Annotated in this window: 106 protein-coding genes and 1 tRNA gene (2 of these 107 running past the window's edge); 43 read left to right on the top strand and 64 right to left on the bottom strand. The window is 61.1% G+C overall.

Annotated features, from left to right (window positions below; all coding sequences use genetic code 11):
• The 10 genes from ACSSNI_RS11285 to ACSSNI_RS11240 form a co-directional block, all read left to right on the top strand.
• Positions 1–2,324, top strand: partial view of a PAS domain S-box protein gene (locus tag ACSSNI_RS11285; RefSeq protein WP_448259322.1) — the 3' portion only. Its footprint begins 631 nt before the window's first position; 2,324 of the gene's 2,955 nt are visible here — the last part of the coding sequence; its start codon lies off the left edge, out of view; the stop codon is at positions 2,322–2,324.
• 96 nt (positions 2,325–2,420) lie between these two features.
• Complete coding sequence (locus ACSSNI_RS11280) at positions 2,421–2,807, top strand: response regulator (RefSeq protein WP_102836436.1); 387 nt, start codon at positions 2,421–2,423, stop codon at positions 2,805–2,807.
• 34 nt (positions 2,808–2,841) lie between these two features.
• A complete protein-coding gene (locus tag ACSSNI_RS11275) occupies positions 2,842–5,244 on the top strand; it encodes a PAS domain S-box protein (protein ID WP_448259320.1) in 2,403 nt (800 codons plus the stop codon).
• On the top strand, positions 5,241–5,630 hold the full coding sequence (locus tag ACSSNI_RS11270; protein ID WP_448259318.1) for a response regulator: 390 nt from the start codon (positions 5,241–5,243) through the stop codon (positions 5,628–5,630). The genes ACSSNI_RS11275 and ACSSNI_RS11270 overlap by 4 nt, the downstream gene beginning before the upstream one ends.
• Entirely contained in the window at positions 5,623–7,254 is a 1,632-nt protein-coding gene (locus ACSSNI_RS11265; RefSeq protein ID WP_448259349.1) for a GGDEF domain-containing response regulator, read from the top strand. The genes ACSSNI_RS11270 and ACSSNI_RS11265 overlap by 8 nt, the downstream gene beginning before the upstream one ends.
• Positions 7,255–7,429: 175 nt before the next feature.
• A complete protein-coding gene (locus ACSSNI_RS11260; protein ID WP_448259317.1) occupies positions 7,430–10,300 on the top strand; it encodes an ATP-binding protein in 2,871 nt (956 codons plus the stop codon).
• On the top strand, positions 10,297–10,686 hold the full coding sequence (locus ACSSNI_RS11255; protein WP_064480983.1) for a response regulator transcription factor: 390 nt from the start codon (positions 10,297–10,299) through the stop codon (positions 10,684–10,686). Before ACSSNI_RS11260 ends, ACSSNI_RS11255 begins: the two co-directional genes overlap by 4 nt.
• Complete coding sequence (locus ACSSNI_RS11250) at positions 10,683–11,822, top strand: YaiO family outer membrane beta-barrel protein (protein ID WP_448259316.1); 1,140 nt, start codon at positions 10,683–10,685, stop codon at positions 11,820–11,822. The genes ACSSNI_RS11255 and ACSSNI_RS11250 overlap by 4 nt, the downstream gene beginning before the upstream one ends.
• Positions 11,812–12,927, top strand: coding sequence for a HEAT repeat domain-containing protein (locus tag ACSSNI_RS11245; RefSeq protein ID WP_178114612.1), 1,116 nt, complete (start codon positions 11,812–11,814; stop codon positions 12,925–12,927). Before ACSSNI_RS11250 ends, ACSSNI_RS11245 begins: the two co-directional genes overlap by 11 nt.
• Positions 12,924–14,327: a glycosyltransferase family 2 protein gene (locus ACSSNI_RS11240; protein ID WP_319299531.1), complete on the top strand. Its 1,404-nt coding sequence runs from the start codon at positions 12,924–12,926 to the stop codon at positions 14,325–14,327. Before ACSSNI_RS11245 ends, ACSSNI_RS11240 begins: the two co-directional genes overlap by 4 nt.
• A 96-nt stretch (positions 14,328–14,423) precedes the next feature.
• On the opposite strand, the gene ACSSNI_RS11235 is transcribed toward ACSSNI_RS11240, so the two are convergent.
• A complete protein-coding gene (locus ACSSNI_RS11235; RefSeq protein WP_448259313.1) occupies positions 14,424–15,917 on the bottom strand; it encodes an aldehyde dehydrogenase in 1,494 nt (497 codons plus the stop codon).
• Positions 15,918–16,119: 202 nt separating this feature from the next.
• On the opposite strand from ACSSNI_RS11235, the gene aptA reads away from it, so the two are divergent.
• Positions 16,120–17,439, top strand: coding sequence for an omega-aminotransferase AptA (gene aptA, locus ACSSNI_RS11230; protein ID WP_448259310.1), 1,320 nt, complete (start codon positions 16,120–16,122; stop codon positions 17,437–17,439).
• Positions 17,440–17,635: 196 nt separating this feature from the next.
• Here aptA and rpmG read toward each other — a convergent pair whose 3' ends face one another.
• A complete protein-coding gene (gene rpmG / locus ACSSNI_RS11225) occupies positions 17,636–17,791 on the bottom strand; it encodes a 50S ribosomal protein L33 (RefSeq protein WP_025243687.1) in 156 nt (51 codons plus the stop codon).
• An 11-nt stretch (positions 17,792–17,802) separates the two neighbouring features.
• Positions 17,803–18,039, bottom strand: a complete 237-nt coding sequence (rpmB, locus tag ACSSNI_RS11220) for a 50S ribosomal protein L28 (RefSeq protein WP_019339373.1) — start codon at positions 18,037–18,039, stop codon at positions 17,803–17,805.
• Positions 18,040–18,656: 617 nt separating this feature from the next.
• Here rpmB and ACSSNI_RS11215 point away from each other — a divergent pair.
• Positions 18,657–19,439 carry an IclR family transcriptional regulator gene (locus tag ACSSNI_RS11215; RefSeq protein ID WP_448259308.1) on the top strand — a complete coding sequence of 261 codons (783 nt, stop codon included), beginning with the start codon at positions 18,657–18,659 and terminating at the stop codon, positions 19,437–19,439.
• 91 nt (positions 19,440–19,530) lie between these two features.
• Here the strand turns inward: ACSSNI_RS11215 and ACSSNI_RS11210 are convergent, their stop codons facing one another.
• Positions 19,531–20,112 carry a TetR/AcrR family transcriptional regulator gene (locus ACSSNI_RS11210; RefSeq protein ID WP_102836427.1) on the bottom strand — a complete coding sequence of 194 codons (582 nt, stop codon included), beginning with the start codon at positions 20,110–20,112 and terminating at the stop codon, positions 19,531–19,533.
• 99 nt (positions 20,113–20,211) lie between these two features.
• Between ACSSNI_RS11210 and ACSSNI_RS11205 the strand changes: the two genes are divergently transcribed.
• Positions 20,212–21,114, top strand: a complete 903-nt coding sequence (locus ACSSNI_RS11205; RefSeq protein ID WP_448259307.1) for an alpha/beta hydrolase family protein — start codon at positions 20,212–20,214, stop codon at positions 21,112–21,114.
• Positions 21,115–21,328: 214 nt separating this feature from the next.
• Here the strand turns inward: ACSSNI_RS11205 and ACSSNI_RS11200 are convergent, their stop codons facing one another.
• The 4 genes from ACSSNI_RS11200 to gabD form a co-directional block, all read right to left on the bottom strand.
• Positions 21,329–22,471 carry an acyl-CoA dehydrogenase family protein gene (locus tag ACSSNI_RS11200; protein ID WP_448259305.1) on the bottom strand — a complete coding sequence of 381 codons (1,143 nt, stop codon included), beginning with the start codon at positions 22,469–22,471 and terminating at the stop codon, positions 21,329–21,331.
• Between the two features lie 12 nt (positions 22,472–22,483).
• Complete coding sequence (locus ACSSNI_RS11195; RefSeq protein ID WP_448259303.1) at positions 22,484–23,680, bottom strand: acyl-CoA dehydrogenase family protein; 1,197 nt, start codon at positions 23,678–23,680, stop codon at positions 22,484–22,486.
• A gap of 43 nt (positions 23,681–23,723) precedes the next feature.
• Positions 23,724–25,829: a 3-hydroxyacyl-CoA dehydrogenase NAD-binding domain-containing protein gene (locus ACSSNI_RS11190; RefSeq protein ID WP_448259301.1), complete on the bottom strand. Its 2,106-nt coding sequence runs from the start codon at positions 25,827–25,829 to the stop codon at positions 23,724–23,726.
• Positions 25,830–26,264: 435 nt separating this feature from the next.
• A complete protein-coding gene (gene gabD / locus ACSSNI_RS11185) occupies positions 26,265–27,713 on the bottom strand; it encodes an NADP-dependent succinate-semialdehyde dehydrogenase (RefSeq protein ID WP_159969504.1) in 1,449 nt (482 codons plus the stop codon).
• A 323-nt stretch (positions 27,714–28,036) separates the two neighbouring features.
• Between gabD and ACSSNI_RS11180 the strand changes: the two genes are divergently transcribed.
• Positions 28,037–28,113, top strand: a tRNA-Arg gene (locus tag ACSSNI_RS11180).
• Positions 28,114–28,295: 182 nt separating this feature from the next.
• On the opposite strand, the gene ACSSNI_RS11175 is transcribed toward ACSSNI_RS11180, so the two are convergent.
• Entirely contained in the window at positions 28,296–29,180 is an 885-nt protein-coding gene (locus ACSSNI_RS11175; RefSeq protein WP_448259298.1) for a LysR family transcriptional regulator, read from the bottom strand.
• A 116-nt stretch (positions 29,181–29,296) separates the two neighbouring features.
• Here ACSSNI_RS11175 and ACSSNI_RS11170 point away from each other — a divergent pair, with 116 nt between their 5' ends.
• Positions 29,297–31,282: an alkyl/aryl-sulfatase gene (locus ACSSNI_RS11170; protein WP_200640171.1), complete on the top strand. Its 1,986-nt coding sequence runs from the start codon at positions 29,297–29,299 to the stop codon at positions 31,280–31,282.
• Between the two features lie 289 nt (positions 31,283–31,571).
• Here the strand turns inward: ACSSNI_RS11170 and ACSSNI_RS11165 are convergent, their stop codons facing one another.
• Positions 31,572–32,297, bottom strand: coding sequence for a DUF4198 domain-containing protein (locus tag ACSSNI_RS11165; protein WP_200640172.1), 726 nt, complete (start codon positions 32,295–32,297; stop codon positions 31,572–31,574).
• Positions 32,298–32,353: 56 nt separating this feature from the next.
• Positions 32,354–34,474: a TonB-dependent siderophore receptor gene (locus tag ACSSNI_RS11160; RefSeq protein WP_200640173.1), complete on the bottom strand. Its 2,121-nt coding sequence runs from the start codon at positions 34,472–34,474 to the stop codon at positions 32,354–32,356.
• A 138-nt stretch (positions 34,475–34,612) separates the two neighbouring features.
• On the opposite strand from ACSSNI_RS11160, the gene ACSSNI_RS11155 reads away from it, so the two are divergent.
• Positions 34,613–34,981: a PH domain-containing protein gene (locus tag ACSSNI_RS11155; RefSeq protein ID WP_102837622.1), complete on the top strand. Its 369-nt coding sequence runs from the start codon at positions 34,613–34,615 to the stop codon at positions 34,979–34,981.
• A gap of 173 nt (positions 34,982–35,154) precedes the next feature.
• Here the strand turns inward: ACSSNI_RS11155 and ACSSNI_RS11150 are convergent, their stop codons facing one another.
• Positions 35,155–35,349, bottom strand: a complete 195-nt coding sequence (locus tag ACSSNI_RS11150) for a hypothetical protein (RefSeq protein ID WP_200640174.1) — start codon at positions 35,347–35,349, stop codon at positions 35,155–35,157.
• A 342-nt stretch (positions 35,350–35,691) separates the two neighbouring features.
• Here ACSSNI_RS11150 and ACSSNI_RS11145 point away from each other — a divergent pair, with 342 nt between their 5' ends.
• Positions 35,692–36,612 (top strand): LysR family transcriptional regulator, encoded by a 921-nt coding sequence (locus ACSSNI_RS11145; RefSeq protein WP_200640175.1) that lies wholly within the window; start codon positions 35,692–35,694, stop codon positions 36,610–36,612.
• Positions 36,613–36,710: 98 nt separating this feature from the next.
• Here the strand turns inward: ACSSNI_RS11145 and madM are convergent, their stop codons facing one another.
• The 10 genes from madM to ACSSNI_RS11095 form a co-directional block, all read right to left on the bottom strand.
• Positions 36,711–37,475, bottom strand: a complete 765-nt coding sequence (madM, locus tag ACSSNI_RS11140) for a malonate transporter subunit MadM (RefSeq protein ID WP_148925683.1) — start codon at positions 37,473–37,475, stop codon at positions 36,711–36,713.
• 3 nt (positions 37,476–37,478) lie between these two features.
• Positions 37,479–37,877, bottom strand: coding sequence for a malonate transporter subunit MadL (gene madL / locus ACSSNI_RS11135; RefSeq protein WP_159969501.1), 399 nt, complete (start codon positions 37,875–37,877; stop codon positions 37,479–37,481).
• A gap of 125 nt (positions 37,878–38,002) precedes the next feature.
• Positions 38,003–38,938 (bottom strand): malonate decarboxylase subunit epsilon, encoded by a 936-nt coding sequence (gene mdcH, locus ACSSNI_RS11130; protein WP_200640176.1) that lies wholly within the window; start codon positions 38,936–38,938, stop codon positions 38,003–38,005.
• Positions 38,935–39,555 carry a malonate decarboxylase holo-ACP synthase gene (locus tag ACSSNI_RS11125; RefSeq protein ID WP_200640177.1) on the bottom strand — a complete coding sequence of 207 codons (621 nt, stop codon included), beginning with the start codon at positions 39,553–39,555 and terminating at the stop codon, positions 38,935–38,937. Before ACSSNI_RS11125 ends, mdcH begins: the two co-directional genes overlap by 4 nt.
• 72 nt (positions 39,556–39,627) lie before the next feature.
• Positions 39,628–40,413, bottom strand: coding sequence for a biotin-independent malonate decarboxylase subunit gamma (gene mdcE / locus ACSSNI_RS11120; protein WP_200640178.1), 786 nt, complete (start codon positions 40,411–40,413; stop codon positions 39,628–39,630).
• Positions 40,410–41,276, bottom strand: a complete 867-nt coding sequence (locus tag ACSSNI_RS11115; protein WP_200640179.1) for a biotin-independent malonate decarboxylase subunit beta — start codon at positions 41,274–41,276, stop codon at positions 40,410–40,412. Before ACSSNI_RS11115 ends, mdcE begins: the two co-directional genes overlap by 4 nt.
• On the bottom strand, positions 41,269–41,568 hold the full coding sequence (locus ACSSNI_RS11110) for a malonate decarboxylase subunit delta (RefSeq protein ID WP_200640180.1): 300 nt from the start codon (positions 41,566–41,568) through the stop codon (positions 41,269–41,271). The genes ACSSNI_RS11115 and ACSSNI_RS11110 overlap by 8 nt, the downstream gene beginning before the upstream one ends.
• 2 nt (positions 41,569–41,570) lie before the next feature.
• A complete protein-coding gene (locus ACSSNI_RS11105) occupies positions 41,571–42,443 on the bottom strand; it encodes a triphosphoribosyl-dephospho-CoA synthase (RefSeq protein WP_200640181.1) in 873 nt (290 codons plus the stop codon).
• The gene (gene mdcA / locus ACSSNI_RS11100) at positions 42,443–44,110 is read right to left on the bottom strand and encodes a malonate decarboxylase subunit alpha (RefSeq protein ID WP_200640182.1); all 1,668 of its coding nucleotides are present in this window, start codon (positions 44,108–44,110) and stop codon (positions 42,443–42,445) included. The genes ACSSNI_RS11105 and mdcA overlap by 1 nt, the downstream gene beginning before the upstream one ends.
• Before the next feature lie 119 nt (positions 44,111–44,229).
• Positions 44,230–44,667 carry a YqaA family protein gene (locus ACSSNI_RS11095; RefSeq protein ID WP_200640183.1) on the bottom strand — a complete coding sequence of 146 codons (438 nt, stop codon included), beginning with the start codon at positions 44,665–44,667 and terminating at the stop codon, positions 44,230–44,232.
• Positions 44,668–44,784: 117 nt separating this feature from the next.
• On the opposite strand from ACSSNI_RS11095, the gene phnN reads away from it, so the two are divergent.
• Entirely contained in the window at positions 44,785–45,324 is a 540-nt protein-coding gene (gene phnN, locus ACSSNI_RS11090; protein WP_200640184.1) for a phosphonate metabolism protein/1,5-bisphosphokinase (PRPP-forming) PhnN, read from the top strand.
• Positions 45,325–45,330: 6 nt separating this feature from the next.
• On the opposite strand, the gene ACSSNI_RS11085 is transcribed toward phnN, so the two are convergent.
• Positions 45,331–45,573: a hypothetical protein gene (locus tag ACSSNI_RS11085; RefSeq protein ID WP_234484686.1), complete on the bottom strand. Its 243-nt coding sequence runs from the start codon at positions 45,571–45,573 to the stop codon at positions 45,331–45,333.
• A 77-nt stretch (positions 45,574–45,650) separates the two neighbouring features.
• A complete protein-coding gene (locus ACSSNI_RS11080; RefSeq protein WP_200640185.1) occupies positions 45,651–46,079 on the bottom strand; it encodes an HhH-GDP family DNA glycosylase in 429 nt (142 codons plus the stop codon).
• 381 nt (positions 46,080–46,460) lie between these two features.
• Between ACSSNI_RS11080 and ACSSNI_RS11075 the strand changes: the two genes are divergently transcribed.
• The 4 genes from ACSSNI_RS11075 to ACSSNI_RS11060 all read left to right on the top strand — a co-directional run bounded on the left by ACSSNI_RS11075 (position 46,461) and on the right by ACSSNI_RS11060 (position 50,704).
• On the top strand, positions 46,461–47,414 hold the full coding sequence (locus tag ACSSNI_RS11075) for a TAXI family TRAP transporter solute-binding subunit (RefSeq protein ID WP_200640186.1): 954 nt from the start codon (positions 46,461–46,463) through the stop codon (positions 47,412–47,414).
• A gap of 170 nt (positions 47,415–47,584) precedes the next feature.
• A complete protein-coding gene (locus ACSSNI_RS11070) occupies positions 47,585–49,618 on the top strand; it encodes a TRAP transporter permease (protein ID WP_200640187.1) in 2,034 nt (677 codons plus the stop codon).
• Entirely contained in the window at positions 49,615–50,016 is a 402-nt protein-coding gene (locus ACSSNI_RS11065) for a DUF1850 domain-containing protein (RefSeq protein ID WP_200640188.1), read from the top strand. The genes ACSSNI_RS11070 and ACSSNI_RS11065 overlap by 4 nt, the downstream gene beginning before the upstream one ends.
• Positions 50,017–50,179: 163 nt before the next feature.
• Positions 50,180–50,704: a DUF3617 domain-containing protein gene (locus ACSSNI_RS11060; protein WP_200640189.1), complete on the top strand. Its 525-nt coding sequence runs from the start codon at positions 50,180–50,182 to the stop codon at positions 50,702–50,704.
• A gap of 42 nt (positions 50,705–50,746) precedes the next feature.
• Here ACSSNI_RS11060 and ACSSNI_RS11055 read toward each other — a convergent pair whose 3' ends face one another.
• Complete coding sequence (locus tag ACSSNI_RS11055; protein ID WP_200640723.1) at positions 50,747–51,103, bottom strand: NADH:ubiquinone oxidoreductase; 357 nt, start codon at positions 51,101–51,103, stop codon at positions 50,747–50,749.
• A gap of 90 nt (positions 51,104–51,193) precedes the next feature.
• Between ACSSNI_RS11055 and ACSSNI_RS11050 the strand changes: the two genes are divergently transcribed.
• Positions 51,194–52,159, top strand: coding sequence for a CobW family GTP-binding protein (locus ACSSNI_RS11050; protein WP_200640190.1), 966 nt, complete (start codon positions 51,194–51,196; stop codon positions 52,157–52,159).
• A gap of 9 nt (positions 52,160–52,168) precedes the next feature.
• Here the strand turns inward: ACSSNI_RS11050 and ACSSNI_RS11045 are convergent, their stop codons facing one another.
• Both ACSSNI_RS11045 and ACSSNI_RS11040 read right to left on the bottom strand, forming a co-directional pair.
• Positions 52,169–52,543: a DUF3301 domain-containing protein gene (locus tag ACSSNI_RS11045; protein ID WP_200640727.1), complete on the bottom strand. Its 375-nt coding sequence runs from the start codon at positions 52,541–52,543 to the stop codon at positions 52,169–52,171.
• 76 nt (positions 52,544–52,619) lie between these two features.
• Positions 52,620–53,027 carry an SMI1/KNR4 family protein gene (locus tag ACSSNI_RS11040; RefSeq protein ID WP_200640191.1) on the bottom strand — a complete coding sequence of 136 codons (408 nt, stop codon included), beginning with the start codon at positions 53,025–53,027 and terminating at the stop codon, positions 52,620–52,622.
• A 225-nt stretch (positions 53,028–53,252) separates the two neighbouring features.
• Between ACSSNI_RS11040 and ACSSNI_RS11035 the strand changes: the two genes are divergently transcribed.
• The 4 genes from ACSSNI_RS11035 (at position 53,253) to ACSSNI_RS11020 (ending at position 59,019) form a co-directional block, all read left to right on the top strand.
• A complete protein-coding gene (locus ACSSNI_RS11035) occupies positions 53,253–55,508 on the top strand; it encodes an ATP-binding protein (RefSeq protein WP_200640192.1) in 2,256 nt (751 codons plus the stop codon).
• Positions 55,509–55,521: 13 nt separating this feature from the next.
• Complete coding sequence (locus ACSSNI_RS11030) at positions 55,522–56,007, top strand: response regulator (RefSeq protein WP_200640193.1); 486 nt, start codon at positions 55,522–55,524, stop codon at positions 56,005–56,007.
• A gap of 67 nt (positions 56,008–56,074) precedes the next feature.
• Positions 56,075–58,477 carry a hybrid sensor histidine kinase/response regulator gene (locus ACSSNI_RS11025; RefSeq protein WP_200640194.1) on the top strand — a complete coding sequence of 801 codons (2,403 nt, stop codon included), beginning with the start codon at positions 56,075–56,077 and terminating at the stop codon, positions 58,475–58,477.
• Entirely contained in the window at positions 58,477–59,019 is a 543-nt protein-coding gene (locus ACSSNI_RS11020) for a biliverdin-producing heme oxygenase (protein ID WP_200640201.1), read from the top strand. Before ACSSNI_RS11025 ends, ACSSNI_RS11020 begins: the two co-directional genes overlap by 1 nt.
• A gap of 77 nt (positions 59,020–59,096) precedes the next feature.
• Here the strand turns inward: ACSSNI_RS11020 and glmS are convergent, their stop codons facing one another.
• The 21 genes from glmS to rpmH all read right to left on the bottom strand — a co-directional run bounded on the left by glmS (position 59,097) and on the right by rpmH (position 79,431).
• Positions 59,097–60,947 carry a glutamine--fructose-6-phosphate transaminase (isomerizing) gene (gene glmS / locus ACSSNI_RS11015; RefSeq protein WP_200640203.1) on the bottom strand — a complete coding sequence of 617 codons (1,851 nt, stop codon included), beginning with the start codon at positions 60,945–60,947 and terminating at the stop codon, positions 59,097–59,099.
• 2 nt (positions 60,948–60,949) lie between these two features.
• On the bottom strand, positions 60,950–61,732 hold the full coding sequence (locus ACSSNI_RS11010) for a DeoR/GlpR family DNA-binding transcription regulator (RefSeq protein ID WP_200640205.1): 783 nt from the start codon (positions 61,730–61,732) through the stop codon (positions 60,950–60,952).
• 272 nt (positions 61,733–62,004) lie between these two features.
• The gene (gene glmU / locus ACSSNI_RS11005) at positions 62,005–63,369 is read right to left on the bottom strand and encodes a bifunctional UDP-N-acetylglucosamine diphosphorylase/glucosamine-1-phosphate N-acetyltransferase GlmU (protein ID WP_200640206.1); all 1,365 of its coding nucleotides are present in this window, start codon (positions 63,367–63,369) and stop codon (positions 62,005–62,007) included.
• Positions 63,370–63,488: 119 nt separating this feature from the next.
• Positions 63,489–63,917, bottom strand: a complete 429-nt coding sequence (locus ACSSNI_RS11000) for a F0F1 ATP synthase subunit epsilon (protein ID WP_046163281.1) — start codon at positions 63,915–63,917, stop codon at positions 63,489–63,491.
• Positions 63,918–63,997: 80 nt separating this feature from the next.
• On the bottom strand, positions 63,998–65,374 hold the full coding sequence (gene atpD / locus ACSSNI_RS10995; RefSeq protein WP_102837646.1) for a F0F1 ATP synthase subunit beta: 1,377 nt from the start codon (positions 65,372–65,374) through the stop codon (positions 63,998–64,000).
• Between the two features lie 30 nt (positions 65,375–65,404).
• Positions 65,405–66,268 carry a F0F1 ATP synthase subunit gamma gene (gene atpG, locus ACSSNI_RS10990; protein ID WP_200640207.1) on the bottom strand — a complete coding sequence of 288 codons (864 nt, stop codon included), beginning with the start codon at positions 66,266–66,268 and terminating at the stop codon, positions 65,405–65,407.
• A gap of 50 nt (positions 66,269–66,318) precedes the next feature.
• Positions 66,319–67,863 (bottom strand): F0F1 ATP synthase subunit alpha, encoded by a 1,545-nt coding sequence (gene atpA / locus ACSSNI_RS10985; protein WP_045422988.1) that lies wholly within the window; start codon positions 67,861–67,863, stop codon positions 66,319–66,321.
• A 15-nt stretch (positions 67,864–67,878) separates the two neighbouring features.
• Positions 67,879–68,415 carry a F0F1 ATP synthase subunit delta gene (locus tag ACSSNI_RS10980; RefSeq protein WP_200640208.1) on the bottom strand — a complete coding sequence of 179 codons (537 nt, stop codon included), beginning with the start codon at positions 68,413–68,415 and terminating at the stop codon, positions 67,879–67,881.
• A 12-nt stretch (positions 68,416–68,427) separates the two neighbouring features.
• Positions 68,428–68,898, bottom strand: a complete 471-nt coding sequence (locus tag ACSSNI_RS10975) for a F0F1 ATP synthase subunit B (protein ID WP_102837649.1) — start codon at positions 68,896–68,898, stop codon at positions 68,428–68,430.
• Positions 68,899–68,991: 93 nt separating this feature from the next.
• The gene (atpE, locus tag ACSSNI_RS10970; RefSeq protein WP_102837650.1) at positions 68,992–69,219 is read right to left on the bottom strand and encodes a F0F1 ATP synthase subunit C; all 228 of its coding nucleotides are present in this window, start codon (positions 69,217–69,219) and stop codon (positions 68,992–68,994) included.
• A gap of 69 nt (positions 69,220–69,288) precedes the next feature.
• Positions 69,289–70,161: a F0F1 ATP synthase subunit A gene (gene atpB / locus ACSSNI_RS10965; protein ID WP_102837651.1), complete on the bottom strand. Its 873-nt coding sequence runs from the start codon at positions 70,159–70,161 to the stop codon at positions 69,289–69,291.
• 14 nt (positions 70,162–70,175) lie between these two features.
• Positions 70,176–70,574 (bottom strand): F0F1 ATP synthase subunit I, encoded by a 399-nt coding sequence (locus tag ACSSNI_RS10960; RefSeq protein WP_178114610.1) that lies wholly within the window; start codon positions 70,572–70,574, stop codon positions 70,176–70,178.
• A 134-nt stretch (positions 70,575–70,708) separates the two neighbouring features.
• Complete coding sequence (locus ACSSNI_RS10955) at positions 70,709–71,581, bottom strand: ParB/RepB/Spo0J family partition protein (RefSeq protein ID WP_200640209.1); 873 nt, start codon at positions 71,579–71,581, stop codon at positions 70,709–70,711.
• 9 nt (positions 71,582–71,590) lie between these two features.
• Entirely contained in the window at positions 71,591–72,379 is a 789-nt protein-coding gene (locus ACSSNI_RS10950; protein ID WP_148925713.1) for a ParA family protein, read from the bottom strand.
• An 18-nt stretch (positions 72,380–72,397) separates the two neighbouring features.
• Positions 72,398–73,039, bottom strand: coding sequence for a 16S rRNA (guanine(527)-N(7))-methyltransferase RsmG (gene rsmG, locus ACSSNI_RS10945; RefSeq protein ID WP_418952685.1), 642 nt, complete (start codon positions 73,037–73,039; stop codon positions 72,398–72,400).
• A gap of 5 nt (positions 73,040–73,044) precedes the next feature.
• Entirely contained in the window at positions 73,045–74,937 is a 1,893-nt protein-coding gene (mnmG, locus tag ACSSNI_RS10940; protein WP_200640211.1) for a tRNA uridine-5-carboxymethylaminomethyl(34) synthesis enzyme MnmG, read from the bottom strand.
• A 599-nt stretch (positions 74,938–75,536) separates the two neighbouring features.
• On the bottom strand, positions 75,537–76,904 hold the full coding sequence (mnmE, locus tag ACSSNI_RS10935) for a tRNA uridine-5-carboxymethylaminomethyl(34) synthesis GTPase MnmE (RefSeq protein WP_200640213.1): 1,368 nt from the start codon (positions 76,902–76,904) through the stop codon (positions 75,537–75,539).
• A 68-nt stretch (positions 76,905–76,972) separates the two neighbouring features.
• Entirely contained in the window at positions 76,973–78,646 is a 1,674-nt protein-coding gene (gene yidC, locus ACSSNI_RS10930) for a membrane protein insertase YidC (RefSeq protein WP_200640215.1), read from the bottom strand.
• Positions 78,647–78,648: 2 nt separating this feature from the next.
• Positions 78,649–78,894 carry a membrane protein insertion efficiency factor YidD gene (gene yidD / locus ACSSNI_RS10925; protein ID WP_102837658.1) on the bottom strand — a complete coding sequence of 82 codons (246 nt, stop codon included), beginning with the start codon at positions 78,892–78,894 and terminating at the stop codon, positions 78,649–78,651.
• Complete coding sequence (rnpA, locus tag ACSSNI_RS10920; protein ID WP_102837659.1) at positions 78,887–79,279, bottom strand: ribonuclease P protein component; 393 nt, start codon at positions 79,277–79,279, stop codon at positions 78,887–78,889. The genes yidD and rnpA overlap by 8 nt, the downstream gene beginning before the upstream one ends.
• A gap of 17 nt (positions 79,280–79,296) precedes the next feature.
• Positions 79,297–79,431, bottom strand: coding sequence for a 50S ribosomal protein L34 (gene rpmH, locus ACSSNI_RS10915; RefSeq protein ID WP_019340723.1), 135 nt, complete (start codon positions 79,429–79,431; stop codon positions 79,297–79,299).
• Positions 79,432–79,944: 513 nt separating this feature from the next.
• On the opposite strand from rpmH, the gene dnaA reads away from it, so the two are divergent.
• From dnaA to ahpF, 5 genes are all read left to right on the top strand, one after another.
• The gene (gene dnaA / locus ACSSNI_RS10910; protein WP_102837660.1) at positions 79,945–81,405 is read left to right on the top strand and encodes a chromosomal replication initiator protein DnaA; all 1,461 of its coding nucleotides are present in this window, start codon (positions 79,945–79,947) and stop codon (positions 81,403–81,405) included.
• A gap of 37 nt (positions 81,406–81,442) precedes the next feature.
• Entirely contained in the window at positions 81,443–82,546 is a 1,104-nt protein-coding gene (gene dnaN, locus ACSSNI_RS10905) for a DNA polymerase III subunit beta (RefSeq protein WP_148925719.1), read from the top strand.
• Positions 82,547–82,558: 12 nt separating this feature from the next.
• Positions 82,559–83,671 (top strand): DNA replication/repair protein RecF, encoded by a 1,113-nt coding sequence (recF, locus tag ACSSNI_RS10900; protein ID WP_200640217.1) that lies wholly within the window; start codon positions 82,559–82,561, stop codon positions 83,669–83,671.
• Entirely contained in the window at positions 83,668–86,082 is a 2,415-nt protein-coding gene (gene gyrB, locus ACSSNI_RS10895; protein WP_200640219.1) for a DNA topoisomerase (ATP-hydrolyzing) subunit B, read from the top strand. Before recF ends, gyrB begins: the two co-directional genes overlap by 4 nt.
• Positions 86,083–86,294: 212 nt before the next feature.
• Positions 86,295–87,860, top strand: a complete 1,566-nt coding sequence (gene ahpF / locus ACSSNI_RS10890; protein WP_200640221.1) for an alkyl hydroperoxide reductase subunit F — start codon at positions 86,295–86,297, stop codon at positions 87,858–87,860.
• A 68-nt stretch (positions 87,861–87,928) separates the two neighbouring features.
• Here ahpF and ACSSNI_RS10885 read toward each other — a convergent pair whose 3' ends face one another.
• Genes ACSSNI_RS10885 through glyQ form a run of 4 tightly spaced genes read right to left on the bottom strand, consistent with a single transcriptional unit; the run spans position 87,929 to position 92,208 of the window.
• Complete coding sequence (locus ACSSNI_RS10885) at positions 87,929–88,666, bottom strand: lysophospholipid acyltransferase family protein (protein ID WP_200640223.1); 738 nt, start codon at positions 88,664–88,666, stop codon at positions 87,929–87,931.
• Positions 88,663–89,205: a D-glycero-beta-D-manno-heptose 1,7-bisphosphate 7-phosphatase gene (gmhB, locus tag ACSSNI_RS10880; RefSeq protein WP_200640729.1), complete on the bottom strand. Its 543-nt coding sequence runs from the start codon at positions 89,203–89,205 to the stop codon at positions 88,663–88,665. Before gmhB ends, ACSSNI_RS10885 begins: the two co-directional genes overlap by 4 nt.
• Before the next feature lie 4 nt (positions 89,206–89,209).
• Positions 89,210–91,264, bottom strand: a complete 2,055-nt coding sequence (gene glyS / locus ACSSNI_RS10875; RefSeq protein WP_200640225.1) for a glycine--tRNA ligase subunit beta — start codon at positions 91,262–91,264, stop codon at positions 89,210–89,212.
• Positions 91,261–92,208 (bottom strand): glycine--tRNA ligase subunit alpha, encoded by a 948-nt coding sequence (gene glyQ, locus ACSSNI_RS10870; RefSeq protein WP_102837667.1) that lies wholly within the window; start codon positions 92,206–92,208, stop codon positions 91,261–91,263. The genes glyS and glyQ overlap by 4 nt, the downstream gene beginning before the upstream one ends.
• A 140-nt stretch (positions 92,209–92,348) precedes the next feature.
• Between glyQ and ACSSNI_RS10865 the strand changes: the two genes are divergently transcribed.
• The 3 genes from ACSSNI_RS10865 to ACSSNI_RS10855 all read left to right on the top strand — a co-directional run bounded on the left by ACSSNI_RS10865 (position 92,349) and on the right by ACSSNI_RS10855 (position 94,182).
• Positions 92,349–92,915: a DNA-3-methyladenine glycosylase I gene (locus tag ACSSNI_RS10865; RefSeq protein WP_200640227.1), complete on the top strand. Its 567-nt coding sequence runs from the start codon at positions 92,349–92,351 to the stop codon at positions 92,913–92,915.
• A 75-nt stretch (positions 92,916–92,990) separates the two neighbouring features.
• On the top strand, positions 92,991–93,878 hold the full coding sequence (locus tag ACSSNI_RS10860; RefSeq protein ID WP_200640229.1) for a lysophospholipid acyltransferase: 888 nt from the start codon (positions 92,991–92,993) through the stop codon (positions 93,876–93,878).
• Between the two features lie 28 nt (positions 93,879–93,906).
• Positions 93,907–94,182 carry a PilZ domain-containing protein gene (locus ACSSNI_RS10855; protein WP_148925728.1) on the top strand — a complete coding sequence of 92 codons (276 nt, stop codon included), beginning with the start codon at positions 93,907–93,909 and terminating at the stop codon, positions 94,180–94,182.
• 32 nt (positions 94,183–94,214) lie between these two features.
• Here the strand turns inward: ACSSNI_RS10855 and ACSSNI_RS10850 are convergent, their stop codons facing one another.
• From ACSSNI_RS10850 to ehuB, 5 genes are all read right to left on the bottom strand, one after another.
• A complete protein-coding gene (locus ACSSNI_RS10850) occupies positions 94,215–94,532 on the bottom strand; it encodes a tetratricopeptide repeat protein (RefSeq protein ID WP_159969463.1) in 318 nt (105 codons plus the stop codon).
• Between the two features lie 65 nt (positions 94,533–94,597).
• Positions 94,598–95,431, bottom strand: coding sequence for an ectoine/hydroxyectoine ABC transporter ATP-binding protein EhuA (ehuA, locus tag ACSSNI_RS10845; RefSeq protein ID WP_325166600.1), 834 nt, complete (start codon positions 95,429–95,431; stop codon positions 94,598–94,600).
• Entirely contained in the window at positions 95,428–96,087 is a 660-nt protein-coding gene (gene ehuD, locus ACSSNI_RS10840; RefSeq protein ID WP_102837673.1) for an ectoine/hydroxyectoine ABC transporter permease subunit EhuD, read from the bottom strand. Before ehuD ends, ehuA begins: the two co-directional genes overlap by 4 nt.
• Positions 96,084–96,743 (bottom strand): ectoine/hydroxyectoine ABC transporter permease subunit EhuC, encoded by a 660-nt coding sequence (gene ehuC / locus ACSSNI_RS10835; RefSeq protein WP_102837674.1) that lies wholly within the window; start codon positions 96,741–96,743, stop codon positions 96,084–96,086. The genes ehuD and ehuC overlap by 4 nt, the downstream gene beginning before the upstream one ends.
• Positions 96,744–96,991: 248 nt before the next feature.
• On the bottom strand, positions 96,992–97,846 hold the full coding sequence (gene ehuB, locus ACSSNI_RS10830; protein ID WP_200640231.1) for an ectoine/hydroxyectoine ABC transporter substrate-binding protein EhuB: 855 nt from the start codon (positions 97,844–97,846) through the stop codon (positions 96,992–96,994).
• A 246-nt stretch (positions 97,847–98,092) separates the two neighbouring features.
• On the opposite strand from ehuB, the gene ehuR reads away from it, so the two are divergent.
• Together ehuR and ACSSNI_RS10820 are read left to right on the top strand one after the other, a co-directional pair.
• Positions 98,093–99,502, top strand: coding sequence for a MocR-like ectoine utilization transcription factor EhuR (gene ehuR, locus ACSSNI_RS10825; RefSeq protein WP_148925732.1), 1,410 nt, complete (start codon positions 98,093–98,095; stop codon positions 99,500–99,502).
• Between the two features lie 196 nt (positions 99,503–99,698).
• Positions 99,699–100,352 carry a 7-cyano-7-deazaguanine/7-aminomethyl-7-deazaguanine transporter gene (locus ACSSNI_RS10820; protein WP_200640233.1) on the top strand — a complete coding sequence of 218 codons (654 nt, stop codon included), beginning with the start codon at positions 99,699–99,701 and terminating at the stop codon, positions 100,350–100,352.
• Between the two features lie 65 nt (positions 100,353–100,417).
• Here ACSSNI_RS10820 and trkA read toward each other — a convergent pair whose 3' ends face one another.
• The 4 genes from trkA to def all read right to left on the bottom strand — a co-directional run bounded on the left by trkA (position 100,418) and on the right by def (position 104,682).
• Entirely contained in the window at positions 100,418–101,791 is a 1,374-nt protein-coding gene (gene trkA / locus ACSSNI_RS10815; protein WP_102837678.1) for a Trk system potassium transporter TrkA, read from the bottom strand.
• 72 nt (positions 101,792–101,863) lie between these two features.
• Complete coding sequence (gene rsmB / locus ACSSNI_RS10810; protein ID WP_200640733.1) at positions 101,864–103,186, bottom strand: 16S rRNA (cytosine(967)-C(5))-methyltransferase RsmB; 1,323 nt, start codon at positions 103,184–103,186, stop codon at positions 101,864–101,866.
• 5 nt (positions 103,187–103,191) lie between these two features.
• Complete coding sequence (gene fmt, locus ACSSNI_RS10805) at positions 103,192–104,133, bottom strand: methionyl-tRNA formyltransferase (protein ID WP_200640235.1); 942 nt, start codon at positions 104,131–104,133, stop codon at positions 103,192–103,194.
• Positions 104,134–104,175: 42 nt separating this feature from the next.
• Positions 104,176–104,682: a peptide deformylase gene (gene def, locus ACSSNI_RS10800; RefSeq protein WP_102837680.1), complete on the bottom strand. Its 507-nt coding sequence runs from the start codon at positions 104,680–104,682 to the stop codon at positions 104,176–104,178.
• A 148-nt stretch (positions 104,683–104,830) separates the two neighbouring features.
• On the opposite strand from def, the gene ACSSNI_RS10795 reads away from it, so the two are divergent.
• The 3 genes from ACSSNI_RS10795 (at position 104,831) to tsaC (ending at position 107,655) form a co-directional block, all read left to right on the top strand.
• Positions 104,831–105,856 (top strand): LysM peptidoglycan-binding domain-containing protein, encoded by a 1,026-nt coding sequence (locus ACSSNI_RS10795; protein ID WP_200640237.1) that lies wholly within the window; start codon positions 104,831–104,833, stop codon positions 105,854–105,856.
• Positions 105,857–105,942: 86 nt separating this feature from the next.
• Positions 105,943–107,034 carry a DNA-processing protein DprA gene (dprA, locus tag ACSSNI_RS10790; protein ID WP_200640239.1) on the top strand — a complete coding sequence of 364 codons (1,092 nt, stop codon included), beginning with the start codon at positions 105,943–105,945 and terminating at the stop codon, positions 107,032–107,034.
• 63 nt (positions 107,035–107,097) lie between these two features.
• On the top strand, positions 107,098–107,655 hold the full coding sequence (tsaC, locus tag ACSSNI_RS10785) for an L-threonylcarbamoyladenylate synthase type 1 TsaC (protein ID WP_102837683.1): 558 nt from the start codon (positions 107,098–107,100) through the stop codon (positions 107,653–107,655).
• A gap of 34 nt (positions 107,656–107,689) precedes the next feature.
• On the opposite strand, the gene ACSSNI_RS10780 is transcribed toward tsaC, so the two are convergent.
• On the bottom strand, positions 107,690–108,667 hold the full coding sequence (locus ACSSNI_RS10780) for a quinone oxidoreductase family protein (protein ID WP_200640240.1): 978 nt from the start codon (positions 108,665–108,667) through the stop codon (positions 107,690–107,692).
• Positions 108,668–108,820: 153 nt separating this feature from the next.
• On the opposite strand from ACSSNI_RS10780, the gene hemF reads away from it, so the two are divergent.
• Both hemF and aroE read left to right on the top strand, forming a co-directional pair.
• Positions 108,821–109,738: an oxygen-dependent coproporphyrinogen oxidase gene (gene hemF / locus ACSSNI_RS10775; RefSeq protein ID WP_200640242.1), complete on the top strand. Its 918-nt coding sequence runs from the start codon at positions 108,821–108,823 to the stop codon at positions 109,736–109,738.
• A gap of 80 nt (positions 109,739–109,818) precedes the next feature.
• Positions 109,819–110,637 (top strand): shikimate dehydrogenase, encoded by an 819-nt coding sequence (gene aroE, locus ACSSNI_RS10770; RefSeq protein ID WP_200640244.1) that lies wholly within the window; start codon positions 109,819–109,821, stop codon positions 110,635–110,637.
• Positions 110,638–110,649: 12 nt separating this feature from the next.
• Here aroE and ACSSNI_RS10765 read toward each other — a convergent pair whose 3' ends face one another.
• Together ACSSNI_RS10765 and ACSSNI_RS10760 are read right to left on the bottom strand one after the other, a co-directional pair.
• Positions 110,650–111,261, bottom strand: coding sequence for an NAD(P)-dependent oxidoreductase (locus tag ACSSNI_RS10765; protein ID WP_200640246.1), 612 nt, complete (start codon positions 111,259–111,261; stop codon positions 110,650–110,652).
• A 15-nt stretch (positions 111,262–111,276) separates the two neighbouring features.
• Positions 111,277–111,588 carry a glycine zipper domain-containing protein gene (locus ACSSNI_RS10760; protein WP_102837688.1) on the bottom strand — a complete coding sequence of 104 codons (312 nt, stop codon included), beginning with the start codon at positions 111,586–111,588 and terminating at the stop codon, positions 111,277–111,279.
• Between the two features lie 419 nt (positions 111,589–112,007).
• Between ACSSNI_RS10760 and pbpG the strand changes: the two genes are divergently transcribed.
• Positions 112,008–112,092, top strand: the beginning of a protein-coding gene (gene pbpG, locus ACSSNI_RS10755) for a D-alanyl-D-alanine endopeptidase (RefSeq protein ID WP_200640248.1). Its footprint extends 857 nt past the window's final position; only the first 85 of its 942 coding nucleotides appear in the window; it begins with the start codon at positions 112,008–112,010; its stop codon lies beyond the right edge, outside the window.

Raw genomic sequence — 112,092 nt, 5'->3', positions numbered from 1 at the left:
CCGAACTGGGCGATCAGCTGAATGCCGGTCTCGGTCTGCTGGTCAACCGTGCCGAACTGGAGGAAATGCTCTGGGCGCGCCCGGTCGGCATCCAGCTCGAGGGCCTAAGCGGTTGGTTACTCGATACCCACTCGGCACCCCAGATCCTGCAATGGGCAGAGCAGCAGTCGCTCCCGGCACCCGAAGCGGGGCAAGCCCTGCGCATGCTTGAATCAAACGGCCGCAGCTTTTTGCTCAACCAGATTCCGCTGCATGACGTCCGGGCTGAATACAGTCCCGGTCGCTTGCCCATGGCGGTTGCGCTGGTCTGGCGCGACATCACGTTGGCACTTCGTGAGCAGCAACAGGCTGAACGCCGTCTGCTCTTGAAATGGGGCCTGGCGTGGCTCATCGCCGAAGCATTGCTGCTCATGCTGGGGTTCATGCTGCACCGCCGCGGCATCGTGCAACGTCTTCACCAGATCCGCTCCACACAGCAGGAGCGCGCCCGCCGTCGCCTGCTCGAACGCGGGCAGAAAATCACCAGCCTGCTGCCGGGCATGGTCTACCAGCTGAAGCGCTCCGGCGACGGCAGCTACAGCTTCCTTTATGCCAGCGAAGGTGCACGCGAACTGTACGGGATCAGCCCGGAACAGCTTGTCGAAAACGCAGACATTGCCTTTGCCGCCGTGTATGACCCTGACCGCCCCAACCTCAGAGCCGCGATCGAACGCTCGGTAGTCACTTTGGGCAGTGGTGCTACGCGTTACCGCATCAAAAATCCAACCAAGGGACTGATCTGGGTTGAAGTGCGCGCAAACGCCGAGCGCCTGCGCGACGGGTCCGTCCTCTGGCATGGATTCATCGCTGACATCACCCCACTGATGAGCGCGACGCTCGCCTTGCGTGAGAGCGAAAGCCGCTTCCGCAGCATGGTCAGCAACCTGCCGGGCGTGGTCTACCGCCGCGGCGTCGATACCGAACGGACCCTCAGTTACCTGAGCGACGGCATCGAACGCCTGACCGGCTACCCCGCCAGCGACTTCGTAGCGCCAGGCACACGCCAGTACAGCAGCCTGATTCATCCTGAAGACCGCGCGAGTCTAGAGGACGATGGCGCGGACCCGTTCGAGCGCACCTACCGACTGATCAACGCCCGCGGTGAAACGCTCTGGGTGCAAGAGAACCGACGCGCGCTGCGCGACGCCGATGGCCGGGTGCAGTGGTACGACGGTTTCATCGGCGACGTCACCGCCCGCGCATTGGCCGAGCGCGAAGCCCATGAGCGCGAGAGCTATGTGCGCCTGCTGATCGCCAATGTCATCGACGCCATCATCATCATCAACCAGCGCGGCTTGATCGAGACTTTCAACCACGCCGCGGAACGCACCTTCGGCTACAGCGAAGAGGAAGTGCTTGGGCGCAACCTGTCGCTCCTCATGCCCGAGCCCCATCGCGCTGCCCATGACGGGTATCTAGAAGACTACGAAAGACGCGGGGAAGGCCGCAGCCTGGAGCAGAACCGCGAATTGCAGGCGGTTCGCCGCAACGGCGAACTGTTCACTATCGAGCTGCGCGTTTCGGAAATCAGTCACCGCGGTGAACGTAAATTCATTGGACTGGTGCGCGACATCACCGAGCGCAAGCGCGTCGATCGAATGAAGAGCGAGTTCGTCTCCATCGTCAGTCATGAACTGCGCACGCCGCTGACTTCGATTTCCGGGGCACTGGGCCTGATCCTTGGCGGCGCCGTTGGCGAGGCTCCGCCGGCCATGAGGCAGATGCTCGGCATCGCGCAACAGAACAGCCAGCGCCTCGGATTACTCATCGGCGATCTGCTGGATATGGAAAAGCTGATTGCCGGGCAGATGAGTTTCCAGCTGCAGCCGCAGCCTCTCGCGCCGATTCTGGAGGATGCACTGCACTCGAATCAGGCCTATGCCGAACAGCTCGGGGTACGTATCGAGCTGGGCGAGCAAGCCGCGGCAACCGTTAGCGTGGACGCGCACCGTCTGCAGCAGGTGTTGGCAAACCTGCTGTCCAACGCGGCGAAATTCTCCCCACCGGGAGCAGTCGTAACCTTAAGCAGCCAGCGCCATGGTGATCAGATCCGCGTCATCGTTGACGATGCCGGCCCCGGCGTTCCCCTGAGCTTCCGCCAGCGGATTTTTCAGAAGTTTTCCCAAGCGGACTCGTCTGATACCCGCCAAAAGGGCGGTACAGGCCTTGGCCTGGCCATCAGCAAGGAGCTGATCGAGCACATGAACGGGAGCATCGGTTTCGACTCGGAGCGGGAAAAGGGCGCACGCTTCTGGTTCGAACTGCCAATGCAGGAAGCCGGTTAAGCGACTATTTTTCTAGTGTGCCGCGTCAGCCGATGAGCAAGCTGGCAAACTGTTCATTTTCGAGCGCGCCAGGCACGCTTTTGTTGGAGGTCTCGCATGGGCGAGCTGAAACGGATTCTGCATGTCGAGGACGATCCGTCCATTCAGGCGGTGGTCAAAGTCTCGCTGGAGGCAATCGGGGGCTATCAGGTGCAGTCGTGCTCATCCGGCCACCAGGCGCTCGAAGAGGTGGAAGCCTTCGCCCCGCAGTTCGTCCTGCTGGATGTGATGATGCCCGGAATGGGCGGCCCCGAGACCCTCACCCGGCTCAGCGAGCGGATCGATCTGGCACAGGTCCCGGTGGTGTTCATGACCGCCAAGGTCCAGCCAAGCGAGATTGAGCACCTGCGCAACCTCGGTGCCCGCGATGTGATCGTCAAACCCTTCGATCCGATGCGCCTGGCCAGCCAGATCCAAGCCATCTGGGAGGCTGGCGGCAAGTAAGCCGTTGGCCCTGAATCCGAGAGAGCCCAGCCAGATGGAGTCATCGAAATCGATACCCGCCCCCTCCCCGCCCCGCGAGCTGTCCCGACTCGCCGCGTTGCTGCGCTACGAGATTCTCGACACGCCTGATGAATCCGCTTTCGACGATTTCACCGAGCTGGCTGCCTACATCTGTGACACCCCCATCGCGCTGATCTCGTTGGTCGACGACCATCGCCAGTGGTTCAAGAGCCGCCTCGGCCTTGAGGTCAGTGAAACCCCGCGAGAGCTGTCGTTCTGCACCTACACCATCGAAGGCGAGGGCGTCTTCGAAGTCGAGGATGCACATCGGGACACGCGTTTTTCTGATAACCCGTTGGTCACCGGCGACCCGCACATCCGCTTCTATGCCGGTGCGCCGCTAATCTCACCGGACGGCTACAACCTCGGCACCCTTTGCGTCATCGACCGTCAGCCGCGACAGCTCAGCGAAGCGCAACGCGGTGCATTGGAACGCCTCAGTCGACAGATCATGCGGCTGTTCGAAGAACGCCTGCAGGCCCACCGCTACGCCGAGCAAGCGGCGCTGCAACAGGCTTTGCTCAACAGCGCCGCGAGCGCGATGCTGGTAACCACCGACGACGGGCATATATCGGGCGTCAACCCCACCGCCGAGCGCCTGTTCGGCTATTCCGAGCAGATGCTGATCGGCCAGCCGCTGACGTCAGTGCTGTTCCCGGAGGAGGCGCTGCAGCGTCGCGCGACCATTCTCGGCAATGCGCTGGGCGAACCCATCGAGCCGGGATTCGCCGTGCTCACCGCACCGCTGCTCGAAGGCCGCCGCGAAATGCGCGAATGGCGTCTGCTGCACCGCAACGGCAGTGGCGTGCCGGTGCTGCTGAATGTCTCGGCGATCCACGATGAGCGCGAGCTGTTGCGCGGCTACATCGTCAGTGCCTATGACCTGGCCCACCAGGAACACCTGCAACTGCGCCTGCAGCAGATCGCGGCGCAGGTTCCCGGCATGCTGTTCCAGTTCTGCTGGCGCCCCGACGGCAACAGTTCGTTCCCGTACCTCAGTGAGGGGGTCGAAGACATCTACGGTCTGAGCGCCGCCGAGATGGCGCCCAGCATCGGGCCGATTTACGAGCGAGTGCACCCCGAGGACCGCGAGCATGTACTGGCGAGCATCCGCCAAGCCGCCTCGACCCTGACGCCGTGGCACTTCGAGCACCGGATCGACCATCCTCGCAAGGGCATAATCTGGGTTGAAGCCCGCGCCACGCCCATGCGTCAAGCAGACGGTTCAGTGCTTTGGCACGGGCTGGTGACCGATGTCACCGAGCGCAAGGCCGAGCAGCTGGAGCTGGACAAGCAACAGGAAATGAATCGACGCCTGCTCGAGGCCCTGTCCGAAGGGGTAGTGGCCTGCGACGCCGACTGCAACCTCACCTTGTTCAACCACACCGCCCGCCGCTGGCACGGCCTCGATGCCGAGCAGATTGAGCCGGAGCACTGGCCCGATGCCTATCATCTCTATCATGCGGACGGCACCACACCGATGGTGACGGATGAGCTCCCACTGATACGCGCCTTGCGTGGCGAGCACATCCGTAATCTGGAGATGGCCATCGTGCTGCATGGCACGCCGCGCTATGTGCTGGCCAACGCCGATCCGATGTACGCCTCTAACGGTCAGCAAAACGGTGCGGTGGTGGTGTTGCACGACATCACCGAGCGCAAGCAGATCGAGAACCTGCAACGGGACTTCGTCTCGACTGTCAGCCACGAACTGCGCACCCCGCTGACGTCCATTACCGCATCGCTCGGACTGATTTGCGGGCGGGTCATGGGCGAGGTGCCCGAGCACCTGCAGGAGCTGTTGGAGATTGCCCACCAGAACAGCAAACGGCTGAGCACACTGATCGACGACCTCTTGGACATCGACAAGCTGTACGCCGGCAAGATGCGTTTTGAGTTGCGGGCGCAGCCCTTGCAACCCTTGCTTGAGCAGGCGCTGCGCAGCAATCAGGGCTATGCAGAAAGCCATGCGGTGAGTATCGAGCTGGGGGATTGCCCGGCCGTGTCGATCACTGTCGACGCGATGCGTCTGGAACAGGTGATGAGCAACCTGCTGTCCAACGCCGCAAAGTATTCCCCGCCCGGCGAAACCGTCGCCATGAGCGCCCAGCTCATCGACCCGCAGCGGGTGCGGGTCAGCGTCTGCGACAAGGGTCCCGGCATCAGCGAGGCCTTTCGTGAGCGCATCTTCAGCAAGTTTGCCCAGGCCGATTCGTCGGATACGCGAAAGCAAGGCGGTACCGGCCTGGGCCTGGCGATCAGCAAGGAGCTGATCGAGCACATGGACGGCGTGATCGGCTTCGACTCGACGCCCGGTGCTGGGGCCTGCTTCTGGTTCGAGCTGCCTTGCCATGCGCTGAATGGGGCCTCCGAGTGAAGCCCTTGCTGCGCATTCTGCACGTCGAGGACGTGCCCTCCATTCAAGTGGTGACTCGCATCGCGCTGGAGAAGCTGGGGGGGTTCAAGGTGCTCAGCTGCGCCTCTGCTCAGGAAGCGCTGCAGCAGGCACCCGGATTCAAGCCAGACATGATCTTGCTCGACGTGATGCTGCCGCAGATCAGCGGCATCGAACTGTTGCGCCAGCTTGCGCCGCTGATCGACCTGCAGCAGACCCCCGTGGTGCTCCTGACCGGTCAGCCGGACGAGCCGGGCGACCCTGAGGAACTGCAGCGCCTGGGCGTGCGCAAACTGTTGCATAAACCCTTCGACCCACTTCAACTGGCGACAAAACTGAACGGAATATGGAATGCCGAGCATGAATGAGGGCGCTAACGAAGCGCTGCAACGCCAACTGCAGGCACTCAACGAAAAGTTTGCTGAACGCTTGAGCGAGGAATTGGCAGCACTCGAGCAACACGCCGAGCAGCTGCAGTCGGTTCGCGAACAGGAACAGCGGCGCCAGCTGATGCTCGCCCTGCACGAACGCTTGCATCGCCTGGCCGGCACGGCGGGCACCTTTGGTTTCACCACCCTGGGCGAGCAGTCGCGGTTGCTCGAGCAACGCGCAGAGCGCTGGCTTGAGGCGGCCAAGCCTAGCGGGCAGGCGCTTTCCGCGTTTGTTCGAGCGGTCAACCAGATGGCCGCGGCCGAGCGCGCCGGGGGCCGTGATCAGCATGGCGAGATGCACAGCGGCATGCCCGACGCGCTGCCCGCCGGGTGCCGGATCTATCTGCTCGAAAAAGACTTTGATGCCGGCCAGAACATGTGCCAGACCCTGGGCAACTTCGGCTATGAAGTGCTGATTTTTCCAGACGTCCCACTGCTGCAGAGCGCTGTCCAGGGGCAACTGCCCGACGCCCTGATCGTCAGCCAGCACGATGGCGAACTGGATGCCATCAGCGCGCTGCAGCAAAGCCTGGAGGCGCCGTTGCCGCTGCTGGTCATCGGTCATCGAGCCGATTTCGACAGTCAGCTGGCGGCCGTGCGAGCCGGTGCCAAGGGGTTTTTCGTCCGGCCGCTGGATGTCACGCAGCTGGAGAACAGCCTGGAAAACATCCTCAATCTGCAGCTGAGCGAGCCTTACCGGGTATTGATCGTCGACGATGACGACGACCTGGCCGCGCGTTACAGCCTGGTCCTGCGTAACTCGCAGATGCTGGTGCAGACCTTGAGCGACCCCAGTCGGCTGTTCGAGGTGATGCGCGATTTCGATCCCGAAATGGTTCTGCTCGACATGAACATGCCGGATTTCACCGGGATCGAGCTGGCGCAGATGATTCGTCTGAATGACGAGTGGCTGCGGGTGCCCATCATCTACCTGTCGGCTGAAACCGACATCAATCGGCAGATGGCCGCCCTGCTCAAGGCCGGTGATGACTTCATCACCAAGCCCATCAGCGACAATGCCCTGACCGCCGCCGTGTTCTCGCGCGTGCAGCGCGCACGCTCGCTGAGCATGGCGCTGTCGCGAGACAGCCTGACCGGCCTGCTCAAGCACGCCGACATCAAGGAACAGGTGGCGCTGGAAGTGGAACGCGCGCAACGCAGTGGCAAGCCCACCAGCGTGGTGATGCTTGACCTCGATCACTTCAAGCAGGTCAACGACCAGTACGGGCATGCCGCGGGGGACAACGTCATCCGCTCGCTGGCCAACCTGATGCGCCAGCGGCTGCGCCGTATCGACAGCATCGGCCGCTACGGTGGCGAAGAGTTCGTCGCGGTGCTGCCGGATTGCCCGGCCGAGCAGGCCAAGCGGATCTTTGACGAGATCCGCCTGCGCTTCGCCGCCTTGAGCTTCCACGCCGGCGCGCGCACCTTCAGCGTGTCACTCAGCGCTGGAATAAGCGAGACCGACGGCCACTCCAGTGCTGGCGCCATGCTCGAACTGGCCGACCAGGCGCTCTATGCCGCCAAGCACAACGGTCGAAACCAGGTGCAGGTCGCCTAACGACCCGAGCTGGCTGGCGGGAAAAACGAGCGAACCGTCACGCGATTGAGGACTCCAACTACACTGCATAGCAGTCGCGGCCGGTTCGCAGGCGCTGGCAGGCGACGGCACGCCTGCGCTGGCTCCAGCCTTCGAAGCCGTCCCTATTCGTTCAACCGGCGAAAGGAGTTCCGGTTTGCCCGCAAGAACCCAGATCAGCTGGCATTGGCTCGCGTTCCTGATCGCCTTCATTCTGCTCGTCGCATTGGGCTGGCAAGGCAAGCAAACCCAGGAACAGGTTCTGGCGACCAATCTCTCGGTCAGCCATAGCCTGGAAATCATCACCGCGACCCAGTCGATGCTGTCTTCACTGCAGGACATCGAAACCGGGTCGCGCGGCTTCGTCCTGACCGGCGATCCCGACTACCTCGATTCCTATGAACTCGGACTACGGCAGATTGAGGCGCACCGCCGCAAGCTGCAGGGGCTCCTGGAGCAACGGACCTTTCCGGACCAGCGCTGGTTCGAGCAACTGGATCGCAATATCGCCGAGCGTCTGCTGATAGCCGCCGGCAACATCCAGACGCGCCGCACTGCCGGCTTGCAAGCGGCGGCCGAACGCCTGCACCAGGCCGGCGGCAAACTGATCATGGATCGCCTGCGTGCGTTGCTCGATGCGGTCGAGCGACAGGAGCGCAAGCAGCTCGCCGCCGCCAATCAGGCCGTGACCGAAACCATCGCACACAGCCGCACGCTTGCACTGATCGGCAGCCTGCTGGTTGCAGCGTTGTCCCTGGCCGCGTTCTGGGCCATCCGCCGCAACCTGCAGATTCGTCAGGCCCTGGCGACCAAGGCACAAGCCGGCGAGGCGCGTCTGGGCGCCCTGCTGCAGGCGGTTCCCGACTACCTCTACGCCATCGACGGCCAGCGCAGGATCACCGCCCTGTCGCAAGGAGACGCGGTGCAGGCTCCGGCGGCCCAGACCATCGAGCCGCTGTTGCTCGGGCTGCTTCCCCAAACCGATAACTCGCTCCAGCTGCGCCAGACCACCTGGTGCGAACTGGATCGGCAGCGGATCTTCGAGGTTCGTCTGGTGCCGACCGGTCTCGGTGATCACCTTGCAATTGCACGGGACGTGTCCGAGCTGCAACGCAACCGCGATACGCTCGAGGACCAGAAAGTTTTCCTGCGACGGGTCGTCGACACTGATGAGAATCTGATCTTCGTGCGTGACGAGCTGGGGCGTTTCCTGCTGTGCAACAGTGCCTTTGCCGCCCTGCTTGATATCCGACCCGAGGCCATTGAAGGTCGCCGGGCCGAAGACATCACTGGGGCGAAACTGCTATTGCCACTGTTGCAGGGCGAGGCCGAGCTGCTGTGTGGCAGTGGCGAACTGCGCATCACCGAGGTCGGCCTCACCGATACGCAAGGCCAGGAGCGCTGGCTGCAGGTGGTCAAGCGCCCCATGACCATGTCCAACGGGGCCTGCTATGTCGTGACCGTTGCGGTCGACATGTCGCTCAGGCGACGCATGGAGCAGATGAAGACCGAATTCATCTCCACCGTCAGCCATGAGCTACGGACCCCTCTGACTGCGATTCGCGGCGCACTGGGCATGCTGGTCGGCGGCGTTGCCGGCGAGATCGACGCAGGCGCTCGACCACTGCTGGACATCGCTCACAAGAACAGCGAGCGCCTGGTCCGACTGATCAACGACATCCTCGACATCGAAAAACTCGAAGCCGGGCGCTTGCCGTTCCACTTTGCCCGCTGCGAGGTGCTGACGCTGGTTGAACAGGCATTGGTCGATCTCAAGCCGTACGGCGATGAGTACGGCGTCGGTCTTGTTCTCGTGACGCCAAACGGCGCGCACCTGGGCGAAGCGAACCTAGATCCAGACCGCTTCGCCCAGGTGATGGCCAATCTGCTGTCCAATGCGATCAAGCACTCACCGGCTGGCGGTGTCGTCAGTGTCGATGTACGTCGCCACGGCGACAGCCTGGAGATCGGCGTTCAGGACCAGGGGCAAGGCATTCCAGAAGACTTCCGCGCCCGCATATTCGAGCGGTTCGCCCAGGCCGACTCCTCCGACGCTCGCAAGCGTGGTGGCACCGGGCTGGGCCTGGCGATCACCCGTTCCCTGGTGCAGCAGATGCACGGTCGGATTGGCTTCGACTCACAGCAAGGCCAAGGCACGCGTTTCTGGCTCCGTCTGCCTGTCGCGTCGACTCCGTCAGCCAGCCCGCCAACCGTTGCGCAAGCGCTGCCGCAGGCGGGCAAGAATGGACCGGTCGAACGTATCCTCGTCCTTGAACCCGACGCAGCTGCCGCCGAACAACTGGCGACTGCACTGCAGCAACACGGGTACGGCACCTTGATCGCCGACACGGCGGCCCAAGCGCGAGAAATGCTGGCCGAGTTCAGCATCCAGGCACTGACGCTGAGCCCTGCACTGAGCGACGAAGACAGCATCGCCTTTCTGCAGAACCTGCGCAGCCAGAATGCCTATCGGCATCTGCCGGTGCTGATTGTCAGCCTGCAGCCACAACGTCGCGACAATGACGATGGCGCCTTGCGCGGCGGGGCTGTCGGAGTGATCGACTGGTTGCACAAGCCGGTCGACCCGTCACGGGTCATGGAGGTGGTGCAGGCCTGCCTCAGAACCAACGGAGCCCGCCCGCGTATTCTTCATGTAGAGGACGATGAGGATCTGCGCGTTCTGCTCGCCCGGCTGGTCGAGCCATTGGCGATTGATCTCCATGGAGCCTCTACGCTTACCGAGGCTCGTCACCTGATAGACGAGCAACACTTCGACCTGGCGATCATCGACCTGATGCTGCCCGACGGCGACGGCAGCGAATTGTTCGATCAGCTGGCCCAAAGCACGCCGCCCCCGCCGGTGATCATATTTTCCGCACTGGATTCACCGGTGCACGACAGCCGCCTGGCCCTGCGCCAGCTGGTCAAGTCTCGCCATGACGGCGACGAGCTCGCCGCGCTGATCCAGCAACTGCTGCAGACATGGCCGCCCAGCCAAACCCAGATTTCCGAAGAGGTCAACGCATGAGCGACTCCGCTAGCCAGCGCATCTTGATGGTTGAGGACGAGGAGGACATCGCGTTTCTCATTCGCTTCATGCTTGAACGGCACGGATTTGTTGTCGATCACGCGGCAGATGGCCGCCAGGCCATTGAGAAGATCACCACATCGAGCCCGCCCGATCTGACCCTGATGGACATCATGCTGCCCTACCACGACGGGTTGGAGCTGATCGAGCGGCTCCGCGCACAGGCCGGTTGGGCACAGGTGCCGGTGTTGATGCTGACCGCCAAGGCTCGCGAGGCGGACATCGTCCGGGCGCTGGAACTGGGCGCCGACGATTACGTCACCAAGCCTTTCCAGCCGGAGGAACTGCTGGCGCGTATCCGTCGTCTGCTGAGGCGTCCACGATGATGCGAACGGCATTTACCTTGGCATTGCCCGCATGCCTGCTGTCCTCCATGGCACTGGCCGACGTCGCGACCGCCCAACGCCAGGTCGATGCCCAGCAACTCGGCGCCGCGGCAGCGACTCTGGAAGCGCAACTGGCAAGGCAACCCGGCGACAGCGAGGCGCTGTACCTGCTGGCCCGGGTGCGCGCCTGGCAAGGACAACCCGAGCAATCATTGCCACTCTATGAGCAGCTGTTGGAACGCGAGCCGGATAACGCCGACTACCTGCTCGGGCAGGGCCAGGCATTGCTGTGGGCAGGTCGCCCCCAGGCAGCCCTGGTCTCGCTGGAGCGCGCCGCGGAGATCGCACCGGATTATGCGGACGTCCAGCAGGCGATGCAGCAAGCACGGGCATCGCTGACCTCGCCCATCACGACCACAGCGCCGGCTGCCAGCGCCACCACGGCACAACGGCGACATGAACTGGAGCTTTCAGCCCGCCAGGACTGGTTGGACAGCGGCTTCGACAACTGGCGCAGCCAACGGCTGGATTACACCTCGACGCAACCGGAAGGGCTCGGCTGGTACGGCGCACTGCTGCGCGAGCAGCGCTTTGGCGAATGGGACCAGGGCGTCGAGGCGGGCGCGGTGATCGCGCTGGACGACAACTGGACGCTGCAACCCGAAGTCGGCTATCAGCCTTCGCCCTATTTCCTGCCCGAATGGCATGCCGATCTACGTCTGCAACGGCGACTACCGGCGGGCTTCCTCGGTGCTGTCAGCGTGCGCCGTACCGAATACGAGACCACCCGCGTCGAGCGGCTGGCCCTCAGCGCCGAACGCTACTGGGACTCATGGCGGGCGGGTTACACATTGAACGTCACTGACGTGGCCAATGCCGGAACGCCGGTCGGCCATGATCTGGCGCTGGACTACTACTATGCAGGCCTCAGCTATGCCGGCCTGCGCCTAACCATCGGTGAGGAAGAAGCGGTCGAGGAACAGCAGCTGATCACCAGCGACGTACGCGCCCTCAGCCTGCAGGGCCGCCATTGGCTGGACAGCCGCTGGGCGCTGACCTGGGAAGTCGGCCAGCATCGCCAGGGCGACTATTACACGCGGCGCTGGCTGCAACTCGGCCTGCGACATGCTTTCTGAGTCCTGCCCGGTCTGGCTGTGCGAGGCGCCGCGCAAAGCCTGGCTGGGCATCTGGCCCGAAGACGGCATGCTGCAACTGGCTCTTTATTGCGCTCTGAGCCTGGGTGCGCTGACGCTGTTGGTGATGTTCCAGGTCATGCTGCTCGGTGAGGTCGCTCGGCGCCGCTCAGCACGGCGGCAAACCTTCAACGACCAGTGGCGACCCTTCTTTGCCCTGTGCAGCCTGGGTGACGAGCTGCCAGAGCCGGCTCCTGCGCTGCCGCGGGGTCACCAGCTGTGGTTTCTGCTGCAGTGGAACCGAACCCAGCTGCAGCTTCGCGGCGCAGCACGTGAGCGGATGAACCACGCGCTGGTCGCGTTGGGGATGGACCAACAGGCCCTGGCGCTGCTGCGCGGCCGGGTCCGCAGCAAACTGATCGGCCTGACCTGTCTACGTCATCTGGCCGACCCCGCCCATTGGCAAGCCGTACAACCATTGCTGATGAACCGCAACGTGACCGTTTCACTGGCCGCGGCGCAAACGTTGATTGCGATGGACGCGGCACGCGCCATGCAGCTGATCTTGCCAACCGCCGTGACCCGCCCCGACTGGGCCTTGCCGCGCCTGGCGAGCCTCTGTCAGCAGGCCGGTGAGCAGGCGGTGACCTTGCCATTGCTGGTCACCCTCTCCGGCTCCGAAGATCCGCGCCGCGAGCGACTGGTGCCTTTGCTGGTGCATGGCGACCCCCGTCACGCCGCGCCCTGGGCCCGCGCGCGGCTGGAAGAGGACGCGGCGCCTGAGCAGTTGCAGGTTGCGCTGCGCTGCCTCTGCGAGCTGGGCGATCCACGTGACCGCGGTCGGCTGCTGCGCGCTCTGCAACACCGCCACGAGAATGTGCGCCTGGCTGCCCTGCAAGCCCTGCATAAACAAGCCCGCGGAGACGACAGCGAACTGTTCATGCCGTTACTGGGCGACCCCAGCTGGTGGGTTCGCCAGGCCGCCGCAGACAGTCTGGCCACCCTACCGGGCGCCACTGCGGAACGGCTGCAGACGCTGTTCAGGCAAGTGCATGATCGCTACGGGCAAGACGCCCTGCGTCGCGCCATGGCGGAGGTCAGGCGGTGACTATCGACTGGCTGTGGTGGCTGCAACTGGGCTTCATCGTTTATTTCCTGCTGCTCAACGGCATGTACCTGCTGCTCAACGTGCTATCGATGATCAGCCTGATGGGCTACATCCGCCAACGTGCCGAAACCGGCGAGATCGCGCCCTATCTGGGCGTAGAGCCGCCGGTCTCGGTACTGATGCCTGCGTTCAACGAAGAAGCGACGATCCGTACCTCGGTGCGCTCGATGCTGCAGCTGCAGTACCCCGAATTCGAAGTGGTGGTGATCAACGACGGTTCGAAGGACGACACCCTCGCGGTGCTGATCGAGGAGTTCGAGTTGGTGCCGCACCCCGAGCCGCTGCGTCAGGCCGTGGCCCATCAGCCGGTGCAGGCGATCTACCGATCACGGCGCTACGCCAATCTGCGGGTCATCGACAAGGCCAACGGCGGCAAGGCCGATGCGCTGAATGCCGGCATCAACGCCGCGCGGCACGGCTTGTTCTGCGGGGTGGATGCCGATTCGATTCTGCAGCGCGACAGCTTGTTGCGCGTGGTCCAACCCTTTCTCGAAGACGAACGCACCGTTGCGGCGGGCGGCACGGTGCGTATCGCCAATGGCTCCGAGGTACGCGGTGGCTTCCTCATCCGCGCCGGATTGCCGAGCAACTGGCTGGCGCGCTTCCAGATCGTTGAATACCTGCGGGCCTTTCTGTTCGGTCGGCTCGGCTGGTCGCCGATGAACGCCGTGCTGATCATCTCCGGCGCCTTTGGTCTGTTCGACAAGGAACGGGTCATGGCCGTAGGCGGCTATCGCACCGACACGGTTGGCGAGGACATGGAGCTGGTGGTGCGGCTGCATCGCTATCATCGGGAAAAGCGCATTCCCTACCGCATCCGTTACTTGCCCGACCCGATCTGCTGGACCGAATGCCCGGAAGACCTTGGCACCCTCGGCCGTCAGCGCAGTCGCTGGCAACGCGGGCTTGCCGAGAGTCTGGGCCGTCACGCCCGCCTCGCCTTCAGCCTTCGCGGTGGAACGCCCGGCTGGCTGGCCTGGCCGTTCATGGCCCTGTTCGAATGGCTGGGCCCGCTGATCGAGCTGGTGGGTTACGGATTCATGATCGGCGGGTTCATTTTTGGCGTGGTGTCCTACACGGCGCTGACCGCCTTTCTGCTGGTCGCCATCGGCATGGGCATTCTGCTCTCGGTCAACGGCTTGCTGTTGGAAACCCTGTCATTCCGCGTCTACGAGCGGCGCCGCGACATGCTACGGCTGTTTCTCATGGCCGTGCTGGAGAATTTCGGTTACCGCCAACTGAACACCCTCTGGCGCTGCCGTGGACTCTGGCAATGGTTTTCACGGCGCAAGCATCAATGGGGCGCCATGCGTCGTAGCGGGCAGTGGGGGCAAAGCTAAACGCCGAGAAACCGTAGGGTGGATGAAGCGTTATCGATCCACCCTTGCTGTGCAGCAAAGTGGAGGTAAAAAGCGACCTCCACCCTACGGATGTCTTTACAGCTTGATCCAGGTCGCCTTCAGTTCGGTGTACTTGTCGAAGGCATGCAAGGATTTGTCGCGGCCGTTGCCGGACTGCTTGAAGCCGCCAAACGGCGCAGTCATGTCGCCGCCGTCATACTGATTGATCCAGACACTGCCAGCCCGCAGCGCCTTGGCGGTCAGGTGCGCCTTGGACAGGTCAGCCGTCCAGACGGCGGCAGCGAGACCGTAGGGCGTGTCATTGGCGATGGCCACTGCTTCAGCCGCCGTATCGAAGGTGATCACCGACAGCACCGGCCCGAAGATCTCTTCACGGGCAATTTTCATTGCATTGCTGACGCCGTCGAAGATGGTCGGCTCGACGTAAAGACCGCCCGTGTCCTGCATCGTCCGCTGGCCGCCGATCAGCACCTTGGCGCCATCGTTGCGACCGGCCTCGATGTAGCCAAGCACCGTATCGAGCTGCTGGGTATCGACCAGCGCGCCAACATTGGTGGCCGGATCCAGCGGATTGCCCGGCTTCCAGCCTTTAAGCGCCTCGACCACCATCGGCAGAAAGCGCTCCTTGACCGAACTCTCGACCAGCAGCCGTGAGCCCGCGGTGCAGACTTCGCCCTGATTGAAGGCAATGGCACCGGCAGCCGACGCAGCAGCGGCCTGCAGATTCGGGGCGTCGGCAAAGACGATGTTCGGGCTCTTGCCGCCGGCCTCCAGCCAGACACGCTTCATGTTCGACTCACCGGCGTAGATCATCAATTGCTTGGCAACCCGGGTGGATCCGGTGAACACCAGCGTGTCGACATCCATATGCAGCGCCAGCGCCTTGCCTACGGTGTGGCCGTAGCCCGGCAACACATTGAGAACGCCGGGCGGGATGCCTGCCTCGATGGCCAGCTGCGCGACGCGAATGGCGGTGAGTGGAGACTTTTCGGACGGCTTGAGGACGACCGAGTTGCCGGTGGCCAGCGCCGGGCCCAGCTTCCAGCAAGCCATCATCAGCGGGAAATTCCAAGGCACAATGGCCGCCACCACACCCACCGGCTCGCGTGTCACCAGGCCCAGCTGATCATGGGGCGTGGCCGCCACTTCGTCGTAAATCTTATCGATCGCCTCGCCCGACCAGCGCAGCGCATTGGCCGAGCCAGGCATGTCGACATTCAGCGAATCGCCGATCGGCTTGCCCGTGTCCAGGGTTTCCAGCAGCGCGAGTTCTTCAGCGTTGGCCTGGATCAGGCTGGCAAAGCGAATCATCGTGGCCTTGCGTTTGGCCGGCGCCATCCGTGACCAGACGCCAGACTCGAAGGCCATGCGCGCACTGATCACGGCGCGATCGGCATCCGCCTCGTCACAGCTCGCCACCTGAGCCAGCACTCGCCCATCGACCGGGCTAATGCAGTCGAAGCTGGCGCCGGCGCTGGGCGCAGTGTATTCGCCCTGGATGAAGGCCCGGCCTTCGATGCGCAGGTCGCGGGCACGCTGTTGCCAATCGGCAAGTGTCAGGGTGGTCATGGGGCGTCCTCAGTAATCTGTCGAATAATCAGAAAGGCACCCTAAACCAGCAGCACCAGGCCTATCAATATTTTTTACGCGGCAGCCTTTTCAGCCTTGTTTTGTTCGTTTTATTAAACATAGACTCGCCAAAACCGCTGGGCGCCTGGGTGATGTCGCGCTACAGCATAGCCGTCGAACCCGTCGCCTTGCCGGAGCAATCATGGCCCACGATCACGCCACATCCGCCGAACATTTCTGGATGCCCTTCACTGCCAACCGTCAGTTCAAGGGCAGCCCGCGCCTGCTGGAGCGCGCCGAGGGCATGTACTACACGGACACCGATGGCCGCCAGGTGATCGATGGCACCGCTGGCCTCTGGTGTTGCAACGCAGGACATGGCCGACGCGAGATCAGCGAGGCGGTAAGCCGGCAGATTGCGCATATGGACTTCGCACCCACCTTTCAGATGGGCCACCCGCTGCCCTTCGAACTGGCCGAGCGGCTCGCACAGATCAGCCCCGCCGGACTCAACCGGGTGTTCTTCACCAACTCGGGATCAGAATCGGCCGATACGGCGCTGAAGATCGCCCTGGCCTACCAGCGTGCGATCGGCCAGGGCAGCCGCACCCGTCTGATCGGCCGGGAGCTGGCCTATCACGGCGTCGGCTTTGGCGGCATCTCGGTGGGCGGCATGACCAACAACCGCAAGGCCTTTGGCGCACTGCTGCCGGGCGTCGATCACCTGCCGCATACGCTCGATCTGCAGCGCAATGCGTTCACCCGCGGCTTGCCCGAGCATGGGGTGGAAAGAGCCGATGAGCTGGAACGTCTGGTCACCTTGCATGGTGCCGAAAACATCGCCGCCGTGATCGTCGAGCCAATGTCCGGTTCGGCCGGCGTGATCCTGCCGCCGGCTGGCTACTTGCAACGCTTGCGCGAGATCACCCGCAAGCACGGCATTCTGTTGATCTTCGATGAAGTGATCACCGGCTTCGGGCGGGTTGGCGAGGCCTTCGCCGCACAGCGCTGGGGCGTGACGCCGGACATCCTCACCTGTGCCAAGGGCCTGACCAACGGCGCGATACCCATGGGTGCGGTGCTGGTTGACGAGAAGATTCATGAGGCCTTCATGCAGGGCCCGGAAAGCACCATCGAGTTCTTCCACGGCTACACCTACTCCGGCCATCCGGTGGCCTGCGCAGCCGCTCTGGCGACCCTGGAAATCTACCAGCGGGAGAATCTGTTCCAGAAAGCCATCGAGATCGAAGGTTACTGGCAAGACGCCCTGTTCAGCCTGCAGGGGCTTCCGAACGTGACCGATATTCGCACGGTTGGGCTGGTCGCCGGCGTTCAATTCGCAGCGCACGCCGACGGCGTTGGAAAGCGCGGCTACGAGGTGTTCCGCCAGTGTTTCGAAGATGGCCTGCTGGCCCGCGCCAGTGGCGACACCATTGCCTTGTCGCCGGCCTTGATTGTCGAGCGCGAGCACATCGATGCGATGATCGAGCGCCTGGCTGGCGCCATCCGCAAGGCCGGCTGACAAAGCGGTGACCGGGGCGGGTGCGATCATTCGATCGACAAGGGCGCTCGATGCAACGCGTGCCCGAACTAGTCGCCCCTTCCCGGCTGTACAGGGCGGCTCTCACCCCAGCACCAAAACCTGAAGATGGCGCACATGGCGCTGTAAAAACGAAAAAACCCGCCTAGTGGCGGGTTTTTCTTCAAGGGCCGATCAATTACTTGATCTTGGCTTCCTTGTACATCACGTGCTTACGTACGACAGGATCGAATTTCTTGATTTCGAGCTTGTCGGGGGTGGTGCGCTTGTTCTTGTCGGTGGTGTAGAAATGGCCGGTACCGGCGCTGGACACCAAACGGATCAGGTCACGCATGATATTTCTCCTTAAACCTTTTCGCCGCGAGCGCGGAGTTCAGCCAGAACGGCGTCGATGCCGCGCTTGTCGATAACGCGCATGCCTTTGGCAGTCAGGCGCAGACGTACGAAGCGGTTCTCGGACTCGACCCAGAAGCGGTGATGCTGCAGGTTCGGCAGAAAACGACGACGGGTTTTGTTGTTCGCGTGGGAAATGTTGTTCCCGGTTACCGGACCCTTACCGGTAACTTGACAGACTCTCGACATGCCTCAGCCCTCTAAAACCACATGCCCAACCCGGCATGGGTTGGCCGCTTGAATTCAATTGTCATTTGGCGCTCAGCGCCACGTTTCGTTGGGGTCTTACCGGCTACGCGGCAAGCGAAGAAACCGGGCCCCTAGAAAAGAGCGCTGCTTTATATCAGAAAGCCCCCCGAGCAACAAGCGCGGTGTGACTTTTCGCCGTCGGCCTGTTCTGGCTCAATTTCTTCCCGGCCCACGCCTGGCGAGGCTCGCCGGGAGAAACCGTTCGTCGCCTGCGTGATTGCCCACTTCTATATAGGAAGCTGTCAGAACGACAAAGTCCACCGAGCGCCACTCCGTAAACGCGCGGAGCGAGGCCGTTAGCGCCGAATCCTATCTGTAGGCAACGAGCTAGACGAAGCAACTAACAGCAATTTTCTCACCATAAGCGAACCAGCGTTTTACTGTGCGGAATGCAGGACCGTTAATTTCGGCTATCATGACCAAATTGGCGTTTACCTCGTAGCCGCAGTCGGCTTCCAACGCTGGCCTGCCCGTTTGGCAAAGCCCGCCCTGCCGAGCAATGGGCGATCTGCTATCGTGCGCGCCGCCGCCCTACCACCAGACAGACCGACACCACCATGAGCAACATCGAAGACACCGATACTCCCAAGGACCGCAAATTCGTCGAAGCGCTTTCGCGCGGGCTGGATGTGTTGCGTGCCTTCACTCACGGCTCGGTGGTCATGGGCAACCAGGATATTGCACGCATCACCGGGCTACCGAAGCCGACGGTGTCGCGCATGACCTATACCCTGACCAAGCTCGGTTACCTAAGCTACTCGCCGCAGCTGGAAAAGTATCAGCTCGACTCAGGCGTACTGGCGCTCGGTTATGCCTACGTCTCCAACTTGCGCGTGCGCCAGCTGGCCAAACCGTACATGGACGAGTTCTCCCGTCGCACCAACACCTCGGTGGGGCTCACCTGCCGTGACCGGTTGTCGATGATTTATATCGAAAACTGCCGGCCGGCCGAAGTTTCGACGCTGCGCATGGACGCCGGTGTACGCCTGCCCCTGGCCACCACGGCGGCAGGCCGCGCCTTCCTCGCCGCGACCCCGGACAAGGAGCGCGAACACCTGATGGGGGCGCTGGAAACCAAATACGGAGACGACTGGGCAAACATGAGGCAGTCTCTGGACGGCTCCTTTGCCGAGTTCCGCCAGCACGGCTTCTGCCTGTCGCTCGGCGACTGGGACCGCAACGTGATGGCCGCCGGCGTGCCGTTGCACCTGGCCGACGGCAGCATCATGGCGCTGACCTGCGGCGCACCGTCCTTCCAGCTCAGTGAAGAAACCCTGCGGGGCTCACTGGCGCATCAGCTGGAAATGCTCGCACGCGATATCGAAAGCCTGGGTGTCTGATCGGCTGCCCAGCCAGACAAGGGCCCACGTCTAGGGCTCCGGGAGCCATCCAGCGTCATCAGCGAAAGCGTTCGCGACACGCTGCAATCCATCACTGAGCCCTGACGCTGGCCCAGGCGATGTCCGCGAGCAATTCGCGGCAATCCGCCAGCGCTGTACGTGAACGTCCGGCCAGCCAGTTGCGGGCCATGTCGTGGCAGGGCCCGATCACCACGGCCAGAAAGCAATCACCCGGCATCCGTCTGAAGGCGCCGCTCTCCCGGTGTCGACGCAAGATCGCGCTGACGCGCTCGCCATGGGCCTGATTGACCTCGCGCAGCCGTTCACCCATCTCCCCGGCCTCGACCCGCCCACGGTTATGCAGGACGAAGCGGGCCCAATCAGGGTTCGCCACCACCCAGTCGATATAACTGGTCACGAACAGCCGCACGCACGCCTCGGCATCCAGCGTCTCGATTAGTCCAGCCTCCAGCAACGCGGCGTATTCACCGATGCCTTCCAGATACAGCGCCGCGATGATCCGCTCACGATTGCCGAAATGGTGATACAGGCTGCCGATGCTCGCGCCGGAACGGTCGCGAATCATCTCGATGGTGGTCGCCTCAACGCCACACTCGGTGAAACAGGCGAGCGCAGCCTGCAAGATTTCCTGTTTACGGCTACTGCGAGCCATCCAACCTCCACAAGCGACTAGAATATTTTTCTAGAATTATATTCTGGTGTTCGTATACTGCATTGCTCGCGGCAAACCCAGAATAGGGAGAACAACAAGATGGCGACGATACAGGCAGAAGAGCGCTCGATCGACAACGGCAATGGCCACCCGATTTCCAGCCACTGGTATCAACCAGACGGCGCGCCCCGCGGTGCGGTGCTGATCGCCCCGGCGATGGGTGTCAAACAAGGTTTCTACGCCACTTTTGCCGGCTGGCTCGTCGACCAGGGCTATCTTGTTGTCACCTTCGATTATCTGGGCATGGGCCGCTCCCGCCAGATACCGCTGCGTCAATTGAAGGTCGACATCCTCGACTGGGCCCGCCACGACTGCAGCGCGGTGCTCGCGACCGTGGTGGAAGCCGCTGGCGAGCTGCCGATCTACTGGGTCGGACATAGCGTTGGCGCGCAGATCCTGCCGCTGGTCGACGGCCATGAACGGCTGAGCCGCATCGTCACCATTGCGGCGGGCAGCGGCTACTGGCGTGAGAACAGCCCGCAGATCCGGCGCAAGGCTTGGTTGCTCTGGCACGGCCTGGCGCCGGCGCTCACGGCGATTGCCGGCTACTTTCCGGGGGACCGTATCGGCGCCGTGGGCGACCTGCCTGCTGGCGTCATTCGCCAATGGCGGCGTTGGTGCTTGCACCCCGACTATCTGGTCGGTATCGAAGGTGAGCCGATGCGCCAGGCCTTCTCCGCCGTGCGCACGCCGCTGACGTCGTTGTCATTCACCGATGACGAGATGATGTCGGCACGCAACACGGAATCGTTGCATGGCTTCTACACCGGCGCGCCAAAGACCATGCGCCGGATCTCGCCCAGTGAAGTCGGCGCAGATCGCATCGGCCACTTCGGCTTCTTTCGCCGAGCCTTCGCGCCAACGTTGTGGACGGATTATTTGCTGCCTGAGTTGGAGCAGAGCCACCAGGGCCAGACTGGTGCGCTGGCATCGGCGACGTAGCCTCATTGCCACCAACCAGATCTACGTGAGCCGCTATACACGCCTGCGATCATAGGGTGGATCACGCTCCACCGATCCACCCTATGATCGCCAAACCGCCCGCGTGGATGTGAAAGGCGACATCCACCCTACCGGGTGCCGTTCCTTACCAACGTTTGCTCTGACAAAAAAACCCGCTCTTGAGAGCGGGTTCTGCTGTCACGCGGTCAGCCGGTTACGCCACCTGCATCAGCTTGGCGTAAGCCTTCAGATGATGGTCATCGTCACCGAACTGGTGGGCGATCATCACCAGGCGCTTGGCGTGGTGGGCGAGGTTGTATTCCCAGGTCATGCCGATGCCGCCGTGCAGCTGGATCGCCTCTTCGGCCACCTTGCGTGCGGCGCGGGCGCAGATGTATTTGGCGGCGGCGATGATGCGGCGGCGGTCGTCGTTGTCTTCGCCATCGGCAAAGGTGGCGGCGAGGATCGCCATGCTGGTGGCCTGTTCCAGCTCGGTCTGCATATCTACCATGCGGTGCTGCAGGACCTGGAACTTGCCGATCGGCACACCGAACTGCTTGCGCGTTTTCAGGTAGTCGAGGGTCAGCTTGCAGGCTTCGTCCATGCTGCCCAGCGCGTCAGCGCACTGCGCGGCGATGGCGCGGCCCTGCTGGTAACGCAGCGCCGGGAGCGCATTGCCGACTTCGCCGAGCAGCGCGTTGGCGCCGACCTGCACGTTGTCGAGGAACAGCTCGCAGCCCTTGCGCCCGTCGATGGTCGGGTACACGCGACGGCTAACGCCCTGAGCGTTCGGGTCGATCAAGAACAGGCTGATGCCCGCCTCATCACGGCTATCGCCTGCCGTGCGCGCTGAGACGATGATCTTACCGGCGCTGTGGCCGCCGATGACCACGGCCTTGCGCCCGGACAGGCGATAACCGCCGTCGACCGACTCGGCCTTGGTCTGCACGTCGTTGAGGTTGTAGTGGCTCTGCGGCTCGTCCAGCGCCACCGCCAACTGCAGTGAACCGGCCGCCACCTGCGGCAGCAGATCATCCTTCTGCGCGTCACTGCCCAGCTGATTCAACAGCCCGCCACCGAAGATCACCGATTGCAGGTAGGGCTCCAGGGTCAGCCCGCGACCCAGCTCGGTCATCACCAGCATGGTTTCCACGCCGCCGCCGCCAAAGCCGCCGATCTCCTCGGCAAACGGCACGGCAGTGAGGCCCAGCTCGCCCAGCTGCGCCCAGAACTCGGCGGAAAAGCCCAGTTCCGACTCGCTGAATTTCTCGCGCTGCTCGAACGGATAGGCGTCGCGCACCAGGCGCGCCGCGGTGTCTTGCAGCATTTGCTGCTCTTCAGTCAGTTTGAAGTCCATTGCGGTGCCCCCTTACAGCTCGAGAATCATCTTCGAGACGATGTTCTTCTGGATTTCGTTGGAGCCGCCAAAAATCGACAGCTTGCGCATGTTGAAGTAGTCACCGGCCAGCGAGGCGCTGTAGTCGGCGTGCAAGAGCTCGCCGTCGTAGTCCAGCTTCAGCTCTTCCTCGAGGAATGGCAGCGCGTAAGGCCCGATGACCTTGCGAAGCAGGCTGGTGATGGCCTGGCGGATCTCGGTGCCCTTGACCTTGAGGATCGAAGATTCCGCGCCGGGCACGCCGCCCTCCTTCGCCGCGGCGAGAATGCGCAGGGTGCTCATCTCGATGGCCATCAGCTGCATCTCCACTTCCGCGACCTGGGCGCGGAACAGCGGGTCTTCGAGCATCGGCTTGCCGTCGCAGACTTCCTTCATGGCGATGCGTTTGAGGTGTGCCAGTGCTGCCTTCGAGGCGCCAATGCCGGCCAGGCCGGTGCGCTCGTGGGTCAGCAGGTACTTGGCGCAGGTCCAGCCCTGGTTTTCCTCACCGACGAGGTTTTCCACCGGCACGCGGACGTTGTCGAAGAAGACTTCATTGACCTCGTGGTCGCCGTCGAGGGTGATGATCGGCCGCACGCTGATGCCCGGCGTGCTCATGTCGATCAGCAGGAAGCTGATGCCGCGCTGCTGCTGGGCTTCGGGATCGGTGCGCACCAGGCAGAAGATCATGTTGGCGTGCTGGCCGAGGGTGGTCCAGGTCTTCTGGCCGTTGACCACATAGTGATCGCCGTCGCGCACGGCGCGGGTCTTCAGGCTCGCCAGATCGGAGCCGGCACCCGGCTCCGAATAGCCCTGGCACCACCAGTCTTCACCCGAGAGGATGCGCGGCAGGTAATGATCCTTCTGCTGCTGGCTGCCGAACTTGATGATCACCGGGGCGACCATGTTGACGCCGAAGGGTACGGTGCGCGGCGCGCCGAACTGGGCGCACTCCTCGTCGAAGATATGCTTCTCGACCGGGCCCCAGGTGGTGCCACCCAGCTCAACGGGCCAGCCCGGCGCGTACCAGCCGCGCTTGACCAGAATCTGCTGCCAGCGCTCGTGGTCTTCTTTGGACATATGCTTGCCGAGCTTGACCTTGGCGGCGATGTCCGCCGGCAGCTCGTTTGTCAGGAAGGCGCGCACTTCATCGCGGAAGGCGAGCTCTTCGGCCGTATAGTTCACGTTCATGGGAAGGTCCTCATGGTGCGTTCGGATTGCAGGCGGGCGGCGCTCATTGTCCGGCCTGCCATTCGGTAAAGGTGCGGCCTTCGGCGGCCAGTTTTTCCAGCAGCGGCGCTGGCTTCCACCAGTCGCCACAACGTGCGTGCAGTTCCTTGACCCGTGCCAGCACCTTGTCCAAGCCGACGCTGTCGGCATAGAACATCGGGCCACCACGGAAGGCCGGGAAGCCGTAGCCGTTCAGGTAGATGATGTCGATGTCGCTGGAGCGCTGCGCGATGCCTTCTTCGAGGATCTTCGCGCCCTCGTTGACCAGCGCATAAATGGTCCGCTCGATGATGTATTGCTCATCCAGCTCGCGGCGCTCGATGCCCTTTTCCCGCGAAGCTGCTTCGAGCATAGGCGCCAGCTCGGGATTCTCCAGCGGCGTGCGGTTGCCCGGCTCGTAGCGGTAGTAGCCGGCGCCGGTCTTCTGCCCGAGCATGCCGGCAGCGCAGAGCTTGTCGGAGACGGTGGGGAAATCCAGGTGCGCCGGCAGCGTCGCGCGCTGGCGCTTGCGGATCGCCTGGCCGATGTCGAGGCCGGACAGGTCGCGCATGGTGAATGGACCCATGGCCATGCCGAAATTGCGTAGCGCGCCATCGACCTGTTGCGGCGTAGCGCCCTCCTCGAGCAGGAACTCCGCCTCGCGGCCGTACTGGAAGACCATGCGGTTGCCGACGAAACCATCGCAGACACCGACCACCACCGAGACCTTTTTCAGCTTCTTGCCGATGGCCATGGCGGTGGCGAGCACCTCATTGCTGGTCTTCTCGCCGCGCACCACTTCGAGCAGGCGCATAACGTTGGCCGGGCTGAAGAAGTGCAGGCCAACCACGTCCTCCGGGCGATTGGTGAAGGCAGCAATGGCGTCCAAATCCAGAGATGAGGTGTTCGAAGCGAGAATCGCACCGGGCTTGCACACCGCGTCCAGCTGTTCGAACACCTGCTGCTTGACGCCCATCTCTTCGAACACGGCCTCGACCACCACGTCGGCATCGGCCAGCGCGGCGTACTCGGTGACGCCTTCAACCAGCTTGAGACGCTGCTCCATCGCCTCCTCGGTCAGGCTGCCACGCTTGACGCTCGCCGCGTAGGTATCGCGGGCGCGCTGCAAGCCTCGCTGCAGAGCGTCTTCATTGATCTCCAGCAGCTTCACCGGCACACCGGCATTGGCGAAGCTCAGGGCGATGCCAACCCCCATGGTGCCGCCGCCAATTACTGCGGCGGAGCTGATCGGCCGCGGCTTCACATCGGACGGCAGGTCATTGATCTTACCCGCCTGGCGCTCGGCGAAGAATGAATGAACCAAGGCACCCCGCTGTGGCGAATTCAGGCACTCGGCGAACAGCTCCCGCTCGCGCTTGAGGCCTTCGGCCAGTGGCAGCTTGGTGGCCGCCTCGACCGCCGCGATGCAACGCAGTGGCGAGAACAGCCCAGGCATGCGCTTGGCGACTTCAGCGTGCTTGGCGCGAATCAGGGCATCGTTATCAGCGCCCTCAAGGCCTTGAGTCTGCTCGCCGGTACGGCGTGGTGTGCGGCCTTCCTCGACCATACGACGGGCGTAGGCAAGGCCGGCTCCTACCAGCTCACCCTCGAAAATCTCATCGACGATATTGTGCTCGACCGCCTCGGCGGCGCTGATCGGCGTGCCGCTGACAATCATGTCCAGCGCCTTCTCGACGCCGGCCAGACGCGGCAAGCGCTGAGTGCCGCCGGCGCCGGGCAACAAACCCAGCTTCACTTCCGGAAGGCCCACCTTGGCGTCTTTGCGGGCGATGCGGTAATGGCAGCCCAGCGCGACTTCAAGCCCACCACCAAGCGCGGTGCCATGAATGACCGCAACGCTTGGCTTGCTGCAACCTTCGATGACCTCGATCACCTCCGGTAGGCTCGGCGCCTGCGGCGGCTTGCCGAATTCCTTGATGTCAGCACCGGCAATAAAGGTATTGCCGTCGCAGACCAGCGCCACAGCTCGGACCTGCGGGTCCGCTTCGGCGTGCTGAAAGGCGTTCAGCAAGCCTTCACGGACCACTTGCCCGAGGGCGTTGACCGGTGGATTGTTGACCGTGATCAGAGCGATCTCGCCCTGAAGTTCGAGCCGTACGGCGTCCGTCATGGCTGGCCTCCGCTTGTGAAATGAATGATTGGAGTTGTTATTTCACGGAATCATGTTTCGCACAGCAGAATAGTCGAGTCATTTCCGCATGTCGAGAGACTGTCAATATTCGCTTCGACTGGCAACCGCCATAACCGCGACAGCGCTCGAAACATAAGTGAGATCTGGGGCGACGCCCATTGGAGAAAATGCAACGAGATGGAATGGGAGGTGGGAAGCGGCTCACCATTGAGGTGGCAGGGAACAGAGAGCGGTAAATGAGCGTCGCCGCGACGAATCGCTTGCGCGATGCACTCGGTACTTCCTGACGACCGGTCGCTCCAGGCTGCTGGGCACCCGATCCCGGGAGGGTATAAGAGGTAACAGCCAGCAATCAGCCGCGGCACCCGCAACCCTGGGGTGAATGCATCCACCCCAGGCGGCTGAACTGAGGCGTTACAGCCCCAGGCAGAGGTATTTGATTTCCAGATAGTCATCCATGCCGTATTTCGAACCCTCACGGCCCAGACCGGACGACTTCACGCCGCCGAAGGGTGCCACTTCAGTCGAGATCATCCCGGTGTTGATGCCGATCATCCCAGACTCGATGGCTTCGGCCACACGGAAAACCCGACCCAGATCGCGGGCGTAGAAATAGGCCGCCAGCCCGAACTCGGTGTCGTTGGCCAGGGCGATACCCTCGGCCTCGTCTTCGAAACGGAACAACGGCGCCAGCGGCCCGAAGGTTTCCTCTTTCGCCACCTTGGCGTTGTGCGGCACGTTTACCATCAGCGTTGGCTCGAAATAGCTGCCGCCCATCTGGTGCGCCTTACCGCCGGTGAGTACCTGTGCACCATTGGCGACGGCGTCCTCGATGTGCTCTTTGACCTTGGCCGCCGCGCGGTCGTCGATCAGCGGGCCGATGTCGGTGCCTTCGTCGAGTCCGTTACCAACCTTCAGTTTTTCGACCGCAGCCTGGAATTTCTTCGCGAACTCGTCGTACACGCCGTTCTGTACATAGATGCGGTTGACGCAGACGCAGGTCTGGCCGGCGTTGCGGTACTTGGACTGCATGGCGCCTTTGACTGCTTCGTCGAGGTCCGCGTCATCGAATACCAGGAAGGGCGCGTTGCCGCCCAGCTCCAGCGACACCTTCTTGATGCCCGCGGCGCACTGCTCCATCAGCTTCGCGCCAACTTCGGTAGAGCCGGTGAAGCTGAGCTTGCGCACCGTCGGGTTTGCGGTCAGCTCGTTGCCGATGTCACCTGCCGAACCGGTGACGACGCTGAACACACCTTTCGGGATACCCGCACGCTCCGCCAACTCAGCCAGCGCCAGCGCGGAAAAAGGCGTCTGGCTCGCCGGCTTGAGCACCATGGTGCAACCCGCCGCCAACGCTGGGCCGGCCTTGCGGGTGATCATCGCCGCCGGGAAGTTCCACGGGGTAATGGCCGCCGTGACGCCAATCGGCTGCTTGATGACGATGATGCGCTTGTCTTTCTGATGGCCCGGAATAGTGTCGCCATAGACGCGCTTGGCTTCTTCGGCGAACCACTCGATAAAGGAAGCGGCATAGGCGATCTCGCCCTTGGACTCGGCCAGCGGCTTGCCCTGCTCCAGCGTCATCAGCCGACCCAGGTCGTCCTGGTTCTCCATCATCAGCTCGAACCAGCGGCGTAGCTTTTGCGAGCGCTCCTTGGCGGTCAGATCACGCCAGGCGGGCAGTGCACGCTCGGCGGCTTCGATGGCGCGACGGGTTTCCGCAGCGCCCATTTTCGGCACGCTGCCCAGGATCTCGTTGCTGGCCGGGTTGTTGACCTTGATGGTCTGGCCGCTGTCCGCGTCCTGCCAGGCGCCGTCGATATAAGCCTGCTGGCGGAACAGCTTGGTGTCTTTGAGTTGCATGGCAGTCTCCTGAGAGCCGGCAGGGTGCCGGGTATTGGACCGAGGCCATCTGGCCGATTGGAAAGGCGATTGGCAGTGGAACTGCTCGAGTAAGTCAGAGCAAGGGGCAGCCGTTCCTGCCGTGAGCTAAAGCGTTTGAGATATCGAACGCATGCTAGGCCTGCTGGCCTGCATCGGGCAACACTCTGTTCGGAAAAATTAACGCACCATAACCAGACCTGATGACGCCGTGATCGGCTATCAGAACAATCGCGCCGCGCTGAGCAGCTGCCGAAGCGCCATGGACGATCGCAGACGAGATGCGTATGATTGCGCCCCGCAACGCACCAGTAGCTCAGCTGGATAGAGTACTGCCCTCCGAAGGCAGGGGTCGTGGGTTCGAATCCCGCCTGGTGCGCCATCTTCGGATCATCCGGGTTTGTTAATACGACTCGCATGTCGCCCTCGAGGTGCCAGCAAAAGGCACCCGCCGCTATGAAGATCGCCGTCCTACCAGTCTCCACAACGACCTAGCTCGATGCGCTACGTGTACGAATGATGCATTACGCGCCCTGGTCCTTGAGCGACCCTCTAATCTGCCGCTCACCAGCCACGCAAAATCTCCGCGCGTAACGCGTCGCCCGCCGGCGACAGTTGATGACCGCGTCTGTTTACCAGCCCGTATGCGGAGTGGTGGCTCAATCGATCGCTGAGCGGATCGAGTTTTATCAGGCGTCCTTCGTCGAGTGCCTCCTGAACGACATCACGTGGCGCCAGGCAAATTGCATCGCTCTGCTCGGTCATCTTCATCAAGAGCAGGAAGTTGTCGCACTGGATGCTGAGCATCTCCCGTCCGGTTTCACCCAGAACCGCCTGTTCCACCGGTTCCGGCAGGTGGGAGCCCGCCAACGGGTAGCGCGCGAGGTCTTCGAACCTGACATGGCGCTGGGTAAGCAACGGGTGCCCCGGTCGGCAGACCAGCGTGCCCGGATGGACAGGCAGCGCCACTGTTTCCAGCGCCGGATCGCTCTCCAGTTCGCGAATATCAGCCACGAACAGCTCGATGTGTTCATCGATCAAGCCATCGCGAAGCGTCCGCCAATCGCCGACGGTAACAGTGACTGCCAGCCGTGGATGCCTGTCGACCAACCTGGCGAGGGCTTCGGGCACCAGCCGCGACGCCGGGAATGGGCCCGCGCCAATACGCAGCTGCCCTGCTTCGAGGTTGTCGATCTGCTGCACCGCCTCGATCAGAGCGCGACTGCCCAGCAAAAGACGACGGGCATGAGCCTCGACCAAGCGTCCCTGGGCCGTCAGGCTGATACCGCGGCTATGGCGGTTCAACAATGAACAGCCAAGCGAAGCTTCCAGCGCCTGAATGCTGCGACTGAGTGCAGGCTGGCTCAAGTACAAAGCATCAGCCGCGCGGGAAAAGTGCTTATGGTCCACAAGCGCCACGAAATGGCGCAGTTGGCGAAGATCGTTCATGCGTGTCCTGCATTGAATCTAGTAAACGATTGCATTGGAATTATCACCAGCACACCGCCACAGTGGCAATGTAAAGCGAGGCCTATCGCCTGATCTCCATTGCCTCAGGAGCTGCCATGTCGACGCGTCTTATCAGTGCCATTGCGGCAGTCGTTTCTTTCGCGACGGTCATCCATCACGAAGCCAATGCCGGTCCCGCGACGGACGTTACCCGCGAAGCGAACGCCGCCGTCTCTCGCCAACTGGACTTCAGCGACCAGCAAGCCTTCGAAGATGCCCACCGCGGCTTCATTGCCACTCTGCCAGACGCCGAGGTGACCGATGACAACGGACAGCGCGCCTGGAGCAACAAGCCGTACGCCTTTCTGAACGAAGAGCAGGCGCCGCCCAGCGTCAATCCGAGCCTTTGGCGACAAGCCCGGCTCAATGCCATTCACGGCCTGTTTCGCATCACTGACGACATCTATCAGATACGCGGAATCGACCTGGCCAACATGACCATTGTCGAGGGCAAAACCGGTCTGATCATCATCGACCCGCTGCTCACTCCCGCCACAGCACGGGCAGCGCTGGCCCTGTACCGCCAACACCGAACGGACCGTCCGGTGGTCGCCGTCATCTATACGCACAGCCACGTAGACCACTTCGGTGGCGTCAAGGGCGTGACCAGTCAGGCTGAAGTGGATGCCGGCGCGGTGCATATCTACGCGCCGACCGGGTTCATGGAGCATGCGGTCAGCGAGAACGTCATCGCGGGGAACGCCATGACTCGTCGGGCTCGCTACATGTACGGCACCGACCTGCCGATAGACCCACAAGGCCACATCGACACGGGGCTCGGCAAGGGGCTCGCGCGCGGTCCTCTGACGCTCATCCAGCCGACCGACCTGATCAGCGAAAGCGGTGTCCGCCGGATCGACGGGGTAGACATCGACTTCCAGCTGGTCCCGGATAGCGAGGCCCCGGCCGAGATGATGATGTATTTCCCAGCGCAGCGAGTGCTGAATACCGCCGAGCTCACCTCTCAGCAGATGCACAACATCTATACGTTACGGGGCGCCGAGGTGCGGGATGCGAGCCAGTGGTCGCGCTATATCGACGAGGCGCTGGATCGCTTCGGCCCGATCAGCGATGTCATCATTGCGCAGCATCATTGGCCGGTCTGGGATAGCGCGCGTGCTCAAGAATTCCTCGCTGGGCAGCGCGACCTCTACAAGTTCATACATGACCAAACAGTGCGCCTGATGAACCAGGGCTACCGCCCCGGGGAAATCGCCGAGACGCTGCAACTGCCTGCGAGCCTGGCCCAGCGCTGGTATGCCCGAGGCTACTACGGCACCCTTCGACACAACGTACGCGGGGTGTACCAACGGTATCTGGGCTGGTACGACGGCAACCCGGCCAATCTGGATTCCCCTGCCCCGGTCGATGCGGCACGCAAGACCATCGAGTACATGGGCGGCATCGAGGCAGTACTCGAGCGAGCCCGCGCCGATTATGCCGCTGGCAATTACCGCTGGGTGGCGTCGGTAATGAGCCAGGCCGTATTCGCCGAGCCGGACAACCGCGCAGCCCGTCAGCTGGGGGCCGATGCGCTCGAACAACTGGGTTACCAAGCCGAAGCCGGCCCCTGGCGTGACGTTTACCTGTCCGGCGCACAGGATCTACGCGCACCACGCGAAACCCCGCCCAGCGATCCCGAACTGCGGGCCGACCTGCTTCGCTCCCTGGACACGGGCATGTTCTTCGACCTGCTCGGCGTCCGCCTGAACGGTCCCAAGGCGGCAGACAAGCACATCGTGATCAACTGGATATTCACCGATACGGAGGAGCGCTTTCGGCTCAATCTGCAAAACAGTGCGTTGACTTGGCTCGCCGACCGCCAGGCCAGCAGCCCGGACGCCGCGCTGACTCTGACGCGCAAGACGCTCGATAGCATCCTGCTAGGCGAAAGCAGCTTTCTGAAGGCTTTGCAGAACGGCGACATCCGTGTCGAAGGCGACGTCAAGAAGGTCGTCGAACTGCTGGGCCTGATGGAAACTTTCGACCCCGACTTCCCCTTGATCGAACCGAAGGCCGGCGGCCAAGTGCCGGCACGCTAGCCGCTTCGCCTGGCGGCGGCCCACCGATAATTGTTTCATTCGGTGAATGTCAGCGTCAGCGCAGGGCCGAAGAGGTTGCCCGAAAAATGTCGTGACAAGGGTTGGCGATGAACGCGCCCGCCCCTGAGGGCATTGTCATAAGCAAAAGCCCCGGATAAGCCTCCGGGGCTTTCTGCTTCGGGGCAGGCTTGCTGACGGGTGCGTGCGCTACCCGGCCCCTGTCACGAACCACCACGTTATCCGCAACGACTGAGTTCGCGCGGTCTCGGTTGGCGAGAGGACGATGTCCTCAATGCTCGTGCTTGGCGCTGACGAAACTCAGTGACGAGAACATGCCGCGCACGCGCGCATCCGGATCATCGCTCGGAACGGTGGTGGAGGCGGCGATGACGTTGAGGCCGTGGTTACGCACGATTATCTTCGCCTTGCCGTGCTTGTCGGTGGTCGCAGCCACCTCGTCCGGGTTGTTCACGTAATCGGCGATCAACTCGACGTTGGCGGCCGGTTTGCCATCGACCAGGACCTGCACCTCCAGCGCCTGGCCTACTTCAACCACCAAGGGATCACGCTGCGGCACGATGACCAGCTTCAACTTGTCCAGCGCGGGCAGTTGCGCACCCTCATGCAGCACCGCCAGGCTGTACTTGTAGTAGTGCCCGGAATCCAGCGCGCCGGGGACCTTCGTTTCGCCAACGTTGAGCCATTGCTTGTCCGGCGCCTGAGTCCAGTAGCCGTTATCCAGCGCGACGCTGAGCACCGCCGCGGACTCCAGCGGCTTGAGGCGTGCATGGTCCTCGAGCCGCTCGACGGTGACCGGGATTCGGCTGCCATGATGATCCGTCGCCCAGGCGCCGGAGATCTTCTTCGGATCGAAGGCGTCGTCTTCGGCGCCGTGACCGTAGATCACTTCGATGTTGCCGCGACGCTCTTCAGTCCACATACCGTGGGCACTGGCCTGACCGGCCATCAACGCAGCCACCAAAGCCATGGCGTATTTCGCGTGGTGCTTGTTCATCTTTCATCCTTTGGATCGAGGAGTATTGAGCCTGCCCGGGGCGAGCCGGCTATGCGTTACAGATTCAGCGAAAGGCTCAGGCTGAGGTTGCGCGGCTCGCCAGGCATCACCCAGACGTTGCTGTACGAGCGCTCGTAGTAGGCGCGGTCGAACGCGTTATTGAGGTTCAGGCCCAGCGTCAGGTCCGGCGTGGCCTTGTAACGCGCCAGCAGGTCCACGGTGGTGTAGCCCGGCAATTCGAAGCCGCTGTCCGCCACGTTGCCGGAGCGTTCGCCGACGTAATTGACTCCGCCGCCCAGTTCCAGGCCCTGCAGGGAGCCATCAAGAAACTCGTAAACGCCCAGCAGGCTGCCGCTGTGCTCGGGCACGTTGAGCAGGCGGCTGCCGCGCCCCAGCGTGTTGTCTTCCGTGACTTCCGCATCGACATAGGCGTAGGCGCCGATCACACGGATTGCGTCGGTCAGCTGCCCCGTCAGCTGCAGGTCGACGCCGCGGCTGCGCACTTCGCCAGCGGCGATCTGGTACGCGGAGTCGACCGGATCGACGGTGAGTACGTTTTCTTTGGTGAGATGAAACGCAGCGATGGTCATGCCCACGCGGCTGTCGAGCAGGTCGAATTTGAAGCCCGCTTCGTAGCCGACGCCTTCCTCTGGATCGAATGCCGTGCCTGACGCATCAGCGCCGCTATTGGGCTTGAATGACTGCGAGGCATTGGCGAAGACGCCGACTTGAGGTGTCAGCTGATACAACGCCCCAATGCGCGGCGTGACCTTTTCATGGGTCTGCTCCACGCGCGTGCCGGCTACTTCGTTATCCAGCCGTTGCTCGTAATGGTCGTAGCGCGCGCCGATGACGCCGAAGAGTTTTTCGCTGAAACGCATCTGATCCTGCAGATTCAGCGATCTGGAGTGGATCAACTCGTGGCGATCGGTGCTACGCCCGCCCGGGCCAATGCTGAAGGGCGGGCGTGGTTGACCGTAAACGGGTTCGTAGATATCGATCTGAGAAATGGGCCGGGTACGCAGCACTTCTTCAGTCTTGGCATAGCGCTCGTATTCGGTTCCGATCAGCAGGTTGTGCTCGATGTCGCCGGTGTAGACCAGGCCGCGCAGCTCCAGCTGGGTGATGCTGTCCTGCCACTCGTAATCGCGGTAGCGGTACTCGCGATTGAGGGTTCGGGCGTCCGCCGCAAGGGTGCTCGCCTCGGTCGCGCCACCGCTTAGGCGCCCTTGCTTGTAGTGACTGGCCAGGCGGACGGTCCAGCTGGCGTTGAGGTCATGCTCGAGCTCGGCCTGCAGGCTTTCGTTGTTGTTGTCGATTTCACCGTCCCGAGGTTCTCCGAAAAAGTCGGAACGCGAGACGCTGCCCAGGTGATCGTTCGGCGCCACCACACCACGGTCGAATACCTGGCTGCTGCGGATGACCTCGGCCTGTACCAGCAGGCGCGTCTGAGGCGTCAGTTCCCAGCTGAACGCCGGTGCGAAGAACTGCCGTTCACTGGCGCGGTTATCACGGAAACTCTTGTTGTCCTCCACTGCCAGATTCATGCGATAGAGCATCGTGCCCTCGTCATCCAGCGGCGTGTTGACGTCCAAGCTGCTGCGATAGCGATCCCAGCGGCCCGCGCTCAGGTCAAGACGAGCGAACTGGTCGTTTTGCGGGCGCTTGCTGACGATGTTGAGGGTGCCACCCGGGTCACCGCGACCATACAGACTGGACGCCGGCCCCTTGAGCACGTCGATACGCTCGACGTTGGATGGGTCTTGCGGGTTCATGTAGCCGCGGTTGACGCTGAAGCCGTCCTTGTAGAACTCCGAGGTCGTCAGCCCACGAATGCTGTACTCGTACATGGTCAAGCCGCCGAAGTCGTTCTGACGAGCCACGCCGCCTGTATAGTCCAGGGCTTTTTCGATACGCGGGCTGTCCAGGTCCTCGAGCACCGTGGCGGGGATGACGCTGACCGCCTGCGGAACCTCCTCCAGCGGCGTATCCGTCTTGGTGGCGCTCGCTGACCGCCGAGTCCGGTAGCCCTCTGCTTCGACCTGTTCACGATCGGCCGTGACGACCACTTCTTCGAGAACCGCGCTGTCCGTCTCTTGTGCCAACGCCGGCATGCTGCCCAAACCTGCCGCGGCGGCAATGCCCAATATGCTTGCTGCAACCCTACTGCTGTTCATGCCCGCTTCCGACAAGATGTTATACCGTAACATTTGATCGGAAGCTGTCTGCAACTGTCAAGGCCGCAGGCGCTCTGGCAAGCCGCGTTCAGCTAGGGCAGCATGCAGCGACAACGATCCATGATGAGGAACGCAGCGATGATCGATTTCGATAACAAGGGTTTCTTCAAGCTGAAGCAGAACGATGAATACGCAGAGCGGGTCCGCTCGCTGCTACTGGACGACGAACAGGTGATCGATTCCTACAAGTCCATGCGCGACGGCGTGGTGTTTACGGACAAGCGGATCATTGCCGTCAACGTGCAGGGCATCACCGGCAGCAAGAAGGATTTCACCTCCCTGCCTTACAACAACATCGTCGCCTATTCGGTGGAGACGTCCGGGACCTTCGATCTCGACTCGGAGCTGGAGGTGTATTTCTCGTCATTGGGGAAGGTCAGGTTCGAGTTCACCGGCAGGACTTCGATCGTTGAAATCTCGAAGTACATATCCAAACATGTGCTCTGAACTGTTAAGTAAACACAAAGGCACCGCAGCGCGCTGATCGCAGCTTCGCGGTGCACGGTTCGGCTCGTTGTGCTTGTGCATAGGGTAACGAAACAACAGCAGCCCCCGCTCGCTAGCATAGGGTAGCGAGCAGCTTGAATCCGACTACAGAAACAGCAACGAAACGGGCGTCGCTACCGTTCGATCCCCACACCAGGGCAGGCTTCTTTAGCCGTTGAAGACGCCACGTCGGCACGGCGCGAATTTGGCTCGGGAGGTTTAGGTTCTTCTGTGCGGATACCTAACGCAATCAACAACGTCTCGCTCATTTCCATGAATGAATAGCCATCGGCCCATATTTCAGTCTTGCCGTTCAGTCTGTTATCCATGCTTTCCATATCCTAGGCCGGTGCGCCCACTCGGCCGTGCGTTCGAATTGTTGCGCTACGCCTGTTGGCGATACGGAGCTGCAGCATCCTGCGTGCCAACACATGAAACAGATTTTGTTGTTTTAAATCAGTAATTTAACTTTAACCGTGCAAACTTTAAGTATTGCAAGATGCACGATTACCCTACTGTACCCTTGCGATGTGCAAGTTCGCGTTTCTGTGTTGCGGGTCACAGAATGTAGACGAGCTCATGTTCGAGCACACAGCCGCCAACGTTCGCCAACGGTGAATGCACAATCCGGCCTTTGGGCATACTTGACCACCCGTCCTTGAGCAAGCGCCATGCAGATCGATGAAGAACTCACGCTGAAAAAGCTGGAGGTGTTTCTGGCCTTCATGCGCAGCGGCAATCTGAGCAAGGCGGCCGCCGAGCTGAATACCAGCAATGTCAGCGTGCACCGTGCGATCCATTCGCTCGAAAGTGCGCTGCGCTGCCCGCTGTTCAAGCACGAGGGACGCAATCTGATTCCGCTGGAAAGCGCTTATGTGCTGGAAGAAAAGGCGCAGAAGCTGGTGCAGGACGTGCTTGAAACCGTCCGCCAGACCCGCGAAGCGGCAGGGTTCTCGGCCGAGCGGTTCAAGCTCGGGGCGCTCTATTCGCTGACGGTTAAAACCGTGCCGCAGCTGATCATGGGCCTGAAGCTGCGCCGCAGCGAACTCAACATCGACCTCATTCTCGGCTCCAATATCGACCTGTTCTACAAGCTGAAAAACATGGAGCTGGACGCCATCCTGGTGTCGCTGAACGAAAGCGTCAGCCATGACCAGGATTGCGCGCAGCTGCCGCTGTTCGCCGATGACATCTTTCTCGCCGCGCCGGCGGATTCCCCGTTCGCGCAACAGGCGGAAGTCGACCTGAGCGACCTGCGCGACGCCACTTTCATTACCCTGACGCAAGGCTTTGCGACACACCAGGACGGCAATCGGGTGTTCCAGCAGGCCGGTTTCGAACCCAAGGTCGCGATGCAGGTTAATGACATCTTCACCCTGCTGAGCATGGTCAATTCAGGCGTGGGGTATGCGCTGCTGCCGGGTCGGGTGGGGATGGTCTACGAGTCGCGGGTCAAACTGGTGCCGCTGCAGGCGCGTTATCACCTGCAGCAGCATATCGGGGTGGTGTTTCTGAAGGCCAAGGAGCGCGATCCCAACCTGCTCGCGCTCCTGGCCGAATGCCGCATGTACAGCCTCAAGCATCCCAGTTGAGACCTACGGAACCATCACCTGTCGCTTGAAGATTCTACGGCAGGCAATGTGGAGCCCTAGGGTGGAAAACGGCATCGCCTTTTCCACCTTGAGAGCCCTCAACCCAGCAGCCCGCGCATGATGAAGAACAACAGTGACGGGCCAAGCAGACAGCCCAGCGCGGTATAGAACGCAGCTGTAAGGCAGCCGTAAGGCACCAGCTTGGCATCGGTCGCCGCCAAGCCGCCGGCTACACCGCTGGAAGTACCGATCAGCCCGCCGAAGATCACCGCCGCGCGCGGATTGTTCAACCCGATCATCGGAGCGAAGAACGGCGTCGCGATCATCACCAGGATCGCCTTGACGAGGCCCGCGGCGATGGACAGCGCCATGACCTCGGAGCTGGCGCCAATCGCCGCGCCGGTGACCGGGCCAACAATGTAGGTCACCGCACCCGTGCCGATGGTGGTCAGGCTGACCGCATCGGTGTAGCCGAAAGCCATGGCCACCGAAACGCCCGCAATAAACGACGAGAACACGCCGACGAACAGGGCCAGCACGCCCACCATCCCGGCGCGCTTGAGTTCCTCGACGCTGACGCCAAAGCCGGTGGCGACGATGGCGAAGTCGCGCAGCATGGAGCCACCGAGCAAACCGATGCCGGAAAACAGGGCGATGTCGACCAGGCCCTTCTGCCCGCCAGTCACCACACCGCCGATATAAGACAGCAACAGGCCGATGAGGATGGCCACCGCCGAACCGTGCAGACGGCCCTTGGTGAGCTTGTCTGACAGCCAGTAGGAGAACCACATGGTGGCGCCGATGATGGCGAAGCCGCTGATCAGTCCGTAGCCGGAGACGACCTTGAGTAGAGATTCGTACATGGCTCAGCCCTCGTTGGTCAGTGGTTTGGCTTCATCGGCTTCAAGCTTTTTTCGTCCGATCCGGTCGAGTACAGGCACCAGGGCAAAGGCGATAGCGACCGCCGCGATGCCGGCGAGAATCGCCATCGGGCCGCCGCTCAGCGCGCCATAGACGTTCTGCTGCGCAGCCATGGCCACCACGATCGGGATATACACGGCGCTCCAGAATTTGATGCCCTGCTCCGAATCCATCGTGAACAGGCCGCGCGTCTTGAGATAGCTGCCAAGCAGGATCAGCAGCACCATGGCGATGCCGACGCCGCCGACGTTGGCTGGGACGCCGATGAGCTTGCCGAGCAATTCACCGACGAAGATGCCCGTCAGCGTGCACAAGGCCAGGAAGGCCACACCGAAAATAATCATTGTTATTGTCCTTTTGGGTTGCGCTCAGCCCGGCGGTGCCGGTTCCAATGCGCGTGTGTTGTCGAGGTCGTTGTTTTTATCCATCGAACAGCGGCGAGTTCATCTCGCTCTGAATTGCACGCGGTCTATCGGCTCTGGCGGCCCTCCTGACGCAGCAAGGCGTCCAGTGTGTCCAACCGGGCGCCGTCAAAGGCGATCAGCGTACCTTGTTCAAAAACCCGTCGCGCCAGCCCGGTGAGCACCGAGCCAGGCGGCAGTTCAATGTGCAGTCGCACACCGCGCTCGTAAGCGGTGCGCAGCGTGCCGTGCCAGTCGACTACGCGACACATGTTGTAGGCGAGGTCGTCACGCAGCCGCTCGGGGTCAGCGATGGGGCGCGCTGTTGTGCTGCTCAGATAGCGAATGCGGGGGGCGCGAAGCTCGACATCAGCGAAGGCTTCAGCCAGCTTTGCGGCGGGTGCTTCCAGCAAGGCGCTGTGCGACGGCACGCTCACCGCGAGACGTTTGGCGCACGACGCGCCCAGCGCTTTGGCACGTTGGGCGACAGCCGCCATGGCAGCGTCCGCACCGGCGATGACAATCTGGTTGTCAGCGTTGATGTTGGCCAGATGCACCGGCGTGCTCTCGTCATGCACGTCGGCCAGCAGCCGCTCGACCGAGCCCAGATCCAATCCGATCACGGCGGTCATGCCGAAGCCTTCGGGGTAGGCGTTCTGCATCAGCTCGCCGCGCAGGGCGACTAGCCGGACTGCGTCCTGATAGTCCAGCGAACCCGCTACCACCGCCGCCGCATAGGCGCCAATGGAAAGCCCCGCCACGTAATCCGGGGACTCCCCGCCTCTCATCAGCAGACGTGCACCGGCGACGCCTGCAATCAACAGGCATAGCTGCACGGCGCGGGTGGAACTCAGCGCCGCTTCGCTGTCCAGACCGAGAGCATCCTCCGCCAAGGTTTCGCCAGCCTCAGCGAGGCATTCGAGGACCTCGGGCGCCTGCGGCAGGCGATGCAGCATGCCGGGCTTTTGCGCCCCCTGACCGGGAAAGGCGAACAGGCTGCTCATGCGACCATCTCCGCCTGATCCCAAGGATTCTCCACCAAGCGTGCACCGGTTACGCACTTGAGCAGAACCCGGCTGGCGCTGCCTGCCCATTCGCGCATGGCAATGGCGCCGGATGGCGTTTCCAGTTGCAGGTCAACGCGGCAGGCGGCCTCGTCCAACAACCCCAGCAGCGTGCGCGCTTTATGCCTTGGCAGCTCGATGGGCGTACGCAGCAGCAGGTCGAGGTCGCTGTCGGTATGGGCCGTTGGCAACCCTGTCGCCAGCTGAAAGCCGACCGAGCCGGTCACGCCCCAGCAGAGGCCGAGCGCATCCATGTTCGGTTTCAGCTGCTTGAGCGCATGGAGCGCAGGTAGGTCGCTCACCGGTAGCCGCTCGACCAGTTGCTCCGGACGCACCTTGCGCAGCACCGACCTGGCCGGCATCACCGAGGCATAGCGCTGATCACGACTGGAGCCGCGCAGGCCCACCGCAAGCTGACCGTTCTCTACCATGGCCCGGCGCACTACTACCGGCTGGCCGGCAATGAGCACCTCATGCGCCCAGGCGGGCGCATCGGCCTGCAGCTGTGCTGGAGTCATGCCCCAGAGCAGGTCGTGGGGGCGTGGAGTGTCGTGCATCTACAGCCTCCTCGTGATTGTTGTTGTCGAGTCGCTGATCGGTGTGGCGAATAGGGCCGCGTCAGGTGTTCGCTACCACTGCGCGCGCAGCAGCTCGCGCACCCGCGACGACGCCTCGCGGTTCGGCGCGCCGAGACGGCCGCGCAGATCGCAGCTGCCGCCGATGTCCGCCACAGCCTTGTTCAGGCAGTCGCGTACACGCTGCAGGTCGTCCGCCGAGGGCTGCTCGATGCTGTCCACCGAGAGGGTTTCCCAGAGCAGGCCGAGGGTCGCGTAGTTGTCGATGTCATAGGCCATTGGCGGCACCGATTCGGCCAGGGCTTCCAGCTCCTCGACGCTGCGCAGGGTGATGCGCGCCGCGGCGGCCTTGCCCATGGCGTGCACCATCACGCCCGGATCGCGCAGGGCGATGATCCGCTGGGCCTGATAGCCGTGCGCGAGAAAGGCACCGGACATGGCCTTGCCCACCAGCAGCGCGATCACCGGGTGCGCGGCCAGCCGTGCGCGGGCATAGCCGTCCACCGCACCGGCCAGCGCCTGGTGAATGCCCAGCGCCTCCTCGCGGCGGCCATAGGCCTGGCTCGGCACATCGACCACGGCGACCAGCACACGCTTGTCCGCCTTGTCGCGATCGGCGGCGATCGCCTCGTCCAGCGCCTGGCCCAGGGCCCAGCCTTCGAGCAGACCGACCTCGCCATTGCGCGCGCGCGGGAAGGGATTCTCGGCGTCCGGCACCACGGCGATATAGCGGGCGGCGCGCTCACCGAGCGTGCCGTCGACCACCTTCACCGAGGCCGGATAGCCCGCCAGTACCTGACCGCCGGCCAGGGCTTGCAACCAGTTCAGTCCACGGCTCATTGGGCATCTCCTTCGTAGAGGGCACGCACGGCGGCGGCATCGAGCTGCGTGCGGGTGTCGACGTCGGCCAGGCGCTGGAGGAACCAGGCGTGGCGGCGGCTGCGCGGTTGAACGGGTTTGCCGAGGGCGAACAGTTCGTGCAGTTGCGCGCGGATGGCATCGGTGTCGTCGGCGACGTAGGCGTCTACCAGACCCGAGGCGTAGCGCTGCTCGCCGCCGGTCAGGCTCCAGATGAACGGGCGGTCACGCGAGTCGTACTCGTCGAGGCCCGCTTCCTGCTCGATCACCTGCGGGCCGTTGAGGCCGACGCGGGCCTCACGCGTGACGACCAGATAACTGCACAGCCCGGCGGCGATGGACATGCCGCCGAAGCAGCCGACGGAACCGGCGACCACGCCGATCACCGGCTGGTAGTCGCGCAACTCTACGATGGCCGCCTGGATCTCGGCGATGGCGGCCAGGCCCAGGTTGGCTTCCTGCAGACGCACGCCGCCGGTTTCCAGCAGGAGCACGGCGCGGGTCGGGATGCCGTTGCGGTTGTCTTCGGCAGCCAGCTCCAGCAAGCCTGCGATCTTCGCGCCGCCGACTTCGCCCATGCTGCCGCCTTGGAAGGCGCCTTCGATGGCGGCAATCACCGCCGGCTGGCCGTCAATGGTGCCCTTGGCGACCACCACGCCGTCGTCGGCCTGGGTGACGATGCCCTGCTTCGGCAGCCAGGGCGAGGTGACGCGATCGAACGGATCGAGCAGTTCGCGAAAGCTGCCTTCGTCCAGCAGTGCGCGGGCACGCTGGCGGGCACCGAGTTCGACGAAGCTGCGCGACTCGAGTAAACGGGCCACGGTGTTAGCGGACACATCAGTCATGGCCGACCTCCTCCAGTCCCTGCTCCAGACGCAGACGCACTACGCCGGGCGTGGCCCCAAAATCGTGAATATCGATGTTCAATGCCGGTGGCATCTGCTCGCGGAACATCCGCTCGAACAGGCTCTTCCAGCGTTGTTCGGCCCCATTGACCGAGGTGACAACCTGGATCGCCAGCTTGCCGGCCTGGCCGGGTTCCAGCAGCACCTCCAGATCGCCCGAGCCGACTACGCCGACCAGGGCCTTGCCGCGGGCGGGTTGCCCGGCGGCGAATTCGAAAGACAGGGTTTCCATGTTCAGTTGCTCCCAGTCGGCGCCAGCGAAGGCGTCAAACGGTCGAGGAATAAGGTGGCGGCCAGGAGGTCGGCGGCGCCGCCCGGCGAAGCGTTGAGGGCGAGCATGTCGCGATCGAGCAGGCGCAGCTGGCGACGCCCGGCGAGACTGGTGGCGCCACCGGCTTCGAGCACGGCGCGGGCGCCGGCCTGCATGCGGTTCAGCCCTTCAAGACCGGCGCGGTGCAGCACGCAGGTGTCGGTCAGGGTGCTCATGATCGCCAGCAATGCATCGAGCCTGGCGTTCTGCTCGCCAGCGCCAGCGCGGCGGCTGGCCAGCAGCTGCGGCAAGCCACGCTCGATGACCGCAGGAAAGCCGTATTGCGCCTGCTCGCGGGCGCCGAGCACGCCGTAGCGACGGCAGACGCGCGCGCCATGGCTGTCCGGGTTGCAAGGGGCGGCCGGATCGTCCAGCCGCGCCAGGGCGGCCGCGCTGGCGGCGATCTCGCCAGCCGAAGCCCCGCCTTCCAGCATCGCCGCCGCGCTGAGCAACCCCAGCGCCCAGATCGCGCCGCGATGGGTGTTGACCCCGGCGGTGACGCGCAGCATCTCCGCTTCGCCGTCGCGGCCCAGCTGGCCGAGGGTTTCACGCAGCGCCTGGCTGACCCGGCCTTCGCTCCGCGCGGCATCGGCCATGGCGGCGAAGGCCGGCCACAGCGACTGCGCCGAGGCGTGCATCAGCCCCAGGTGCAAGTCTTGATGGGCGCCACTGCCGCGCCGGTCGACCAGCCCCGGCTTGGGCGACAGATCGGCCTCGTCGATCAGCACCTGCACTGCCAGGTCCGCCAGGCGCTCGGCCAGTGTCGGCTGCGCCTGTCTTGCAATGAGTGCGCTCATCACCAGCTCCTGAACTTAGCAGGCGGGCTGTAAAGGCCACCGGACCAGTCGACCAGCTCGGCGATGCTCTTGGCCGCCAGCAGCTCGCGGCTTGCGTCGTTGCGGCGGATGCCGAGGTCTTCCGGCAGCGCGATCAGGCCTTCGCGGCGCATGCGCTCGGTGTCTTTCGGGTTGTGTCGCAGGCCGATGCTGGTGACGCCGGCCACCGCGGCGATCATCGCCTGGCGTTCCTCCAGCGAGCGAGCCTTGTACAGGTAGGCGATGCCTTCCTCGGTGAGCAGGTGGGTGACGTCGTCGCCGTAGATCATGATCGGCGCCAGCGGCATGCCGCTCTTCTTCGCCACCTCGACCGCGTCGAGCTGCTCGACAAAGGTGGGTTTGCCGCCTTCCTGGAAGGTCTCGACCATCTGCACCACGAGCTTCTTGCCGCGCTCTAGCATCGTCACCGGGGCTTCGCCGCCGGGCATGGCCATGTCCAGCCAGGCTGGGGTCGGATGACGGCGACCGCGCGGGTCGTGGCCCATGTTCGGTGCGCCGCCGAAGCCCGCCAGGCGGCCACGGGTCACGGTGGAGGAATGCCCGTCGCCATCAACCTGCAGGGTGGCGCCGATAAACAGGTCCACCGCGTATTGCCCGGCCAGCTGGCACATCATGCGGTTGGAGCGCATCGAGCCATCGCGGCCGGTGAAGAACACGTCCGGACGCTGGGCGATGTAGTTCTCCATGCCCAGCTCGGTGCCGAAGCAGTGCACGCTCTCGACCCAACCGGTCTCGATGGCCGGGATCAGCGTCGGGTGCGGATTGAGCGTCCAGTTGCGGCAGATCTTGCCTTTCAGGCCGAGGGATTCGCCGTAGGTCGGCAGGATCAGCTCGATGGCGGCGGTGTTGAAACCGATGCCGTGGTTGAGCGACTGCACGTTGTGTTTTTCGTAGATGCCGCGGATTGCCATCATCGCCATCAACACGTGTACCGGCTTGATGTGGCGGGGGTCGCGGGTGAACAGCGGCTCGATGTAGAACGGCTTGTCCGCCACCACGACGAAATCCACCCAGCTGGCCGGGATGTCCACGCGCGGCAGCTCGTCGACGATCTCGTTGACCTGGAAAATGACGATGCCGTCGCTGAAGGCGGTCGGCTCGACCAGTGCGGGGGTGTCTTCGGTGCTGGGGCCGGTGTAGATGTTGCCGTGGCGGTCGGCCTGGAAGCCGGCCACCAGCGCGACATTGGGGATCAGGTCCACCAATAGGCGCGAGTAGAGTTCGATGTAGGTGTGGATGGCGCCGACTTCCAGCAGGCCGTCTTCCAGCAGCTGGCTGATGCGCAGGCTCTGCGGCCCGGCAAAGGAGAAGTCGAGCTTGCGCGCGATCTGCCGTTCGAACAGATCCAGGTGCTCGGCGCGGCTGACGCTCGGCATGATCATGTGCAGGTCATGCAGCTTGCCGGGGTCGGCCTTGGCCAACGAACGGGAGAGGAAATCCGCCTGCTTCTGGTTGTTGCCCTCGAGCACCACCCGATCACCAGGGGCGATCAGCAGTTCCAGGGCCTCGACGATCCGCTCGCCCGGCAGCACCACGCCGTCGGCAAGGCTGCGCACCTGATCGACACGGCGAGCTTTTTCGGCTCGGCGGCGCGACCACTGCGGCGGTGGGGAGATTGTTGTTGTCATGCTGACTCCACAGGTTTTCCGCTATGTGGAGCGCACAGTAGAAGTATGAACGGGAGGTCATCAATCAAGCGCGGAGGCGTTTCGTTACGCTGAGGTTAACGATTTGAGTACAGCGGCGCTCAGAACCAGCCCAACGTCACACTGGCGAGCAGCAAGTAGCGGCCACCCTTGGCCAGCGTTACCAGCAACAGGAAGCTCCACAGCGGCTCCCGCAGCATACCGGCGACGACTGTCAGCGGGTCGCCGATGATCGGCACCCAGCTCAGCAGCAGTGACCAGCGACCGAAGCGGTGATAACGCCGCTGGGCACGCTCCAGCTGCTGCTCGCTGACCGGAAACCAGCGCTTGTGGCGCAGGCGTTCAATGGAGCGGCCGAGCAACCAGTTGACCAAGGAGCCCAGCACGTTGCCCAGCGTGGCCACCAGCAGCAGCCCCGTCGCTGAATAACCGCCATGCAGCAACAGCCCGACCAATACAGCCTCGGACTGAGCGGGCACCAGCGTGGCCGCGGCGAAGGCGGCGCCAAACAGGCCAAGGTAGGCAGTCAGGTCGAACATGTGGGTTACGGGATCTGGGGTTTAGGTATCGCGGGCGGCGAGATAATGAGAAGGCTCGGCGAAAATCTGGCAGGCTGCAGCGTTGGCTTCACAGATGCAAGGTTACCGAGGATTTTGATGGAAGGCAGGTTGATCTACCTCATTGGCCCCTCCGGTTCGGGCAAGGACAGCGTGCTCGATGCGGCACGCGAGGCCCTGGCCAAGCGCGGCGTTCGAATCGCACGGCGGGTCATTACCCGCTCGGCCGAGGCTGTGGGCGAGTCCGCCGAGGCCGTCACCCATGACGAGTTTGACCGCCTGGAACGCGCCGGTGCCTTTGCCATGAGCTGGCGCGCCAACGAGCTGGCCTATGGCATCCCGATCCAGATCGACCAGTGGCTGGCCGCCGGTGAGGATGTGTTGGTCAACGGATCGCGTGGCTATCTGGAGCGGGCGCGCCAGCGTTATCCGGACCTGCTGGTGGTGCTGCTCAGCGTGCGGCCGGAGGTACTGCGCCAACGCCTGCTCAAGCGCAACCGCGAGACACCCGAGCAGATCGAGGCGCGGCTGGCGCGTAATGCGCGTTTCGAGGATTCGCTGGACGAACTCTTCCTGCTGGACAATTCAGGCGATCTTCAAGAGACGGTCGACAAGCTGCTGCGCATCATCGACCGCTAAAGGCTTTCATCGGCCCGGTTGCGGATGAAAGCCCGGCACTGCGTTGGGCCGATCTATGCGGCCGGCCGGCATGCTGCAGTTGAGGTCGCGAAAAGGCTGCCCGTTGAGAAGCTCCCAGCCATGCCCCGGCGAAGTCTGGCGACAAATGACTGTGCCATCGGCCTTGCTCTGCCATTGGTAATACGGCGCAGGGCCGGCCGAGGCCAACAGAGGAAGGAGCAAGCTGATTGCAAGGATTGCCGCACGCATAATTCGGGGCTTCCAGAAAGAGTCGGGCTACTCTAGCCGTATCGTTTCTCAGCGCAAGCGCTCCCGGTCGGCACGCCTCAATACCAGACCTTTTCCGCCTCGCGCATGAAGATTTCCACAGTCTTCGGCCCGATTCCTTCGAACTCGCCCAGCCGCTTCTTCAGGTCCTTGCGGTCCTTGCTCCTTTCGCGAATGTTGCCGAGCTTGCCGCCGTATTCGCTATTGAGTTTGTCGCAGAGCTTGAGCAGCCGTTCGGCGGTCGATTCGTCATAGCGCACGTAGTGACCCTCCCCCAGCATGTCCACCAGCTCTTGCCAGCTGCAGTTGCCGATCTTTCTCGGCGTGTCGCGTTTGTGCTTTTCGACGATGACACGATAGGCGTCGGCAGCAATGTCCTGCTGGATGCGCTTGCCAAACAGGAAGCTGGCGATGAACCACTTGAACAGATCGCCTTCGCCCTGACTGATATCGATCCCGAGTTGCTTCGCACTGATTTCGCTGGCCATTGCCCTGTCTCGTTCGCGGTGAATTCACCTCATTGCGACGCCAGTCAGGCTTAAGGGTTCGCCGCTAGCATCTGCAGTGATCGGCAAGAATCCGCCGATACCCCCTTAATCATGAGCGACTTCTTGCCAATGGCGACAGGCTGCCGGTTCGGAAAGGCTGGAACAGAGCCTTCAGCGCTTATGGCACAGCTCGTGCTTGGTCTGATCTGCCCGATGCGACGACCAATGACAAGAAAAGCCGCACAGCGCTTCTGCCTTCCTCCGTGAAAGCACGTCCGACGCCGTCTCCCTTTTCTTGTCCTTGCATGCAGCCCTGGCTGCAGTAGCTGATCGTCTATCGTCAGTTCTGCAAGACCAATAACAACGAAACGGAGAGACACCATGAGATTGACCAAACGCTTCAGCCTGCTCGCTGCCGCAGCAGCCTTTACGGCCAGCACCGCCGCAGTCGCTGCCCCGACCTTCATCAACATCCTCACGGGCGGCACCAGCGGTGTGTACTACCCGATCGGAGTGGGCATATCCCAGCTGTACAGCAAAGGCATCGACGGCGCGAAAACCTCCGTGCAGGCAACCAAGGCTTCGGTCGAAAACCTTAACCTGCTGCAAGCCGGCCGTGGCGAGCTGGGCTTTGCCCTCGGCGATTCCGTGGCCGACGGCTGGAATGGCGTCGAGGACGCCGGCTTCAAGGCGCCCCTGAAGAAACTGCGCGCCATCGGCGGCAGCTACCCGAACTACATCCAGATCGTTGCCAGCAAGGAGTCCGGCATCAAGACGCTGGCTGACCTGAAGGGCAAGTCGCTCTCCGTCGGCGCGCCGAAATCCGGTACCGAACTCAACGCCCGTGCCATCCTCAAGGCTGCAGGCCTGAGCTACGAAGATATGGGCAAGGTGGAATACCTTCCATTTGCCGAGTCCGTCGAACTGATCAAGAACCGCCAGCTGGATGCGACCCTGCAGTCCGCCGGACTGGGCATGGCGGCCATTCGCGACCTGGCTTCCACCATGCCGCTGAACTACGTGGAAATCCCGCAAGACGTGGTCACCAAGATCGGCAACGATGCCTACCAAGCGGCCAAGATCCCGGCAGGAACCTATGACGGCCAAGAAGCCGATGTGCCGACCGTGGCCATCACCAACATCCTCGTGACCCATTCGGACGTGCCGGATGACATTGCCTACCAGATGACCAAACTGCTGTTCGAGAACCTCGATCAGCTGGGCAATGCGCACTCCGCTGCCAAGGACATCAAACTGGAAAACGCGACCAAGGCGCTGCCGATCCCGCTGCATCCGGGTGCCGAGCGTTACTACAAGGAAGCCGGCGTACTCTGATTACGCCCTGGGCAGCCCATGTGCTGCCCAACCTGAACCGCAGGCGTCGGAGCTGACGCTTGCGGCTCGCCAATCCGAATCTGAAGAGGCGCTAGTAAAACCAGCGTGTAATCACGGCAGGTTTTGTTAGCGGCTCTACGCGACCACGCTTTATCGGCTCGAGGCAATTCATGAGCGAACTACAACAAGAGGAAGGCCTGGCAGGTAGCGCAGCCGATTGGCCAAAAGCTTTGTTTTATGTGGCCCTGCTGTTTTCCATCTACCAGATTGTCATGGCGGCGTTTCACCCGGTATCGAGCCAGGTACTGCGGGCGGGGCATGTCGGCTTCCTGCTGATGGTCGTTTTTCTGTACTTTCCCGCTGCTGGCAAGGGTCGCCCATGGCAGCCGCTGGCCTGGGTACTGGCCCTGGCCGGCATGGGCACGGCGTTCTATCAGTGGTATTTCGAAGCTGATCTGATCCAGCGCTCCGGTGACCTCACCACCCTGGACTTCGCTGTCGGCGTCCTGCTGATCGCTCTGGTGTTTGAAGCGGCCCGCCGGGTCATGGGCATCGCCCTGCCGATCATCTGCGCCATCTTCCTCGCCTACGGGCTACTCGGACAGTATCTGCCCGGGGATCTTGCGCACCGTGGCTACGGTATCGACCAGATGGTCAACCAGCTCGCCTTCGGCACCGAAGGTCTGTACGGCACGCCGACCTACGTCTCGGCCACCTACATCTTTCTGTTCATCCTGTTCGGCGCCTTTCTTGAGCAGGCCGGGATGATCAAGCTGTTCACCGACTTCGCCATGGGCCTGTTCGGCCACAAGCTGGGCGGTCCGGCCAAGGTCTCGGTGGTGTCTTCGGCATTGATGGGCACCATCACCGGTTCCGGCGTCGCCAACGTGGTGACCACCGGCCAGTTCACCATCCCCCTGATGAAACGCTTCGGCTACAAGGCCGCTTTTGCGGGCGGTGTCGAAGCGACCTCCTCGATGGGCAGCCAGATGATGCCGCCGGTGATGGGCGCCGTGGCGTTCATCATGGCTGAAACCATCAACGTGCCCTTCATCGAAGTCGCCAAGGCCGCGCTGATTCCAGCCCTGCTGTACTTCGGCTCGGTGTTCTGGATGGTTCATCTCGAAGCCAAGCGCGCCAACCTCAAAGGCCTGCCGAAAGAGGAGTGCCCCAGCGCAATGGCCGCGGTCAAGCAGCGCTGGTACCTGCTGATTCCGCTGGGTGTACTGGTCTATCTGCTGTTTTCCGGACGCACGCCGCTGTTCTCAGGAATGGTCGGCCTGGCGCTGACAGCGATCGTCATCCTTGGCTCGGCAATCATCCTCAGGGTCTCGTCATTCGGCCTGCGCATCGCCTTCTGGATCGCACTGGGCGTGCTCTGTGCCGGATTCTTCCAACTCGGTATCGGGGTCATCTTCGCGGTCATCGCGGTGCTGGTGGCGATCTGCTGGTTCATCAAAGGCGGACGCGACACCCTGGTGGTCTGCCTGCACGCGCTGGTCGAGGGCGCACGCCATGCGGTACCGGTGGGCATTGCCTGCGCCCTGGTTGGCGTCATCATCGGTGTGGTCTCGCTGACCGGCGTGGCCTCGACCTTTGCCGGTTATATCCTCGCGGTCGGTGAGAACAATCTGTTCCTTTCGCTGATTCTGACCATGCTGACCTGCCTGGTGCTGGGCATGGGCATACCGACCATCCCCAACTACATCATCACCAGCTCGATCGCCGCGCCCGCGCTGCTGGACCTCGGTGTTCCGCTGCTCGTCTCGCACATGTTCGTGTTCTATTTCGGCATCCTCGCCGACCTCACGCCGCCCGTGGCACTGGCATGCTTCGCGGCGGCGCCGATCGCCAAGGAAACCGGGCTGAAGATCAGCATGTGGGCGGTGCGCATCGCCGTTGCCGGCTTCGTGGTGCCGTTCATGGCGGTCTACAACCCCTCACTGATGATGCAGGGCGACAGCCTGTGGATGACCGCTTACATGGTGATCAAGGCCGCCTTCGCCATTGGGCTCTGGGGCATCGCCACGATTGGCTACCTGCAGCGCCCGCTCGCCTGGTGGGAGCGTGTGCTTGGGTTTGCCGCTGGCGCGACGCTGATCATGGCCATGCCGATCACCGATGAGATCGGCTTCGGCATTGGGATCCTGTTGCTGGCTCAGCACATCGTGCGCGCGCGTCGTGCCGGACCAGTACTGGCGTGATCGGACTCTGTTTGGGGGTGGCCGGGGCGGTGTGGGCGCAGGTGCCCGTCACCGATTTCACCCTGGCCTGGAACCACACCATCGAGAAGATCCGCTGGGAAGAGGATTACCGCGTGACGCCGGACGGGCTGCTGCTCGGCGAAGCGAGGGTCAAGGGTTCAGGTGCCGGGATGGAAATCCCGGATGGCGCCGAACTGCGTGACGGGGCCTGGCACTACCAGCGTCAGATGCCGCCGTTGCAACCGCTGCGAGTGGGGCGAACCCCCGAAGCAGGGGATTACCAACTGTGTTTCGACCAGCGTTGCCACGCCTTGAGCGAATGGCTAGGCCCGCCAAAAGCGGCCCAGCCCGCGCTGGAACTCTGGAGTTGTACCGCCTCGGCGGACGGCTCCAGCTAAACCTCGGCCGGCGTTTCAACTGCTATGCCGGCCACCTTAGCTCCGCCTCTGCTTTCGCTGCGCCAGCTCACACCCCAGCATTGGCGAACTTGAACAGACCTTCATCGCCACCGTATGCAAGTTCTCGGCTAGTCTTCCAGCATTCCCATCGCAGGAGACTGTAATGATCCCCATCACCAGACTCACCGTAGCTGCGCTTTTCGCCGCCTCTCTCCCCGTTCAAGCAGCGCAGCTACTCCCCGGGCTTTGGGAGTTCAGTAGCGAGAAACTGGTCGTCGACGGCATGCAGATGCCTGGCATGTCCGAAATGTTGGCGCAGATGAACCAGCTGCCTCCCGAGCAGCGCAAAATGATGGAGAGCATGCTCGCCGAACAGGGCGTTGAGCTGGGCTCCGGGGGCGTCCGCATCTGTCTGAGCGAAGCACAGGTCAAATCACGCAAGCTGCCCTTTCAGGACGAGCCAGGTTGCAAGCAAGAGGTTCTTGAACAAACGGAAAGCCTGTGGCGATTCCGTTTCGAATGTCCGGATGCAAAAGGCCAGGGCGAGACCAAGGTCATCAGCGAGCGGGAGGTAGCGAGCACCATCGAGACCACCTACACCACGGGCGAGCAACAGGGCACCAGTCGGATGCAGTCACGCGGTCAGTGGATTGGTGAGGACTGCGGCGCACTGAAGCCTCAGCGCTAACCAGCGCGGCGTTTCACGTGGAACGTGACGCAAGACTTGCGATTACTCGGTGACCCATTCACCCGCACTGTTCTGTTCGCACGCAGGTTGCAGGTAACGGGCATCGCTGGCGACGCCGTAGTAGTGGATGTCCTGGCGATATGGCATGTTCGAAACCTGGGCGTTGCGGCAAATGCCAAAGGCGCCGGTCGGACACTGCTCAACGAAGGTCACCTCGACCTTTTGGTCCTTGAGGGCTGGCTGGCAGAATCCGCTGCGGAAGAGCTCGCCAGGGATGCTGCGATTCTCCTGACAGATTTTTACTTCGATCCGATCATCCTGACTATGAACGATGCAGCCTTCTGCAAGCGCCTCGGCGCAAAGCCCTACCATCAACAGCAGCCCATACTGCGAACGCATCACCAGTCCCTCCGGATCGAACGCCGCGACTCTAGCATGCAGGTCTGAAAACCGCTTTCCTCCGTTCAGTAGAATGCGCACCATAACGCCATGCTTTCCAATATCCCGACACACCTCATCAGCGGCTCACTCGGCGCCGGCAAGACCAGCCTGATACGTGCGCTGCTGGCGCAACGCCCTGCCAGTGAGCGCTGGGCGGTGCTGATCAACGAGTTCGGACAGATCGGACTTGATGCTGCGCTACTGACCACCGACGACTCAGGCGTCAGCTTGGCGGAGGTCGCCGGCGGCTGTCTGTGTTGCGTAAACGGTGTGCCCTTCCAGGTGGGTTTGAGCCGGCTGCTGCGCAAGACGAAGCCGGACCGGCTGTTCATCGAACCCTCCGGCCTGGGTCATCCCGCCGAGCTGCTTGATCAACTCTCACGCGCACCCTGGCTCGGCGTGCTCGCTGTGCAGCCCTGCGTGGCAGTCGTCGACGGGCCGGGGCTGCTACGCGGCGAACCGCTTCCGGAGAGCCAGCAGCAGTCAATGAACCGTTGTGGTCTGTTGGTGATAAACAAGAGCGATCGCCTGGGTCAAACCGAACGGCTTGCACTTCAAGCGCTGCTGCCGTCGATACCGGTCTGCTGGACACAACATGGACAGCTGCCGCTCGGGAAGCTGCCCGGCATCGACCAGCACGCAGGAAATGCTGAAACAGCGCCATCATCGCTGCCCTCTTTAACGGCAAGCCTCGGCAGTGTCTGGCTGGACCCGCGTCAACCACTGTGCCAGAGCCAGGGTAACGCCGATGGCTGGAGCATCGGCTGGCGCTGGCACCCAAGCCAGCGCTTCGATCTGCAGCAGGTAAAGGCATGGCTGGAATCGCTGGACTGGCGCCGCGCGAAGCTGGTCATGCAGGGTCCGCAGGGCTGGCAATCGCTCAACGCGCTGAATGGCCGGACCTTGGCATTCAACCCCAGCGAATGGCGCAAGGATTCTCGCCTGGAACTGATTTTCGCCGAGCCCCAGGATGAAAAAAAACTGCACGACGCGGTGGTCGCCTGTCGACTATGACCTAGCAGCTCAATCGTCGCGGCGGCGCCAGTCGTCCATCTGAATCACCTGGCCAGAATCCTGACGAGCAGGAAACGGATGGGCCTCCATTTCGATCGGGCCCGGACGACCGCCAAACATCACGATGCTGCCCTGATGGCGATGCTCCCCGGTTACGGTGAACTCGAAGCCATATACCCGTGCAAAGCGGCGTTGGCCACGTGTATCACGGATCAACCCGAGTCGGCGAAAGGCTACGTTGCCGTCAAGCAGTTCTACATCCATCTTCTTGCAGTGTTGCCGCACCGCCCTCAGCGCCCGCTCGCGAATGCCATAGGAATGCCACAGCCAGGCGCCGATGCTGAGCAGCACCAAGACGATAAACAGATTGCCGAGGGTCACCATGCGTGACACTGCCGGCAATCCTGCAAGCAGCGATGGGCTTCGGGCCTCGCGCGCGGCGAAACGGTGACCCGGCGCATCAGCTCTCCAGCCAAACGTCGCGTACCCAATGCCAGACCGACTCCCAGCTTTCGTCAGTCATCTCATGCTCGCTGCCGTCGAACAGCATGACCTCACCTTCAAGATCCACTACGTAGAAGTCAGGCCCGTCCTGGCAGATGGGCAGCAAGTCTCGCTCCACGCCGGCGTCCCAGGCGTTCGCGGCCACTTCGGGCAGATAGGTATGCGCTTGCGGATCAGAAGCTGTCACGGGCTCCAGACGTCCATAGACCACGTCGCTGACTGTCAGCAGAAACTCGCGCAGGCCAAACGGAAGGTTGATCAGCAACTCCTCCTCAACCTCGACCAACCGGTCATCGTCCGGCAACTCCAGTGGCACCGGCACCGGTTCGTTTAGCTCTCGCAGCTGCTCGATTACTTCTTCCATGACGGTCCCCCTTCGACGGTCTTGAGAATGCGCGTTTATACAAGCCCGCGCATTGGCTAGCCAGTACCAGTCGCGCTAAAGTACTTGCCGTTTGGAAAAAATGGCGCACCGCTAGGTATCGCAGGTAATGAACGGTCCGCCTTGCAGTCTCAGACCATTAGGTAGCAACCGCAATTGGTGCCTGCTCGTCGCCATCAGCCCGTAACGGGGTGGACAGGAGAAATTGTGGCATCCATTGAAGATCTAGACACGCTCGCCAAGGCGATCGCCCAGTGCGGTGATGAGCCGATCCATATCCCCGGCAGCATTCAGCCTCATGGCTTTTTGCTGGTGCTCAGCGAGCCCCAGCTGACCATTACCCAGGCCAGCGAGAACGTGCGTGAATGGCTTGGTGTTGATGCGCAGGCGCTGCTGGGACAGCCGCTGACCGACCTTATTGGTGAATGCGGTTTCGCTGAAGGGTTGGCTTCATTAGCCGATGATGACCACAACCCTCTTCACCTGCGGGACATCAATTTCAACTTGCCGGGCCGCAGCAACCATCCGCCGCTAGCCCTGATGGCGCACCGTTTCAAGGGCAAGCTGATCGTCGAGTTCGAATCGGCCGGTAGCCCAAGCGCGGCATACGACAAGCTATACCCGCTGATGCGGACCTTCGTCGTACAGCTGCAGGAGGCGCAAGACCTTCAGTACATCTGCCAACTGGCTGTTCATGAGGTCAAGCGCATCACCGGCTTCGGTCGGGTCAAAGCCTATCGATTCGACGCCCAGGGCAACGGCCATGTATTGGCAGAGCAGGCTGACGACGGCTATCCAAGTTATCTGGGTCTGTGTTTTCCCGCCTCGGATATCCCGCCGCAAGCGCGCCAGCTCTACTGCAACAACCTGATCCGCGTGATCCAGGACGCCAATTACCAACCCTCTCCGATCGTGCCCACGCTCACCCTTGACGGGGAGCCGCTGGACTTGAGTTTCGCCTCGCTGCGCAGCGTGTCGCCTGTTCATCTGCAATACATGCGCAACATGGGCACGTTGGCCTCGATGTCGATCTCCATCGTCATCCAGGGGCGCCTCTGGGGACTGATTTCCTGCCACGACGCCGAGCCTCGCCAGGTCAACTATCAGACCCGTACAGCCTGCGAACTGCTGGGTCGCATTCTGTCGCTGCAAATCGAAGCCAAAGAAGCGGCGACCCTGGCGCAACGCAAGCTCGAACTGCGACGGCAGATCGTCGAGATGCTTTCCTCCATGGCAGACCGTGACAGCGTCATTGAAGGCTTCAAGTGTCTGCCACAGGTCGTGCTGGAGTTCGCCGGTGCGGTCGGCGGCGCGATTGTCTCCGGCGAGCACTCCGAACCGATTGGCGAGACGCCGCCAGCCGCCTTGCTTGTGCGCCTGACCCAGTGGCTGTCGAAGCAACGCGAGCAACTGGTGTTCAGCACCGACTGTGTCAGCCGCGACATCCCGGCCATTCCCGAGCTTGCCGAGCATTGCGCCGGTTTGCTGGCCATCTCTATCTCCCGTCTGCATCCGCATTACCTGATCTGGTTTCGACGCGAACAAATCAAGACAGTCAACTGGGCTGGACAGCCAGAGAAGCGGATCGACAGTCAGGGCAGTCTTTCGCCGCGTCACAGCTTTGAAAGCTGGCGGGAAACAGTCCGTGGTTTCGCGACACCTTGGCAGCAGGTAGAGCTGGAGGGAGCGCTGGAGTTGCGCACAGCGGTACTCGGTATCGTTCTGCGCAAGGCCGAAGAAATGGCCCAACTGGCTGGAGAATTGCGCGAAAGCAACAAGGAGCTTGAGTCTTTCTCCTACAGCGTCTCGCACGACTTGCGTGCGCCGTTGCGACACATTGCCGGGTACGCCGAGCTACTTGGAGAGCTCGAAGGCAGCAAGCTCAGCGAACGTGGCTTGCGCTTTCTCGACAACATCGGCGACGCGGCCCGCTTTGCGGGAACCTTGGTCGACAATCTGTTGAGCTTTTCCCAGATGGGTCGCGCCGCGTTGCGCTTGTCCGATGTGAATCTTTCCGCGCTGGTTGAATCCATTCGTCAGGAAATGGCACCCGATTGTGAAGGTCGCGAAATAGAATGGCGGGTCCATCCTATGCCGATCGTGGTCGCCGACGCTGCTTTCATCCACATGGCGTTGCGCAACCTGATCTCGAACGCGATCAAGTACAGCCGCAAACGCGAGCACGCGACCATCGAGGTCGGTGCTGAAGAGCGTGCTGAGGAAATCATCGTCTATGTCCGCGACAACGGCGTGGGTTTCAACATGCAGTACGCCAACAAACTGTTCGGCGTCTTTCAGCGTCTGCATCGCATGGAAGAATTCGAAGGCACTGGTATTGGTCTGGCCAGCGTGCGCCGGATCATCGAACGCCATGATGGTCAGGTCTGGGCCAACGGCGAGGTTAACCAGGGCGCAACCTTCTTCTTTTCGCTCCCCAGACTTACCTACGCCTCACCCATTTAGTACGGGACTCTAAATGCTCAAACCGATTTTGCTGGTCGAGGACAATCCACACGATCTCGAGCTGACATTGGTGGCGCTTGAGCGCAGTCAGTTGGCCAATGACGTCATTGTCATGCGCGACGGCGCCGAGGCCCTGGATTACCTGCACCGCCGCGGGGACCACTCAGGCCGCGCCGATGGCAATCCAGCTGTGCTCCTGCTGGACCTGAAACTGCCAAAAGTCGATGGCCTGGAGGTGCTGAAGAACGTTCGGGACACCTCAGAATTGCGCAGCATTCCTGTGGTGATGCTCACATCGTCCCGTGAAGAGCCCGACCTGGTTCGAGCATACGAACTCGGAGTGAACGCTTACGTGGTCAAGCCGGTCGAATTCCGAGATTTCGTCGCCGCCATCTCCGATCTGGGGATTTTCTGGGCCGTGCTGAATGAGCCGCCACCCGGATCACTGCGGTTGCAGCGCCAACTTCGGGATCGCAAGAACAGTGAGGAGCCGGGCTAAACGCTCATGCTTAAGGCTCCAAAGCAGAACTCCTTTCAAGTAGTGCGGTATCCGCGACAGGATGGTTATGCCGGCGACAACACCTATCAGCGTCCTGTTTGTTGAAGACAGCCCGCACGACGCTGAACTAGCGCTCGTCACGCTCGAAAGAAGCGGCTACGGCATCGATAGCGAAGTGGTTTTCGACCAGGCAGGTGTTGTCGAAGCCCTGCAACGCCGAAGCTTCGATCTGATTCTTTCCGACTTCATTCTCCCCGGTTATTCCGGCAGCCTGGCGCTGCAGGATGCCAGGCTGCTCGCACCCGAAACTCCGTTCATCTTCCTCTCCGGAGTCTTCGGCGAGGAGCATGCTGTGAACATGATGCGCTCCGGCGCCGTGGACTATGTCCTCAAGCAAAACCTCGGCTTTCTTCCGAAGGCTGTCGAGCGGGCATTGAGCGAGGTCCAGGAGCGATGCGGGCGGTTGCGCGCAGAGGAGGCGCTGCGCGAGGTGGAAGTTCGGGCGCGTTTGGCGATCGACGCTGCGGGGCTCGGAATGTGGGACTACGATCCACAGCACGACAGGCTGGTTCTCGATCGTCGCTGCCGCGCCATGTTCGGCTTGGCCGACCGTGCGCCTGTGGATATCCATGTCTTCGAGTCGCTGTGCCATCCCGACGACCTTCAGCGCATGCGCGAACACGTGTGGGAAGCGATCAGCATCGACAAGGGCGACAAGGAGTACACCACCGACTACCGCATCATGCTCGAAAGCGGTCAGGTTCGCTGGTTTGAAACCCGTGGCCAAGCGTTTTTCGATGAAGGCCTGTGCAAGCGCTTCATCGGTGTAGTGATGGACGTCACCGAGCAGCGGCTGGCGACCGAAGCGCTCAAACGCATGAATATAGCCCTGGGTGAACGCGTAGAAGAACGTACCCGGGAACGAGACCGGACCTGGGAGCTGTCACGGGATCTGCTCGCCGTGATGCGTTTCGACACCACAGTGATTGCACTCAACCCCGCCTGGGAAGAAGCGCTTGGCTGGCCGCGCGAAGACCTGATCAACACACCGCTATGGTCACTGGTCCACGCCGATGATCTCAGCGCGACCCAAGCGGAGACCGAACGCATTCGCTGCGGTAACGTCACCGATCGCTTCGTCAACCGCATGCAGCATCGTGACGGCAGCTATCGCTGGCTGTCCTGGACCGCCGTACCTGAGGCCGGAATGATGTACGCCGCTGCACGTGACATCACCAGCGAAATAGCGGCGGTAGACAAGCTTGCCGACGCCAACCGCGAGCTCACTGAGCAGATTAAAGAACGCGAACGCATCGAAGCCACGCTGCAGCAAATGCAACGGCTCGAGGCCGTCGGCCAGCTTACGGCTGGTGTCGCGCATGACTTCAACAACCTATTGACGGTGATCCTCACCAGCGCCAGCTTTCTCAAGAACGATCTGGAACGCGGCGCACCGCTGGCCAAATCACTCAGCCGCCTGCAGTACATTCAGGATTCCGGCGAGCGCGGTGCAACCTTGACCAGTCAGCTGCTTGCGTTTGCACGCCGCCAGCAACTCGCCCCAAAGGCCGTCGATCTCAACGACACCCTGGTCGGCCTGTTGAGCCTGCTACACAGCACCCTGGGTGGCTCCGTCACCATCGAAACCGATACCCGTGCCGGGCTATGGCACGCGCTGGTTGACCCTACGCAAATCGAGATGATCATCCTCAATCTCGCCATTAATGCGCGAGACGCGATGGGCTCCGGTGGTTGCCTGACCCTGCGTACCGACAACGCAGTGATCAGCGCGCCAGCAGAACGTGCTGAAGAGCCTGGGCCGGGCGAATACGTGGTGCTTTCGGTCAAAGACACCGGCTCCGGCATGACAGACGAGGTGCTGCAGAAAGCTTTCGAACCCTTCTTCACCACCAAGGAAGTCGGCAAGGGCTCAGGGCTCGGTTTGGCTCAGGTGTTCGGCTTTGCCAAGCAATCCGGTGGCGGGGCGCGCATCGAGACCGAGCTGGGCGTGGGCACCACAGTGAGGGTATACCTGCCTCGGGTGACTGCCCCCGAACGCAGTCTCGGCCTAGCGGACCATGAGCAGGGCACGCCGATCGACGAAGCCTCGCATAAGGTACTGCTGGTCGATGACGACCCCGCCGTGCGCGAAGTAACCGCACAGATGCTGAGCAACCTGGGCTACGCAGTAGTGCAAGCCGACGGCGGTCGGTCGGCCTTGGAGCTGCTTGAACAAGGTGCGGCAGTGGATCTGGTACTAGCCGACTTCGCGATGCCGGGCATGAACGGAGGTGAACTCGCGCGAGCTGTCTCGTCTCGCTACCCAAAGTTGCCCGTGGTATTCATCACCGGCTACGCCGAGCTTGGCGAACTGGGAATGGGCAGCTCGACTATCATTCAGAAGCCCTTTCGTGAGGAACAGTTGGTGCGAAAGCTAAGCATGGTCCTAAAGGAAAGTTACCCGGCTTGATGGACACTTTGCGAAATCAGTTGCGCTCAGCCACTGCGGCGCAACATGAACGCGTCGACGCGGCCTTTTCAGCCTATCGGCTGGATCAGCCCGAAGGCTACCGCGCTTTTTTACAGGCCCATGCACAGGTGCTCATTCCGCTGGAAATCGAGCTGGAGCAGGCCGGTATCGAAACGATGCTCGATGACTGGCCGCTGCGTTGCAGACGTCAAGCATTGCTCGCAGACCTCAAGGCACTGGGCTGCGCGGAACCGCCGTTGACGCCGGCTGGCATGGCACCCTCGCCCGGTTGGAGCTGGGGCGCGGCTTATGTGATCGAAGGCTCGCGCCTGGGTGGTCGTGTGCTGGCGCGTCGCGTTGCCGACGCCAATCCGTCTGCCCCGCTACGCTATCTGAACCATGGCAGCGCGACGCCACTGTGGCCAAGTTTTCTACAGAAGCTCGAACAGCAGGGCTCGGCATGTGACTGGTCGGAGGTACTTACCGGAGCGAATGACACGTTCGAGCGTTTTCTGGGCGCAGCCCGGTCGAACAGGTCATAAAGCAAAAAAGCCCTGACGGGCTTTTTTGCCTTGTTCAACACGCACGCACGCGCGCGCGCTTAGGAACATCGAACGTCCTATTCGACGGTGACTGATTTAGCCAGGTTACGTGGTTGGTCAACGTCGGTACCGCGCAGCACGGCAACGTAATAGGAAAGCAGCTGCAGGGGAATCGTGTAGAGGATCGGCGCCAGCACATCGTGGATGTGCGGCATGCTGACGATAAAGGTGCCCTCCCCGTTCTCGATGCCTGCTTCACGATCAGCGAAGACGATCAGCTCACCGCCACGCGCGCGTACTTCCTGCAGGTTGGATTTGAGCTTTTCCAGCAATTCGTTGTTCGGTGCTACCGTGACCACCGGCATGTCAGCGTCGACCAGCGCCAACGGGCCATGCTTGAGCTCACCGGCCGGATAAGCCTCGGCGTGGATGTAGGAAATTTCCTTTAGCTTCAGCGCCCCTTCCATAGCCACCGGGTATTGCGCGCCACGGCCGAGGAACAGTGTGTGGTGCTTCTCGGCGAAGTGTTCGGAAATCTTTTCTACCGTGGTGTCCATAGCCAGCGCCTCGCCGAGACGTGTCGGCAGACGACGTAGTTCGTCGATCAGCTCCGCTTCCAGGGCTGGCGTCAAGGTGCCGCGTACCTGTCCCAGTGACAGGGTCAGCAGCAACAGGCCGACCAGTTGCGTGGTGAAGGCCTTGGTCGAAGCCACGCCGATTTCAGGCCCGGCCTGCGTCAGCAGGGTGAGATCGGACTCACGCACCAACGAGCTGATGCCGACGTTGCAAATAGCCAGGCTGGCAAGATATCGCCCTTCCCCTTCCGTCCGCGCCTTGGCGTTGCGCAGCGCGGCGAGAGAGTCGGCCGTTTCGCCAGACTGAGAAATGGTGACGAACAGCGTATCCGGCTGCACCACCACCTTGCGGTAGCGAAACTCGCTGGCCACCTCTACCTGACACGGAATGCCGGCCAGCTCTTCCAGCCAGTAACGGGCGACCATCCCGGCATGATAGCTGGTGCCACAGGCGACGATCTGCACATTGCGCACCTTGGCGAACAGCTCGGCGGCCTGCGGGCCGAACGCCTGCACCAGTACCTGATGGTCGCCAAGACGGCCTTCGAGGGTACGTTGCACGACCTTGGGCTGCTCATGAATTTCCTTGAGCATGAAATGGCGATATTCGCCCTTGTCCGCTGCTTCGGCGCCTTCATGGTATTGCACGCTTTCGCGCTCGACAGGCTCGCCATCGACGTTCCAGATCTTCACGCTGTCGCGGCGGATCTCGGCAATGTCACCTTCTTCCAGGTACATGAAGCGATCAGTGACCTGACGCAGTGCCAGCTGATCGGAGGCGAGGAAGTTCTCACCCAGGCCCAGGCCTATCACCAACGGGCTACCGCTGCGAGCCGCGAGGAGACGATCTGGCTGCTGCGCGCTGACTACCGCCAGGCCGTAAGCTCCGTGCAACTCCTTTACCGCTGACTTGAGCGCGACGGTCAGGTCGCCAACCTCGCCGAGTTTGTGATGCAACAGATGAACGATGACTTCGGTGTCGGTATCGGACACGAAAACATAACCCATCCCTTTCAGCTGCTGGCGCAGCGCTTCATGATTTTCGATGATGCCGTTGTGCACCACGGCGAGGTCGTCGCCCGAAAAATGTGGATGAGCGTTGCGCTCGCAAGGTGCTCCGTGAGTGGCCCAGCGGGTGTGCGCAATGCCCAGGCGACCGGTAAGTTGCTCGTCCTGTTGCGCCTGTTCCAGCTCGGCGACCTTGCCGGAACGGCGCAGGCGATGCAGGCTGCCGCTGGCATCCAGCACGGCGACACCGGCGCTGTCGTAGCCCCGGTACTCCAGGCGCTTGAGCCCTTCGAGCAGGATTGCGGTGATGTTACGTTCAGCGACGGCGCCAACGATGCCACACATGGTCAGGACTCCTGATGGGTTTCGACGGGCGCGCAGATCAGCTTGATACCGCGGGCCTGAATGCTTGAACGCGCCTCGGAGGTGAGGCGGTCGTCCGTGATAAGGGTCTGGATGTCGCCCCAGGGCAACTCCAGGTTGGGAATACGTCGGCCGATCTTGTCGGACTCGGCCAGCACGATGACTTCTCGCGCGACTTCGGCCATCACCCGCGACAAGCCGAGCAGCTCGTTGAAGGTGGTGGTGCCACGCTGCAGATCGATACCATCTGCACCGATGAACAGCTGATCGAAATCGTAAGAACGCAGCACCTGTTCGGCCACCTGTCCCTGGAACGACTCGGAATGCGGGTCCCAGGTACCCCCTGTCATCAACAGTGTCGGCTCGTGTTCCAGCTCGCGCAACGCATTGGCCACACTCAGCGAATTGGTCATGACCAACAGACCATGCTTGTGGCCCAGCTGCGGGATCATGGCTGCGGTGGTGGTGCCGCTGTCGATGATGATTCGCGCATGTTCACGAATGCATGCCACAGCGGCACGGGCGATGGCTTGCTTGCAAAGCGATACCGGCTGCGCATTATCACCAATCAGCTCCTGTGGCAGGGGCACCGCACCGCCGTAGCGACGCAACAGCAGACCGTTTTTCTCCAGCGCGGCGAGGTCCTTGCGGATGGTCACCTCAGAGGTCTCGAAACGCCTGGACAGCTCGTCGACGCTGACCTCGCCCTGCTCGTTTAGCAGGGCAAGTATCGCGTGACGTCGCTGCGGGGTGTTGCGTTTCGACATATTTAAGTTTCGGTTCGAAAGAAGAGCTGGCGAATCAAAACCTATATCTGCGCAACGGTCAACTGAGGAGACGCATAAAAGCGTAAATAGCGCGCCAGACCATAAGGATTGACTGGTCAACTGTTTAGCACCTGGCTTACAGCTCCACTCCCCAATCCTTCGAGTCCAAATCGCGGTAAAGGGTCGTGATTGAGCAGCTCACCAGCGCGACGCTCTGACGCCACTAGTACAGGAGAGCCAGAGCCGCAGACCCACGACGACGTCTTTCGCTGCTACTTCTGGCCTTTCTGAGGCCGCCGCCAGCCTGTGATCACTGCTTGTCGCGCTCGTCCCAGGGCCAGAGTTTCAGCCGGGACGTCAGCGGTGATCACCGAGCCCGCGCCGGTGGTTGCGCCATCGCCCAAGGTCACCGGAGCCACCAACGAACTGTTGGAGCCAATGAAGACGTCCTTGCCCATGACTGTGCGGAACTTGTTTGCACCGTCGTAATTGCAGGTGATGGTGCCGGCCCCGATGTTGGTCCGTGCACCTATATCCGCATCGCCCAGATAGGCGAGGTGCCCGGCCTTGGCGCCCTCACCCAGGCTGGAGTTCTTTACCTCAACGAAGTTGCCAACATGCGCTTTGGCGCCCAACACCGCGCCGGGACGCAAACGGGCAAACGGCCCGCAATCAGCGCCTTCACCCAATTCCGCGCCTTCAAGATGACTGTTGGCCTTGACCACCGAACCGCGGCGTAGCGTGCTGTTGCGGATCACGCAATTCGGGCCGATCTCCACACCGTCCTCGATCACAACCTTGCCTTCGAGAATCACGTTCACATCAATAAGCACATCGCGACCCGCAGTAACCTCGCCGCGCAGATCAAAACGCGCCGGATCTCTCAAAGTCACGCCCTGTGCCATTAAATGGCGAGCGGCGCGCTGCTGATAATGTCGCTCAAGCTCAGCCAGTTGAATGCGGTCATTGGCGCCCTGAACTTCCATTGCATGCAGCGGCTGCTCGGTGGCGACCACCAGCCCATCGGCGACCGCCATGGCGATCACATCGGTCAGGTAGTACTCACCTTGGGCGTTGCTGTTCGACAGCCGGCACAGCCAGTCGGCAAGCCGCTCACCAGGCACGGCCAAGATGCCGGTATTGCCTTCAGTGATGAGCCTCTGCGCAGCGGATGCATCCTTGTGTTCGATGATCGCCTGCACCACCCCTTGCCCATCGCGAACGATCCGTCCATAGCCGCTGGGATCGGCCAGGTTGACAGTGAGAAGTGCTAGCTGTTGTGGGGTGACCTGCTGCAGGAGACGTTCCAGCGTCGCCGCCTCGATCAGCGGCACATCACCATAAAGGATCAGCACACGTTCGGCCGAAAGTGCCGGGAGCGCTTGCGCCACTGCATGTCCTGTTCCCAGCTGCTCAGCCTGCACCACAAAATTCAGATCATCCGCGGCCAGCTGTTCGCGAACCCGCTCGGCGCCGTGGCCGATGACCACGTGGATGGCCTTTGGCGCGAGTGAGCGAGCAGTATCGATGACATGCCCAAGCATGGAACGACCCGCTACGGGATGGAGTACTTTCGGTAGGGCCGAGCGCATGCGCGTACCCTGACCAGCCGCGAGAATGACGATATCGAGAGACATGGCAGATCCTGAACAAACGTAGCCGCGGGCCGACGCGGGGGTTATTTCCAAGTGGCAGAAAAAGAAAAAGGGTAGCCAAGGCTACCCTTTTACTCGTTCGCGATGAAGCCGTTAGCGGATCAACCGCGACCGTACTTCTTGCGCATCGCCTCGATCGTCCGCAGCTGGGCTGCAGCCTCGGCGAGACGCGCAGCAGCGGAGCCGTAGTCAAACTCGGCACCCTTCTCGTGCAACGCTTTTTCAGCGGCTGTAACTGCAGCTTTCGCCGCCGCTTCGTCCAGATCCTTGGCGCGAGTAGCAGTATCGGCAAGCACCTTCACCATGTTCGGCTGTACTTCAATGAAGCCGCCAGAAATGTAGAAGATGTCTTCTTCGCCGCCCTGCTTGATCACACGCACCGGACCGGGCTTGAGATCAGTCAGCAAAGGAGCGTGGCCCGGCAGAATACCCAGGTCACCCAGGTGACCATGGGCGATGACCATCTCTACCAGCCCCGAGAACAGCTCTTCTTCCGCGCTGACGATGTCACAGTGGACTGTCATAGCCATACTTATGCCTCGGTAATGAGCTCCGCTGGAAACCTTCGCCGCCAGCAGAGCTTATTGGCGCCCGCAAGCGGGCGCGCCAGTTACAGTTTCTTGGCTTTCTCGATGGCTTCGTCGATACCGCCAACCATGTAGAACGCCTGCTCCGGCAGGTGATCGTAGTCACCGTTGAGGATGCCGGCGAAGCCACGGATGGTTTCTTTCAGCGAAACGTACTTGCCTGGCGAACCGGTGAAGACTTCGGCAACGAAGAACGGCTGGGACAGGAAGCGCTGGATCTTACGAGCACGGGATACCAGCTGCTTGTCGGCTTCGGACAGTTCGTCCATACCGAGAATCGCGATGATGTCCTTCAGCTCCTTGTAGCGCTGCAGCACGTACTGAACGCCGCGAGCGGTGTCGTAGTGCTCCTGGCCGATCACGTTGGCATCCAGCTGGCGCGACGTGGAGTCGAGCGGATCGACCGCCGGGTAGATACCCAGGGAAGCGATGTCACGCGACAGAACCACGGTGGCGTCCAGGTGGGCGAAGGTGGTCGCCGGGGACGGGTCGGTCAAGTCATCCGCAGGTACGTAAACGGCCTGAACGGAGGTGATCGAACCGCTCTTGGTAGAGGTGATGCGCTCTTGCAGAACGCCCATTTCCTCGGCCAGTGTCGGCTGGTAACCCACCGCGGACGGCATACGACCCAGCAGGGCGGACACTTCGGTACCGGCCAGGGTGTAACGGTAGATGTTGTCGACGAACAGCAGAACGTCCTTGCCTTCGTCACGGAACTTTTCGGCCATGGTCAGGCCGGTCAGTGCCACGCGCAGACGGTTTCCTGGTGGCTCGTTCATCTGGCCGTAGACCAGTGCAACCTTGTCCAGAACGTTGGAGTCCTTCATCTCGTGATAGAAGTCGTTACCTTCACGAGTACGCTCACCCACACCGGCGAACACGGAATAACCGCTGTGCTCCATCGCGATGTTACGGATCAGTTCCATCATGTTTACGGTCTTGCCCACACCGGCACCACCGAACAGACCGACCTTACCGCCTTTGGCGAACGGGCAAACCAGGTCGATAACCTTGATGCCAGTCTCCAGCAACTCGTTGCCGCCAGCCTGCTCGGCATAGCTCGGCGCCGCGCGATGGATACCCCAGCGCTCTTCTTCACCGATCGGACCGGCTTCGTCGATGGGGTTGCCCAGCACGTCCATGATCCGGCCCAGTGTGGCAGTGCCCACCGGTACGGAGATGGCTGCGCCAGTGTTGCTGACGTCCAGGCCACGCTTGAGGCCTTCGGTCGAACCCATGGCGATGGTACGGACAATGCCGTCGCCCAGCTGCTGCTGAACTTCCAGGGTCGTTTCGGCGCCGGTCACTTTCAGCGCGTCATAGATGTTCGGTACCAGATCGCGCGGAAATTCCACGTCGATAACGGCGCCGATGATTTGAACGATACGTCCGCTACTCATGTTTGGTTCCTCTGAATATTTGAACCGTTCTTAAACCGCGGCAGCGCCGCCGACGATTTCCGAAATTTCTTGCGTGATCGCAGCCTGACGGGCCTTGTTGTAGACCAGTTGCAGGTCGCTGATCAGCTCACCGGCGTTGTCGGTTGCGTTCTTCATGGCGATCATCCGGGCTGCCTGTTCGGCGGCGCCGTTTTCGACCACGGCCTGGTAGACCTGGGATTCGACATAGCGAACCAGCAGCGCGTCCAGCAACAGGCGAGCGTCGGGTTCGTACAGATAGTCCCACTTACCTTTCGGCGCGGTCTGATCGTCGCTCGCGGCCAACGGCAGCAACTGAGCTACGGTCGGCTTCTGCGTCATGGTGTTGATGAACTTGTTCGACACCAGGTAGAGACGGTCCAGACGGCCTTGATCGAAAGCATCCAACATGACTTTGACGCTGCCGATCAGATCATTGATCGACGGCTCTTCGCCAAGTCCGTTGACTGCCGCGACCACATTGCCGCCAAAGCTGCGGAAGAAGCTCGCACCCTTGTTACCGATCACGCACAGGTCAGCTTCGACCTTATTGTCGTGCCATTCCTTCATGTTCTTGATCAGCGCCTTGAACAGGTTTGTGTTCAAGCCGCCGCACAGGCCACGATCGGACGACACGACGATGTAGCCGACACGCTTGACCGGGCGCTCAACCATGAACGGATGACGGTATTCAGGGTTGGTATTGGCCAGGTGGCCAATAACCTGCTGGATCCGCTCCGCATAGGGACGGCTGGCAGCCATGCGCATCTGTGCCTTGCGCATCTTGCTGACCGCCACCTTTTCCATGGCGCTGGTGATCTTCTGCGTGCTTTTGATGCTCGCAATCTTGCTGCGAATCTCTTTTGCGCCTGCCATTTGACACCTATCGGGTTAGCAAGCGGGAGCCTCGCGGCTCCCGCTGCGGCTTACCAGGATTGGGTGGCCTTGAACGACTCGATACCGGCTTTGATGCCTGCGTCGATTTCGTCGTTGAAGTCGCCCTTCACGTTGATCTTGTCCAGCAGAGCAGCATGCTCATGATGGAAATAGGCAATCAACGCCTGTTCGAAGGCACCAACCTTGGCTACTTCGATGTCCTGCAGGAAGCCGCGCTCGGCTGCGTACAGGGACACCGCCATGTCGGCAATGGACATTGGCGCGTACTGCTTCTGCTTCATCAGCTCGGTGACACGCTGACCATGCTCGAGCTGCTTGCGGGTCGCCTCGTCCAGGTCAGAGGCAAACTGGGCGAAGGCCGCCAGTTCACGGTACTGAGCCAGTGCGGTACGAATGCCACCGGAGAGCTTCTTGATGATCTTGGTCTGAGCGGCGCCACCGACGCGGGATACCGAGATACCGGCGTTAACGGCCGGACGGATACCGGCGTTGAACATCGACGACTCGAGGAAGATCTGGCCGTCGGTGATCGAAATCACGTTGGTCGGTACGAACGCAGATACGTCACCAGCCTGGGTTTCGATGATAGGCAGAGCGGTCAAGGAACCGGTCTTGCCAGTCACGGCACCATTGGTGAACTTCTCGACGTACTCTTCGGAAACGCGCGATGCACGCTCCAGCAGACGGCTGTGGAGATAGAAAACGTCACCTGGATAGGCTTCGCGTCCTGGCGGACGGCGCAGCAGCAGGGAGATCTGACGATAGGCGACAGCCTGCTTGGACAAATCGTCATAAACGATCAGTGCGTCTTCGCCGCGATCGCGGAAGTATTCGCCCATGGTGCAGCCGGCGTAAGGTGCCAGGAACTGCAGCGCAGCGGATTCGGAAGCCGAAGCGGCAACGATGATGGTGTTGGCCAGTGCACCGTGCTGTTCCAGCTTGCGCACCACGTTAGCGATGGTCGACTGCTTCTGACCGATGGCCACGTAGACGCACTTGATGCCGCTGTTGCGCTGGTTGATGATCGCGTCGATGGCCAGAGCGGTTTTACCGATCTGACGGTCGCCGATGATCAGCTCGCGCTGACCACGACCGACCGGGATCATCGCATCGACCGACTTGTAGCCGGTTTGAACCGGCTGGTCGACCGACTTACGCCAAATCACGCCCGGTGCGACTTTCTCGACAGCGTCAGTTGCCTGAGCATTGACTGGGCCCTTGCCGTCAACGGGATTGCCCAGAGCGTCAACGACGCGACCCAGCAGTTCCGGACCAACCGGAACTTCCAGTACGCGACCGGTGCACTTGGCGCTCATGCCTTCGGTCAGGCTTTGGTACGCGCCCAATACAACGGCACCTACAGAGTCCTGCTCCAGGTTCAGGGCCATGCCGAAGACGCCACCGGGGAATTCGATCATCTCCCCGTACATCACGTCGGCCAGGCCGTAAATGCGCACGATACCGTCGGAAACGCTGACGACGGTACCCTCATTGCGCGCTTGAGCAGACACATCGGAGCTGCCGATGCGCTGCTTTATGATTTCACTAATCTCGGAAGGATTCAGTTGCTGCATGCCACGACCCTCAAATCAGGATTTCAACGATTCGGCCAACTGGCTCAGTTTGCCGCGGACCGAACCGTCGACAACCACATCGCCGGCGCGGATAACAACGCCGCCGATCAGCGCAGGGTTCACGACCTGCTGGGGGTTGACGGTACGATCTAGCCGCTTCGACAAGGCGGCAGCCAAAGTTTGGAGTTGCACAGAGGTCAGCTCGAAGGCCGTCTGCACTTCAACGTCGAGTGTCTTTTCGGCCTCAGCCTTGAGTTCCTCGAACAGCTCCCGAATAGTCGGCAACACATCCAGACGATCGTTATCGCCGAGTGTGGAGACGAAGTTTCGGAATGCTTCATCGATGTCGCTACCGAACAGCTGAACCAATGTCTGGACCTTGCTTTCGCTGGTCAGACGCGGGTTCTTAAGCAGTTCGGTAACTTGGGGAACGTCAACAGCGACCGCAGCCAGGCTCAACATGCCCGACCAGGCATCAATCTGGCCAGCCGCGCTGGCAAACTCAAAAGCGGCCTTTGCATAGGGCCGAGCAAGCGTCTGGGTATTGATCATCGCTTGCCTCGCTTAGAGTTGGGAGGCCAGTTTTTCGACCAGATCGTTGTGTGCCTTGGCGTCCACCTGGGACTCCAGAATCTTCTCCGCACCCATGACAGCCAACACGGCTACCTGGTTACGCAGTTGCTCCTTGGCACGATTCACTTCCTGCTCGATCTCGGCGCGGGCGCCGGCTACCAGTCGCTCGCCTTCGGCGCGCGCCTGTTGCTTGGCATCCTCAACGATGGCGTTGGCTTGCTTATTGGCTTGCTCAAGAATCTGGGCAGCTTGCCCTTTGGTCTCACGGAGAGTGTTGGAAACCTTTTCCTGAGCCAACTTTAGGTCTTGCTGCGCACGGCCTGCGGCGTCCAGTCCTTCGGCGATTTTCTTCTGGCGTTCTTGCATGGCCTTGGTGATCGGCGGCCATACGTACTTCATGCAAAACCAGACGAAAATAGCGAAGGCGAACGTTTGACCGAACAGCGTCAAGTTAATGTTCACAGCGATATACCTCGTGCTATCTCGTTCGACGCGGTTGTCAATTCCACGGCAACGGGGCTCGCCATGCGAACCCCATCAGGAACCGGAAAAGTCTTAAGCAGCGACAACGAAGATGAGGTACATCGCGATACCAACACCGATCATCGGTACGGCGTCGAGCAGACCAGCCATCAGGAAGGTCTTGGTTTGCAGCTGAGGAGCCAGCTCGGGTTGGCGAGCAGTGGATTCCAGCAGCTTACCGCCCAGCAGAGCGAAGCCAATGCCAGTGCCCAGGGCACCCAGACCGATCATGAGAGAGGCGGCGATGTAGACGAGTTCCATGTAAAGCTCCTGAAGCTAAGGGTTAAGGTTTTCTTGGTAAAACGAAACGTGTTGAACCGGTTTTAACTGTTACGGCGTGAGTTCGGCATGACTGTGGTCTTCATGCGCAGAGCTCAGATACACCACGGTCAGAACCATGAAGATGAACGCCTGCAGCGGGATCACCAGGATGTGGAAGATCGCCCAGGGTACATTCAAGGTCCACTGCACGTAGAACGGCAGCAGCGCGATGAGGATGAATACCACCTCACCGGCATACATGTTGCCGAACAGTCGTAGAGCCAGGCTCAACGGCTTGGTCAGCAGACCGAGGATTTCGAGGAACAGGTTGAACGGCACAAGCGACCAGTGATTGAACGGCGTGAAAGCCAGTTCCTTGGTGAAGCCACCGAAGCCCTTGACCTTGAAGCTGTAGAACAGAATCAGAATGAACACGCCAAGCGACAGACCGAAGGTTCCGTTCGGGTCCGCAGTCGGTACGATCTTGAAGTACGGCAGGCCCAACATGCTCGCCAGACCTGGAATGTAGTCGACCGGAATCCATTTCAGGCTGTTCATCAGGAACACCCAAACGAAAATGGTCAGGGCCAGCGGCGCGATCAGCGCGTTGCGACCATGGAAGGTGTCTTTCACCACGCCTTCGACAAACTCGACGCACATCTCGACGAAGTTCTGCAAACGGCCTGGGGTACCCGCAGTAGCGCCCTTGGCCGCCATGCGAAACACCAGCACGAAGATGAGTCCCATGAACAGCGACCATCCGAGCGTATCGAGATGGACGGCCATGAAGCCCATGTCACGCGCTTCCACGCCCGAATGAGCAATGGTCCAGGTAGCCTGGTCGACGACCGAGCCGTCTGCGCGTACGTAACCTTCCGGCAGTTTTCCGTAGGTCAGATTCTGCAGGTGATGCTGGATGTATTCCGCCGGGGTACTCGCCATAAACGCCTCAGTGCTCAATGCTTCGGATTATTTTTCATCAGCAGGAGGGCGCTCGCTCCGGCGCCCAGAACCATCAGGTAACCGACGAACAACGCCCCCGGTTGCAGCGGTTTCACTCCTACAAACACCAGCGCAAACAGCGCTGCTGCCAGAATCTGCTTACCCATTTCTCCAGCCCACAGGGACTGAACAATGGCTGTGGTCGAGCGCGCGCCAAAATAGCGAAACGCCTTAAACGCAAAGTACAGGTTGGCCACTAATGCAATCAGGCCACCCAACAATCCCGAATAGCCGGCAACCATACCAAAAAACAAACCGCATGCTACGCCTGCGCCTAACGCAACGAACGCCTGTACGGCTAACACACGTACTACAGGCAACCGATGGAGAGGTGTCTTGTTGCGTATATTCACCGTGCATCCATCGAAAAAGATCGTTAGCTGTTCAGCTCGACCGCGGTCAAAAAAGCGCCGCGAGTATAGGAGCAGCCCATCCTGCGTTCAACCTTCAGGTAGCACTTTCTGACCGGCACTACATAAACTTTGTATCAGCGAATGTGCGCAAGTACACCCTGCAACTCATCCAGCGAACTGTAACGGATTACCAACTGCCCCTTGCCCTTCTCACCGTGCTTGATTTGCACCGGTGAGCCCAGACGTTCAGCCAGGCGCTGCTCCAGACGGACAATATCGGGATCGCTTTTTGGCTCGGTTTTGGTGCTTTCCGGCTTGCTCAGCCATTGCCTTACCAGCGCTTCGGTCTGGCGTACGGTCAGACCGCGTGCGACAACATGCCGCGCGCCTTCAACCTGCTGATCGGCAGGCAGTCCAAGCAAAGCCCGGGCATGTCCCATTTCCAGATCGCCATGCGAGAGAAGCGTCTTGATCTCCTCCGGCAGTGCAATCAGACGCAGCAGGTTGCTAATGGTCACACGGGATTTACCCACCGCGTCCGCGACCTGCTGCTGTGTCAGCTGGAACTCCTGCTGCAGTCGCTGAAGCGCAACGGCTTCCTCGATAGGGCTGAGGTCCTCGCGCTGAATGTTCTCGATCAGTGCCATGGCGATAGCTGCTTCGTCGGAGACTTCCCGAACCATGGCAGGGATTTTATCCAGGCCAGCCTGCTGACTTGCACGCCAGCGCCGTTCTCCAGCGATGATTTCGTAGCGGCCAGAGCCAATCGAGCGAACCACGATGGGTTGCATCACACCCTGGGTACGGATCGAGTTCGCCAGTTCGTCGAGGGTGACTGGGTCGATGTCGCGGCGAGGCTGATACTTGCCTCGCTGGATAACGTCGAGCGGCAACTGTTGCAGCTCACGCACAGCAGCTTGAGCGGCATCCTCTTGTATGGCCGCCACATTGGCGCCGCCGAGCAGGGCATCCAGACCCCGTCCTAGGCCTCGTTTTTTGGTCGCCATGAAGTTTCCTTATGCGGTTGCGCTGCGGGCGGCTCGACGCTGACGGCGCGACAACTCGCCCGCCAGTGCCAGGTAAGCCAAGGCGCCCTTGGATTGCTTGTCATAGACCAGCGCCGGCATGCCATGGCTGGGGGCTTCTGCCAGGCGTACATTGCGTGGAATCACGGTGTCATAGAGCTTCTCACCGAAGTGCGCTTTCAGCTGCTCGGTGACATCGTTGGTCAGGCTGCTGCGCGGGTCATACATGGTGCGGAGCAAACCCTCGATCTTCAACGATGGGTTCAGCGCCTGACCAATACGCTGAATCGAATTGACCAGATCTGACAGGCCTTCGAGCGCGTAGTACTCGCATTGCATGGGAATGATCACACCATCGGCGGCCGTCAGCGCATTGATCGTCAGCATCGAGAGCGAGGGTGGGCAATCGATGAGGATGTAGTCGTAATTCTCGCGCACCGGGGCCAGCGCTTCGCGCAAGCGGTTCTCTTTGGCCGGGAGATTCAGCAAGGCAACTTCAGCAGCCGTCAGGTCGCGGTTGGCTGGTAACAACTGATAACCGCCGTGCTCTGAGAACTGCATGGCATCGACCAAGCTGCACTCACCAATCAACACGTCGTAGATCGAATATTCCAAAGCCAACTTATCCACACCGCTGCCGGTGGTGGCGTTGCCTTGTGGATCAAGATCGATCAGCAGCACGCGACGACGCGTTGCCACGAGCGAAGCCGCCAGATTGATGCAAGTGGTGGTCTTGGCGACACCGCCTTTCTGATTGGCGATGGCAAATACTTTAGCCATGGTCAGTGTCTGTCCGGGTCATGAAGTGCGCCGCAGTATCAGCAGATGGCGTTGCCCTTGGCAACCTGGAACCTTGAGTACTACACAGCTCTGCAGCTGGAAGTCCGTCGGAAGCGCCTGCAGCTCATCGTCTGGTTGCACGCCTTTCATGGCGAGCCAGCGGGAATCTTTATCGCCGAGATGGCGAGTCCAGTTGGCAAAATCCTCTAGCGAGCTGAACGCTCGCGAGGTGATATCAGTGAACGGCTGCGGCGGTCTGAACTGCTCGACGCGGCTGTGGACAACATCCACGTTGGCGAGTTTCAACTCCAGCTTCACCTGGGTGAGAAAGCGGGTCTTCTTGCCGTTGGAGTCAAGCAGGGTGAAGTTGCGCTCGGGAAACATGATCGCCAGAGGAATTCCAGGCATACCGCCCCCACTTCCGACATCGAGCCAGCGGGCGCCGCCCTGTTCGGCGTGCGGCACAACGCTCAGGCTGTCGAGCAGGTGGCGAGAGACCATCTCGGCCGGGTCACGCACTGCGGTGAGGTTGTAAGCTTTGTTCCACTTGTTCAGCAGTGCCAGATAAGCCATTAGCTGCTGTTGCTGAGCGCTGCTCAGGTCGAGCCCCAGCTGCAACGCCCCTAGTCTGAGCTCATCGGCATGATCAACCAGTTCCATAGCCATCAAGCGCTCTGCTCCAGCTTTTGCCCAGCGCTGCGCTTTTTCAGATGAATCATGAGTAGCGACACCGCTGCCGGCGTGACGCCCGGAATCCGAGAGGCTTGCCCAAGGGTTTCAGGCCGTGCCTGCGAAAGCTTGTGCTGGATCTCTTTGGAAAGTCCGGAAATACCTGAGTAATCCAGCTCAGCTGGCAGCGCGATGGATTCGCTGGCCCGTAAGCGGAGAATCTCCTCCTGCTGGCGGTCGATGTAGCCGGCGTACTTGGTCTTGATCTCAACCTGTTCGGCGACTTGAGGATCTTCGGCTCCGCCGCCGGTGAGCTGCACGAGGCCCCGATAATCGATTTCCGGCCGCGCCAAGAGGTTCAGCAGGTTGTACTCATGGGTAAGCGGGGTCCCGAATCGCTCGGCAATCGCATCGCCCTGCTCGGTTCCCGGGCGAACCCAGGTGCCCTTCAAACGTTGTTCTTCCTGCACGATACTCTCGCGCTTGCGTTCGAATGCAGCCCAACGCACGTCGTCGACCAAGCCCAACTCGCGGCCTTTTTCGGTCAATCGCAAATCAGCGTTGTCCTCACGCAGAATCAGCCGATATTCGGCGCGCGAGGTGAACATCCGATACGGCTCCTGCGTCCCGAGCGTGATCAGGTCATCGACCAGCACGCCGAGATACGCTTCGTCCCGACGAGGACACCAGCTGTCCAACCCTTTGGCGCGTAGCGCAGCGTTGGCACCAGCGAGTAGCCCCTGGGCTCCCGCCTCTTCGTAACCGGTAGTGCCGTTGATCTGCCCTGCGAAGAACAGCCCACCAATCACTTTGGTTTCCAGGCTGTATTTCAAATCACGTGGATCGAAATAGTCGTATTCGATGGCGTAGCCGGGCCGCACGATGTGCGCCTGCTCCATGCCACGAATGCTTTGAACGATCTGCAACTGCACGTCAAAAGGCAACGAGGTCGAGATACCGTTTGGGTAGAGCTCATGGGTCGTCAGGCCTTCCGGCTCAATAAAGACCTGATGGCTGTCCTTGTCGGCGAAACGATGAATCTTGTCCTCAATCGACGGGCAGTAGCGCGGGCCGACACCCTCGATAAGGCCAGAATACATCGGTGATCGATCAAGGTTGGCGGCGATGATTTCGTGAGTGCGGGCGTTGGTGTGCGTGATCCAGCAACTCACCTGCCGCGGGTGCTGCGCTGTCTCACCCAGAAACGACATGGGAGGAATCGGCGTATCGCCTGGTTGCTCGATCATTACTGAAAAATCGACGCTGCGTCCATCGATTCGAGGAGGCGTTCCGGTCTTCAGACGGCCAACCCGCAGGGGTAGCTCGCGTAAACGTTTGGCCAACGGTATCGAAGGGGGATCGCCGGCCCTACCACCAGAGTAATTCTGCAAACCAATGTGGATAAGTCCACCAAGGAAGGTGCCGGTTGTGAGGACAACCGATTCAGCTAGGAAGCGCAGTCCCATCTGGGTAACGACACCCTTGACCTGATCGGACTCAACGATCAGGTCGTCGGCTGCCTGTTGAAATATCCACAGGTTCGGCTGGTTTTCCAACACTTCGCGGACAGCAGCCTTGTACAACACCCGATCAGCCTGAGCGCGCGTCGCCCGTACGGCTGGCCCTTTGCGGCTGTTGAGCACCCGGAATTGAATGCCGCTCAGGTCGGTTGCAGTTGCCATGACGCCACCGAGAGCGTCGATTTCCTTCACCAAATGACTCTTGCCGATGCCACCAATGGCTGGATTGCAGCTCATCTGTCCCAGCGTTTCGACATTGTGGGTCAGCAAGAGTGTTTTTACGCCGATTCGAGCGGCTGCGAGCGCAGCTTCGGTACCGGCATGGCCGCCGCCGATAACGATGACGTCAAAACGGGAAGGGAAATCCACCACGCACCTCGTGCCTGTTTGGTTGAGTCTCAGGAAGCTCGCCAGTATAGGCACTAGGAGAGCGCGAAAGAAGGCCTCTGAACAAAAAATGATCAGCTGCAGCGCTCTAGCTCAAGAGAAGGCCTTAATAGATAAAAAAGAGAAATGATTTAAAGCTTATTTTTATGTTTATAAATACGCAGCGCATATCTGTGGATAGAACGCTGAAACGCTTATTTAACGCTGGTTGCAGCCGGAAGAAACGCTGTGTTCAGGAGCCGTACAAGCGGTGGAAGCCCGGTTAACACCCTGTGTATGGAATCACACCTTATCCACAGTCACCTGCAGCAGTCGCTTTGCGCACTGCTTATTGACCGAGCTTAAGCAGGGTTTTCCACAGAGCTTAAGCGTCCTATCTTTATGCAAACTGCCAGGCACGCTGCGCTGAAAACAACAAAATGGCAGGGATGGAGGAGAATTTTAGGCGAGCAGGTGGACAGGCCCTCCAACTGAAGGGCTGATGTCGAACTGGAATGCTGGGGTGGCTGTGGGAGGTCGCCCCCTCAGGAACGGATAGCGTTCAGGAAAGGTCTGAGCGCCACAGCGTGGCTAGAGACCGACTATTTGCCGATGCAGAAGCTGGAGAAGATTCGGCCAAGCAGATCGTCGGAACTGAATGCCCCGGTGATCTCGCCAAGTGCCTGCTGCGCTTGACGAAGGTCTTCAGCCAGGAGTTCACCTGCGCCTGCCAGCGTTAACTGAGCATGACCATGGTCAAGGTGCTCGGCAGCCTTGCGCAGCGCGTCCAGGTGCCTGCGTCTTGCGCTAAATGCGCTCTCCGCTGTCTGGTCATAGCCCATACAGTGCTTGAGATGCCCACGGAGCAATTCAAGACCGTCACCTGAACGGGCCGACAGGCTGAGCGTGGTATGTCCATCTGGGGCGACTGATATACTGACGGCGTCACCCGTAATGTCGGCCTTATTGCGAATCACCGTGGTCTTCGCTGGGTCTGGTCGGGTCAGCAGCAGACCCGGCCACAGGACATCATCATCAGCACCAGACGCCGCACTCGCATCGACCACCAGCAATACCCGGTCGGCATCCTCTATGGCTTTGATGGCCCGATCCACGCCGATTCGTTCCACCTGGTCCTCCGTATCACGCAGTCCGGCTGTATCGACGATGTGCAAGGGCATTCCATCAATCTGGATATGCTCTTTGAGCAGATCTCTCGTGGTACCTGCAATGTCGGTCACGATTGCCGCCTCACGCCCTGCCAGAGCATTGAGCAGGCTCGATTTGCCGGCGTTGGGTCGGCCTGCAATGACCACGTTCATGCCCTCACGCAGCAATGCGCCCTGCCCTGCCTCACGAAGAACTGTGGATAACTCTGTGCGAAGCTGCTCCAGCAACCCGAGCACTCGGCCGTCTGCGAGGAAATCGATTTCCTCCTCCGGAAAATCGATCGCTGCTTCGACGTAGATGCGCAGCTGCACCAGGCTTTCGGTGAGGTGATGCACGCGCCGGGAGAAATCACCCTGAAGGGAGCGCACTGCATTACGCGCTGCTTGCGCCGAGCTCGCTTCGATAAGGTCCGCGATCGCCTCTGCCTGGGCCAGGTCCAGCTTGTCGTTGAGGAACGCTCGTTCGCTGAACTCGCCGGGACGAGCAGGCCGGATGCCGAGCTCTATGCAACGCTGCAACAACATGTCCATCACGACGGGGCCGCCATGACCTTGAAGTTCCAGAACATCTTCGCCGGTAAACGAGTGGGGGCCGGGGAAGAACAGCAACAAACCCTCATCGATCACTTCACCATCATCGGCATGGAAGGGGCCGTAGTGGGCATGTCTTGGAACCGGCTCGCGACCGCTAAGCGTGATCGCGACGGCTTTGGCTCGCGGGCCGGAAACGCGGACTACGCCGATTCCACCACGGCCGGGTGCAGTGGCGACGGCAGCGATGGTTTCGCGATCTTGGCTCATCAAAACTCTCCCAGGTATCGATAATGCAAAACGCCCCAATTAAGGGGCGTTCTGTTCACTTCGACGGATCAGGTTGCGCTGGCAGTCTGTCCGGTGATCTTGCGGGTAATGTACCACTGCTGCGCGATCGACAAGCAGTTGTTAACGACCCAGTACAGCACCAGGCCTGCCGGGAACCAGAGGAAGAAGAAGGTGAAGATAATTGGCAGCAGCTTCATCACCTTGGCTTGCATCGGGTCCGGTGGCGTAGGGTTCAATTGCTGCTGGATAAACATGGTCAGACCCATGATGATCGGCAGAATGAAGAAAGGATCTTTGATCGACAGGTCTGTGATCCAGAACATCCATGGCGCCTGGCGCATTTCGACGCTTTCCAGCAGAACCCAGTACAACGCGAGGAAGACGGGCATCTGCACCAGGATCGGCAGACAGCCTCCGAGTGGATTGATCTTCTCTTTCTTGTACAGCTCCATCATCGCCTGAGACATCTTCTGGCGGTCGTCGCCGAACTGCTCTTTGAGCGCCTGCATTTTCGGCGAAACCGCACGCATGCGGGCCATCGACCTGTAACTTGCAGCCGAGAGCGGGAAGAACGCCAATTTGATCACGATAGTCAGCGCGATGATCGACCAGCCCCAATTACCCAGCAGTGCATGGATATTCTGAAGTAGCCAGAATATCGGCTGGGCGATGAACCAGAGAATGCCGTAATCAACGGTCAGACGGAGGCCGGGTGACAGCTCTTCCAGCTGGTCCTGACTTTTCGGACCGGCATACAGGGTAGCGTAGGTCTCACCCTGACTGCCCGGTGCAACCGAAACAGCGGGACCGGTGAAACCGATGATGTAGTTGCCCTGGCTGTCCTTGCGTGTCTGTACCAGATTGGTCTGGTCAGGCGCTGGAATCCACGCGGTCACAAAGTAGTGCTGCAACCATGCTATCCAGCCACCTTCAACGGTCTTCTTCAGACTCTTGTCGTCCATGTCCCCCATGGAAACCTTAGTGTAGGGCTCGTCTTTGGTCCAGAGCGCCGCGCCCAGGTAGGTTGCTGTGCCAGTTGCGGTACTCGACGACGGATCCTTGCTGTCATCACGTTTCAGCTGACCGAACATATGACCGGTCCACGCTTGATCGCTTTGGTTGTCGATCAGATAGCGCACGCCAAGATCGTAGTCGCCTCGTTTGAAGGTAAAGCGCTTGGTGTAGTTGACGCCGTCTTCGCTGAATTGCAGATCAACGACCAGCTGGTCCTGATTCTCACCCAATTGGTATTGCTGTTGCTCGCTGCTGTATAGCGGACGACCAGTTGCTTTGTCCGGACCGTTCCCAATCAAGCCGCTCTGGGCTTCATAGGTCCTCTCGCCGCTACGTTCGAACAACTGGAACGGCACGTCAGGACGATCTTGCCGACGAGGAAACTCTGGCAAGCGCAGGTCGACAATGTCGCCACCGCGGGGATCGATCGCGACGTCCAGTACGTCAGTGCGTACGTGGATCAATTCAGAACTGGCCTGACCGTCGGCTACCGCGTTGGCCGACGGTTCAGTACTTACGGCAGGGATATCCCCCTGCGCATTCACATCACTGTTGGTTGGTACAGCGGGAAGCTGCGCAGCCGTAGATTGCTCCTGGCGTGTTTCGTCAGGGATAGCGGTCTGACCGTAGTCCTGGTTCCACTGCAAAACCATCAGGTAAGCAACGACTGCCAGGGCGACAAGCAGGATCGAGCGTTTGATATCCATGGTTACTCGGTCATCGAAGATGAATTGGAGGGGGTGTTGGAAGGCACGGGATCATAGCCGCCCGGATTCCATGGATGGCAACGGCCAAGCCTGCATAGGCTCAGCCAGCCACCGCGCAGCAAGCCATGAGTTTCAATGGCCTCTTGTGCGTAGCAGGAGCAACTTGGGTAGAAGCGACAGTGGCTGGCCATCATCGGACTGATGGCGTACCGGTAGAATTTGATGGGGACGAGTGCGAGCTTACGCATCGGCGGCGTTGCTCTGGACCTGCTTGGTATCCGGCGCCGGCGTACGAGCCAAGCGTCGCCAGAGTTTGGCAAACTGCTTTGCCAGTTCTGGATTATCCAGTTCCGCGAGGCCCTTGCGTGCGATGACCACGATGTCCCACCCCGTCAACTCCATCTGGTGGAGACGAAAGGTTTCACGCAGTTGCCGCTTGATGCGATTGCGCTCTACCGAGAGCTTGACGCTCTTCTTGCCAATTACCAATCCGATTCGCGGGTGTGGCAACTGATTTTCGCGCACCAGTAGCAGGACATTCCTGCCCGGTAACTTACCGTCGGGGGAGTCGAAGACCGCCTTGAACTGGCTCGGGGTCAGCAGACGCTTTTCCCGACCGAAGTCTCGACTCACTACCTGTTCCGACGTCTTCAGACTGCCAGACGCTTACGACCTTTGGCGCGACGACGCGACAGAACGGCACGACCGTTTTTGGTGGCCATACGGGCACGGAAACCGTGGGTGCGAGCGCGCTTGAGGGTGCTGGGTTGGAAAGTGCGTTTCATGATGCGTTACCTGGTGATTCGTTGCGGGCCGGAATGGCCCCCTTTTAAGAGACCGGCGATTGTAGAGAAGCCGCGCGGTGAGGTCAATTTCCAACCAGCGCCATTCATTCAGAAATTAATAGATAGAGAAAGAAGATAAAGCTCTTCTTAATGCAGTGCTTATAGATGGTGGAGCCATTTTCTGTGGACAGGTGCCTGTAGCCCACGCAGTGCAAGGCGTACAGCGCTCTTAAACCTTCTGTGGAAACGGTGCGTTTGCAGTGCAAAGCCACTGCGTTTCCTGTGGATGGAAGCAGAACTTATACACAGCCCCGAACCACCGCAAGCTGTACACAGGCTTTTCCAATGGGCTGGAGCATGGTTATCAACAAACCTTAGGAGGCTGGTTTCAATGATCACCAAGCATGGTTGGATCGCCTGCTTCCTATATAACTGCCCTTGGACTGTGGATAACTGATGGGCTCAGGGCTACAATGAGCTCCGTTTTGAGCGTTACAGCGTCTAGGAGAGTCCGTGTCGGTGGAACTTTGGCAGCAGTGTATTGACCTCTTGAGAGATGAGCTGCCGGCCCAGCAATTCAACACTTGGATTCGTCCGCTTCAGATTGAAGCTGATGGAGATGAGTTGCGGGTCTATGCCCCGAACCGGTTTGTGCTCGATTGGGTTAACGAGAAGTATCTTTCGCGCTTGATGGAGCTGCTGTCGGAACGTGCCACTGGAGCCGTGCCTTCACTCTCTCTGCTGATAGGCAGCCGGCGAGTGGCTTCTTCGCGGCCAGCTGTCGGCTCCGTTCCTCGTTCTCAGGCGCAGGTTGGCGCACCTGCCGCCGCTGCGCCGCCGCCTGCATCGTTCAACGAGCCGACCCCATCTGCCGAACCAATGGCAGTGCCTGCGCCTAGCGCACCTTCGCGGCCCGCGGAACGCAACGTTCAGGTCGAGGGTGGGCTCAAGCACACCAGTTATCTCAACCGCACGTTCACCTTTGAGAATTTTGTCGAAGGTAAGTCCAACCAACTGGCGCGGGCAGCTGCCTGGCAGGTGGCCGACAATCCCAAGCATGGCTACAACCCGTTGTTTCTGTATGGCGGCGTAGGACTTGGCAAGACGCACTTGATGCACGCGGTTGGCAATCATCTGCTGAAGAAGAACCCTAACGCCAAGGTGGTCTATCTGCATTCCGAGCGGTTCGTTGCGGATATGGTCAAGGCTCTGCAGCTCAACGCGATCAATGAGTTCAAGCGCTTCTATCGATCGGTGGATGCGTTGTTGATTGACGACATCCAGTTCTTCGCCAAGAAAGAACGGTCGCAGGAAGAGTTTTTCCACACGTTCAACGCCTTGCTTGAAGGTGGCCAGCAGGTAATCCTCACCAGTGACCGTTACCCGAAAGAAATTGACGGGCTCGAAGAGCGCTTGAAGTCGCGCTTCGGCTGGGGGCTGACTGTGGCCGTCGAGCCGCCGGAGCTTGAGACCCGTGTGGCGATCCTGATGAAGAAGGCTGATCAGGCCAACGTCGAGCTTCCACATGATGCTGCGTTTTTCATTGCGCAGCGCATCCGTTCGAATGTTCGCGAACTGGAAGGAGCATTGAAACGCGTAATCGCCCATGCTCATTTCATGGGGCGTGACATTACCATCGAGCTGATTCGCGAGTCGTTGAAAGACCTGCTTGCACTGCAAGACAAGCTGGTAAGTGTTGATAACATTCAGCGCACCGTCGCTGAATACTACAAGATCAAGATATCGGATCTCCTCTCGAAACGACGCTCGCGTTCGGTCGCGAGGCCTCGGCAGGTCGCGATGGCATTGTCCAAAGAGCTCACCAATCACAGCTTGCCGGAAATCGGCGACGCCTTCGGTGGGCGCGATCACACGACGGTGCTACACGCTTGTCGTAAGATTGCCGAACTTCGTGAATTGGATGCGGATATTCGCGAAGATTACAAGAATTTGCTGCGCACTTTGACAACCTGAACAGACTGCGGCCATTTAATAGGCAAGGGACCAGACCATGCATTTCACTATTCAGCGCGAAGCCTTGTTGAAACCTCTGCAGCTGGTGGCCGGCGTCGTCGAGCGTCGACAGACCCTGCCGGTGTTGTCGAACGTCTTGCTGGTGGTCCAGGACCATCAGCTTTCGCTTACCGGCACTGATCTTGAAGTCGAGTTGGTTGGTCGTGTCGCCTTGGAGGATGCATCCGAGCCAGGCGAGATCACGGTACCCGCGCGCAAACTGATGGATATCTGCAAAAGCTTGCAGCCTGATGCGCTTATCGATATCCGGCTGGATGACCAGAAGATTGTGATCAAATCCGGGCGCAGCCGCTTTTCGCTTTCAACCTTGCCAGCCAATGATTTTCCTACTGTAGAGGAAGGGCCTGGCTCGCTGAACTTCAGCGTTAACCAAGGCAAGATGCGCCGTTTAATCGAGCGCAGCAGCTTCGCCATGGCACAGCAGGATGTGCGTTACTACCTGAACGGTATGTTGATCGAGGTTTCAAGTGGAATGCTGCGCGCGGTCGCAACTGACGGACATCGTTTGGCCATGTGCTCCATGCAAGCTGGCATCGAACAGCCCGACCGACATCAGGTGATCGTTCCGCGTAAGGGCATCCTCGAGTTGGCAAGGCTTCTTACGGATCAGGACGGTGAAGTAAGCATCGTCCTGGGCCAACATCACATTCGGGCTACCACAGGTGAATTTACTTTTACCTCCAAGCTTGTTGATGGGAAATTCCCTGACTATGAGCGTGTGCTCCCCCGCGGCGGTGACAAGTTGGTGGTGGGTGAACGCCAGACCCTGCGCGAAGCGTTCAGCCGTACGGCCATTCTTTCCAACGAGAAATACCGTGGTATCCGGCTGCAGCTGGAATCTGGTCTGTTGAAAATACAGGCGAACAACCCCGAGCAGGAAGAAGCTGAAGAAGAAGTCGCAGTGGACTATACCGGTGGGGCTTTGGAAATCGGTTTCAACGTCAGCTATCTGCTCGATGTGCTTAGTGTCATGACGACTGATCAGGTCCGGTTGATTCTTTCCGATGCGAACAGCAGTGCTCTGGTTCAGGAGTACGACAACGACGACTCGGCCTACGTCGTTATGCCGATGCGCCTGTAACCCATTCATTGAATGTCACTTAGCCGCATCTCCGTCACCGGCATTCGCAATCTGCAGCCGGTGACGCTAAACCCCTCCCCTCGTGTCAATATTCTCTACGGTGATAACGGTAGCGGGAAAACCAGTTTCCTCGAGGCGATTCATCTTCTTGGAATGGCCCGTTCTTTCCGCAGTACACGTCTAACACCTGTCATTAGTCATGAGCATTCCAGCTGCACGGTTTTTGGCCAGGTCGAAATGGCTGATGGTCAGTCGAGCGCCCTCGGAATCTCCCGAGATCGCAGCGGTGAAGCGCGCATTCGGATTAATGGGCAGACTGTTCGAAGCGCAGCGGAATTGGCTGAAGCCTTACCGTTACAGCTGATCAATCCGGACAGTTTCCGCTTGCTTGAGGGTGCCCCCAAGCTCCGCCGCCAGTTTCTGGATTGGGGTGTGTTTCACGTGGAACCCCGCTTTATTCAGGCCTGGCAGCGTCTCCAGCAGGCTCTGAGGCAACGTAACTCGTGGCTGCGACGTGGTACACTTGACCCCGCTTCTCAGGCGGCCTGGAGCCGCGAATTAAGCGCCGCGAGCGATGAAATCGATGGATACAGACGGGCTTATATTCAGGCGCTGAAGCCGATTTTCGAGGCCACTCTGGCGGCGCTTTTGGACCTCGAAGGTTTTCAGCTCAGCTACTACCGTGGCTGGGATAAAGGACGTTCTCTAAGTGAAGTGCTTGCGGCTTCAATCGAACGAGACAGGCTCATGGGACACACTCAGGCGGGTCCCCAGCGGGCTGACCTTCGATTGCGAATTGCTAACCACAATGCCGCGGAGACCCTATCCCGCGGCCAGCAGAAGCTGGTGGTGTGCGCGTTGCGGATTGCTCAAGGTCATCTGGTAAGCGAAGCCAAGCGAGGCCAGTGTATCTACTTGGTCGACGACTTACCGTCCGAATTGGACGATCAGCACCGGCTTGCGTTGTGCAGGTTGCTTGAACAGTTGAATTGCCAGGTATTTATCACCTGTGTTGATTCGAACATATTGCGAGAAGGCTGGTGTTGCGACACGCCAGTCTCAATGTTTCACGTGGAACATGGAGCGATAGCCCAGGACCACGGCCCCTCGGGAGTGAAGGCATGAGCGAAAACCACACGTACGATTCGTCCAGTATCAAGGTGCTCAAGGGCCTTGATGCCGTACGTAAGCGCCCCGGCATGTATATCGGCGACACGGACGATGGAACTGGTCTGCACCATATGGTCTTCGAAGTCGTCGATAACTCGATCGATGAAGCTTTGGCAGGTCACTGCAGCGATATTTCGATCACTATCCATGTCGATGAATCGATCAGCGTTCGCGATAACGGTCGTGGCATCCCGGTAGACATTCACGAAGAAGGCGTGTCTGCAGCAGAGGTCATCATGACTGTTTTGCACGCAGGCGGTAAGTTCGACGACAACTCCTACAAAGTTTCCGGCGGCCTTCACGGTGTGGGTGTTTCGGTAGTGAACGCCTTGTCCGAGGAGCTCATCCTGACAATTCGCCGGGAAGGTAAGGTGTGGGAACAAACCTACCGCCACGGTGTACCGCAAGCCCCGCTCGCAGCAGTCGGAGAAACCGAAGATTCGGGGACTGAAATCCACTTCAAGCCCTCGGCTGAGACCTTTCAGAATATTCACTTCAGCTGGGATATTCTCGCCAAACGGCTGCGTGAGCTGTCATTCCTGAATTCCGGTGTCGGAATCATCCTGCGCGACGAGCGCAACGCCAAGGAAGAGTTGTTCAAGTACGAAGGTGGGCTCAGTGCTTTCGTGGCTTATCTCAATACCAACAAGACGCCGGTCAATGAAGTGTTTCACTTTAATGTTCAGCGTGACGATGGTGTCGGTGTCGAGGTAGCGCTTCAGTGGAATGACAGCTTCAACGAAAACCTGCTGTGCTTCACCAATAACATCCCTCAGCGCGACGGTGGAACCCATCTGGCCGGTTTTAGATCGGCGTTGACGCGCAACCTGAACAATTACATTGAACAGGAAGGTTTGGCCAAGAAGCACAAGGTTGCTACGACAGGTGACGATGCGCGCGAAGGCTTGACCGCGATCATTTCGGTCAAGGTGCCGGACCCGAAGTTTAGCTCGCAGACCAAGGACAAGCTGGTTTCGTCCGAAGTAAAGACCGCCGTAGAACAGGAGATGGGTAAGCACTTCGGGGATTTTCTACTCGAGCATCCCAACGAGGCGAAGGCCGTAGTTGGCAAGATGATCGATGCTGCGCGAGCACGTGAAGCAGCACGCAAAGCGCGCGAGATGACTCGACGCAAGGGTGCCTTGGACATCGCGGGCCTCCCCGGTAAGCTAGCCGACTGCCAGGAAAAGGACCCTGCCCTTTCCGAACTTTACATCGTGGAGGGTGACTCCGCGGGCGGTTCTGCCAAGCAGGGCCGCAACCGCAGGACCCAGGCCATCCTGCCGCTCAAGGGCAAGATCCTCAACGTCGAGAAAGCTCGTTTCGACAAGATGATTTCATCGCAGGAAGTGGGCACCCTGATCACCGCGCTCGGCTGTGGTATCGGTCGCGATGAGTACAACATCGACAAGTTGCGCTACCACAACATCATCATCATGACCGATGCCGACGTTGACGGTTCTCACATTCGTACGTTGCTACTGACGTTCTTCTTCCGCCAGCTGCCCGAGCTGATTGAACGTGGTTATGTGTATATCGCGCAACCGCCACTCTACAAGGTCAAGCGCGGTAAGCAGGAACAGTACATCAAAGACGACGAGGCGATGGACGAATACCTGACCCAGTCGGCTCTGGAAGACGCCAGCCTGCACGTCAACGAGCACGCGCCCGGCTTGTCCGGTGAGGCGCTGGAGCGTCTGGTCAATGACTACCGTACCGTGATGAAAACGCTTCAACGTCTTTCGCGTCTGTACCCACAGGAGCTGACAGAGCATTTCATCTATCTGCCCAGGGTGACCGTGGAGCAGTTGGGTGATCACGCGGCGATGCAGGCCTGGCTAGAGCCCTACGCTGCGCTGCTGAAAGGCGTCGAACGATCTGGCCTGGCATACAGGGCAAGCCTGCGCGAAGACAAGGAGCGTAATCTGTGGCTTCCGGAAGTCGAGATCATTTCGCACGGGTTGGCGAGCTATATCACATTCAACCGCGACTTCTTCGGCAGTAACGACTACAAGACGGTCACAGTGCTGGGTGACAAGCTGAACAGCCTTCTTGAAGAAGGAGCCTATGTTCAGCGTGGTGAGCGCAAAAAGCCGGTTGCCACGTTTAAGCAAGCTCTTGATTGGCTGATGACCGAAGGTACGCGACGTCACAGCGTTCAGCGATACAAGGGGCTTGGTGAAATGAATCCTGATCAGCTGTGGGAAACCACGATGGATCCGGCGGTGCGACGGATGCTCAAGGTCACGATTGAGGATGCTATTGGTGCAGACCAGATCTTCAACACCCTCATGGGGGACGCTGTAGAACCCCGTCGTGACTTCATCGAATCGAATGCACTGGCTGTCTCCAATCTGGACTTCTGATGGAAGAGACAATCGTCAGTAAGCGGTAGCAAGAAACCCGGCCTAGGCCGGGTTTTTTGTTTCACGTGGAACGTCTCGATTGGACCATATAGTTTCGTTTAATCGTTCTGCTGCATTTAATCAATTTTCCGAACTCCTCTCCGACTTTTAAGCTACGTCCATCTAAATTCAACCGCTTCCTTTAATAAGCTTCTGAGTAAGGGGTACTCGACATGCTCGACAGCAACCTGAAATCGCAACTCAAAACCTATCTGGAAAAGGTCACCCAGCCGTTCGAGATCGTTGCGTCCCTCGGTGACGGCGCCAAGTCCCAGGAAATGCTCAGCCTGCTGGAAGACATCACCAGCTTGAGCGACAAGATCACCCTGCGTACTGACGGCGACGACGTTCGCCGGCCATCATTTGCGCTCAACCGAATCGGTGGCGACATCAGTCTGCGTTTCGCCGGCATTCCGATGGGCCACGAGTTCACATCCTTGGTACTGGCCCTGCTCCAGGTAGGCGGTCACCCGTCCAAGACCGCGCCTGACGTCATCGAGCAGATCAAGAACCTCGACGGCGAATACAACTTCGAAACCTATTTCTCGCTGTCCTGCCAGAATTGCCCCGATGTAGTTCAGGCACTGAACCTGATGGCTGTGCTCAACCCGAATATCCGTCACGTCGCCATCGACGGTGCGTTGTTCCAAGAAGAAGTCACCATTCGCCAGGTGATGTCCGTGCCGAGCATCTACCTCAACGGTGAGCTGTTCGGTCAGGGCCGCATGGGTGAAGAGGAAATCCTCGCCAAGCTCGACACCGGCGCCTCGGCGCGTGATGCTGAGAAACTCAGCGCCAAGGACGCCTTCGACGTGCTCGTGGTCGGCGGTGGCCCGGCCGGCGCTGCAGCGGCCATCTACGCGGCGCGTAAGGGTATCCGTACCGGTGTTGCCGCCGAGCGTTTCGGTGGACAGGTGCTGGACACCATGGCCATTGAAAACTTCATCTCGGTCAACGAGACCGAAGGTCCAAAACTGGCTCGTGCACTGGAAAACCACGTTCGCGAGTACGACGTCGACATCATGAACCTGCAGCGTGCGGCGCAGTTGATCCCCGCTTCAAGCGAAGGCGGTCCGCACGAGATCAAGCTCGAAAATGGTGGCTCGCTGAAAGCCAAGACGCTGATCCTGGCCACCGGCGCGCGCTGGCGCGAAATGAACGTCCCGGGCGAGCAGGAATACCGTGGCCGTGGCGTGGCCTACTGTCCGCACTGCGACGGCCCGCTGTTCAAGGGCAAGCGCGTCGCGGTGATTGGCGGCGGCAACTCGGGCGTGGAAGCGGCGATCGACCTGGCGGGTATCGTCGCTCAGGTCACCTTGCTCGAGTTCGACAGCCAGCTGCGTGCCGATGCGGTGCTGCAGAAGAAGCTGCACAGCCTGCCCAACGTCACCGTGATCACCAGTGCGCTGACCAGTGAAGTCATCGGCGACGGCAAGAAGGTAATCGGCCTGACCTACAAGGACCGCAACTCCAGTGAATTCCATGAGCTGGAACTGGAAGGTATCTTCGTGCAGATCGGCCTGTTGCCCAACTCTGATTGGCTGAAAGGTACGGTAGAGCTGACCTCACGCGGCGAGATCATCGTCGATGCGCGTGGCGAGACATCGCTTCCGGGCATCTTCGCGGCAGGTGACGTCACCACGGTGCCGTACAAGCAGATCGTCATCGCCGTTGGTGAAGGCGCTAAAGCTTCGCTGAGTGCCTTCGATCATCTGATTCGCAGCTCGGTGGAAGACTGAGCGTTGGGGTAAAAAAAGGGGAGCAGACATCAGTCTGCTCCCCTTTTGTATTGCCCTATTTTTTTAGGTCAAACGTTGCGTTCCAACTCCGCCACGGTCGAATTGATCCAGTCTTCGGCGCGCTGGTTGAGCTCAGCTGCAGCCCGGGGACCTTCGCTCTCGGCATGCATAGCAGGACCTATGACCACCTGAATGACCCCAGGTCGCTTGCCCCAACCGGACTGGGGCCAGAACGTACCGGCATTGTGCGCGACAGGCAAAATCGGAAGCTTGGCGTTGACTGCCAGCGCCGCACCGCTGCGCGAGAACTTGCCGACTTGGCCAACGGGAACGCGAGTACCTTCTGGAAAGATCAACACCCAGGCACCCTGCTCGAGCCGTTCCAGTCCCTGCTTGGCGACCTGGCGTAACGCCTCCTTGGGATTCTCACGGTCAATCGCAATGGGTTTGAGCAGCCGGATTGCCCATCCAAAGAACGGCACGTTGAGCAGTTCGCGCTTGAGCACCTGACTCAATGGTTCGAAGTAGGCCGAAAGGAAAAACGTTTCCCAGGTGCTCTGGTGCTTGGACAGAATCACGCAGGGCTTCTCCGGCACGTTTTCCGCACCGCTCACCTCATAACGCAGACCGATAATGGTCTTGGCTAACCAGACGGCGCTGCGGCACCAGGTCTGGACCACGAACCGGTAGCGTGTGCGGAATGACATGAAGGGTGCGAACACCAGGCTGACCAAACACCAGGCAAACGCCGTGAATGACAGCAACAGGTAGAACAGGACGATGCGAATCGGCAGCAAGGCGCTCATCGTTTCGCTCCCAACAGATGATCGACCACGGCAGCCAGGTCATCGAACACTTGGGTGCCAGGTGGCAGCGTACCGTCTGAAGCTTTCAAGCCTTTTCCGGTGCGAACCAGATAAGGCAGGCCACCAAGACGCATGCCAGCAACCAGATCGCGTTGACTGTCACCTACCACCGGAACGCCCTTGAGATCGTCCAGATGGAAGTGTTCTGCGATCTGCTGGAACAAGCCGGGCAGCGGTTTGCGGCAATCACAACCATCGTCGGGACCATGCGGACAGTGCACGATCAAGTCGACGCGACCACCCTCTTCCATTGCTAGCTGCTGCATCTTGAAATGCATGTCGCCGAGCGTAGTGGCGTCAAACAGACCTCGGGCAAGGCCCGACTGATTGGTGGCGACTGCCACTGTCCAGCCGGCCTTGCACAGCCGCGCGATCGCCTGGATCGAGCCTGGAATCGGAATCCATTCACCCAGACTCTTTACATAGGCGTCAGAGTCTTCGTTGATCACGCCGTCGCGATCCAGCACGATCAGCTTCACCGGCTTAGCCAAGTGCGGAAATATCGGCAACGCCAAGGAACAATCCTCTCAACCGGGCAAGCAAGGCATAGCGGTTGGCGCGGACCGAAGCGTCTTCGGCGTTGACCAGTACCGCCTCGAAGAAGGCATCCACCGGACCGCGCAGGTGCGCCAGACGCTCAAGCGCCTCGCGATACTGACGGTCCGCAGCCAGAGGCTGCACGGCTTGCTCGGCCTGCTGCAGCGCAGAATACAAAGAGAACTCGGTAGCGCTGTCGAAGTAACGGGGCTCGACGGTGGCTGGCAGCTTCGCCTCGAACTTGCTCAACAGATTCGAGACGCGCTTGTTCGCTGCAGCCAAGGCCTCGGCCTCCGGCAGATTGCGGAACGCCTGTACGGCTTGCACGCGCTGATCGAAGTCGAGGGCCGAGCCCGGATGAACGGCACGAACCGCCAGATAGGACGCCACCTCGACGCCTTCATCCTCATACCGTGCACGCAGTCGATCAAAGATGAATTCGAGAACCTGATCGGCCAGGCCCTCGGTTTTCACTTGGCCAGCGAACTGACTGATGGAGAAGCGCACCGCGGCGACCAGGTCAAGATCCAGGCGCTTCTCGATCAGGATGCGCAGGATGCCCAAGGCCGCGCGGCGAAGTGCGTAGGGATCCTTGCTACCTGTGGGAAGCATACCGATGCCAAAGATGCCGACCAGGGTGTCGAGCTTGTCGGCCACAGCCAGGATGGCGCCTGTATGGGTGCTGGGTAGCTCTGCACCGGCACCGCGGGGCATGTACTGCTCATTCAGTGCCAAGGCGACGTCGGTGGGTTCACCATCGTTGACAGCGTAGTAGTAACCCGCGATGCCCTGCATTTCGGGAAACTCGGCCACCATTTCGGTAGCCAGGTCGCATTTGCTCAACAGGCCCGCGCGTGCTGCCCAGTGCGCATTGCCTTCAGTGCGTTCGGCGATAAACGCGGAGAGCTTGGAGACGCGCACTGCTTTGTCGTACACGGTCCCGAGTTGAGCTTGGAAGACCACGTTTTTCAGGCGTTCGTTGAAGCTGTCGAGCGCTTGTTTCTTGTCCTGCTTGAAGAAGAACTCGGCGTCGGTGAGGCGCGGGCGCACCACCTTCTCGTTACCTGCAACGATCTGAGCCGGATCCTTGGATTCAACGTTCGCAACCGTGATGAAGCGCGGAAGCAGCTTGCCGTTGGCGTCCAGCAGACAGAAATACTTCTGGTTGTCCTGCATGGTGGTGATCAAGGCTTCCTGCGGCACTTCCAGGAAGCGCTCTTCAAAGGAACACACCAGCGGTACAGGCCACTCGACCAGCGCAGTCACCTCGTCCAGCAGCGCTGGCGGCACGATGGCGCGGCCGCTCTGCTCGCTGGCCAGCTGCTCGACCCGCTTGGCGATCAGCTCGCGACGCTCAGCAAAATCGGCGATGACGTAAGCGCCGCGCAGGTCTTCAAGATAGCTCGCTGGCTTGGAAATGCGGACCGGGTTCGGGCTGTGAAAGCGATGCCCGCGCGATTCGCGACCGGCGCGTTGCGTAAGGATAGTGCAATCGATGACCTGATCACCGAACAGCATGACCAGCCACTGCGTTGGCCGGACGAACTCTTCCCTAAGCGAGGCCCAGCGCATGCGCTTGGGGATCGGCAACTCATTGAGCGATGTTTTGACGATAGCCGGAAGCAGCTCGGAGGTTGCCTGGCCGGGTATCGAACGGCTGTATCTGAGCTTCGGGCCGCTGCGGTCGATTTCTGCCAGGTCCACGCCACACTTGCGAGCGAAGCCCAAGGCCGCCTGGGTCGGCTCGCCTTCGGCGTCGAAGGCCGCCTGCAGAGGCGGCCCGTCGAGGTTGATACTGCGGTCAGGCTGTTCGGTGTCGAGCTGCTCGATCAATACCGCCAGACGCCGAGGTGCGGCGAAGGCCTGCACCCGACCATGCTTGAGGCCGGCGTCCTTCAAGCCGTTTTCGATGCCTGCGCGGAACGCGTCGGACAGTTTGCCCAGGGCCTTGGGCGGCAGCTCTTCGGTGCCGAGCTCGACCAGGAAATCCAGTGCACTCATTCTGCTGCCTCCAACTTGGCCAGTACTTCGTCACGCAGGTCCGGGGTGGCCATGGGAAAGCCGAGTTTGGCGCGCGCCTGCAAATAGCTCTGCGCGACCGAGCGAGCCAGCGCCCGCACACGCAGGATGTACTGCTGCCGTGCGGTTACCGAGATAGCCCGGCGCGCATCCAGCAGGTTGAAGGTGTGCGAGGCCTTCAGCACCATTTCATAGGTGGGCAACGGCAGCTCCAGTTCGATCAACCGGTTGGCTTCCGATTCGTAGAAGTCGAAGAGTTCGAACAGCTTTTCGACATTGGCGTGTTCGAAGTTGTAGGTGGACTGCTCCACCTCGTTCTGATGGAACACATCACCGTAGGTGACGGTGCCAAACGGGCCATCCGTCCAGATCAGGTCGTAGACCGAGTCAACGCCTTGCAGGTACATGGCCAGTCGCTCGAGGCCATAGGTAATTTCGCCGGTCACCGGATAGCACTCGATGCCGCCTACTTGCTGGAAGTAGGTGAACTGAGTGACTTCCATGCCGTTGAGCCATATCTCCCAGCCCAGACCCCAGGCGCCCAATGTCGGGGATTCCCAGTTGTCTTCGACGAAGCGGATATCGTGGACCAGCGGGTCGACGCCGATGGCCTTGAGCGACCCGAGGTACAACTCCTGGAAGTTCTCCGGGTTCGGCTTGAGGACCACCTGGAACTGGTAGTAATGCTGCAGGCGGTTCGGGTTTTCGCCATAGCGGCCGTCGGTGGGCCGGCGCGAAGGCTGCACATAGGCTGCGTTCCAGGTCTCGGGACCGATCGCGCGCAGGAAGGTGGCGGTATGAAAGGTACCGGCGCCGACTTCCATGTCATAGGGTTGCAGAACGACACACCCCTGCTCTGCCCAATAGTTTTGCAGGGCAAGGATCAGGTCTTGGAAGGTGCGCACGGCAGGCGTAGGCTGAGTCAAAATTTCACCTGTGCTGGCTTCGACAGAAAGCCTCGGAGTATACCCGATAACAGCTCGAACCCGTGGAGACGGGTGCTCTACGGCGTATCGCCACTCCCACTTTCCGATCGGCCATTCGCCTCGTTCAAGGACTTGAAAACATGCCGCGTTGCGCCTGGTGCAATGACGACCCGTTGTACATCGAATACCACGACCGCGAATGGGGCGTGCCTACCCGTGATCCTCAGATCCTCTTCGAATTTCTCATCCTCGAAGGTGCACAGGCGGGGCTGTCCTGGATCACGGTATTGCGCAAGCGAGAGCGTTATCGCCAAGTGCTGTTCGGCTTCGATCCGAAGCGTCTGGCACAGATGACCGATGCCGAAATTGACGAACGTATGCTCGACGCCGGCATCATCCGCAACCGTCGAAAACTGGAAGCCGCACGGTGCAATGCGCAGCGCTGGCTCGAGCTGGACGATCCGGCCGGTTGGTTGTGGTCCTTTGTGGGTGGCGAACCGAAGATCAACCACTTCGACTCGATCAGCCAGGTTCCGGCAGTAACTGCCGAAGCGGAAGCGATGAGCCGTGCGTTGAAGAAGGCCGGGTTCAGCTTTGTCGGGCCGACCATCTGTTACGCCTTTATGCAAGCGTGCGGCATGGTTATGGATCACACCACGGACTGCGATCAATACCCGGCGCTGGCGACAACCGCGAGCAGCGCCTGACGCCATGACGGCTTCAGGAGTTGCCAACTGCACGAAGCAGTTACACTAGCGTCTTTGATTTTTCGGGAGAGATCCTTGGACAAGCTCAAAGGTGCGCTGGTGGTTGGTTTTCTGCGCCTGTTCGCCCTACTCCCCTGGCGCGCGGTTCAGGGGTCGGGTCGCTTCATTGGCTGGCTGATGTGGAAGCTACCCAACCGCTCTCGCGAAGTCGCCCGGATCAATCTTTCCAGATGCTTTCCAGAACTCGAAACTGCCGAACGGGAGCGCTTGCTCGGACAGAGCCTGCAGCAGATCGGCATGGCTTTTACTGAGAGTGCCTGCGCCTGGATCTGGCCAGCAGACAAGACGCTGCGTCTGGTCAAGGAAGTCCAGGGCCTTGAGGTTCTGGAGCAGGCGCTGGCTTCAGGCAAGGGTGTGGTGGGCATCACCAGTCATCTCGGCAACTGGGAAGTGCTCAATCACTTCTACTGCGCACAGTGCAACCCCATCATTTTTTATCGCCCACCAAAGCTCAAGGCGGTCGATGATCTTCTGCAACGCCAGCGTGTCCAGCTGGGCAACAAGGTCGCACCCTCGACTCGCGAAGGCATCATCAGTGTCATCAAGGAAGTCCGTAAGGGCGGCGCCGTGGGCATACCGGCGGATCCGGAACCCAGCGAAGGCGCTGGCGTGTTCGTGCCGTTCCTCGGCACGCAAGCGCTGACGAGCAAGTTCGTGCCCGGCATGCTCACGGGCGGCAAGGCTGTGGGCGTGTTTCTTCATGCGTTGCGCTTGGATGACGGTTCGGGCTACAAGGTGATCCTCGAGGCGGCGCCGCCTGCCATGTACGACGAGGATGTCGAGGTCGCGGTGGCGGCCATGAGCGGCGTCATCGAGCGCTACGTGCGTACTTGGCCGAGCCAGTACATGTGGACCATGAAGCGCTTCAAAAAGCGACCCGCCGGCGAAAAACGCTGGTATTAACGACAGCTCATCCAGCAAAGGGACTTCAATGAGCAACCCGAATCAGCGACAGCATCCGCGCGCACCGATGAAGTGCCGCATCCGCATCACCCATGAATCATTTGGCGAAGTGTTCGCGCACACCCGCGATCTCTCCGATGGCGGCGTGTATGTCAAACACCCGCAGCTGACCGAGCTGCAGCCGGGCATGACGGTCAGTGGGCAGGTTCAGGATCTCCCGATTCCCGCGCCGGTGCTGCAAATGGAAGTGATGCGGGTCGATGCCGAAGGTGTTGGGCTGCGCTTCGTCCAGCAAGAAGACTGATTCAGCAGCCCGCCCAGGCTTGAGCGGCTGGCCTAGCTGCCGGCCGGTTTGTTGAGTTTGCGAAGAAACACGTCCATTTCTTTCTCGGCCTGCTTGTCGCCATGCGCTTGCGCCGCGAGCAGGCCTTGTTCCCAGGCGCGCCTCGCGCCGTCTAGATCTCCACTGGCCTGTCGTGCCTTGCCGAGCAGTTTCCAGGCGGCAGAGTAGTTCGGATCCTGTTCGACGCTGCGTTGCAGGTGAATCGCGGCTTCTGCAGCGTCACCAGCGTCCAGATAACCCTTGCCCAGCCCGAAGCGCAGCATGGGGTTGTCCATGCCCTTGGCCAGCATCTTCTGCAGTGATTCGATCATCGCGCTCCCCTGGAAATTCAAACCTGCGGTAGCCGCCGAAGCAGTGGCGTACTCGCACCACCAGCCTAGCTCGCCTGGGTGACTGCGCTGAGAAATTCCTGCGTGCGCGTCTCCTGGGGATTGCCGAACAGCTCGTCCGGGGTGCCCTGTTCGTGGATCCGGCCCTCGTTGAAGAAGCATACACGGTCGGCGAATTCCCGCGCGAAGCCCATCTGGTGTGTGACCATTAGCATGGTCAGGCTGTGCGCATCACCCAGACGGCGGATGACGTTGAGGACTTCGCCGCAGAGTTCCGGATCCAGTGCAGAGGTCACTTCGTCGAACAGCATGACCTTGGGCCGCATCGCCAAGGCTCGGGCAATGGCTACGCGCTGTTGCTGACCACCGGACAGTTGCGAGGGGTAATGGTCGAGTTTGTCTTCCAGCCCGACCATGGCCAGCAGCTCCTCTGCCCGCTCGAGCGCATCCTTTTTCGACAGCCCTAGCACTTGCACCGGTGCCTCCATCACGTTCTGCCGGGTGCTCATGTGGGGGAACAGATTGAAGCTCTGGAACACCATGCCCACCTTGCCGCGGACGCGCCGCAGGTGCCGTGCATTGGCACGCACCAGATTGCCGTGGGCATCCGGCATGTGGGTCAGCGGTTCGTCATCGACCATGATCACGCCTTCATCGATGTCTTCCAGAGTCATCAGTGCCCGCAGCAGCGTGGACTTACCGGATCCGCTGGGGCCGATGATGGCGACCTTCTCCCCGGTTCGTACATCAAGGTCGAGATGATTGAGCACGGTCAGATCGCCGAAGTGTTTGCTCACATCGCGAAACTGCACCATCAGCTCCGGCTCGTTGGCGGTGCTGGCTGAGTTCTGTGTGTCGCCGGCAGGCATCGGTGCGTTCATCGGGCAAGCTCCATACGGTTTTCCAGTCGGCGTACGAACCAGGCAAGGCCGAGACTGAGAATGAGGAAGAACAGGCCGACCATGGTGATCGGTTCAAGGTAACGGAAGTGTTCCGAGCCGATGTTCTTGGCCCGCTGCATGATCTCCACCACCGTGATGGCGGAAAGCACGGGCGTGTCCTTGAGCATCGAAATCATGTAGTTACCCAGCGCCGGGAGAATCGGTCGCAACGCTTGCGGCAGGATTACCTTGCGGTAGGCGTTGAGCGGCTTCATGTTCAGCGCGGTGACCGCCTCCCATTGCGCACGCGGCACCGCATCGAGTCCGGCGCGGTAGACCTCGGCGGTGTAGCAGGCGTAGTGCAGCGCGATACCAAAGATGCCCGCCTGCAGCGCGGACAGGTTGAAGCCGTAGTTGGGCAGGACGAAAAACAGGAAATACACCTGAATCAGCAGCGGTGTGCTGCGGACGAACTCGATCAGACCGGTCATTGGCCAGGACAACCAGCGATGCCGGCTGCGACGCCCTACTGCCAGGAACAGCCCCAGCACGATGGCGATGGAAAACCCGGCGATGGTGATGCCGATGGTTTTCAGTGAGGCATCAAGCAGCCTGGGCAGAATCTCCCAGGCAAATTCCCAATCGAAGAAATTCATGACATGCCTCCCCGCATGCGGCCGCGCGCCAGTCGCCGCTCAAGGGTGCGCATGGAAAAGTTGATGATCTGTGCGAGCACGAAGTACATCACCAGTGCCAGGCCGAAGATTTCCAGTGTCATCAGGGTGGCCTGATCAAGCTGGCGAGCCCGGAAGGCCAGATCGGACAGCGTAATCAGGGACACCAGCGAGGTGTTTTTCAGCAGTTCGATCAGCAGGTTGGTACCGGGCGGGATGGCGGCCAGCAATGCCTGCGGCAGGATAACCCGGCGCAAGCGCTGGCCGGCGGTCATGTTCAGCGCCTGGCAGGCCTCGTACTGACCTTCGTGCACCGAGCGGATGGCGCCACGCAGTACCTCGGCACCATAGGAGCCGATGTTCAGACCGAGTCCGATCACGGCAACATTGAACGCGCTCATGGCGATATTGAACGGCGGCATCGGCAGGACAAAGTACAGCCAGAACAGCTGCACCAGCAGCGAACTGCCGCGGAAGACTTCGATGTAGACGATGGCCAGCCAGCGCAGCGGCTTGATTGGCGACAGTCGGCCCAGAGCGCCGATCAGCGCGGCGACAATTGCCAGCAGGGAGCCGAAAAAGGTGATCTGTACGGTCACCCAGGCCCCTTGCAGCAGGAGGGGGAGGAGTTCGGTCATCTTGGATTTCCAGTGGCCGGCGCGGCAGTAGCCGCTGAGAAGACAAGCGGCTCGCGAAGCTTGGCTGCGTGAGAGCGGTGACAGTCTTGCCAGCCAGCGTCCAGCAACGGGCAAAGGGCAGCAGCCAGCCGGGAGTGGCCATATCGCATGGGTGCGACAGGGTCGGGAGCAGGTCGCGGAGCAATGAAAAGGCTATTCACAGAGGAAAGTCCGGTGCGGCAGCCAGGCTGCCGTACCGGCTCCATTGATCAGGCGCTACACAACTCTTCGGCGGTCTTGTCGGTGATGTTCGAGCGGTCGAAGCCGAAGGGTTCGACGGTCTTCAGATGCTCTTCGCTGCCGAGCCATTTCTTCAGTTCGGCGTTGACTGCGTCACGCAGTGCCTTGTCTTCCGGGCGGAACGCCAGGGCGCCATAACCGGTGTTGGCCGGATCGTCCTTGAAGTTGTCGGTGGCTTCGACCTGATCCCCGGCCTTCTCCGCCAGGCCACGCATGGTCAGCTGGGTACCCACGGCTGCATCGGCGCGGCCGGTGCGCACGGCCTGCAGTTGTGAGGTGGTGTCAGGCACCTGAACGATCTGCGAATCCTTGATGCCGGCCTTGCGGGCGTAATTGAGATTGACGGTGCCGGACATGATGGCCAGCTTGATCGACTCATCCTTGGCGATGTCTTCGTAGCTCTGCAACTGCTTGGGGTTACCGGCCTTGACCAACAGGGTGTCCTGCAACTGGTAGTGCGGGTCGGTAAACAGCACCTGCTTGCAGCGCTCGGGTGTGATGTACATGCCGGCCGCGATCAGGTCGAAACGGCTTGCGCGCAGCCCAGGGATCAGGGAGCCCCATTCCGTAAGCACGGGTTTGATGGTTTCGACGCCCATTGCCTGGAAAATCTTCTCGACGATCTCAGGGGATTCGCCGGTGACACTGCCGTCAGTATCGGTGTAGGCAAAGGGGGTCTCGTTGGCGTAGCCGATACGAACGCTGCTCTTCGCCTTGATGTCGTCGAAGGTATCCGCCTGGACCAGGCCACCGATGGATAGGCCGGTCACTACGGCGGAGGCCAGCAAAAGTTTGCCGAAACGGAAAGGACGTGCGCGATTCATCGTGAATTCTCCTGTGCTTTTTATCGTTCGCGGGCCGAGACCTGCAGTTCAGAGGGCAGCTTCAAGAGCATCAGGACAGGGCATTCCCTGCCTCAACGCGGCTTTCGACCCCTTCTTCTGCCGGAGGGTGCGCCGCGTTTCGCTGCCTGAGCATACAAAAGCGGTTTTCCTCATAGGATTGCACTAGGACAATTGCATGACATTGCGCTTCGGCCGATCCTGTTGGCTCGACGGAGGTGGAACGTCATGCACAACTGGAAAGACGCCTTGCTCGCCGCGCATGGCGGCGGATCGAAGTACAAGCTGCTGGTAACGGCCATCGCAACCGATATCGAGCGGGGTGAGCTGCAGGATGGCCAACGACTCCCAACGCAACGGCTGCTGGCCGAGCAGCTGGACATCAGCGTGCAGACGGTGACCAACGCCTACAAGGAACTGGAGCGCCAGGGCTGGGTGCGCTGCGAGGTCGGACGCGGCAGCTTTGTCAGTCGGCGTATTAGTGAGCGGGTCGCCACCTCCATGCTCGACCGCGGCGAACATTCGCTGCTCGACTTCTCCACGGCGCGCATCGTCCGCAACGAGCGCCATGACCGCTACTGGCGGCAGGCTTGCGCAGAACTGGCTGCCGAGCACGAACAGCCGTGGATCCATGCCTGCCGGCCGATTGCCGGCTTTGAACATCACCGTGAAGCCGGGGTGCAGTGGCTCGCCGGGCTGGGCCTGTGTGTTGAACCACAGGATCTGCTGCTGACCAATGGCGCTTCCCAGGCGATCTTTCTTGCCCTTGCCTCGTTGGCCGGCCCCGATGACCTGGTGCTCTGTGAAAACTGTACGGATCACGGCGTGATCGGTACCGCGCAGGTGTTGGGCTTTAAGCTCCAGGGAGTCGAGGCTGACCGCGACGGCCTCGATCCGGAGCATTTCGAAGACATCTGTGCCAACGAACGTGTCACCGCACTGGTCTGCACGCCGAACCTGAACAACCCCACCAGCAGCCTGATGCCAGACAGCCGTCGGCGAGAAATTGCCGAGATCGCACGCCGCTACGGCGTCTACGTGATCGAAGACGACGTGTACGGCCCCTTGCTCGGTAACGACCGGCCGGCGCCGCCGCTGAGCCATTATCTGCCGGAGCTGGCCTTCTATTGCACCAGTCTGACCAAGTCCGTACTGACAGGCTTGCGCCTCGGCTACCTGGCGATGCCTCGGCGGTTGGCGTTGCGCACCGAGAGCATTTTCAGGGTGAACAGCTGGATGGCAGCGCCCCTGCTTGGCGAGATCGCGACGCGCTGGATCGAGCGTGGCCGCGCCGAGGAGCTGGTGAGCCTGCAGCGGGAGCTGATCGCGGCTCGGCAGGCTGCGGTGAGCGCCGAACTGGGCGATTACCTGCGCGGCAGCCATCCGGCTTCGCTCAGTGCCTGGCTGGATGTTCCCGAGCACTGGGATCTCGATGCCCTGCAGCACGAGTTGCGCGCGCGCGGTATAGCGCTGACGCTGCCTGATCCGTTCCTTCCGCCCGGCAGCCAAAGGCCCAGAGCAATGCGCCTATGCATCGGCGCGGAGTGCAGCGATCAGCGCTTGCGCACCGGCCTGGCAAACATTCGAGACGTCTTCGAGCAGTACCCGGAAATCCATGAATTTCGCGGCGCTCGATAGCCATTCGGCGGCCTGTGGCGGAGCGCTTTGCGCCACGAATGCTGTCGCCCCTTGGGATAGACGGAGACAAATGCATCCGGGCGTTCCGACCGGCGCGCTATCCGCCAGGTCGAAATGACACTAGAATGCGCGCCGCTCGGGCCATGTCGGCGCGGCAATGGGTTCCCTAACCCCATCACCTCAAAAAGGAAATGCCATGTTGCAGCTCCCACCCTCGGTCCGCCGCGCCACGTTGGCCGGTCTGATCGCGTTTCACATCCTCATCATCATCGCCAGCAACTATCTGGTGCAGCTGCCGATTACCCTATTCGGCTGGCACACCACCTGGGGCGCATTCAGTTTTCCGTTCATCTTTCTCGCCACCGACCTGACCGTGCGCCTACTCGGCAAAGGCCCGGCGCGTCGAGTCATCGCGCAGGTGATGGTTCCGGCGCTGGTCGCTTCCTATGTGGTCTCGGTGCTGTTTCACCAGGGCGCGTTTGGCGGATTCGCGGCGCTGGGCGAATTCAACCTGTTCGTGTTCCGCATCGCGGTCGCCAGCTTCCTTGCCTATGCGTTCGGCCAGATTCTAGACATTCAGGTGTTCGACCGGCTGCGCCGCTTGCGCCAGTGGTGGATCGCACCAAGCGCTTCGACCATCTTCGGCAACCTGCTGGACACGTTCCTGTTCTTCTCCATCGCCTTCTGGCACAGCGACGACCCCTTCATGGCGGCGAACTGGGTGGAGATTGCCAGCGTCGATTACGTCATCAAGCTGATCATCAGTCTGGTGCTGTTCGTTCCGCTCTACGGCATGCTGCTTAACGCCATCGTGCGTCTGCTGCCCGGCCAGCGCACGGTGACGGCATAAGCGAAGGGCGACGCATCACCGCTCGATCGGGGCAAAGATCGAGCGGGGTGCGCTAGCGCTGCCTGTCAGAAGAAGGTAAGCCCGGCCTGGAACAGGCGTTCCACGTCGCGGATATGCTTCTTGTCTACCAGGAACAGGATCACGTGATCGCCTGATTCGATGACCGTGTTGTCATGGGCGATCAGCACTTCTTCGTCACGGATCACCGCACCGATGGTAGTGCCGGGCGGCAGGGCGATCTTGCCGATGGCCCTGCCGACCACCTTGCTCGAACGGGAGTCACCGTGGGCGATCACCTCGATGGCCTCGGCGGCGCCACGGCGTAAGGAGTGAGCGCTGACAATATCGCCGCGGCGCACGTGGGTCAGCAGCGTGCCGATAGTGGCCAGTTGCGGGCTGATGGCAATGTCGATTTCACCGCCCTGAACCAGGTCCACATAGGCCGGGTTGTTGATGATGCACATCACTTTGCGTGCGCCCAGGCGCTTGGCCAGCAGCGAGGACATGATGTTGGCCTCGTCGTCGTTGGTCAGCGCGAGGAAGACGTCGGCATCGTTGATGTTCTCTTCCACCAAAAGGTCGCGATCAGAAGCGCTGCCCTGAAGGATGATGGTGCTGTCCAGGGTGTCGGAGAGGTAGCGGCAGCGCGCCGGGTTCATCTCGATGATCTTGACCTGATAGCGGCTCTCAATGGCCTCGGCGAGGCGCTCGCCGATGTGGCCGCCGCCGGCAATGACGATGCGTTTGTAGTTGTCATCCAGCCGGCGCATCTCGCTCATCACTGCACGGATATGCCCGCTCGCGGCGATGAAGAACACCTCATCGTCCGCTTCGATGACCGTGTCGCCCTGCGGCAGGATTGCCTGATTGCGGCGGAAGATCGCTGCCACGCGGGTGTCGACGTTGGGCATGTGTTTGCGGATCTGGCGCAGCTCCTGGCCCACCAGCGGTCCGCCATAGTAGGCGCGTACGGCGACCAGCTGCGCCTTGCCCTCGGCAAAGTCGATCACCTGCAGCGAGCCGGGGTGTTCGATCAGGCGCTTGATGTAGTTGGTCACCACCTGCTCGGGGCTGATCAGTACGTCGACCGGGATCGCCTCGTTGCTGAAGAGACCTGAACGGGTGAGGTACACCGACTCGCGCACCCGCGCAATCTTGGTCGGGGTGTGGAACAGGGTGTAAGCGACCTGGCAGGCGACCATGTTGGTCTCGTCGCTGTTGGTGACGGCCACCAGCATGTCGGCATCGTCCGCACCCGCCTGGCGCAGCACCGTAGGGAATGAGCCACGACCGACTACCGTGCGGATGTCCAGGCGGTCGCCGAGGTCGCGCAGGCGATCGACGTCAGTGTCGACCACGGTGATGTCGTTGGCTTCGCTGGCGAGGTTTTCGGCAAGCGTACCGCCCACCTGCCCTGCGCCGAGAATGATGATCTTCACGCGATCGCTCCTGAAAGACGGCTTGTAACCGCCACAGCATGAGGTAGCCGAGACGTTGGCGTCTGGCTCACCTTAGGATTGTCGGCCATTGGATTGGACCGCGACTTTAATCAATTTGGCGTAGTAGAAGCCGTCGTGGCCATTGTCCTGAGGCAAAAGCTGACGTCCATGCGGCTGTTCGACGCCGAACCCTTTGGGTAGGTCCAGTTCGCGGGCGCCGGGTGTGCGCGTGAGAAAGGCTTCGATCACCTCGCGGTTTTCGGTCGGCAGTACCGAACAGGTGGCGTACAGCAGAACCCCGCCGACAGCCAGGGTCGGCCATAGCGCGTCGAGCAGCTCGCCCTGCAGCGCCGCCAGGGGGGCGATGTCGTCGGCCTGGCGCGCCAGCTTGATATCGGGATGCCGACGGATAACGCCGGTCGCCGAGCACGGTGCGTCGAGCAGGATCCGTTGAAAGAGTTGTCCATCCCACCAATCGCCGGTGGCGCGGGCGTCGGCAGCCACCAGTTTGGCGTCGAGCTGCAGGCGATCGAGGTTTTCCTGCACACGCTGCAAGCGCTTCGGCTCAAGGTCCAGGGCGATGACTTCTGCCAGCGCAGGCTCGCGTTCGAGGATGTGGCAGGTCTTGCCGCCCGGGGCGCAGCAGGCGTCCAGCACGCGCTGGCCGGGTGCCAGATCGAGCAGGCTGGCGGCCAGTTGCGCGGCTTCGTCCTGTACGCTGATGCGCCCCTCGGCAAAGCCCGGCAGTTGCGTGACATCGCAGGCCGCGGCCAGTCGAATGCCGTCTTCGCTGTGGCTGCAGGGGAACGCTTCGATGCCGGCGTCCTGCAGTTCGGCGAGATAGGTGTCGCGCCCGATCTGGCGATGGTTGACCCGCAATATCATCGGCGGATGCAGGTTGTTTGCGGTACAGATCGCCTCCCAGTGTTCCGGCCAATGAGCCTTGAGCGACTTCTGCAGCCAGCGCGGGTGGGCAAAGCGAATCACCGGGTCACGTTCGAGCTCGGCGAACAGCGCTTCGCCGTCACGCTGGGCGTTGCGCAACACGGCGTTGAGCAGCCCTTTTGCCCAGGGCTTCTTCAGCTTCTCCGCGCAGCCCACGGTTTCACCAATGGCGGCATGCGGCGGAATCCGGGTGTAGAACAGCTGGTACAGGCCGACCAGCAGCAAGGCCTCGACATCGCGATCCGCTGCCTTGAATGGCTTTTGCAGCAATCGCTCGGCAAGACCGGATAGACGCGGCTGCCAGCGGGCGGTGCCGAACGCCAGTTCCTGGGTCAGGCCACGATCACGCGCGTCCACCTTGGCCAGTACGTCGGGCAGGCTGCTGTTCAGCGAGGCTTTGCCGGACAGCACCACGGCCAATGCGCGGGCAGCGGCGAGACGCGGGTTCATCGACATTATTCAAACACCTTGCCGACAGCGAACTGTTCGCGGCGGCTGTTGAACACGTCGCTGACGGCCAGCGTCTTGCCGCCCGGGAGTTGCAGGCGAGTGATGATCAGCGAACCCTCGCCACAGGCGACCTCCAGGCCGTCCTTGCTTGCCTCGATGATTTGTCCAGGCGTGCCCTGCCCTGCGGACCCACACGCAGCATGAATTTTCACTGCAGCGCCGTCGAGGCTGCTGTGGCAGGTCGGCCAAGGGTTGAATGCCCGCACGAGCCGCTCAAGCTCGACCGACGGTCGCTTCCAGTCGAGCCGTGCTTCGTCCTTGTTCAGCTTGTGCGCATAGGTGGCCAGATTGTCGTCCTGAACCTCACCAACGAGCGTGCCGGCTTCCAGCGCAGTGACTGCATCGATCACGGCCCCCGAGCCGAGGTCGGCCAGCCGATCATGCAGGGTGCCACCGGTATCCTCCGCTGTGATCGGTGTGCGGACCTTGAGCAGCATCGGCCCGGTGTCCAGCCCCGCTTCCATCTGCATGACGGTCACGCCAGATTCGGCATCGCCTGCTTCGATAGCCCGCTGAATCGGCGCTGCGCCACGCCAGCGCGGCAGCAACGAGGCATGGCTGTTAATGCAGCCCAGGCGCGGCATATCCAGCACGGCCTGCGGCAAGATCAAGCCGTAGGCGACGACGACCATGAGGTCCGCCTGCAACCCCGCCAGCTCCGCCTGCGCAGCTGGGTCACGCAGGCTCTGGGGTTGATACACCGGAATCTCATGCTGCAGCGCGAGCTGCTTGACGGGGCTGGGCATCAGTTTCTGGCCACGGCCCGCCGGGCGATCCGGCTGCGTATACACGGCCACGACCTGACGCTTGGCGTCGAGCAGGGCTTGTAGATGCTGAGCGGCGAATTCCGGCGTGCCGGCGAAAACGATGCGCATAGAAGGACTCATCAATAAAAAAGGCTTGCCGCTGCAAGCCTTTGGGGTGGGAGATCAAGCCTGCTGACGGTGAAGCTTTTCCAGCTTCTTCTTGATCCGGTCGCGCTTGAGATTGGACAGGTAGTCGACGAACAGCTTGCCGTTGAGGTGATCGCATTCGTGCTGGATGCATACCGCGAGCAGGCCTTCGGCGATCAGCTCATAGGGCTGGCCGTCGCGGTCCAGCGCCTTGATCTTCACCTTCTGTGGCCGGTCGACGTTTTCGTAGAAGCCGGGCACCGACAGGCATCCTTCCTGATACTGCTCCATCTCGTCGGTGAGAAACTCGAACTCGGGATTGATGAAGACCCGTGGATCGGTCTTGTCCTCGGACAGGTCCATCACCACGACCCGCTTGTGCACGTTGACCTGCGTCGCGGCCAGGCCGATGCCGGGTGCGTCGTACATGGTCTCGAACATGTCGTCGATCAACTGACGAATGCCGTCATCGACCACGTCCACCGGTTTGGCGATGGTGCGCAGGCGTGGATCGGGAAATTCTAGGATGTTCAGGATTGCCATATGCGTTTGTGATGCACTTATGGAATAAAGTCAAAAGCCGCTGCTAAGATGCCGAGCAGCTTGTAAACGGCTTAACGCCGCTTTCCACAAGGGTTACTGCGGCGCTAGGGCGCTTTACGTGAAGGCACATCATAAAGGGATTCACCACATGAGGAAATCACTACTCGCCCTGCTGTTGGTGGCGGTTGGCGGCATGGCGCACGCCGCTGTACAGCTCAAGGATGACCATCCGGAGCAGTACACCGTAGTGAAAGGCGACACACTCTGGGACATTTCCGGTCGCTTTCTCAGCGAGCCCTGGAAATGGCCCGAACTCTGGCACGCCAATCCGCAGGTCGAAAATCCGCACCTGATCTATCCCGGCGACAGCCTCAGCCTGGTCTACATCGAAGGCCAACCGCGCCTCATGCTCAACCGTGGCGCCTCGCGCGGGACGATCAAACTCTCGCCGACTGTTCGCACAACGCCCATGGCTGAGGCCATCAGTACCATCCCGCTGGAAGCCATCAACAGCTTTCTGCTGAGTAACCGCATTGTCGACAGCGCCGCTGAATTCGAGGCGGCGCCCTACATTGTTGCCGGCAATGCCGAGCGCGTGATCAGTGGCTCTGGTGACCGCGTCTACGGCCGCGGCGAGTTCCAGGACGACATCGGCGTCTACGGCATCTTCCGTCAGGGCAAGACCTACGTGGACCCGGAGAGCGGGGAATTTCTCGGCATTAATGCCGATGATGTAGGCACCGCCGAGCTTCTCGACATGGAGGGCGACATTGCCACCATGATGCTCACCCGGGTTACCCAGGAAGCGCGCATTGGCGACCGTCTGTTCCCCAGTGAAGAGCGTGCGATTAATTCGACCTTCATGCCGAGCGAGCCGAAAGAAGAAATCAACGGCGTGATCCTCGATGTGCCGCGCGGCGTGACCCAGATCGGTCAGTTCGATGTGGTCACCCTGAATCGGGGCGCGCGTGACGGACTGAGCGTCGGCAATGTGCTGGCGGTGTACAAGACCGGCGAAACCGTCCGCGACAGGGTCACCGGTGAAAACGTGAAGATCCCGGACGAGCGCTCGGGCCTGCTGATGGTGTTCCGCACCTACGACAAGCTCAGCTATGGCCTGGTCCTGCAGGCGACTCGCTCACTCTCGGTGATGGACAAGGTCCGCAACCCCTGAGACCCCAAGCCCCGCATTGCGGGGCTTGTCATTTCTGCTGAACAAGCACTGCATGGATGCGGTGCGACGAGACAAGGACTGTTCTCATGCCTTCGATTTCCCCCGCCGAACTGGAAGCGCGCCTGCGCCTGCACGTGTTGCCGGAGCTGGGCCCGCGTCGTCTGCGTAAGCTGCTCAGTGCGTTTCCCGATGCGTCTTCTGCGCTCAGTGCGCCAGGGTCCGCCTGGCGCTCGCTGGGTTTACCGGCTGGTTGCGCCGAAGCCAGGCGCAGTCCGGCAATTCGTGAGCGAGCCGCTGCCAGCCTCAAGTGGCTGGCAGCGCCGGCGCGACACCTGCTGATGTGGGATGACCCGGCTTATCCCGGTTTGCTGGAAGAGCTGCCGGACGCTCCGCCGCTGCTGTTCATCGAAGGTGACCCAAGCCTTTTGGAGCGACCGCAGCTGGCCATGGTCGGAAGCCGACGCGCTTCCCGGCCGGGACTGGATAACGCCACGGCCTTTGCTCGCAGCCTGGCGCGCGGTGGTTTCGTGATCACCAGCGGTCTAGCGCTGGGTATTGATGGTGCGGCTCATCAAGGCGCACTGGACGTCGGCGGCAAGACCATCGCCGTACTGGGTACCGGTCTCGAACAACTGTATCCGCGCCGCCATCTGGGGCTGGCTGCACGCATCGTTGAAGGCGGTGGTGCGCTGGTATCCGAGTTACCGCTCGATTGCCCGCCGCAGGCCGCCAACTTTCCACGTCGCAATCGCATCATCAGCGGCTTGTCGTTGGGTGTGCTGGTGGTCGAGGCAAGTCCTTCGAGCGGCTCGCTGATCACCGCCCGTCTGGCTGCCGAGCAGGGCCGGGAGGTCTATGCGATTCCCGGCTCGATCCACCATCCGGGCGCCCGAGGCTGTCACCAGTTGATCCGCCAGGGTGCGGCGCTGGTGGAAAGTGTCGAAGACGTGCTGCAAGCCTTGCGCGGCTGGCAGCAAGGCCCGGCCGCTCCCGAAGCGCAACGATCCGAGCCGATGCATCCTCTAGTCGCCCAGCTGCATGCCGCCCCCATGAGCAGCGAGGCGCTGGCCAGTGCGGTGAACCAGCCTTTGTCGGAAACCCTCGCAGCGCTCACCGAGCTTGAAATCGAGGGCGTGGTTGTTTACGAGAACGGTCGCTGGATCGCCTGTACGGGTTGAGGGCTGCTGTGCTGCCACCGGCGCTTGGGTACACTTCGCTGATCAGTCTCAGGGGAGTTGGCAATGGTCGGCAATTGGCGTGTGCAGCAGGCGGCGCGAGTCGTTAGACGTGGTGGAGTCATCGCTTATCCGACCGAGGCGGTGTGGGGGCTGGGCTGCGATCCTTGGGACAGCGATGCGGTGCATCGGTTGCTAGCACTCAAGGAACGGCCGGTGGAGAAAGGCCTGATCCTGGTCGCCGATTGCATCGAGCAGTTCGAATTCCTGCTGGACGATCTTCCTGAGCGCTGGCTGGACCGGCTGGTTGGCAGCTGGCCGGGGCCGAACACCTGGCTGGTCCCGCACCGCGACCGTCTGCCTGACTGGATCACCGGCGAGCATGACAGCGTGGCGCTTCGTGTGACCGATCACCCGCTGGTCGCCAGGCTATGCGCCCTGACCGGCCCATTGGTATCCACATCGGCGAATCCGGCCGGCCGACCTTCGGCGCGGTCGCGTCTGCGCGTCGAGCAATACTTCCCTGGCGATCTGGACGGCGTGCTGGGCGGCAGCCTGGGCGGACGTAAAAACCCTTCCACCATCCGCGACATACGCAACGGCGAGGTGATTCGCGCCTCCTGACGCCGCTGGCGTCAGGGCGTACACGTCTGCCGGCTCAGGGCAGGAGGATGGTTGAGCCGGTTGTCTTGCCTGCGGCGAGCTGGCGCTGTGCCTCGGCGGCGTCGGCGAGTGCGTAGCGTTGGCCGATCTCCACGTTTATCTTTCCGCTGGCGATCATCTCGAACAGCTCGGCCGCCATGTCTCGCAGGCGTTCGGCTGAGGTGGCGTAGCCGGCCAGAGTCGGCCGGGTGACATACAGCGAGCCCTTCTGGGCCAGTACACCGAGGTTGACCCCCGTCACCGCGCCGGAGGCATTGCCGAAGCTGACCAGCAGGCCACGCGGTGCAACGCAATCGAGCGAGACGTCCCAGCTGCTCTTGCCCACCGAGTCGTAGACCACCGGACATTTCTGGCCATCGGTCAGCTCCAATACGCGCTGCACCACGTCTTCCTGCGTGCGGTCGATGGTTGCCCAGGCGCCCAGCGACTTGGCGCGCTCGGCCTTTTCCGCCGAGCCCACCACGCCGATCAGTCTGGCACCGATGGCCTTGGCCCACTGGCAAGCAATCGATCCGACACCGCCCGCCGCCGCATGGAACAGGATGGTTTCACCGGCTTTAAGCGCATAGGTCTGGCGCAGCAGATATTGGGTCGTCAGGCCCTTGAGCATCACCGAGGCGGCTTGTACGAAGCTCACGCTTTCGGGCAGCTTGACCAGATGCCGCGCTGGCAGGGTGTGGTGTTCACCGTAAGCACCCAGCGGTCCGGTCGCGTAAGCGACACGATCACCTACCGCGAAATCATCGACGCCCTCCCCCAGCGCGTCGACGACACCGGCACCTTCGGTGCCCAGGCCCGACGGCAGGCTCGGCGGCGCGTAGAGCCCGCTGCGAAAGTAAGTGTCGATGAAGTTCAGGCCGATCGCATGGTTGCGCACGCGGACCTCACCGACACCGGGTGCGGCGACCGGGACGTCGACCTGTTCGAGGACTTCAGGACCACCGTGCTGACTGAACTGGATGCGCTGCGACATATCGACTCCTGGCAAATACAAAGGAGCCTATCCAACGCTTCTCGGGCGCGTCCGTCAATTGGCCCGGTGATATGCTTGCCGGCCTTCTGTTCTAGCGCTGCCGCTCTGGGCCCATGGCCGGCGGCAGCGCAGCCCACTTGCCAAGGTGAATTCGTGAACGAGCGTACCGAAGCCGTCAAAGCCTACCTGCTCGATCTGCAGGACCGTATCTGCGCCACCCTTGAGACCGAGGACGGCGGCGCGCGCTTCGTCGAGGATGCCTGGACGCGTCCTGCAGGCGGCGGTGGCCGGACCCGGGTCATCGAAAACGGTGCGCTGATCGAAAAGGGTGGCGTCAACTTCTCCCACGTTCACGGCAGCGGTCTGCCGCCTTCGGCCAGTGCCCATCGTCCGGAACTGGCCGGCCGTGGTTTCGAAGCGCTCGGCGTGTCGCTGGTGATCCATCCGGAGAACCCTTACGTGCCGACCTCCCACGCCAACGTGCGCTTCTTCATTGCCGAAAAGGAAGGTGAGGAGCCGGTCTGGTGGTTTGGTGGCGGCTTCGACCTGACGCCCTACTACGGCAATGAAGAGGACTGCGTGCACTGGCATCGCGTGGCCCGGGATGCCTGCGCGCCGTTCGGTGCCGATGTCTACCCGCGATACAAGGAATGGTGCGACCGCTATTTCCACATCAAGCATCGCAACGAGCCGCGCGGGGTCGGTGGGCTGTTCTTCGATGATCTGAACGACTGGGACTTCGATACCAGCTTTGCCTTCATGCGGGCGGTGGGCGATGCCTACATCGAGGCTTACCTGCCCATCGTCCAGCGTCGCAAGGCGATACCGTACGGCGAACGCGAGCGCGCCTTCCAGGAGCTGCGCCGCGGTCGCTATGTGGAATACAACCTGGTGTACGACCGCGGCACCCTGTTCGGTCTGCAATCGGGTGGACGCACCGAGTCGATCCTCATGTCATTGCCGCCGTTGGTGCGCTGGGGTTACGACAAGCATCCCGAACCCGGCTCGCCGGAGGCGCGCCTGACCGAGTATTTCCTGCAGGATCGAGACTGGCTGGGCGAGCAGCGCTGACGCGGCTTTCTCACACGTTGCGTCTGCCAGACGCTCACGCGTGACGGGTGCAGAACATATTTGAAGCGGAGTAATTGTTGATGGACCGCTACGGCGTTTTTGGTAACCCCATCGGGCACAGCAAGTCGCCCCAGATCCACCGTTTGTTTGCCGAACAGACCGGGCAGGATCTCAGCTACGAACCCTTGCTGGCGCCGCTGGATGACTTTCCTGGCTTTGCCAAAGCCTTTTTCGAGACGGGTCTGGGCGCCAACGTCACCGTGCCGTTCAAGGAACAGGCCTACCGCCTGGCTGACAGGCTGAGTGAGCGCGCCCAGCGTGCCGGCGCGGTGAACACTCTGAAAAAGCTCGAAGACGGCAGCTTGCTGGGTGACAACACCGACGGTATCGGTCTGGTCCGCGATCTGCTGGATAACGCCGGCGTCGCCTTGCAAGGCAAGCGGATCCTGCTGCTGGGCGCCGGGGGGGCGGTGCGCGGTGTACTCGAGCCGCTACTGGCGCAGCGCCCGGCCGCGCTGGTCATCGCCAACCGCACCCTGGCCAAGGCCGAACAGCTGGCGGGTGAATTTGCCGAGCTGGGGCCGGTGAGTGCCAGCGCCTTTGAGCAGCTGCAAGGCCCGTTCGATGTGATCATCAACGGCACGTCGGCGAGCCTCGGCGGCGAGCTGCCACCGCTGGGCGATGGCCTGATCGAGCCGGGCGTTACCTTCTGCTACGACATGATGTATGCCGCTCAGGCGACGCCCTTCTGCCAGTGGGCGGCCGCGCGTAAGGCGTCCAGTCGCGACGGGCTCGGCATGCTGGTCGAGCAGGCGGCTGCGGCGTTCGAACTCTGGCGAGGTGTGCGGCCGGAATCGGCCACTGTGCTGGCGGCACTGCGCCTTCAGCTCGCTGGCTGAAAGCCAGCGCAATCAGAGGCGGAAGTGAATCTGCTCGTGCAGGTGCTGCGGTGTCTCCAGCTCGTCGACGATGCCGGCCGCGATACGCCTTAGCTGCACGCGTCGATCGCCGGGGTCGAGATGGTCGATCACGTTGAAATCCTCGATCGACAGATCGTCACCATCGGCTTTGGCATCCACCAGCGTCCACTTCAACGGGTGCGCTGCAATGCGCTGCCGCGCTGCCGCAACAGCTGGATTGTCACCCTTGGCTGACAGGTCCACGACCAGCAGCAACCGATCGACACCGACTTTCGGCAACCCCGACAGCAGAGCGTCGACCGCCTGAGACAGATCATGCGGCTGGTGGTTGGCTGCCGAGCCGGAGGCTGTCGCCAATGCAGGGCTGTCGAATAGACAGATCACCGCATCCATCCCGGCCACGCTCTGCGAGACGCTGGTGGCATCGAACAGATCGCCGGTTTTGGCGCGCAGGCCCGGTCGTACGGTCATCGAGTTGAGATCGTCGACCAGGGTCACGGCTTCGTGCTGGCGGGTCAGCAGCTCGCAAAGCAGCGCATTGCCGAGGCTCGAATGCGCCCCGTACAGAGCGAATTTGAGCCGCGGCGTTTCAGCGTTGAGCATGATGGCTTGGCCGGATCAGCGTCGGGTGGCCAGATAGCCAATCAGCGCCACTGCGCCTGCGGCCAGGGCGACGGTGCTCAGCGGGTGCTCGCGTGCGCAGTCCTTGGCCATGCGCCCGGCGTCACGACCGCGGCGGGACAGGTCGTGGCAGTGCTCGTCCAATCGGTTTTCGTTCCACAGCGTTTCGGCGCGCGAGCGCAGCGCATTGAAACGGTTACGCGATTCGCGCGAGGCGTCGTCCTTCAGGTCGTCGAGCGCAGCCATCAGGTTCTGTATTTCGCGTTCGATTTCGTCACGGGTGGTCGGTGTGCGGCTGAAGCGGGACATAGCGTTCTCCCCTTTGAATGTACGGTTTGGACTCTGCGAAGCCGTGAAGGTGCGTTCGGCCGTGCTCAACCAAAACACCCAGACTGCTATGAGCGGACCTATCAATGGCAGCCGGGTTCCGCTGGTCGGCTCGGTTGTGGCGAAAAGCCGCGCGGCCGATAGCGTGTTTAACGGCGAATTCGTATGCCTGCGGCAGCGCTGCGTCGGTTGATCTACGCTTTGTATTGTGGCCGCTTCGCTGAGCGGTCCGGACGGCGAAACGAGCGAAACGGCTGGCGCCCTGCGTCCGGTCGATCCGCTGGAGGCGCCGAAATATAAGGGCTGGCGGCCATGTTTATGCTCGCCTTTTCCGTATAATGCGCGCCGCGTCCGTCTGCTTCGGCGCGCCTTTTTTCACTGCCAATTCATCGGTGTCCATCTTGAAGCTTCGTCATACCCTTCTCGGTCTGCTGCTCGCCTGCAGCAGCGTCATGTCGTCCCCCGTCTCGCTCGCTGCACCCAAAG

It is taken from the genome of Stutzerimonas tianxiuensis (genome assembly GCF_053470365.1).
This window is presented reverse-complemented; position numbering and strand designations above follow the sequence as displayed.

What these genes read in the sequence shown, in the direction of transcription:
- ACSSNI_RS11280 (WP_102836436.1), top strand. Translation starts at nt 2,421, where the DNA reads ATGGGCGAGCTGAAACGGATTCTGCATGTCGAGGACGATCCGTCCATT.
- ACSSNI_RS11275 (WP_448259320.1), top strand. Translation starts at nt 2,842, where the DNA reads ATGGAGTCATCGAAATCGATACCCGCCCCCTCCCCGCCCCGCGAGCTG.
- ACSSNI_RS11265 (WP_448259349.1), top strand. Translation starts at nt 5,623, where the DNA reads ATGAATGAGGGCGCTAACGAAGCGCTGCAACGCCAACTGCAGGCACTC.
- ACSSNI_RS11255 (WP_064480983.1), top strand. Translation starts at nt 10,297, where the DNA reads ATGAGCGACTCCGCTAGCCAGCGCATCTTGATGGTTGAGGACGAGGAG.
- ACSSNI_RS11250 (WP_448259316.1), top strand. Translation starts at nt 10,683, where the DNA reads ATGATGCGAACGGCATTTACCTTGGCATTGCCCGCATGCCTGCTGTCC.
- ACSSNI_RS11245 (WP_178114612.1), top strand. Translation starts at nt 11,812, where the DNA reads ATGCTTTCTGAGTCCTGCCCGGTCTGGCTGTGCGAGGCGCCGCGCAAA.
- ACSSNI_RS11235 (WP_448259313.1), bottom strand. Translation starts at nt 15,917, where the DNA reads ATGACCACCCTGACACTTGCCGATTGGCAACAGCGTGCCCGCGACCTG.
- aptA (WP_448259310.1), top strand. Translation starts at nt 16,120, where the DNA reads ATGGCCCACGATCACGCCACATCCGCCGAACATTTCTGGATGCCCTTC.
- rpmG (WP_025243687.1), bottom strand. Translation starts at nt 17,791, where the DNA reads ATGCGTGACCTGATCCGTTTGGTGTCCAGCGCCGGTACCGGCCATTTC.
- rpmB (WP_019339373.1), bottom strand. Translation starts at nt 18,039, where the DNA reads ATGTCGAGAGTCTGTCAAGTTACCGGTAAGGGTCCGGTAACCGGGAAC.
- ACSSNI_RS11215 (WP_448259308.1), top strand. Translation starts at nt 18,657, where the DNA reads ATGAGCAACATCGAAGACACCGATACTCCCAAGGACCGCAAATTCGTC.
- ACSSNI_RS11210 (WP_102836427.1), bottom strand. Translation starts at nt 20,112, where the DNA reads ATGGCTCGCAGTAGCCGTAAACAGGAAATCTTGCAGGCTGCGCTCGCC.
- ACSSNI_RS11205 (WP_448259307.1), top strand. Translation starts at nt 20,212, where the DNA reads ATGGCGACGATACAGGCAGAAGAGCGCTCGATCGACAACGGCAATGGC.
- ACSSNI_RS11200 (WP_448259305.1), bottom strand. Translation starts at nt 22,471, where the DNA reads ATGGACTTCAAACTGACTGAAGAGCAGCAAATGCTGCAAGACACCGCG.
- ACSSNI_RS11195 (WP_448259303.1), bottom strand. Translation starts at nt 23,680, where the DNA reads ATGAACGTGAACTATACGGCCGAAGAGCTCGCCTTCCGCGATGAAGTG.
- ACSSNI_RS11190 (WP_448259301.1), bottom strand. Translation starts at nt 25,829, where the DNA reads ATGACGGACGCCGTACGGCTCGAACTTCAGGGCGAGATCGCTCTGATC.
- gabD (WP_159969504.1), bottom strand. Translation starts at nt 27,713, where the DNA reads ATGCAACTCAAAGACACCAAGCTGTTCCGCCAGCAGGCTTATATCGAC.
- ACSSNI_RS11175 (WP_448259298.1), bottom strand. Translation starts at nt 29,180, where the DNA reads ATGAACGATCTTCGCCAACTGCGCCATTTCGTGGCGCTTGTGGACCAT.
- ACSSNI_RS11170 (WP_200640171.1), top strand. Translation starts at nt 29,297, where the DNA reads ATGTCGACGCGTCTTATCAGTGCCATTGCGGCAGTCGTTTCTTTCGCG.
- ACSSNI_RS11165 (WP_200640172.1), bottom strand. Translation starts at nt 32,297, where the DNA reads ATGAACAAGCACCACGCGAAATACGCCATGGCTTTGGTGGCTGCGTTG.
- ACSSNI_RS11160 (WP_200640173.1), bottom strand. Translation starts at nt 34,474, where the DNA reads ATGAACAGCAGTAGGGTTGCAGCAAGCATATTGGGCATTGCCGCCGCG.
- ACSSNI_RS11155 (WP_102837622.1), top strand. Translation starts at nt 34,613, where the DNA reads ATGATCGATTTCGATAACAAGGGTTTCTTCAAGCTGAAGCAGAACGAT.
- ACSSNI_RS11150 (WP_200640174.1), bottom strand. Translation starts at nt 35,349, where the DNA reads ATGGATAACAGACTGAACGGCAAGACTGAAATATGGGCCGATGGCTAT.
- ACSSNI_RS11145 (WP_200640175.1), top strand. Translation starts at nt 35,692, where the DNA reads ATGCAGATCGATGAAGAACTCACGCTGAAAAAGCTGGAGGTGTTTCTG.
- madM (WP_148925683.1), bottom strand. Translation starts at nt 37,475, where the DNA reads ATGTACGAATCTCTACTCAAGGTCGTCTCCGGCTACGGACTGATCAGC.
- madL (WP_159969501.1), bottom strand. Translation starts at nt 37,877, where the DNA reads ATGATTATTTTCGGTGTGGCCTTCCTGGCCTTGTGCACGCTGACGGGC.
- mdcH (WP_200640176.1), bottom strand. Translation starts at nt 38,938, where the DNA reads ATGAGCAGCCTGTTCGCCTTTCCCGGTCAGGGGGCGCAAAAGCCCGGC.
- ACSSNI_RS11125 (WP_200640177.1), bottom strand. Translation starts at nt 39,555, where the DNA reads ATGCACGACACTCCACGCCCCCACGACCTGCTCTGGGGCATGACTCCA.
- mdcE (WP_200640178.1), bottom strand. Translation starts at nt 40,413, where the DNA reads ATGAGCCGTGGACTGAACTGGTTGCAAGCCCTGGCCGGCGGTCAGGTA.
- ACSSNI_RS11115 (WP_200640179.1), bottom strand. Translation starts at nt 41,276, where the DNA reads ATGACTGATGTGTCCGCTAACACCGTGGCCCGTTTACTCGAGTCGCGC.
- ACSSNI_RS11110 (WP_200640180.1), bottom strand. Translation starts at nt 41,568, where the DNA reads ATGGAAACCCTGTCTTTCGAATTCGCCGCCGGGCAACCCGCCCGCGGC.
- ACSSNI_RS11105 (WP_200640181.1), bottom strand. Translation starts at nt 42,443, where the DNA reads ATGAGCGCACTCATTGCAAGACAGGCGCAGCCGACACTGGCCGAGCGC.
- mdcA (WP_200640182.1), bottom strand. Translation starts at nt 44,110, where the DNA reads ATGACAACAACAATCTCCCCACCGCCGCAGTGGTCGCGCCGCCGAGCC.
- ACSSNI_RS11095 (WP_200640183.1), bottom strand. Translation starts at nt 44,667, where the DNA reads ATGTTCGACCTGACTGCCTACCTTGGCCTGTTTGGCGCCGCCTTCGCC.
- phnN (WP_200640184.1), top strand. Translation starts at nt 44,785, where the DNA reads ATGGAAGGCAGGTTGATCTACCTCATTGGCCCCTCCGGTTCGGGCAAG.
- ACSSNI_RS11085 (WP_234484686.1), bottom strand. Translation starts at nt 45,573, where the DNA reads ATGCGTGCGGCAATCCTTGCAATCAGCTTGCTCCTTCCTCTGTTGGCC.
- ACSSNI_RS11080 (WP_200640185.1), bottom strand. Translation starts at nt 46,079, where the DNA reads ATGGCCAGCGAAATCAGTGCGAAGCAACTCGGGATCGATATCAGTCAG.
- ACSSNI_RS11075 (WP_200640186.1), top strand. Translation starts at nt 46,461, where the DNA reads ATGAGATTGACCAAACGCTTCAGCCTGCTCGCTGCCGCAGCAGCCTTT.
- ACSSNI_RS11070 (WP_200640187.1), top strand. Translation starts at nt 47,585, where the DNA reads ATGAGCGAACTACAACAAGAGGAAGGCCTGGCAGGTAGCGCAGCCGAT.
- ACSSNI_RS11060 (WP_200640189.1), top strand. Translation starts at nt 50,180, where the DNA reads ATGATCCCCATCACCAGACTCACCGTAGCTGCGCTTTTCGCCGCCTCT.
- ACSSNI_RS11055 (WP_200640723.1), bottom strand. Translation starts at nt 51,103, where the DNA reads ATGCGTTCGCAGTATGGGCTGCTGTTGATGGTAGGGCTTTGCGCCGAG.
- ACSSNI_RS11050 (WP_200640190.1), top strand. Translation starts at nt 51,194, where the DNA reads ATGCTTTCCAATATCCCGACACACCTCATCAGCGGCTCACTCGGCGCC.
- ACSSNI_RS11045 (WP_200640727.1), bottom strand. Translation starts at nt 52,543, where the DNA reads ATGGTGACCCTCGGCAATCTGTTTATCGTCTTGGTGCTGCTCAGCATC.
- ACSSNI_RS11040 (WP_200640191.1), bottom strand. Translation starts at nt 53,027, where the DNA reads ATGGAAGAAGTAATCGAGCAGCTGCGAGAGCTAAACGAACCGGTGCCG.
- ACSSNI_RS11030 (WP_200640193.1), top strand. Translation starts at nt 55,522, where the DNA reads ATGCTCAAACCGATTTTGCTGGTCGAGGACAATCCACACGATCTCGAG.
- ACSSNI_RS11025 (WP_200640194.1), top strand. Translation starts at nt 56,075, where the DNA reads ATGCCGGCGACAACACCTATCAGCGTCCTGTTTGTTGAAGACAGCCCG.
- ACSSNI_RS11020 (WP_200640201.1), top strand. Translation starts at nt 58,477, where the DNA reads ATGGACACTTTGCGAAATCAGTTGCGCTCAGCCACTGCGGCGCAACAT.
- glmS (WP_200640203.1), bottom strand. Translation starts at nt 60,947, where the DNA reads ATGTGTGGCATCGTTGGCGCCGTCGCTGAACGTAACATCACCGCAATC.
- ACSSNI_RS11010 (WP_200640205.1), bottom strand. Translation starts at nt 61,732, where the DNA reads ATGTCGAAACGCAACACCCCGCAGCGACGTCACGCGATACTTGCCCTG.
- glmU (WP_200640206.1), bottom strand. Translation starts at nt 63,369, where the DNA reads ATGTCTCTCGATATCGTCATTCTCGCGGCTGGTCAGGGTACGCGCATG.
- ACSSNI_RS11000 (WP_046163281.1), bottom strand. Translation starts at nt 63,917, where the DNA reads ATGGCTATGACAGTCCACTGTGACATCGTCAGCGCGGAAGAAGAGCTG.
- atpD (WP_102837646.1), bottom strand. Translation starts at nt 65,374, where the DNA reads ATGAGTAGCGGACGTATCGTTCAAATCATCGGCGCCGTTATCGACGTG.
- atpG (WP_200640207.1), bottom strand. Translation starts at nt 66,268, where the DNA reads ATGGCAGGCGCAAAAGAGATTCGCAGCAAGATTGCGAGCATCAAAAGC.
- atpA (WP_045422988.1), bottom strand. Translation starts at nt 67,863, where the DNA reads ATGCAGCAACTGAATCCTTCCGAGATTAGTGAAATCATAAAGCAGCGC.
- ACSSNI_RS10980 (WP_200640208.1), bottom strand. Translation starts at nt 68,415, where the DNA reads ATGATCAATACCCAGACGCTTGCTCGGCCCTATGCAAAGGCCGCTTTT.
- atpE (WP_102837650.1), bottom strand. Translation starts at nt 69,219, where the DNA reads ATGGAACTCGTCTACATCGCCGCCTCTCTCATGATCGGTCTGGGTGCC.
- atpB (WP_102837651.1), bottom strand. Translation starts at nt 70,161, where the DNA reads ATGGCGAGTACCCCGGCGGAATACATCCAGCATCACCTGCAGAATCTG.
- ACSSNI_RS10955 (WP_200640209.1), bottom strand. Translation starts at nt 71,581, where the DNA reads ATGGCGACCAAAAAACGAGGCCTAGGACGGGGTCTGGATGCCCTGCTC.
- ACSSNI_RS10950 (WP_148925713.1), bottom strand. Translation starts at nt 72,379, where the DNA reads ATGGCTAAAGTATTTGCCATCGCCAATCAGAAAGGCGGTGTCGCCAAG.
- rsmG (WP_418952685.1), bottom strand. Translation starts at nt 73,039, where the DNA reads ATGGAACTGGTTGATCATGCCGATGAGCTCAGACTAGGGGCGTTGCAG.
- mnmE (WP_200640213.1), bottom strand. Translation starts at nt 76,904, where the DNA reads ATGAGCCAAGATCGCGAAACCATCGCTGCCGTCGCCACTGCACCCGGC.
- yidC (WP_200640215.1), bottom strand. Translation starts at nt 78,646, where the DNA reads ATGGATATCAAACGCTCGATCCTGCTTGTCGCCCTGGCAGTCGTTGCT.
- yidD (WP_102837658.1), bottom strand. Translation starts at nt 78,894, where the DNA reads ATGCGTAAGCTCGCACTCGTCCCCATCAAATTCTACCGGTACGCCATC.
- rpmH (WP_019340723.1), bottom strand. Translation starts at nt 79,431, where the DNA reads ATGAAACGCACTTTCCAACCCAGCACCCTCAAGCGCGCTCGCACCCAC.
- dnaN (WP_148925719.1), top strand. Translation starts at nt 81,443, where the DNA reads ATGCATTTCACTATTCAGCGCGAAGCCTTGTTGAAACCTCTGCAGCTG.
- recF (WP_200640217.1), top strand. Translation starts at nt 82,559, where the DNA reads ATGTCACTTAGCCGCATCTCCGTCACCGGCATTCGCAATCTGCAGCCG.
- gyrB (WP_200640219.1), top strand. Translation starts at nt 83,668, where the DNA reads ATGAGCGAAAACCACACGTACGATTCGTCCAGTATCAAGGTGCTCAAG.
- ahpF (WP_200640221.1), top strand. Translation starts at nt 86,295, where the DNA reads ATGCTCGACAGCAACCTGAAATCGCAACTCAAAACCTATCTGGAAAAG.
- ACSSNI_RS10885 (WP_200640223.1), bottom strand. Translation starts at nt 88,666, where the DNA reads ATGAGCGCCTTGCTGCCGATTCGCATCGTCCTGTTCTACCTGTTGCTG.
- glyS (WP_200640225.1), bottom strand. Translation starts at nt 91,264, where the DNA reads ATGAGTGCACTGGATTTCCTGGTCGAGCTCGGCACCGAAGAGCTGCCG.
- ACSSNI_RS10865 (WP_200640227.1), top strand. Translation starts at nt 92,349, where the DNA reads ATGCCGCGTTGCGCCTGGTGCAATGACGACCCGTTGTACATCGAATAC.
- ACSSNI_RS10855 (WP_148925728.1), top strand. Translation starts at nt 93,907, where the DNA reads ATGAGCAACCCGAATCAGCGACAGCATCCGCGCGCACCGATGAAGTGC.
- ACSSNI_RS10850 (WP_159969463.1), bottom strand. Translation starts at nt 94,532, where the DNA reads ATGATCGAATCACTGCAGAAGATGCTGGCCAAGGGCATGGACAACCCC.
- ehuA (WP_325166600.1), bottom strand. Translation starts at nt 95,431, where the DNA reads ATGAACGCACCGATGCCTGCCGGCGACACACAGAACTCAGCCAGCACC.
- ehuD (WP_102837673.1), bottom strand. Translation starts at nt 96,087, where the DNA reads ATGAATTTCTTCGATTGGGAATTTGCCTGGGAGATTCTGCCCAGGCTG.
- ehuC (WP_102837674.1), bottom strand. Translation starts at nt 96,743, where the DNA reads ATGACCGAACTCCTCCCCCTCCTGCTGCAAGGGGCCTGGGTGACCGTA.
- ehuB (WP_200640231.1), bottom strand. Translation starts at nt 97,846, where the DNA reads ATGAATCGCGCACGTCCTTTCCGTTTCGGCAAACTTTTGCTGGCCTCC.
- ehuR (WP_148925732.1), top strand. Translation starts at nt 98,093, where the DNA reads ATGCACAACTGGAAAGACGCCTTGCTCGCCGCGCATGGCGGCGGATCG.
- ACSSNI_RS10820 (WP_200640233.1), top strand. Translation starts at nt 99,699, where the DNA reads ATGTTGCAGCTCCCACCCTCGGTCCGCCGCGCCACGTTGGCCGGTCTG.
- rsmB (WP_200640733.1), bottom strand. Translation starts at nt 103,186, where the DNA reads ATGAACCCGCGTCTCGCCGCTGCCCGCGCATTGGCCGTGGTGCTGTCC.
- fmt (WP_200640235.1), bottom strand. Translation starts at nt 104,133, where the DNA reads ATGAGTCCTTCTATGCGCATCGTTTTCGCCGGCACGCCGGAATTCGCC.
- def (WP_102837680.1), bottom strand. Translation starts at nt 104,682, where the DNA reads ATGGCAATCCTGAACATCCTAGAATTTCCCGATCCACGCCTGCGCACC.
- ACSSNI_RS10795 (WP_200640237.1), top strand. Translation starts at nt 104,831, where the DNA reads ATGAGGAAATCACTACTCGCCCTGCTGTTGGTGGCGGTTGGCGGCATG.
- dprA (WP_200640239.1), top strand. Translation starts at nt 105,943, where the DNA reads ATGCCTTCGATTTCCCCCGCCGAACTGGAAGCGCGCCTGCGCCTGCAC.
- tsaC (WP_102837683.1), top strand. Translation starts at nt 107,098, where the DNA reads ATGGTCGGCAATTGGCGTGTGCAGCAGGCGGCGCGAGTCGTTAGACGT.
- ACSSNI_RS10780 (WP_200640240.1), bottom strand. Translation starts at nt 108,667, where the DNA reads ATGTCGCAGCGCATCCAGTTCAGTCAGCACGGTGGTCCTGAAGTCCTC.
- aroE (WP_200640244.1), top strand. Translation starts at nt 109,819, where the DNA reads ATGGACCGCTACGGCGTTTTTGGTAACCCCATCGGGCACAGCAAGTCG.
- ACSSNI_RS10765 (WP_200640246.1), bottom strand. Translation starts at nt 111,261, where the DNA reads ATGCTCAACGCTGAAACGCCGCGGCTCAAATTCGCTCTGTACGGGGCG.
- ACSSNI_RS10760 (WP_102837688.1), bottom strand. Translation starts at nt 111,588, where the DNA reads ATGTCCCGCTTCAGCCGCACACCGACCACCCGTGACGAAATCGAACGC.